The following is a 113,188-nucleotide window of genomic DNA, read 5'->3' on the forward strand; positions in this document are numbered from 1 at the left end:
CGCTGGCGCCGTCGCCGGGGGGCGTGGTCTCCGGTTTCTGGCCGATGCGCTCTGAAATGGATGTGCGTCCGCTGATGACCGCACTTGCCGCATGTGGTGCACGCATCGCGCTGCCGGCCATTCTCGATAAAACCACCATCGTCTTCCGCGAATACCTGCCGATGCGCCGATGATCGATATGGGGTTCGGTACTATGGGACCGGGCGAGGGCACGGCGGTGCTCGATCCCGATGTGATGCTGGTGCCGCTCGCGGCCTTCGATGCACGCGGCCATCGCATCGGCTATGGAGCGGGCTATTACGATCGCGCCATAGCGCGACTGAAGGCAAAGGGCCTCGCGCCGCGCCTGATCGGCATCGCCTTTGACTGCCAGGAGGTCGAGCATGTGCCCGACGAGGCGCATGACCAGCCACTGTCGGAAATCCTTACCGAGGCGGGCCTGCGGCGTTTCAATGGCGGGTAGGGGCATTTGCGCTTTTCAACAGTGCCAGACTTGTTCTAGATCGCCGTGCGTCCATCCGGACGCACAAAGGACGATCTAGACTATCAATTGAGCATCGGAATAATCCGAAAACCGGATTCCACTTTTAGGTCCGATGCTCTAGAAGCGGCGCATGAGATTTTTGTTTCTTGGCGATATGGTCGGCCGCGCGGGCCGCACGGCGGTCTGGGAAAAGCTCCCCGGCCTGATTTCCGATTTCCGGCTGGATTTCGTGGTGGTGAATGGCGAGAACGCCGCAGGCGGTTTCGGCATCACCGAAGAGATTTTCCGGGCTACGCTTGATGCCGGCGCCGATGTGGTGACGACAGGCAATCACGTTTGGGATCAGCGCGAGGCGCTGACCTTCGCCCCGCGCGAGGAGCGCTTCCTGCGGCCGGCGAATTTTCCCAAGGGCACGCCGGGCCGCGGTTCGGGTGTCTACATGGCGAAGAATGGCGCGCGGGTTCTTGTCTCCAACATCATGGGCCGGGTCTTCATGCATCCCGAACTCGACGATCCGTTCGCCTGCGTGGAGGATGTGCTGGCCGCCTGTCCGCTGGGCGATCAGGCCGATGCGTCATTCTCGATTTTCATGCCGAAGCAACGTCCGAGAAGATGTGTTTCGGTCACTTCGTCGATGGGCGGGCGAGCCTCGTCGTGGGCACGCACACGCACCAGCCGACGGCGGATCACCAGATCCTCAACGGCGGGACTGGCTATCTCTCCGATGCCGGGATGTGCGGCGACTACGATTCCTCGCTTGGCATGGACAAGGAAGAACCGCTGAACCGTTTCACCGCAAAAGTGCCCAAGGGGCGCTTCGAGGCGGCATCCGGCCCTGCCACGATTTGCGGCGTCGGGCTGGAGATTTCCGACCGTACCGGACTTTGCGAGAAGATTGCCCCATTGCGCCTCGGGCCCCGGCTTGAGGAAACCGTTCCCGCCTTCTGGCGTTGACGCTGGGCGCGTGCACGCATAACTCTGCGAAACGCTATATTTTGAACAATTGCCAGCGAGGGGTGCTGCAATGGAATGGCTTGCCGGTCACTTCGAGTTTGTCTCCAATCCGGAAGCCTGGGTCGCGCTTGTGACCCTGGTGGTGCTTGAGATCGTTCTCGGCATCGACAATCTGATCTTTATCTCCATCCTCACGAACAAGCTGCCCAAGGAGCAGCAGGCACGGGCGCGGCGCATCGGCATCAGCGGAGCGCTGATCCTGCGGCTCGCGTTGCTTGGCACCATCTCCATCATCGTACAGCTCACCGAACCGGTGTTCGAACTGTTCGGCCACGGTTTCTCGTGGCGCGACCTGATCCTGATTGCCGGTGGCCTCTTCCTCGTCTGGAAGGCCACGAAGGAGATTCACCATTCGGTCGATCCCGACGATGGCAAGGAGAACATGATGGGCAAGGTCACGATGACAGCTGGTGCTGCCATCGTTCAGATCCTGCTTCTCGATCTGGTCTTCTCGGTCGATTCCATCATCACCGCCGTCGGCATGACCGATGAGATCGCGATCATGTTCATTGCCGTCATCTCGGCCGTGACCGTGATGCTGATAGCTGCCGAACCGCTGTCGCGCTTCATTGCGGCCAACCCGACTGTGGTCATGTTGGCGCTCGCTTTCCTGCTGATGATCGGCATGACGCTTATCGCAGACGGCATGGGCTTTCATGTGCCCAAGGGCTACATCTACGCCGCCATGGGCTTCTCGGCGCTGGTCGAGGGGCTCAACATGCTGGCTCGGCGCAAGCGGGCGCGTGACAAGGCGCTGGCAGAAGGTTCGGCCGAATAGGTACGGCTAAACGCCGTCCAGGATGACGATGGTCGGTCGCCGTGGCAGGTTGTCAAGCGCCACGGTGATCGTCCGTCCCTCGCGGAAATCCAGCTCGAAACCACCGCCCATCCGGCTTGTGAAGGCGCTGAGCGGCGTGGAGTGCCGGTGCATTGGCAGGATGACGGACGAGGAAAGCCGGCGCGCGATTTCGCTCATGCCGTCGAGCGAGAGCGTCAGTCCGCCATCGACGGGCACCATCACCACGTCGAGCCTGCCGATTGCCGCATAGTCACTGTCGTCGAGCCTGTGGTGCAGGTGTCCCAGATGGCCAATGCACAGGCCGGCAACCTCGAAGATGAAGATGAAGATGGAGTTGGCGTCCGGCTCCATCGTGCCATAGCGGTGGATGTCGGTCGTCACATTGCGGATATAGACGTCTTCCACGAGAAGTGAATGCCGCGCCGGCCCGCCTTCCGGGTTCCAGCCCGGCAGCACATGCTCGATGGCCGGGTCGGGATTGCGGGTGAAATGCGTGCCATGCGCCTTGTTCATGGTGACGACACGCGGCACCGGACTGGCGCCATGGGCGCCCGAGAAATCGGTGGCGATGGTCACGCCGGCGGGCGTCTCGATGATATAGGTGGAGTGTCCCGCATAGGTGATGTCAACCGGTTCGGCGCTTGCAGCGGTTGGGGTGGCGAACGCGGCGTAGATCACGCCGGGCGTGGCCTGCGCCATGGCAAGGCAGGTGCTTGGCCGCTCGGTTTGCGCCCAGGCGGCGGCAAGTGGTGCGAGCAGAAATGTCAGTAAGCTTGCGGTCAGTCGGAAGGCACTCATCTGCTTCTCCCGTGTGAGCAGGGGGCGATGGTACGGCAAAGCGCGGCAACGCGCCACGTTTGGCCGCCGGCGGTTCTGGACGTTGGCCGGCATTTTCACTATAAGGCGGCGTTATTCCGTTGCATTCAAAAGACCGTGAGAAGGAGCCCCATGGCCGGTCATTCCCAATTCAAGAACATCATGCACCGCAAGGGCCGGCAGGATGCCGTTCGCTCGAAGATGTTTTCCAAACTGGCGCGCGAAATCACCGTCGCTGCCAAGATGGGACTGCCCGACCCGGCGATGAACCCGCGCCTGCGCCTGGCCATCCAGAACGCCAAGGCCCAGTCCATGCCGAAGGACAACATTGAGCGCGCCATCAAGAAGGCGGCAGGCGGCGATGCGGAGAACTATGACGAGGTGCGCTATGAGGGCTACGGCCCGGGCGGCGTCGCCGTGATCGTCGAGGCGCTGACCGACAACCGCAACCGCTCTGCCTCCAACATTCGCGCTGCCTTCACCAAGGCCGGTGGGTCGCTTGGCGAGACTGGCTCGGTGGCCTTCATGTTCGACCGCGTCGGAGAGATCATCTATCCGACCGACAAGGGCGATGCCGACACCGTGATGGAAGCCGCCATCGAGGCCGGTGCCGAGGATGTCCAGTCGGATGAGAACGGCCATGTCATCACCTGTGCCTTCGAGGATATTGGCGACGTCACAGCGGCGCTGGAAGCCTCGCTGGGCGAGGCCGAATCCGTCAAGGCGATCTGGCGTCCGCAGACCGGAACGCCTGTCGATGAAGAGCGTGCGCAGTCGATCCTCAAACTGGTTGCCACGCTTGAAGACGACGATGACGTGCAGAACGTCTACGCCAATTTCGAGGTGGATGACGAAACGCTCGCAAAGCTCAGCGCGGCCTGACTGCGCTTCTGCCGGGCATGGGTGTCCGGCAGAACCCGCTGGCGAATGGCTGGACCGCTTCAGCGTTTCGAGGAATCGACAATGCGGTCTGACTGCTTGTTTTCACGCAATTCCGGACGGAAAACCGGTCTCCACTTTTCCTGGAATTGCTATAGGGACGGGGTGGCATGAAAGAGCATCGCGTCGCGATTACCTATTGCACCCAGTGCCAGTGGCTCCTCCGGTCCGCGTGGCTCGCGCAGGAGCTTCTCTCCACCTTTTCCACAGAGCTTTCGGAAGTGGCGCTGCGTCCGGGCACGGGCGGCGTTTTCGAGGTCACCTGCAACGGCATCCTCATATGGGAGCGCAAGCATGACGGCGGCTTTCCGGACGCCAAGACGCTCAAACAGCGCGTGCGCGACGTGATCGACCCGGAGCGCGATCTTGGACACATCGACAAGCAGGCAACAAAAAACCCGCCCTCGTGAGGCGGGTTTTCTGCAATTTCCGTAGCGATAGGGCGGCTTAGATGCCGAGGCCCTGGTAACGCTGCTTGAACTTCGACACGCGGCCACCGCGGTCCATCAGCGACTGCTGACCGCCGGTCCAGGCCGGGTGCGTGGACGGGTCGATGTCGAGCTGAAGCGTATCGCCTTCCTTGCCCCAGGTGGAGCGCGTCTCGTACTCGGTGCCGTCCGTCATGACGACCTTGATCGTGTGATAGTCGGGATGAATATCGGCTTTCATCGGCTTGTCCTGAATTTGGTCGGGGTAACAATCCACTCCGCACTTGCGGCAATTGCACCCATCCTGAAAACTTGAAGCCGTGGCCAAGGAAGGCTACGGCTTCGGAATTGGTTGGCGAGCCTATACATCAGGTCCGGCGACAAGACAAGAGTTGAGCGGCGTACAAATTGCCGCTCTCGGGCATGGTGTGAAAAAGGGAAAGCCAATGGCGCGCACACAAACGGCGTCGGATGAGAGGCAACAGGCAGCGAAGCGGCGGTCTCTCAAGCCGCTCAGGCGCCTTCTGCCCTATGTCGGTCGCTATCGCGGTCTTGCTGCCTGCGCTGGATTTTTCCTCGTCATCGCGGCCATTGCAACGCTCACGCTTCCGCTCGCCGTGCGCCGCATGATCGATCACGGTTTTTCGGAATCGGATTCGATCTTCATTGCCAATTACTTCTCCATGCTGATTGTGGTGGCAGCCGTACTGGCCGTTGCCTCGGCGGGCCGCTATTTCTTCGTCATCACACTTGGCGAGCGTGTTGTCAGCGACCTCCGGCGCGATGTGTTCGACCATGTGACGCGCCTGTCTCCGGGTTTTTTCGACACGGTTCAGTCGGGCGAGATTGTCTCGCGCATCTCCGCCGATGCGACGCAGGTCAAATCCGCCGTGGGTGCCACAATCTCCCAGGCGCTGCGCAATGTGATCATGGGGCTGGGGGCCGTCGGCATGATGGTCGTCACGAGCCCGCGGCTTTCGCTGCTCGTCGTGGCGGCGATCCCCGTCATCGTGCTGCCACTGGTGGCCTTTGGGCGCTCCGTTCGCCAGCGGTCGCGGTTTGCGCAGGACACGCTGGCCGATGCCACGGCCTATGCGGGCGAGCAGATCGGTGCGATGCGGACGCTGCAGGCCTTTACGGGCGAAGCTGAGGCAAGGGGGAAGTTTTCCGAGGCGATAGAGACGGCGTTTGCGGCGGCGCGGTCTTCCATCTTTGCGCGATCCTTTCTCACCTTCTTTGCCATTTTCATGACCTTCAGCTCGGTCGTGGCCGTGTTGTGGTTCGGTTCGCGTGATGTGCTGTCGGGTGCGATGTCACCGGGCACGCTTGGACAGTTCCTGCTCTATTCGGTGCTTGCGGCAGGCGCGCTGGGTGCTTTGTCCGAAGTCTGGGGCGAACTTTCGCAGGCTGCCGGTGCGGCGGAGCGCATGAGCGAGCTTCTGGCCGAAGAACCGGTCATCACCGCACCAGCCAATCCGGTCGCCTTGCCCGACGCTGCACGTGGGGCCGTAGCCTTCGAGGATGTGTCTTTTGCCTATCCGACCCGGCCGGACCGGTCGGCCATTCACGGTCTTGCATTTTCTGTGGAGCCGGGTGAAACGGTCGCCATTGTCGGTCCGTCAGGCGCTGGCAAGACCACACTCTTCTCGCTGCTCCTGCGGTATTACGATCCCGATTCCGGCTTGATCCGGGTGGACGGCGTCGACGCGCGCAAGGCCGATCCGCGGGCCCTGCGGGGCCGTATGGCAATCGTTCCGCAGGATGTCACCATTTTTGCCGCCAGTGCGGCGGAGAACATTGCCTTTGGCCGGCCGGACGCCACACGTGCCGAAGTCGAGGCCGCAGCCAAAGCCGCACTGGCGCATGACTTCATCAGCGAACTGGCAAACGGGTACGACACACCGGTGGGCGAGCGCGGTGTCACCCTGTCGGGCGGTCAGCGTCAGCGCATGGCCATTGCGCGCGCGATATTGCGCGATGCGCCGATCCTGCTTCTCGACGAAGCGACATCGGCGCTCGATTCGCAAAGCGAGACACTGGTGCAGCAGGCGCTGGAGCATCTGATGAAGGGACGTACCACGCTTGTCATCGCGCACCGGCTGTCGACGGTGCTGAAAGCCGACCGCATTCTCGTGATGGATGGAGGGCGCATTGTTGAAGAAGGCACACATGCCGAGCTCGTGGCGGCAGGAGGCGTCTATGCACAGCTTGCAAGCCTGCAGTTCAATGCCTTTGGGGAGGCTGCGGAGTAGGGAGGGGGTCAAGGAATGAATTTGAGCATCGATCTAAATATTGAGGACCATTTCACGTTTCTGAAGGATGACCTGTTATTCAACTTATCATTGTCTTCCAGGGAATTATTCCACTCGAACTTTCTCGCGTGGCTTTTTCGCAATTATCCAACGTCTCTTAGCTTTTTCGGTTTGTCTGACTTTGAAGGCTTATCCGTATTTCGGGAGAAAAATAATATAGATATTACTATATTTAAAAATGACGAACCAATTTTAATTATTGAGAATAAGATTAAGGATATTGTTAAAATCGATCAACTTAAACACTATTCGGAAAAAATACAGGGTAGGAATGTTCGTAGATTTGTCATTTCTATTGCTGACCCACTCGATTGTAAGGGTGTTTTAAATGAAATAGGATGGGAATGTAAACAATATAAAGAATTATCTAAATATATTATCAATTGGGCTTATAATAATTCTTCTATTATTAAAGAAAGTCACTATTTTTATATAAAAGAATACGCTGAGATGATTTTTCATCTTGGCTCTATTGGGGATGAGTATTTTAGATTAAAAGAATCAGGTGAAAAATACTGGTTTTGCGATTGGGGCGTCTTCGAAAAGCTGGATCGTATAGGATTTGGTCAAACACTCAAGAAGTACCAGGCGTCTGCGTTCCGTCAGGAAATATCAAATTTTCTGAGAGAAGAGCGATATAACGTGTTTGATGGTATCAATGATAATTTAGAAAACTATGTCAATGTCTGGTCTGGCCTGTTCAACAGTACACCATGTGTCACGTTTGAACCCCGCTTGGGTGGGGCGAGCAATATCGTATTGGAGATACAGGTTCAGGGTGGCCAATATCGCCATATCATTGTGAACAAAAACAAGAATAAGAGCCTAAAGTGCTCGTCGGATGAAAAAACGCTTGAAGTATTAAGAGGTATGCATGCCGCCGAGTGGTTATTCGGTTCCGAAGTAAAGAGCGAACACGGAAATAAGTATTTTCAAATTTCGTGCGCGAATGGAACGCAGGATCGTATATCAACATCCATGAGGAAACGGCTTTGCAGATATGGCGATGAGACAGTTTACCAGTATCTGAATATTTCGGCAGGCGGGGAGGCAGATGATCAGAGTCCGGTGCCGAAACTCAAAAAGTGGATTTTGCGAGATGTAGAGACCGCTTTTCGGATATTGAAGAAAATTCGGTCTCTATGACGCCATCCTTCAAATAAAAGTCGCGATCTCCTCCAGCGGCTTCTTTTCCATCGCATGTTCGGGAATCGTTGCCCCCTCTTTCGGATAGCCGACGACCATCAAAATATAGGGCTTGTCGTGCGGGTCGCGGCCGCACAGTTCGTTGAGAAAGCTCATCGGGTTGGGCGTGTGGGTCAGTGTTGCGAGACCCGCCCTGTGCAGCGCGGCGATGAGAAATCCGGTGGCGATGCTGACCGATTCGGGCACATAGTAATTCTTGCGCTTCACGCCATCGGCAGAGCGGCTGCGGCGCTCGCCGAACACGCAGATCAGCCAGGGCGCCTCTTCCAGAAACGGTTTGCTCGCATCCGTGCCGAGCGGCGCCAGCGCCTGCAGCCATTCTTCGCCGGCGCGGCCTTCATAAAACGCCTTTTCCTCGACTTCGGCTGCTTCGCGGATCTGTTTTTTCACGGCAGGGTCGCCGATCACGGCGAAGTGCCAGCTGATGATTTGCGCCGTTGGGTGCCGTGCCTGCAGCCCTGATGCAGGTCTCGATGATGTCGCGCGGGACGGGCCGGGAGGAAAAGTCGCGCACCGTATGCCGGGTGCGGATCTCGTCGTAGAAGGCCTGCGCCCGCCTGCGCATCTCGTCAAGCGGAAGCTCCTGGTAGTCCGGCAGGGGTACGGGACGGTATTCCTGAACTGGCTGCGTGCTCATACGAACATCTTCTCCCGATTGTCTTATATTATTGTCGGACAATTCAACGTTCTGGTTTCTGCGTCAAGTCTTGCCCGGCTTAATCAGACCGGGTGGTGGAGACCTGCGCGAAATGGTCGTCGGGCAGCGACTGGATCAGGGTTCTTGCGTTTTCGATATGGCCGAGCATCGCTGCTTCCGCGCCGGATGCATCATTGGCCTTTACGCATTCAGTCAGACGCTGGTGCTGCCGGTTGGTTTCAAACACCTGTTGCCTGTCCACCAGAATACGGAACTGCAGCCAATAGAGCGAGTTGGAGAGCCTCGTAAGTGTCTCGTTCAGAAGCGGGTTGTTCGCCGTCTCCCGAAACAGGCGGTGAAAGCGGGCGTTCAGCTCCGAGAACCGGTTCATGTCGCCCGCTTCTGCGGCGGTGTCCAGGCCGTGCTGAATGTCGATCAGGGAAGCGGGTGCCCGGTGAAGCGCGGGAAGGGCGAGTTTCACCGCGAGCGCTTCCAGTGCGCCACGCACCTGAAACAGATTGTCCACCTCGGGGCGTGAGAGCTGCCGCACGGCAACGCCGCGATGGGGTTCAGCCGAGAGGAGCCCGTCCGCAGTCAGACGGCGAAAGGCTTCGCGCAGGGAGGAGCGTGAGACGCCGAGCCGGCTGGTAAAATCACTCTCGGTCAGCCGCTGGCCGGGCACGAGCCGCCCGGTGCGCACGGCCTCTGTCACAGCGGTGGCAACGATCTCCACGGTGGATCGGGAATCGGTCTCTTCCATTGGGAGACAGTGTGCCGGGAGCGACCGTCTGGCAAGCCTGTTCAGCGGCCGGCGGCGTGGCGTCCGGCGTTGCGGCCGGAAAAGATGCAGCCGCCCAGGAAGGTGCCTTCCAGTGCGTTGTAACCGTGATAGCCGCCACCGCCGAAGCCCGCCACCTCTCCGGCGGCGTAGAGACCGGGGATGGGCTCGCCGTCCGCATTCAGCACCTGGCTGTCGAGATTGGTGTGCAGTCCACCCAGTGTCTTGCGGGTGAGGATGTGCAGCCGCACCGCGATCAGCGGCCCGCTGGCGGGATCAAGAATCCTGTGCGGTCGGGCTGTCCGCACCAGCCTGTCACCGAGATAGGCGCGTGCACCGCGAATGGCGGTCACCTGTGCGTCCTTGGAAAAGGCGTTGCCGATCTCGCGGTCGCGCGCGTCGATCTGCGCCTTGAGCCGGTCATGATCGATCAGCGGTTTGCCTGCGAGCGTGTTCATGGCTTCCACCAGTGATTTCAGATCGTCGCGGACGATGAAATCCTCACCTTTCTCCTTGAACGCTTCAACCGGTGGTGGCGCGCCCTTGCCGCGGCGGCTTTTCAAGACCTCGATCCAGCGCTTCGACGTCAGGTCCGGATTCTGCTCGGAGCCAGAGAGAGCGAACTCCTTCTCGATGATCTTCTGGGTCAGCACGAACCAGGAATAGTCGTAGCCGGTCCCAAGAATGTGCTTCAGCGTGGAGAGCGTGTCGAAACCCGGCATGCAGGGCGCGGGAAGGCGGTTGCCTTCGGCATCGAACCAGAGCGAAGAAGGGCCGGGAAGAATGCGAATGCCGTGATCGGGCCAGATTGGCGCCCAGTTCTTCACGCCTTCCGTATAGTGCCACATGCGATCGGTGTTGATGGTGGCCGCACCCGATTTTCGGGCAATGCCGATCATGCGGCCGTCGACATGATGCGGGACGCCGGCGATCATTGTCTTCGGTGCGGGGCCGAGCCGTTTCGTCGGCCAGTTTCTGCGCACCAGGTCCAGATTGCCGCCAATGCCGCCGGAGGCGACGATCACGGCATCGGCAGTGAACTCGAAATCGCCGACGATGTCGCGTCCTGACTTTTGACCGCGCTCCACCGTCGAAGGTTCCAGGATTTCGCCCGCCACGCCGGAGATCGCGCCCTTCCGGCGTACAAGGCGGCTTGCCTGATGGCGAAACTTCATTGCAATGCGGCCGGTTTTGGCATGGGCGAGAATGCGCCTGGCGAAAGGCTCCACCACACCGGGGCCGGTTCCCCACGTGATGTGAAAGCGGGGTACCGAATTGCCGTGACCATCGGCGAGGCTGCCGCCACGTTCCGCCCAGCCCACCACTGGGAACCAGCGCATGCCCATGGCATGGAGCCATGGACGCATCTCGCCGGCGGCAAAGTCGATATAGGCTTCGGCCACCCTGCGGGGCCAGAAATCTTCTTCACGGTCGAACTGCGCCGAGCCCATCCAGTCCTGCAGGGCGAGTTCGCGGCTATCGGCGATGCGCATCCGCCGCTGTTCGGGACTATCGACGAAGAAGAGCCCGCCCAGCGACCAGAAGGCCTGGCCACCGAGCCCGTTTTCGCCTTCCTGTTCAAGCAGTGCAACGCGCTTGCCGACGTCGGCCAGTTCGGCTGCCGCTACCAGTCCGGCGAGGCCGGCGCCGACGACGATCGCATCGAATTGATCAGCCATGTCACCTCCCAAAGCGGCCGATGGCGAGTGTCGGCTGCTTTGGTGGGATGAGCAAGTGCGATTGAGCGCAGCCCCGGTGCCTATGCGCCGTAGCGCTGTTCCAGATGCCTTGTGAAATGCGCCGCATTGAGCGGCTCGCCGGTCGCCTGTTCGATCAGGTCCGGCGTGGAGAGCCGGGAGGCCTGCGACCAGATCTTTTCGCGCCGCCATGCGTTCACCGCCTCGAACTGGCCCCGGGCGAACTGCTCGTTCACATCTGGAATATCCTTCTCGATCGCCGACCACTGCTGCGCGGCGATCATGGCGCCGAGCGTGTAGGAGGGGAAATAACCGAAGGCGGCGGAGGGCCAGTGGACATCCTGCATCGGCCCATCCTGCGGCGTGTCGATCGTTGACAGGCCAAGATAGGCTTTCATCTTTTCGTCCCAGGCTTCCGGCAGATCGCGGGCTTCGAGCCTGTCGGCGATCAGGTCCTGTTCCAATTCGAAGCGCAGGATGACATGCAGCGGATAGGTCACTTCGTCCGCATCAACACGGATCAGCCCGCGCTCGACATGGTGTACATGGGCGAGGATCTCGTCTTTCGACCATTTTTCGCCGAGATGCTTCTCCACCACCGGCAGCGCCCATTCCCAGAAAGCCGGGTTGCGGCCGATCTGTTTTTCGACAAACAGGCTCTGGCTTTCGTGCATCGCCATGCCCCGCGCCCTGCCGAGCGGCCAGTGCGCCCATTCGTGCGGCAGGTTCTGCTCATAGAGCGCGTGGCCGGTTTCATGCAGGATGCCCATCAGCGAAGAGAGAAACTCGTCGGTGCGATAGCGCGTGGTGATGCGCACATCGGTCGGAACGCCGCCGCAAAACGGGTGGTGCGAGACAGAGAGGCTGCCGCGTGTCAGGTCGAAACCGACCGCCGCCATCATCGCCAGTCCAAGCTCGCGCTGCCGCTCGACCGGGTAATTTCCCGACAGCGGGCGCAGCGGATTCTTCGCCCGCTTCTTTTTCTGGATTTCCAGCGCGTTTGGGACGAAATCAACCAGAAACGCCTTCAAATTCTCGAAAACGGGAGCGATTTCCGCCGTTCTGTTGCCGGGGTCGAACTGCTCCATTAGCGCATCATACGGGTCGAGGCCGAGCACGTCGGAGCGACGCGCAGCCTCTTCCCTCGCCATCTCGATAACGCCTTCGAGTGCTGGCAGGAAGCCGGCCCAATCGCCCTTCGGGCGCGCCTCGCGCCAAAGCTGTTCGCAGCGCATGCGAGTGCGGGTCTGGCGTTCCACGAAGTCCGAGGGCAGGCAGGTGAGGTTGATGTAGTGGCGGCGGAATTCCGCGACTGCCGTTTTCTGATCGGCGTTCAGGTCTTCCTGCCCGGCCGCCTCGATCCAGTCGGCGATTTCGGGTGCGGTCGCCTGACGATGCGCCATGCCGGCCAGCGTGGACATGGCCTCGGCACGTGCTTCGCCACCGCCGGGCGCCATATGCGTTGCCTCATCCGCACCGAGGATTGCCAGCGCATGGTCGAGCGCTTCCAGCCTGTGGCCAAGGTCATCGAGTTTCTGGAAGGACATGAAGCTCCTCATACGCATGGAAGGAGAGCAGGGACAGCCCTGCAGAAGGAAAGATCAACGCTCGGTAAGCTTCAGCTCGATGCGGCGGTTGCGGGCACGGGCTTCGGCGGTGTCTTCGGTGTCGAGCGGCTGATATTCGCCGAAGCCGGCGGCAACGAGCCGGTTCGCCGGCACGCCGTTTTCGATCAGGAACTTGACGACGGCCGTGGCGCGCGCGGTTGAAAGCTCCCAGTTGTCGCGGAAGCGTCCGGTGCCGGAAAGCGGCACGTCATCCGTATGGCCGTCGACGCGCAGAACCCAGTTGATTTCGGGCGGGATTTCTTTCTGCAGCTCGAGAATGGCGTCTGCCAGCTTGCGCATTTCCTCGCGGCCATTGGGATTGATCTCCGTGGCGCCGGAGGGGAACAGAACTTCCGACTGGAACACGAAACGGTCACCAACGATGCGAATGTTTTCGCGGTCGGAGAGGATTTCGCGCAGACGGCCGAAGAAGTCGGAGCGATAGCGGTTCAGTTCCTGAACGCGCTGGGCCAGCGCCACGTTGAGGCGGCGCCCGAGATCGGCGATCTTGGTGCGGGATTCGCGGTCGCGCTCTTCAGAAACCTCAAGGGCGGCTTCCAGCGCGCCGATCTGTTTGCGCAGCGCTGAAATCTGCTGGTTCAGAAGCTCCACCTGCGACAGAGCGCGCTGACTGACCTGACGTTCTTCATCAAGGGCGCCGGAAAGTTCACCGATCCGGGCTTCGGCCTGCTCGCTCTGGCCGCTGCCGCTTGCCAGAATCTGTTCCAGCCGCGAGCGGTCGGCGCGAATGTCCTCGAGCGAAGCGCGCAGGTTGGCGATGGTGTCTTCGGCATCCTGGCTGTTGGCCTGCTCAAGAGCAAGAAGCTGCGTCAACTCGTTGATCTGCGCATTCAGCCGGTCGAGCACGGCATCCTTGCCGGTGATTTCCTGGCTGAGGAAATACTGCGCCAGAACGAAGACGGAGAGCAGGAACATGATGGCGAGCAGCAGCGTCGCCATGGCATCCACGAAACCCGGCCAGTAATCGACCCGCCGGTCTGTGCGGCGTGCGCGGGCAAGCGCCATGTCAGCCTTCCCGCTTTTTCAGTGCAGCAGACAGTTTTTCGAGCGTGGCACGCATGGCTTTCTGTTCATCGGCCTGGGCTTCCACCCAGTCGCGCATCATCTGCTGTTCCTGGCGCATGTTCTTGACGAGGCCGGATATGCCTTCGGCGAGGTTGGCCATGGAGGCGGTCAGGCGGGGGCTGGACGTGCCTTCTTCCTGGGCTGCGCGCAGCTTGTCGGCAAGCTGCTGCATCTCCTCGGAAGCGCCGTTGCGGCCTTCGGAAAGATCCGAACCCAGATCCGTGACGGAGGAGAGCCAGTTTTCAAGCTCTGTGTAAAACCGGTTCTGGGCCCGGCCAGCCTGCAGGTCGAGAAAGCCCAGGATCAGTGAGCCGGAGAGGCCGAAGAGTGAGGAGGAGAAGGCCGTTCCCATGCCTTCCAGCGGCGCGGAAAGGCCGGATTTCAAAGCATCCAGAACGTCGTTGGCATTGCCGGAGGCGGGGTCCAGGGACTGGATGGTGTCGCCGATGGAGCCGATGGTCTGCAAAAGACCCCAGAAGGTGCCGAGCAGGCCGAGAAAGACCAAAAGGCCGATCAGGTAGCGCGAGATGTCGCGGCTTTCATCAAGGCGTGTTGCGATGGAATCGAGAATGGAACGCATGGAGCTGGTCGACAGCGCCATGGAGGAGGCTCGGCTCAAAAGCGCTTTCATCGGTGCGAGCAGAACGGGATCGGATGCTTCCGAACCCGCACGGAAGGAGTTGACCCACCGCACTTCCCGAAACAGGCGCGTGACCTGCATGAAGGCAAGCAGAATGCCGATCAGGAGAACACCGAGGATCAGGCCGTTCAGGCCGGGGTTGGTCTGAAAGGCGGAAGCGATCTGCCGGTAGAGAATGGCGGCCACGAAGCCTGCTATCGCCAGAAAAACCAGCATGGAATAGAGGAAGACCTGCGGGCTCGAGAGCGTGTGCGGGTCGTAATCGAGCCCAACGGATGGTTCGGCGTCCTCACGCGATTTCAGCAAGGCCATCAGCTCCTCGTATCCATTGCGGTGCAGAACCACTACTGATTCCTGTATCGCGCAGGATTCTAATCGCAAATATGACGAAATTGAAAGTCGCGCACAGCATCATGTGATGCCGGGATCAGCTATTGCCATCCTGAAGCCCGAGGAGTGACCGCAATGAGCCCGCCAAATCGCGCAGGCAGCGCCAGATGCCCTCGCTCTTCGGCACACTCAGGGTGAGGGCTGCGGATATGCCTGGTGGGTGTGTAGGTCAGCTCTTCTGGGGAGCGGGCCTGGCCAGGGTCTTGAGCAGGGCGCGGTGAATGGCTTCATTGCCGGCGACGATCTGGCCCGTGTCGAACATTTTGTCGCCGCCCTTTTTATCGCTGACAAACCCGCCGGCTTCGCGCACGAGGATGATGCCCGCTGCAATGTCCCAGGGGGAGAGCGTGTCTTCCCAGAAGCCGTCCATGCGCCCCGCGGCGACATAGGCGAGATCCAGCGCCGCCGAACCGAGCCGGCGGATGCCGGCCGTCTCGCCCATGACGTTGCGCAGGTCGAGAAGGGCGGTGCCATGATGGCCGCGTCCCAGATGCGGGATGCCCGTGCCGACAACCGCGTCGGACAGCCTGCTGCGGGCCGCAACGCGTAGGCGGCGGTCGTTCAGGAAAGCGCCACCACCGCGTTCGGCAGTGTAAAGCTCGTCCATCGCAGGGTTGTAGATCACACCGGCGACGATCTGCCCCTGACGCTCCAGGGCAATCGAGATCGAGAAGATCGGGATGCCGTGCAGGAAGTTCGTCGTGCCGTCGAGCGGATCGACAATCCAGCGGTGCTGCGGGTCGTCACCCTCGACCGTGCCGCTCTCCTCCATAAGGAAGGAATAGCCCGGACGGGCACGCGCCAGCTCGGCGTGGATGATTTCCTCGGCCTTGCGGTCGGCCTGGCTCACATAGTCACCGGGGCCTTTCAGCGAAACCTGCAGGTTCTGCACCTCGCCGAAATCGCGTGCGAGGGAGCGGCCTGCCTTCATGGCAGCCTGAACCATGACATTGATGATCGCCGAACGGGCCATGGGGGAAGAGCCTTTGTGACTTGAAGTTTCGGTAAGCGCGCCGGGCGGACGTTATTCGCCGCGGCGCAGATAGGTGATTTCGTTGGTGTCGACCACGATCTTCTCGCCGGCCTCGATGAAAGGCGGGACCATGACGCGCACGCCATTCTCAAGCACGGCCGGCTTGTAGGAGGAGGCTGCCGTCTGGCCTTTCACCACGGGATCCGCTTCAGCGATCGTGAGCGTGACCTGATCAGGCAGGGAAATGCCGATGGGCTTTTCTTCATAGAGTTCCACGGTCACGGTCATGCCATCCTGCAGGAACGCGGCGCGATCGCCGACGAAATCCTTCTGCAGTTCAAGCTGTTCGTAGGTTTCGGAATCCATGAACACCAGCGCATCTTCCTGTTCATAGAGGAAGCTGAAGTCCTTCTGCTCGAGGCGCACGCGCTCGACCGTCTCGGCCGCGCGGAAGCGCTCGTTGAGCTTGGTGCCGTCGATCAGGTTCTTCAGCTCGACCTGGTTGTATGCGCCGCCCTTGCCGGGTTTCACAGCGTTGGTCTTAACTGCAACCCAGAGGCCGCCATTGTGCTCAATGACGTTACCGGGGCGGATTTCGTTGCCGTTGATTTTCATGTGATCGTCCTGCGGGTCTCAAGCGCGCAGTCACGCGCAATTCGGCGCTTCCAAGACCATAAAACGGGGTTCAAGGCAAGCCGCGCGCCGGATTGTGATCCAGGAAAATCTCAGCGAAGCCGATTTGCGCGCTGGATCGCATCTTTCATTTCTTCCGGCGTGAGGCCGGCAAGGAAATCCTCGTTCTCGGGGTCAATGAGGCCAGCCCGGCGGGCGGAGACATACCAGGCCGCGCCCTCGATGACGTTTGCCTCAACCCCGACACCGGCACGGTAGAGCTTGGCAAGCCGGTTTTGTGCCGCGACATTGCCGCCTTCAGCCGCGCGCTTGAGCCAGCCGAAGCCGGCCTGCGTGTTGCGCGCGCCGCCGCGCCCTTCCACCAGCCAGGTGCCGAGGTCCAGCTGCGCGGTGTCGAAGTTCTGCATTGCCGATCTCTCGAGCCAGCTCCGGGCGACTTTGTCATCTGCCTGCCGGCCGCCAAAGCCGTTGGCGTAAACTTGGGCCATGGCGTATTGCGCGTCGGCGAGACCGGCGTTGGCAGCCTTTTCGTAATAGCTCACCGCACGTTTCTGGCTTTCGAAGCTGGATTGCCGGTCGAGGATCATCTGGGCGAGATTGAACTGGGCGAGCCGGTTGCCCTTGTCCGCCGCAATCTGCATGAGCTCGAACGCCCGGTCCGTATCCTTTTCAACGAAGTTTCCGTCGAGCAGCATAAGCGCATACTGGAACTGGGCTTCAGGAACGCCCTGCTGTGCGGCTTTCGAATACCATTCTGCCGCTTTGGTGGCGCTGCGGGGCATGCCGAGGCCGCGCGCATAGATTTCGGCCACAAGGGTTTGCGCGGCTGCGTCGCCGGCTTCCGCACGCGGCAGCGCGAGATTGTGCGCGGTGATGTAGTAGCCGCGCTGGAATGCACCATAGGCGGCGTCCGGCAGTTTGCCGAAACGATCCGGGTCCACCTGGTCGACCGTGGGGGCTGAAAGAGGACGGTCGCCCGGCGGTTGCAGGCGATCGGACATGCGCTCGCTTGCCTGAGGGGCGCCGGAGCCTGCCGTTTCCGGCTCGACATTGCCGGCAGCGCGCGCGTTTCCCGCAAGCCCGCAAAATGCGGCGGCAAGGAGCAAGGCGGGAAGGAAACGTGGGCGCATGATCAGGCTCCCTCAACTTGCTGTGCGGCCCTGTCGAGGATGGAATTGGCTTCTGCCACCGCTGCCGCGGGATCGGTCTCATCGGCAAACACCGCGGCGCAGAGCGCGGTGAAATCCGAACCGCTTGCCGAGACCGGCTCGACAGAGGCAATGGTGTTGCCGCCCATCACGATGCAGGGAATTTCCACCATCTCGGACCACCAGGTGCCGAGGGTCAGATTGCGGGGATGAGGTTCGGGCTTGTTATCGTAGCCAAAGCGGCCGAAGAACAGATAGTCGGGCTGCAACTCTCCGTATTGAAGGGCGTCGTCGCGGGTTTTCATGCCGCCGACCCCGATCATCATCCGGTCCTGATATTTCTCGATCACGTCGGCGAGCTCTTCGAGCGACCCCTCGACATGAATGCCGTCGGCCTTGACGCGGGCGGCGATGCGCGGCGCGCCGGCGATCATCACCGCGACATTGCGGGCCTGTGCAATGGGGGTGAGGCGCTCGGCGCGGGCCTGGAAACTGACTTCATCCTGTCCGTAATCGGGGATGATCAGCGAGGCGACGTCTCCCCCTGAGAGTGCGGCCTCCAGATGCGCTTCGTCATTGGCAGCCGTTTCGGGCGGCGGTGCGATCAATACGAGGCGGCAGCGATTGGTCATTTGGCAACTCCTCAAGCCTGTTCGTGATTTGCCCGCGTGGCGAAAAGGCTCCGTCTCACTGTCGTACGCAGGTCCGCGCTAAACCGGTCTGAACCGTTTCTTGCCCGTCAATTTGGTTTGAATGCGGCATAGACGACGAGCGGGGTGAACGACAAGGAAAATTGAAGCACTTCCGGTGACTCTCGCCAAATCCGGGCAGGGGGGCTATGAGAGTCGGGCCCGACATTCGGGGCGCAGACGAGTTTCATGAACGCACTTCTTTCCGATCCGGCATTCTATTTCGCAGCGGTTCCCGCCGTCATTCTCGTGGGGCTTTCAAAGGGCGGTTTCGGCGGGGCCATGGCCCTGCTTGGCGTGCCAATGCTTTCGCTTGTCGTCTCGCCGGTGCAGGCCGCGGCCATCCTGCTGCCGATCCTGATCGTCATGGATGTGGTTTCGCTGTGGGCCTGGCGCGGGTTCATGGATCGCAGAACGCTCTCGATCATGCTGCCCGGTGCGTTCTTGGGTATTGCCATCGGGTGGGCGACCGCGGCGGTTGTGACGGAAGGGCATGTGCGCCTGATTGTCGGCTTCGTTACACTCGCCTTTTTCCTGCGGTGGGTTTTCGAGAAGGTGGCAGGGCGTGCGCACATCGCCAACCAGAGCCGTTCACGCGGTACGTTCTGGGGTGGCGTGGCGGGTTTCACCAGTTTTGTTGCCCACGCGGGCGGGCCGCCCTATCAGGTCTATGCGCTGCCGCTCGGGCACGATCCGCGCGTCTACACGGGGACGAGCGTTGTGTTCTTCGCCATCGTAAACGCGGTGAAGCTCATTCCCTATTTCGCGCTCGGTCAGTTCGACCGCTCGAACCTGACGGCGTCGCTGATCCTGATCCCGCTCGCGCCGCTTGCCACCCTTGCCGGCGTGTGGGTGGTCAAACGCATGAAGCCGGCTGTGTTCTATCCCTTCATGTATGTGATGGTGCTGATCGTTTCCCTGAAGCTCATCCATGACGGCCTGTCCGACCTAATGGGGTGGTGACGGCATCGGAAGCCTGTGCTTAATAAGCAAAAACACTGCGGGAGGATGTTTGTGACCGGGAACGCTTTTGATCGGGATCTCGACAGGAATCCCGCTAACTTTCAGCCTTTGACACCACTTGTGCTTCTGGAACGCGCCGCAAAAGTCTTTCCCAACGAGGTGGCGATCATCCATGGCGGCCAGCGGGTGACCTACGCGACGTTCTGGGAGCGTTCGCTGAAGCTGGCCTCAGCGCTTGCCCGCCATGGTATCGGCAAGGGCGACACGGTTTCCGTCATGCTGTCCAACACGCCGCCCATGCTGGAGGCGCATCACGGTGTGCCGATGACGAAGGCGGTGCTGCATTCGCTCAACACGCGGCTGGATGCGGCGATCATCGCCTTTCAGCTCGACCATGCGGAGAGCAGGGTGGTCATCGTCGACCGGGAGTTCTCCGATGTGATGAAGGAGGCGCTGGCGCTGGCGCAGGGCAAGCCGCTGGTGATCGACTATGACGATCCCGAATTTGGCGGGGATGCACCCTATCCGAAGGGTGAGCGCATCGGCAGTGTGGACTATGAAGCGTTCGTGGCATCGGGGGATGCCGGCTTCACCTGGTCCATGCCGGATGACGAATGGGACGCGATTGCGCTGAATTATACCTCGGGCACGACCGGCAACCCAAAGGGCGTTGTCTATCACCATCGCGGGGCCGCGCTCATGGCCTATGCCAACACGGTGCATGCCGGGCTCTCGCGGGGGGCGGTCTATCTGTGGACCCTGCCGATGTTCCACTGCAATGGCTGGTGCTTTCCGTGGACGCTGGCGCTGACGGCGGGCACTCATGTGTGCCTGCGCTGGGTACGGGCAAAGCCCATGTATGACGCAATCGCGGAGCATGGCGTAACGCATCTGTGCGGTGCACCGGTGGTGATGTCGGCACTGCTCAACGCTCCTGAGGCCGAGAAGCGGGATTTTTCGCACACGGTGACCTTCAACACGGCGGCGGCACCGCCGCCCGAGAGCGTGCTTTCGGCCATGGCCGAGGCGGGGTTCACGGTGACCCATCTCTACGGGCTGACGGAAACCTATGGGCCTGCGGTGGTGAACGAGTGGAAAGGCGAGTGGGACGCGCTCGACGGAGCGGGGCAGGCGGCGCGCAAGGCGCGGCAGGGCGTGCGCTATGCGGCGCTCGAGGGGCTGACTGTGATGGACCCGGAAACGATGACCGAGACGCCGCCCGATGGCGAGACCATCGGCGAGGTGATGTTTCGCGGCAACATCGTCATGAAGGGGTATCTCAAGAACAGAAAAGCGACGGACGAGGCGTTTGCCGGGGGCTGGTTCCATTCGGGCGATCTCGGCGTGATGCATCCGGATGGTTATATCCAGCTCAAGGACCGATCCAAGGACATCATCATCTCCGGCGGCGAGAACATCTCCTCGATCGAGGTGGAGGATGCGCTCTATCGGCATCCTGCCATCGCGGCATGCGGGGTGGTGGCCAAAGCGGATGAAAAATGGGGCGAGACGCCGGTGGCCTTCGTGGAGCTGAAACCGGGGCGGGACGCCAGCGCGGAGGAGATCATCGCGCACTGCCGGTCGCTTCTGGCGCATTTCAAATGTCCGAAAACGGTGGTTTTCTCCGAAATTCCCAAGACGTCCACGGGAAAAATCCAGAAGTTTCGTCTGCGGGAGCAGGCCCGGGAATTGTCCTGAACCGGGCAGTGTCGATCTGCATTCGATTCAAGAATTGGCGGGACTGTTAACCGTCCATTAAGCTTTACATGCGTTTACTGTGTGTATCCAGTGATCTGGATTCTTACCGAGTGGCTGGAGCCATTCTGTTTGACGCCTCCCTGTTTAAACTCCTGAGAGCCGCCTTTGCGGCTCTTTTTTTGTCCAAATTGAGTATTAACCCTTTGTTAAGGAAGAACTTGCCAACAGCTGTGCACAAGCCCATTCTTGAGTGACGTGCCGGCATTGAGAGTCAGGCGCACTTGTGATTGAACGCATCAACCGGCGGTGGCCGGAAAAATTGTATCTGGTGGGGCGTAGGCACAATGATTGACAACGGGAACGGTCGCGCGACCACGATCAAGCTGGCCGAGCATCGCGTGTTCTCGGATTCGTTCAAACCCCTTTACAATCAGGGCATGAGCCTGGTCGAGGAGGCTGCGGAGTATCTCGACGGCGATGGGCGCGCGGAGGCAAAGCGCCTGACGCGCGCTGGAGCCGCGCTCTATGCGGCCGAATCCATGCGCCTGACGACACGCCTCATGCAGCTCGCATCCTGGCTGCTCCTTCAGCGCGCGGCCAACTCCGGCGAGATGACCCGTGAGCAGGTGGCGGCAGAGAAATCCAAGGTGCGTCTCGATACGCACTCACCACAAGAACAGGCACAGGGCTGGTCCGACCTTCCCGAGAAATTCCAGAGTCTCGTGGTGCGCTCGATGCGTCTTCAGGATCTGGTGCGGCGCATGGATGAAGAAATCTACGGTGGTGCCCCGGCGCGGGCGGAAGAAGCCGAGCTTTTCGGCAACAATCCAGTCTATGAGCAGATCACTCTCCTGAAAACAGCATTCGGCCACCGCTGAACAGCCAGTCGAACACGATCTCTGTGAGCGGCAGCGCAATCAGCGCCGAGGCGATGATGAGCGTGAAGGCGAGGCGGCGATAGGTCGTGTCGCTGGCGATGCCATAGAGCCTGCCGCCAACGAGCAGGCTGAGCATGTAGGGCGGGATCATCAGGAGCCCCAGCATGACGCGTGAATGCTCGAACAGGCCGGCCGCCCACAGATTGCCGGCGGAGAAGATCTCTGAAATCAGGAAAAGCGTCATCAGATTGGCGCGCACAACCGCGACCGGCAGCGTTGACGCCATCCAGTATATGATGACGGGCGGGCCGGGAATGGCGGCGATGCCTGACAGGGTTCCGGCAATGCTGCCAATGCCGAAAGAGAGGGGAAGGCTGCGCGGCCCGTGATAGCGCCAGCCGCTGCGCAGGGTAAGCGCGCAGGCAAGGATGATCACGCAGATGACCCAGCGCAACACGGTCTCGTCTCCGTTTTTCAGGATGTAGACGCCGAGCGGCACGAACAGCGCCAGGCCGGCAAGCACCGGCAGAACCTCGCGCCAGCGGGCAAGTTTTACGACGGGAAGCGCTACCGGCAGGGTGGGCAGCGAATCGATGATGACGAGCAGGACGACCGCCGTCACGGGGTCGTAGAGCGCTCCGGCGATCGGGGCGACGATCAGGCCGGTGCCGAAACCCGAAAGCCCGCGCACAACGCCAGCCGCCAGCACGGTGGCGATCAGAAGGGCGAGACTGAGGTCGAATTCGGGCAGACTTCCATCTCCTGAAAAGGGCGCTGGCGAGCCCGCTTCTTCGCTCGTGCTGCTTGTGCGTGGCAATGGGCCTGCCCACGGCTATGTTAGTGCCATGAACACACCGATTCGAATTCTCGGCATCGATCCCGGGCTCCGGCGCACAGGCTGGGCCATCATCGATGCGCAGGGCAACTCCCTGCGCTTTGTGGGTGCTGGCACCGTGACGTCCGACGGCAAGGCCGATCTGGCCTCCAGACTGTGCCAGCTGCATGACGGGCTCGATGCCATTCTGCATGACCATCGACCGGATGAAGCGGCGGTGGAGGCGACCTTCGTCAACAAGGATGCCTCGGCGACGCTGAAGCTCGGCCAGGCGCGGGGCATCGCCATGCTGGTGCCGGCGCGGGCCGGTCTTCCGGTGGCCGAATATGCGCCCAATGCGGTGAAGAAAACCGTGATCGGGGTCGGTCACGGCGACAAGAAACAGATTCACATGATGGTGAAGGTGCTGATGCCGAAGGCGCGGTTTGACACGGATGACGCGGCGGATGCGATCGCCATCGCCATCTGTCATGCCCATCACAGGCAATCCGCCACCTCCCGACTGGCCATGGAAGCACTGAAATGATCGGAAAACTGAAGGGCATCATCGACGAGATCGCCGAAGATCACTGCATCATCGATGTGGGGGGCGTCGGGTATGTCGCCTATTGTCCGGCGCGGACGCTGGCAGCACTCGACGGTGAGGGGACGGCTGTGACGCTGTTCATCGAGACCTATGTGCGCGAGGACATGATCCGGCTTTACGGCTTTCGCAGCGCGCTGGAGCGCGAATGGTTCCGCCTTTTGCAGAACAATGTGCAGGGCGTGGGGGCCAAGGTGGCGCTTTCAGTGCTTTCGACACTTTCGGCTTCGGAACTGGCCAATGCGATTGCGCTGAAGGATGCGGCGACCGTGGCGCGTGCGCCGGGCGTGGGCAAGAAGGTTGCCGAGCGCATCGTCACCGAACTGAAGAGCAAGGCGCCTGCCTATGCCGGAGAGGCAACCGGCACGATCGGCCTGAAGCAGGAACTGGGTGAGGGGGCTGCGCCGGCACCGGTGTCCGACGCGGTATCGGCGCTCTCAAATCTCGCTATTCGCGCGACGTGGCGGCGAATGCCGTCGCTGCCGCAATGAAGGCAGCGGGCGAGGGCGCGGATGCGGGCACGCTGATCAGGCTTGGCCTGAAGGAACTGGCGCGCTAGTCAGGGCCATGAGCGCGCTGTTTGCGCTGTATGATTGTGAAATGGAAGTCTGCGGATGACGGATGGCGACAGGCTGATTGCAGCCGACAAGCGCGGTGAGGACCTGGACTCGACGATGCGTCCGCAGTCGCTGGACGATTTCGTCGGGCAGAAAGCGGCGCGCGCCAATCTGAAAGTTTTCATTGAAGCTGCGCGTGGACGCGGCGAGGCGCTGGACCATGTGCTTTTTGTCGGGCCGCCCGGCCTTGGCAAGACCACGCTGGCGCAGATCATGGCGCGCGAGCTGGGGGTGAATTTCCGTTCCACCTCTGGCCCGGTGATCGCAAAGGCGGGTGATCTGGCGGCGCTTTTGACCAATCTCGAAGAGCGCGATGTGCTCTTCATCGATGAAATCCACCGGCTGAACCCGGCGGTGGAGGAAATTCTCTATCCAGCCATGGAGGATTTTCAGCTCGACCTGATCATCGGCGAGGGGCCGGCCGCGCGCTCGGTGAAGATCGATCTTGCCAAGTTCACGCTGGTGGCGGCGACGACGCGGCTTGGCCTTCTGACGACGCCGCTGCGCGACCGTTTCGGCATTCCCGTGCGGCTCGATTTCTACACGGTCGATGAACTGCAATCGATCGTTACGCGCGGTTCGCGCATTCTCGGGCTGCCGCTTGCGAATGACGGAGCGGAGGAAATCGCACGCCGGGCGCGGGGCACGCCACGCATTGCCGGGCGCCTTTTGCGCCGGGTGCGGGATTTCGCCACTGTGGCGGGCGCAAGCGAGGTGACGCGCAAGGTTGCCGACGAGGCGCTTTCGCGGCTTGAAGTGGATGCGCTTGGCCTCGATCAGCTCGACCGGCGCTACCTCACCATGATTGTGGAGAATTTCGGCGGCGGGCCGGTGGGCATCGAGACGATAGCGGCAGCACTTTCTGAACCGCGCGACGCCATCGAGGACATCATCGAGCCCTATCTGATCCAGCAGGGCTTCATCCAGCGCACCCCGCGCGGGCGCGTGCTCGCCGCCAGGGCATGGCGCCACATGGGGCTTCAGCCGCCGAAGGAATTGGCGGAAGCGCAGATCAGCCTGTTTCAGCAGGGGGATGGGGAATGAACGCCGGCTCGGGCGAAGACCTGACGGTCGGGCTTTCGGGTGAGCTGACCGATTTCGGGCATCGGCTCGTGGCGCGGGTCTATTTCGCAGATACGGATTTCACCGGCGTAGTCTATCACGCACGCTATCTGGAGTTTCTGGAGCGGGGACGCTCGGATTTCCTGCGGCTGGCCGGTGTGCATCATACCGAACTGGCCGATGGGAAGCATGGCGAGGTGCTTTCCTGGGTCGTACGGCGGATGGAGATCGATTTTCGCCAGCCCGCCCGTGTTGACGACATCGTGACGGTGGAGACACGCACCGAGGCAATCTCCGGCGCACGCATTCACATGGCGCAGCGGCTTCTGCGCGGCGAGAACGTGCTGGTGGAGGCAAAAGTCGAAGCGGCCATCATCGGCGCATCGGGACGACCGCGGCGGTTTCCGAAAGAGTGGATCGCGGCGTTCAAGCCGAAGGACAGGTGAAACACATTTCGTGATTGCAGGCGCTTTTGCACATCTCGTCCGCGGGATGCCTGCGCGCGAGAACATCTCCTAACGCTTAATTAACCATAACGGTTCATGAAGAAAACCATGAAATCCGTAGCGAATCCGTGCGCCTTCCTTTCACCAAATTTTACCGGATAAAGGGGCGTTGAAGCATCTCGCGGGGACGCCTCGGATCGGACGCAGGCAACGGCACGCAAGCAGGGGCGCGGCCGAGACCGAGATGTACGCCCCGCCCTGATCTTAAGAGGATGTTGATCCATGGAAAGTGTTACGCTCGCCGCACCGGGTGGGGAGTTGTCGATCTGGGCTTTGTTCTGGCAGGCAGGCTGGGTGGTCAAGCTGGTCATGATCGGCCTGCTTGTCGCATCGGTCTGGACCTGGGCGATCATCGTTGACAAGCTAATTGCCTATGCTCGCATGCGCACGGCCCTCAACCGCTTTGAAAAGACTTTCTGGTCGGGCCAGTCGCTTGAGGAACTCTACCGTGCGCTTTCGGACCGCAAGACCACCGGCATGGGCTCAATCTTCGTGGCCGCCATGCGCGAGTGGAAGAAGAGTTTTGAGAAAGGCGCGCGCTCGCCCATCGGCCTGCAGACGCGCATCGACAAGGCAATGGACCTGGCGCTCACGCGTGAGATGGAGCGGCTTGAGAGCCGGCTCGGCTTCCTTGCCTCCATCGGCTCGGCGGCCCCTTTCATCGGTCTGTTTGGCACGGTGGTCGGTATCATGACCTCATTCCAGGCGATTGCCGGTTCCAAGTCCACCAATCTGGCGGTTGTGGCACCAGGTATCGCCGAGGCTCTGCTGGCCACGGCCATAGGTCTTCTGGCCGCCATTCCCGCGGTTATCGCCTACAACAAGCTGTCATCCGACGCGGGCAAGCTCGCCGGACGGATGGAAGGCTTTGCGGACGAATTTTCGACCATTCTCTCGCGGCAGATCGACGAGAAGGTCGCCGCGAAGGCGGCTTAGGAGCGCACAATGGGTATGTCAGTCGGATCGGCGGGCGGAAGAAACGGACGGCGGCGTGGCCGCCGGGGCTCGCGCTCGGGTCTGATCTCCGAGATCAACGTGACGCCTTTCGTGGACGTGATGCTGGTGCTGCTCATCATCTTTATGGTGGCTGCACCGCTTCTGACGGTGGGCGTGCCGATCGATCTTCCGGAGACGCAGGCCAAGGCGCTGAACTCGGAGACACAGCCAATCACGGTTTCGGTCAACAATGAGGGCCAGATCTATCTGCAGGAGACAGAGGTGCCGATCGAAGAAGTGGTGCCGAAGCTGCAGGCGATTGCGCGCTCGGGCTATGACGAGCGCATCTATGTGCGCGGCGACCGCGCGGCCGACTACGGCACGGTGATGCGCGTGATGGCGCGCATCTCGGCTGCCGGATATCGCAATCTCGGCCTGGTCACGCTGCAGGAAGAAGGCAATTGACCAAATGAAGGCGGGTCTCGTTACATCGGTGACCATGCATGCGGCGCTGCTGGGTTTCGGCCTGTTCTCGCTGTCGGCGCCGCGCGCCTTTGAGGTGGCGGATGTCGAAGCGCTGCCCGTTGACATCATCCCGATCGAATCGATGACGCAGGTGCAGGAGGGCGACAAGAAGGCGGCGCTCTCCGAGAAACCGGCGCCGACACCGACCAAGCGTCCGGATCCGGTGGAGAACGCGCAGAACACGGGCGACAATGATGTCGACCTGAAAACGCCGCCGACACCCGAACCGCGCAACCGCGAGGTGGAGAAGACGGCGGAGCCGCCGCCTGCACCGAAACCGACGCCCAAGCCGGAACCGAAGCCCGAGCCGGAACAACAGCAGGCGGCAGCCGAACCGACGCCGGTGCCCGCGACGGAAGTGCGGCCGGAGCCTCAGCCCAAGCAGGAGGTGAAGCCGGACCCCGCTCCTGAAGAGACGGTGGTGGCGGAAGCACCTGAAGCGACCGAGAGCGTTGCGCTGCCAAACAGCGCGCCTGTGCCGCAGTCGCGGCCACAGCCGCCGAAGGCAAGCACGGCCAAGGCGCCTGAACGGAAGGATGCGGACAAGCCGGCACAGAAGACCGCTTCGAAGCCGAAATCGCAGAACTCCGACGAGCTGTTTGACGAGGTGGCAGCACTCCTGAACAAGGACAAGGCCTCCGGCGGGGGTGCGAAACGCTCTCAGGAACAGGCATCGCTTGGCGGCAGCCGCAGCACGCCGGGCGAGAAGCTTTCACAGAGTGAAATGGATGCGCTGCGTGGCCAGATCCAGCGCTGCTGGAACGTGCCCGCCGGCGCGCTGGATGCCGAGAACCTGAAAGTCTCCGTCCAGATGAGGCTCGACCCAAGCGGGAACATCGAGGGCAGCCCGCGCATTATTGCCGGCGGCAACGGCAACATGGTTGAACGCGCAGCCGCGGAATCCGCACGGCGCGCCGTTCTGCAGTGCGCGCCCTACAATCTGCCGGCAGCGAAATACGATACCTGGTCCGAAGTCATCGTCCACTTCGATCCAAGCGACATGTTTTAACCAGAGCACCATCCATAAGGCGATGGGGGCTTGAGCCTAACCAAAGCGGGAGAGGCAGGAGCAAATGCAGATGATCATGAGAGCGACCTTCCTGATTGCGACGCTGGTCGCCGGGCTTGGCGTTGCGGTGCTGCCGGCACGAGCAGTGGTCGAGATCGACATCAATAAGGGCGTGGTCGAGCCGCTGCCCATCGCCATCACGGAGTTTATCTCCGCCGATGGAAAAGGAGCGGAGATCGCCAGTGTCGTTGAAGCCGATCTGCGGCGATCGGGCCTGTTCGCGCCCATCGAGAAGGGAGCCTTCATCGAGAAGATCTCCAATCCGGATGCGGCACCGCGCTTTCAGGACTGGACGGTGATCAATGCGCAGGCGCTGGTCACCGGCAAGGTCTCCGAGACCCCCGACGGGCGGTTGCGGGCCGAATTCCGGCTTTGGGACACCTATGCGGGGCAGCAGCTTATCGGTGAGCAGTTCTTCACCAGCAAGGACAAATGGCGGCGCGTGGCCCACATCATCGCCGACGCCATCTATCAGCGCCTGACCGGTGAAACCGGGTATTTCGACACGCGGATCGTGTATGTCGACGAGTCGGGCCCGCGCAACAATCGCGTGAAGCGGCTTGCGATCATGGACCAGGACGGGGCGAACCAGCGCTTCCTGACCGACGGGCGCGCAATCGTCCTGACGCCGCGTTTTTCGCCGACGCGCCAGGAAATCACTTACATGTCCTATGAGGGCGGTCAGCCGCAGGTCTATCTTCTGCAGCTCGAGACCGGTCAGCGCGAGCTTGTCGGCAATTTCCCCGGCATGACCTTTGCGCCGCGCTTTTCGCCCAACGGTCAGCAGATCGTGATGAGCCTTCTGCGCGACGACGGCAATTCGAACATCTTTGCGATGGACCTGAGAAGCCGCAACACGACGCGCCTGACGACCTCCAATGCCATCGACACATCGCCTTCCTATTCGCCGGACGGCTCGCAGATCGTGTTCACTTCCGACCGTGGTGGGCGTGCGCAGATCTATGTGATGAGCGCCAGCGGCGGCGACCCGAAGCGTATCTCCTTCGGTGATGGCACCTATTCGACGCCGGTCTGGTCGCCGCGCGGCGACCTGATCGCCTTCACCAAGCAGACCCGCGGTGAGTTTCAGATCGGTGTCATGCGCACGGATGGCTCCGGCGAGCGTATTCTCTCGTCCGGCTTCCTGCAGGAGGGACCGACCTGGGCGCCGAACGGTCGCGTGGTCATGTTTTTCCGCCAGCCGGCTGGCTCGGCCGGGCCGCAGCTCTATTCGATCGATCTGACGGGCCGCAACGAGCAGAAAATTCCGACCGCGAACTATGGTTCGGACCCGGCCTGGTCGCCGCTGCTGGAATAGGACTGCGGCGGCTTCTGCCGGATTCGCCGCGTTTCCGCCGTATTTTAAGCTAGTTTGCGCGAAATAACGGTTCTGATTTGCACCGGTAGGGGTTTGTTAACCGCGTTTCTTGAGGGGTCCTTAACGGCAACGTGGTTACTGATCGTTGAACAAAATATCTCTAATCTGAAGGAGAGGTGGCAATGCTGTCGATTGCAGCTATCGCCAAAAACCCGGTTGGCATCGCCCTGGTGGCGGCCCTTGCCCTGGCCGGTTGTGCTAACAAACAGGTTCCCAACAATGCGGCTGATATCGGCCTTGGCGGTGCCGGTGGTCCTCCCGGATCGCAGCAGGAGTTCACCGTCAGCGTCGGTGACCGGATTTTCTTCGATCTCGATTCGTCGGTGATCCGCGCCGATGCGCAGCAGGTGCTGACGCGCCAGGCGCAGTGGCTGAACAAATACACCAGCTATTCGATCACCGTCGAAGGCCATGCGGACGAACGCGGCACCCGTGAGTACAACCTCGCGCTCGGTGCGCGCCGTGCGGCTTCTGCGCGCGACTTCCTGGTGGCACGCGGCGTTGCGGCCAACCGCATTCGCACCATCTCCTACGGCAAGGAGCGTCCGGTCGCGACCTGCGACGACATCTCCTGCTGGTCGCAGAACCGCCGTGCGGTCACGGTGCTGAACGGCGGCAGCAGCTAAGCGCTTACGCCTGAAACGACAAAAGCCGCGCCGGACCTTGTCCGCGCGGCTTTTTTGTTGCGACAGATCGGGCTGTCAGCCGTTGGCGGCGTCGCGGATCGCCGCGATGTTTTTCGCGTAGGCTTCTTCGCCTTCGCCCTTGAAGACGGCGGAGCCAGCGACCAGGACATTGGCGCCAGCGGCGGTCAACGCACCGGCATTGGCGGGCGAGACGCCGCCATCGATCTCGATATCAATGGGCCGGTCGCCGATCATAGCCTTGATGCGGCGCACCTTCTCGACCACGGATGGGATGAAGGCCTGTCCGCCGAAGCCTGGATTGACGGTCATCAGAAGCACGAGATCGAGCTCGTCGAGCACGTATTCGATGACGCTTTCAGGCGTGGACGGGTTGAGCGAAACGCCGGCCTTCCTGCCGAGGTTTCGGATCGTCTGAAGCGACCGGTGGAGATGCGGACCGGCTTCGGCGTGAACGGTGATGATGTCGCATCCGGCATCGGCGAAGGCGGCGAGATAGGGATCGGCCGGGGTGATCATCAGGTGGCAGTCGAACACCTTGTCGGTGCGGTCGCGGATTGCCTTGATAATGGGCGGGCCGAAGGTGATGTTGGGCACGAAATGGCCATCCATCACATCGAGGTGGATCCAGTCAGCGCCTGCTTTGGCGACGGTTTCGACTTCCTCGCCAAGGCGTGAGAAATCTGAAGCGAGAATGGAAGGGGCGATGAGCGTGTTGCGCGCGGTCATGGCGGTTTCCCGGAACGATGAGACTGGCCTGCCCTAACGCCTCCACCCCGGCTTGTCGAGGTGCCTCACAGATGTGTCACCATCCGATGCGAGGACGGGTGGACGAGGTGAGCAAGCGTGATCGGCTGACCCTTCATCCAGGTGATGCGCTCGCCGATGAAGACCGGATCGCCTTCGCGGACCTGCAGTAGCGAGGCTTCGTCGGCGCTGGCGGCACCGGCCATGAACGTAAACTCCGCGTTGGAGAACGGGGCGTGCCCGACGAGCCATTCGTTCGGACCCATCGATTTGAAGTCGGCCCTGCGCGCGTCGGGGACGGTGTTCAGGTTGATCCAGCGGTCTTCATACTGATACGGCACGCGGTCTGCCAGATGCAGGCAGCGCACATGCAGCATGCCCGATTTCGAGAGCAGGCTGAGACGCGCGCAGATGACTTCCGGCGCGTCGGTCTCCTCAGCACTCAGAAGGCGATACTGGTATTCGGAGCCCCGCCCTTCGATCTCCTGGCGGATGCGCGGAATGACGAAGCGGGCCTCACGCACGGGATGAAGCGCGACCCGTGTGCCGGCGCGGCGCTTGCGCTCGAGGATGCCGGCACGGGCCAACTCCTGCAGGGCACGGTTGACCGTGGCACGGGCAGCGCCGAACTCCTCCGCCAGCGCCTCCTCGCCGGGTATGAGCGTTCCCGGCAGCCAGATTCTCTCGGCGATACGGCGGGAGAGCTCGTCGCGGATGGTGCGGAATGAGGCGCGTTGGCTGGTCACAGATGCTCCACCAGTTTCCGGATCGTCTGCGCGTAGCGTGCAGCGATCGCTTCATGTTCGATATGACGGCCTTCGCGGACACAATGGCGTCCCGCAGACCAGACATCCTGTACGGCTCCATTGTCGCCGGTAAAGAGCCACGCGTCCAATGGACCATCGTCGTATGCTGCGCCTGCGAATTCAGTTTGGTCAATGGCGACCATATCGGCCCAGTGTCCGGGCTGGATCGCACCGGACCTGCGACCAAGCGCCTGTGCGCCACCGGCAAGGGCAGCGTCATAGAGCGTGCGCCCACAGGACTGACCGTGCGCAGCCAGAACAACGCGGGCAGTATCGCGCAGGCGCTGGGAATATTCGAGCTGACGCAACTCTTCTGCGACCGTGATGCGGATATTGGAATCGGAGCCGATGCCGAGCATGCCACCGGCACTCTGGTACTGTGGGCCGTTGAAAATGCCATCACCGAGATTGGCTTCGGTGACCGGGCAAAGGCCGGCAACGGCGCCGGTCTCGGCCAGATTGGCGGTTTCCTCTTCCGTCATGTGAGTGCAATGGATGAGACACCAGCGTTCGTCCACGCGGCAATTGTCGAGCAGCCATTCCACCGGGCGCCGGCCATAGGCTGCGCGCACTTCGTTGATCTCAGGCAACTGCTCGGCGATGTGCATGTGGAGCGGGGCCCGGGGGCGCATGGCCTGTGCTTCGCGGAGGTCATCGAGACTGACGGCGCGGAGAGAGTGCGGTGCGACACCCAGATGCGCGTCGGCAGACAGATTGGCCACGCATTCTTCGGCGCGCGAAAGCAACTTCTGGTATCGGTCGAGATCGTTGCCAAACCGCCTCTGACCGCCCTCAAGCGGGCGCTGGTCGACACCTCCATGGCGATAGAGGACGGGCAGGAGCGTGAGGCCGATGCCGGTCTGTTCCGCAGCGCCGGCGATGCGGGCGGACAATTCGCCGACATCGCCATAGGGGGCGCCGCCCGGCTGGTGGTGGACATAATGGAACTCGGCAACGGAGGCAAAGCCTGCTTCCTGCATTTCCATGAAGGCAAAGGCGGCGATGGCCTCGATGTCTTCCGGTGAAAGCAGGTCGAGAAAGCGGTACATGATTTCGCGCCATGTCCAGAAACTGTCGCGGCCGGCAGGCCCGCGCCGCTCCGCAAGGCCGGCCATGGCGCGCTGAAACGTGTGGCTGTGCAGATTGGACATGGCGGGCAGAAGGACGGGCACGCGTACCGTCCTGTCGTTCTCCGGCTGTGTGTTGGAGGCGACGCTGCCGATGCGGCCGGAATCGTCGAGCTTTACAAGCACATCTTTTTGCCAACCATCTGGCGTGAGGGCATTCTGCGCAAAAATGGCTTGCATGGAGTGCTGTTCCTGACTTAATTATGTATATACATATGTGAATAACACTAGACAAAAAAGTGCGGCTAGGCAATATGCCCTGCAAATATGTCCCGCAGGGGGGCGGAGGAAACTTCCTGTCATGAAGCAGAGTGTCATCAGCGGTGTCCGGTTGGCAAGCATGTGTGAGGGCGCTGTGCCCTATGGGCTGGTCGAGGAGGCCGGCATCGCCATTGAGAACGGCGAAATCGTCTGGTCGGGCATGCTGAGCGCCATTCCGGACACGTTTGCCGACTGGGAACGAACCGACTTTGGCGGTCGGCTCGCGACGCCGGCGCTGGTCGATTGCCACACGCATCTGGTGTTTGGCGGCAATCGCGCCAAGGAATTCGAGATGCGCCTTGAGGGCGCGAGCTATGAGGAGGTGGCGCGTGCGGGCGGGGGCATCGTTTCGACCGTTTCGGCAACGCGCGGCATGAACGAGGATGCGCTGGTCGAGGACGCACTGAAGCGCCTCGATGCGCTTCTTGCCGAGGGTGTGGCGACGGTGGAGGTCAAATCCGGCTATGGGCTGACCATTGACGATGAGCTGAAGATGCTGCGCGCCGCGCGGCGTCTGGCATCGCTGCGGCCGGTGCGGATCAAGACGAGCTATCTTGCGGCGCATGCGGTGCCGGTGGAATATCGCGGACGTGAAGACGCCTATATCGATGAGGTGGTGCTTCCGGGCATGGACGCTGCTCATGCCGAGGGGCTGGTTGATGCGGTTGACGGGTTCTGCGAAGGCATTGCCTTCTCGCCGGCGCAGATAGCGCGCGTGTTCGACAGGGCGCACGAACTCGGCCTGCCGGTGAAGCTGCATGCAGAGCAGCTTTCCAATCTGGGCGGGGCGAGGCTGGCGGCTTCCCATGGCGCGCTTTCGGCGGACCATCTCGAATATCTGGACGAGGAAGGCGTTGCAGCGATGGCTGCTTCAGGAACGGTGGCTGTTCTCCTGCCGGGTGCGTTCTACACGCTGCGCGAGACGCAGTATCCGCCGCTTGCGGAGCTGCGCAAACATGGCGTGCGCATTGCGGTTGCGACCGACTGCAATCCGGGTTCATCGCCGCTTGCCTCGCTCCTTCTGACCGTGAACATGGCCTGCACGCTCTTCCGCATGACGCCGGAAGAGGCGCTGGCCGGGGCAACGCGCGAAGGCGCGCGCGCGCTAGGGCTGGCCGACGAGATCGGCACCATCGAGGCCGGCAAGCGCGCCGAAATCGCCATCTGGGATGTGGAGCATCCCGCCGAGCTTGCCTATCGCATCGGCTTCAACCCGCTCCACCGCCGCATTGCAGGAGACTTCGCATGACGCTTGTTCTGACCCCCGGTGCGGTCACGATCCAGGATCTGGAGCGCATCTGGCGCGATGGCGTTGCCGTGCGCGTCGATCCGGCCTGTCATGCGGGCATCGAGGCGGCGGCTGCACGCATCGATCAGATCGCACGCGGCAATGAAGCGGTCTATGGCGTGAACACCGGCTTTGGAAAGCTCGCCAGTGTAAGCATCCCGCCACAGGATGTGGAGACGTTGCAGCGCAATCTCATCCTCTCGCATTGCTGTGGCGTTGGCGCGGCGCTGGATGAGGCCATCGTGCGGCTGATCATGTCGCTGAAACTGCTCTCGCTGGGGCGGGGCGCTTCCGGCGTGCGCATGGAAGTGGTTACGCTGATCGAGGAGATGCTGGCGCGGGGTGTCCTGCCGGTGATCCCCGAAAAGGCTCGGTCGGCGCGTCCGGCGATCTTGCGCCGCTTGCGCATATGGCGGCGGCCATGATGGGCGAGGGGGAAGCCTTCTTCGACGGTGAGCGGCTTTCCGGCGGCGAAGCGCTGCGCAGGGCGGGACTAACGCCAGTCGTGCTGAAAGCCAAGGAAGGGCTGGCGCTTATCAACGGCACGCAGGTTTCGACCGCGCTGGCGCTGACCGGGCTGTTCCGGGCGCATCGCGCGGCGCGCTCCGCACTTATAACCGGAGCGCTTTCGACCGATGCGGCGATGGGATCTTCCGCGCCATTTCATCCTGAAATTCATACCCTGCGCGGACATCAGGGGCAGATCGACACGGCTGCGGCGCTCTGGTCGCTGCTTGAGGGATCGCAAATCCGAGAGAGCCATCTGGAAGGCGATGAGCGAGTGCAGGACCCCTATTGCATCCGCTGCCAGCCGCAGGTGGACGGCGCGTGTCTCGACTTGCTGCGCCAGGCGGCGCGCACGCTGACAATCGAGGCCAACGCGGTGACCGACAATCCTTTGGTGCTGTCGGATGGGACCGTGGTTTCGGGCGGCAATTTCCACGCCGAGCCGGTGGCGCTTGCCGCCGACCAGATCGCGCTTGCCATCTGCGAGATCGGCGCGATTGCGCAGCGACGCATAGCGCTTCTGGTCGATCCGGCGCTTTCGTTCGGCCTGCCGGCGTTTCTTGCGAAAAAGCCGGGGCTGAACTCGGGGCTGATGATCGCCGAAGTGACTTCGGCGGCGCTGATGAGCGAAAACAAGCAGATGTCGCATCCCGCTTCCGTCGATTCGACGCCGACTTCCGCCAATCAGGAGGATCATGTGTCCATGGCCTGCCATGGCGCGCGGCGGCTGGTTCCGATGACGGAAAATCTCTTCGGCATTATCGGCATCGAGGCGGTTACGGCGGCGCAGGGCGTGGATTTTCGCAGCCCCTTGAAGACGAGCGCCGCGCTTTCCAGGGCGCATGCGGCGATCCGGCGTGCGGTGCCGGATCTGGAGGAGGACCGTTATCTGGCGCCCGATCTGGAAAATGCCATCGAACTGGTGCGCTCTGGCGAGCTGAACGCCAGCATTCCCGATAACATTCTGCCTGAGTTGAGGAGTGAGCCTTGATGGTGGATATGGATTCTACTGCGATGGCGCACGCCCCTCATCCGCCTGCCGGCACCTTCTCCCCGCTCGCGGGAGAAGGACGAGGGCCGCGATGTTGACGCCGACGCTGGAGATTTGCGAATGAACCCCGTTGATGTGCATCAGGCTCCTCGCCCGTCATTCTTGGATTGCCGCATACGGGCACGTTCGTGCCGGATGCGATCAAGGCGCGGCTGAACGATCAGGGCCGGCTTTTGACCGATACGGACTGGCATGTGCATCGGCTCTATGAAGGCCTGCTCGATGGTGCGACCACGGTGCGGGCGACGTTTCACCGCTATGTGGTTGACGCCAACCGCGATCCTTCCGGCGAAAGCCTTTATCCGGGGCAGAACACCACCAGCCTCGTGCCGCTGACGGACTTCGACAATCGGCCGATCTGGCGCGAGGGGGAAGAGCCGACGGCTGAGGATGTTGCCAAGCGGCTTGAAGCGTTTCATGCGCCCTATCATGCCGCGCTTGAGACCGAGATCGCGCGGGTGAAGGCGCTGCACGGGGTGGCGATTCTCTATGATTGCCATTCGATCCGCTCGCATTGCCCGTTTCTGTTCGAGGGGCAGCTTCCGGATTTCAACATCGGCACCAATCGCGGAGAGACCTGCGCGGCGGAAATCGAGCGGGCGACGGCGGAGACTTGTGCTGCGGCGGACGGCTACACGAGCGTGCTCAATGGTCGTTTCGTCGGTGGCTGGACCACTCGGCACTACGGCAAACCGGAACGCGGTGAACATGCGATCCAGATGGAACTGGCGCAGATCACGCATCTGACGGGCGAGGCCGTGCCGTTCGACTATGACGAAGACAGGGCGGCGCGCCTGCGGCCGCATCTCAAAGCCATTCTGACGCGTCTTGCAGAGATCGCGCCATCCTTGAAAGGGAAATGAACATGACCAATCCGCGTCACAACATTCGCGAGGTGAGGGCGCCGCGCGGGAGCGAACTCAACGCCAAGGGCTGGATGACCGAAGCGCCGCTCAGGATGCTGATGAACAATCTCGATCCGGACGTTGCGGAAAACCCGAACGAGCTGGTCGTCTATGGCGGCATCGGCCGGGCCGCGCGGACGTGGGACGATTTCGACCGCATTGCCGCGACGCTGAAGACACTTGAGGAAGACGAGACGCTGCTCGTTCAGTCGGGCAAGCCGGTGGGCGTGTTCCGCACCCACAAGGATGCGCCGCGCGTTCTGATCGCCAATTCCAATCTGGTGCCGCACTGGGCCAATTGGGACCACTTCAACGAACTCGATAAGAAGGGTCTGATGATGTACGGCCAGATGACGGCCGGCTCGTGGATCTATATCGGCTCGCAGGGCATCGTGCAGGGCACCTACGAGACCTTCGTGGAGGCTGGCCGGCAGCATTATGGCGGCGATCTCAAAGGCAAGTGGATCCTGACTGCGGGGCTTGGCGGCATGGGCGGCGCGCAGCCGCTGGCAGCGGTGATGGCGGGCGCGTGCTGTCTCGCCATCGAGTGCGACGAGACCCGCATCGATTTCCGCATCCGCACCCGCTATGTGGACGAGAAGGCGACCACGCTGGACGAGGCGCTGGAGATGATCGACCGCTGGACCAAGGCGGGCGAGGCGAAGTCCGTCGGCCTTGTGGGCAATGCGGCGGAGATCGTGCCGGAACTTGTGCGGCGCGGCGTGAAGCCGGACATGGTGACGGACCAGACTTCTGCGCACGATCCGGTGAACGGCTATCTGCCCAAGGGCTGGACCGTGGCCGAGTGGCGCGAGAAGCGTGAGAGCGATCCGAAGGCGGTGGAGAAAGCGGCGCGCGCCTCGATGCGTGAGCATGCGGAGGCGATGGTCGCCTTCTGGAATGCGGGCATTCCGACGCTCGACTATGGCAACAACATTCGCCAGGTGGCGCTGGAAGAGGGGCTTGAGAACGCCTTTGCCTTCCCCGGTTTCGTTCCGGCCTATATCCGCCCGCTGTTCTGCCGCGGTGTGGGGCCTTTCCGCTGGGCGGCGCTTTCGGGCGATCCGGAGGATATTTACCGCACGGACGAGAAGGTGAAGGAGCTTTTGCCCGACAATGAGCATCTGCATCGCTGGCTCGACATGGCGCGCGACCGCATCGCGTTTCAGGGTCTGCCGGCGCGTATCTGCTGGGTCGGTCTCGGCGACCGGCACCGGCTTGGCCTCGCCTTCAACGAGATGGTCGCGAAGGGTGAACTGAAAGCGCCGGTTGTGATCGGACGGGATCATCTGGATTCGGGCTCGGTGGCTTCGCCTAATCGCGAGACGGAGGCCATGAAGGATGGTTCGGATGCGGTTTCCGACTGGCCGCTGCTTAACGCGCTTTTGAATTGCGCTTCGGGGGCGACCTGGGTTTCGCTGCATCATGGCGGCGGCGTGGGCATGGGCTTCTCGCAGCATTCGGGCATGGTAATCTGTGCCGATGGCACGGAAGACGCGGCGCGGCGCCTTGAGCGCGTGCTGTGGAACGATCCGGCGACCGGCGTGATGCGTCACGCCGATGCGGGCTATGACATCGCGCGCGACTGGGCGCAGGAAAAGGGCTTGCGGCTGCCGGGAATTCTTGGAAATTAATAGCTCAACAATTCAGAGGGGTTTTCCATGAAAAGGCGTCAATTTCTGAAAACGGCAGGTGTTGCCGGTGTGGCGACGGGCTTAGCGGCTCCGGCCATCGCACAGGACAAGATCACCTGGAAAATGGTCACGGCCTGGCCGAAGAACCTGCCCGGACCGGGCGTGGCGGCGCAGATGCTGGCCGACCGAATCACGGCTCTGTCCGGTGGCCGGCTGGAAGTGAAGCTCTATGCCGCCGGCGAGCTTGTGCCGGGCAATGGCGTGTTCGATGCGGTGTCGGAGGGCACGGCGGAGCTTTATCACGCGGTTCCCTCCTATTGGGGCTCCAAGTCGCGCGGCATTCTTCTGTTCGGTTCGCAGCCTTTCGGCCTGCGTGCCGACGAACAGCTTGGTTGGCTCGTGCATGGCGGCGGACAGGCGCTTTACGACGAGATGTATGGCCGTTTCGGGCTAAAACCTTTCCTTTGCGGCAATTCCGGGCCGCAGTGGCAGGGCTGGTTCCGCAATGAGATCAACTCTGCCGACGATCTGAAGGGGCTGCGGTTCCGTACCACGGGTCTTGCCTCTGAAATGTGCGCGAAGCTCGGCATGGCTGTTCAGGCCATGGGCGGCGGCGACATGTTCCAGGGCCTGCAGTCCGGCACGATCGACGCCGGCGAGTTCATCGGTCCGTGGACGGATTCGGCGCTGGGCTTCTATCAGGTTGCCAAGAACTACTACTGGCCAGGTGTCGGCGAGCCTTCCTCGGCAGAGGAGTGCGCGGTGAACAAGGCGGCTTATGACGCGCTGCCGGAAGACCTGCAACAGGCCGTCGCCTATGCGTGTGAATCGCTCTACAATCCGGTCTGGACGGAATACACGACCAAGCACGCGGCGGCGCTGAAACAGCTTGTGGCCGAGCAGGGCGTGCAGGTGAAAAAGCTGCCCGAAGACGTGATCGTCGCCATGGGCAACGCCGCTGGCGAAGTGATCGCGGAGTTGCGCGAAGACGATGACGAGCTGGTCAAGCGCATTGTCGAGAGCTTCCTCGAATATCGTGCGGGCATCGCCGAATACATGGTTTATGCGGATAACGGGTAAATGAATGCCCGCGCACTGGACTACAAGTACGGCGGCTGACAGAACGACCGGGCCGGGCGCATGCGTCCGGCCTTTTTCATTTTGGGGAATGCCCGGCATGCTTGAGCTTGCGGACAAACTCGACCGGATCAACCGGTCCGTGGGGGCGGCGGTGCGCTGGCTGGCGCTCGCCATGGTGCTGGTGCAGTTCGGCACGGTGGTGCTGCGCTATGTCTATGGCATCAGCTTCATCTTCATGAACGAGACCGTGCTTTATCTGCATGCCACATTGTTCATGCTGGCGGGCGGCTATACGCTGCTGGTGGACGGGCATGTGCGCGTGGACATTTTCTACGGGCTGTGCGGCCCGCGCGGCAGGGCGCGCATCGATGTTTTTGGGGCGCTGTGCTTTCTCCTGCCGTCCATGTTCATGATCGCGTGGTTTTCCTGGCCTTCCGTGCGCAATTCCTGGGCGATCATGGAAGGGGCTATCTCCGTGGGTGGCATTCCCGCCTCCTTCCTGCTCAAGTCGCTGATCCCGGCCTTTTGCGGGCTGCTCATCATTCAGGGGTTTGCCTGCATCCTGCGCGATCTTGCGCGCCTTCGTGAAGAAAACGCCGCCGCATGACCCTACCGCTCGATATTCTGATGTTTGCGGCGCTTATCGTCGCAATCCTGATCGGCTATCCCGTCTCCTTCATGCTGGCGGGCACGGCGGCGCTCTTCGCCTTTCTCGGCTGGATGACCGGCCAGTTCGATGTGGGGCTTCTGGGCGCGCTGGGGCAGCGGGTTTTCGGAACGCTGACCAATGATGTGCTGATCGCCATTCCGCTTTTCGTCTTCATGGGCGTGGTGCTGGAAAAAAGCCGCATCGCGGAAGAACTGCTTGAAACCATGGGGCGGCTTTTCGGCGGCTTGCGTGGTGGCCTTGGGGTTTCCGTCGTGCTGGTGGGCGCGCTTCTGGCGGCCTCGACCGGCATTGTGGGCGCGACCGTGGTGGCGATGGGGCTGATCGCGCTGCCGACCATGGTGCGCAACGGCTACGATCCGAAGCTTGCTTCCGGCGTGGTGTGCACCTCCGGTACGCTGGGGCAGATCATCCCACCCTCGACCCTGCTCATCATCCTTTCGGACGTGATGTCGACCGCCTATCAGCAGGCGCAGTATGAACAGGGCAAGTTCACCATCGAGACGATCTCGGTCGGCCAGGTGTTTGCGGCCGCGCTTCTGCCGGGCCTGACGCTGGTGGCGGTCTACATCGCCTATCTGATGACGCGCGCGGCGCTGAAACCGGAAACCGCGCCGGCACTGGTGGAAGCGGGCGACCGGCCGAGTTGGCAGGAGGTGCAACGCGCGGTGCTGCCGCCGGTTCTGCTGATCGTCGCGGTGCTGGGCTCCATTCTCGGAGGCATTGCAACGCCGAGCGAGGCGGCGAGCGTGGGGGCCATTGGTGCATTGCTTCTCGCCGGCGTTCGCAGCGAAGGAAACGGGCGTCTGATCGTTCTGGGAGCGGCGGCGCTGGGCGCCGTCGCGGTTCTGGCCGGCCTTTTCCCGGTGCGGCTACAGCGCAGCGATGCCGGGCTCTTCGAATGGCTGATTGCCGCCTTGACGACCGGGCTTCTGGCGCTTGGCGTTGTCGCCATCTTCATTTCCATCGGCAAGGCGCGTCATCGCGGCATACTGACGCCGATCGTCACCAATACCATGACCGTGACGGCGATGATCTTCGCCACCATTTTGACAGCTAGCGTTTTCTCGCTCGTGTTTCGCGGGCTGGGCGGCGATGCGCGGGTGGAGGAGATTCTTCATTCGATGCCGGGTGGCCCGCAGGGCGCGCTGATATTCGTGATGGCTATGATCTTCGTTCTGGGTTTTTTCCTCGATTTCGTGGAAATCTCAGTGATCGTGCTTCCGCTGGTCGCGCCCATTCTAATCCTGATGGGACACGATCCGCTCTGGCTCTCGATCCTGATCGCGATCAACCTGCAGACATCGTTCCTGACGCCGCCTTTCGGGTTCTCGCTGTTCTACCTGCGGGCGGCAGCGCCAAAGGAAATAACGACGGGACAGATTTATCGGGGCGTCATTCCATTCATCATTCTGCAGATCGTCGGGATGGGCGTGATCTGGCTGCTTCCGTCGATTTCCACATGGCTACCGGGAACCATTTTTTAGGATCTGGTCGGCGAACGCTGGCTCAGCCACCGCCCAAGTGTTGATCCAGAACACCCTGTCTGGACCACCGCAGCTTGACAAGGGGTGCCTGGATCATTGATGAGCCGGTAAAACAATTCTAAGGGAGCGCCCGCTCATGCTTAAGACGCCCTATCTCCTGTTTCTTGGTGATGCCCCTGACGCCCTGACTGCAAAGGTTGCCCAAGGGATCAAGGACTGGCGACCGGAGTTCTGTGTGGGCCAGCTGCGCCTTGATGGCTGCAAGGCTGATCTCGGCCTCAAGGACATGACCATCGCCGAGGCGAAGGAAGCTGGCGCACAAACCCTCGTCGTGGGCGCTGCGAACCGTGGCGGCGTGATCGCGCAAAGCTGGGTGGCGACGCTTGTGGAAGCAGCCGAGGCCGGCATGGATATCGCCTCCGGTCTGCACAACCGCCTGACCGCTCAGCCTGCCCTGGTGGCAGCCGCAGAAAATGCGGGCACGCAGCTTTTCGATGTTCGTGTACCCCAGGAAGAATACCCCATCGCCGATGGCAAAAGGCGGACCGGCAAACGCTGTCTGGCGGTCGGAACAGACTGCTCCGTCGGCAAGATGTACACCGCGCTTGCCATGGAACGGGAAATGCGCGAGCGCGGCATGAAGGCCACGTTCCGCGCGACCGGCCAGACGGGTATTCTCATCACCGGCTCGGGCGTTCCGCTCGATGCCGTCGTGGCCGATTTCATGGCTGGTTCCATTGAGCACATCACCCCCGACAACGATGCAGACCACTGGGATCTGATCGAGGGGCAGGGCAGCCTTTTCCATCCATCCTTCTCCGGTGTCACGATGCGCTGATCCACGGCGGGCAGGCCGATGCGCTGGTGCTTTGCCATGAGCCGACCCGGACGCATATGCGGGGCCTGCCGCACTATCAGCTGCCCACGCTGGAGGCGCTGCGCGACCTGGCGCTGGAGACGGCCCGTGTGGTCAATCCGGACGTCAGGGTGGTTGGTGTCTCCGTAAATACCGCGGCGCTCAACGATGCGGAGGCGAAAGCCTGCCTCGAAGAGATCGAGGCCCGTATGGGCCTGCCGACGGCCGATCCGTTCCGCCAGGGTGCTGGCCGTCTCGTCGACGCGCTGGATTGATGCGGAAGCGGCATTTTCCGATTCGTGGACAATGCCGCAAGGAGACTTCAACAACCTTGCCCTTCTCAAGCTGACATACCACTCTGCCCGGTGACAATGGCACGGGGCAGATGGCAGCGAGGGCGAGGTTGAGATGACCGAGACAGCGACAAGGGACGAGGCACGCCTCTGGCAGACGTTTTCCGTTGTCGGTCTGTGCCTGGGAACACTGTTCTTCGCCGCCTCGCTGACACCGTCGCTCTTGCCGCGCGCTTTTTTCGTTCAGGGCGTGCTCTCGGGCGTCTCGCTTGCCGTTGGCTATGGGCTCGGCGTGCTGCTTGTGTGGCTGTGGCGCTACCTGGAATTGCCGGAGCCTCCGCACGGGCCGCGATATTACGGCAAGCTCGGCATGGCGGCCGCATGTGCGGCCGTGGCGGTCTTTTTCCTCTGGAAGGCAGCCGAATGGCAGAACTCCATCCGCGCGCTGATGGAGCTCGAGCCGGTGGATACGGCCCATCCCAGCAAGGTTGGCGGTATTGCACTCATTCTGTTTCTTCTGCTCGTCGCACTCGGCCGGGGCCTGAAACGCCTCTACGTGCTGGTTTCCGACCGGCTCAAGAACTTCGTGCCGCGTCGGGTCGCTTACGTGCTTGGCGTTGTGCTGGTGGGGCTGATCGTGGCCTCGCTGGTGGATCGTGTTCTGCTGCGCTATGCACTGCGGGTTGCAGATTCAGCCTATGCGGAACTGGATGCGCTGTTTGAAGACGGTATCGAACGGCCGAGCGGCGCCCTGAAAACTGGAAGCGCCGGGTCGCTCATTTCGTGGGAGACACTTGGGCGCACGGGGCGCAGTTTCGTCGCGGAAGGACCGGGCAGCGAGGAGATCGCGGCGTTCACCGGGCGTGCAGCGAAGGAGCCAATGCGGGTCTATGTGGGGCTGCGATCCGCCGACACCGCCGACGCGCGGGCCAGACTGGCACTTGAGGAACTCAAGCGTATCGGTGCGTTCGACAGGAAGGTGATGGTCGTTGTGGCCCCCACCGGAACGGGGTGGGTGGATCCGGAGGCCAGCGTGACGCTGGAATATCTGCATGGCGGCGACACGGTGATGGTCGCGCAGCAATACTCCTATCTGACCAGCTGGCTGTCATTGCTGATCGAGCCGAGCTATGGCGCGGAGGCAGCGCATGAGCTCTTCCGCGAGGTCTACGGCCACTGGACAACGCTGCCGGTGGAGGCGCGGCCGGAACTCTATCTCTATGGGCTCAGTCTCGGGACGCTCAGCTCAGAGCAGTCGACCGATCTTCTGAACATTCTGGGCGATCCGTTCCAGGGTGCGCTTTGGGCTGGCCCTCCCTTCAACAGCCGGCTCTGGAGCCGGTTTACAGCTGAGCGTAATCCCGGAACGCCAGCCTGGCTACCGCGCTATGGCGACGGCTCGGTGGTGCGCTTTACCAGCCAGAGGAATGCACTCGACATTTCGGGTGCCCAGTGGGGGCCGCTGCGGATCGTCTATCTGCAGTATGCCAGCGATCCGGTGGTGTTTTTCGATCCGCTTGCCTGGTACCGGCGACCGGCATGGCTGGTGGGTGAACGCGGGCCGGATGTCTCGCCGGAACTGCGCTGGTATCCGATCGTGACCTTCCTGCAACTGGCGCTCGACATGGCGCTGGCGACGACCGCACCGCTCGGATACGGCCACCTCTATGCGCCGGAACACTACATCGATGCCTGGATGGCCGTTACCGACCCGGACGGGTGGTCCGATGCGGAGGTCGAGCGGCTCAAGCAGGCGCTTGCGAAGTAGCTGGCAAACGACTTCAGCCGATTGCCATGGTGACGGCGCGCCTGGCCATGGCGACGATGAGGCTCGCACGGTAGTCGGCGCTTGCGTGGATATCCGTCATCAGACTATCGGCGGGCACGGTGATGCCGTCGAGCGCCGCCGCACTGAAATCCGCGCTCAGCGCGCTTTCAAGTTCGGAGCACAGAAACACACCATCATCGCCAGCGCCGGTGACGGCGGCGCGAACGGTTTCGCCATCCTGCACGACGAAGACGCCGGTCATGGCGTAGCGCGAGGCGGGGTTGGGAAACTTGCCGTACCCAGCCTTCTCCGGCGCTTCAAAGCGAATGGCGGTGATCAGCTCGTCCTCGTCCAGCGCCGTTTCGAACAGGCCGATGAAGAAATCCCGGGCAGCGATCTCGCGTTTGCTGGTGACGATGGTTGCAGCCAGAGCCAGCATCGCCGCAGGATAGTCGGCTGCCGGATCATTGTTTGCGAGTGAACCGCCAATCGTGCCCATATGGCGGACCTGCGGATCGCCGATCAAGGCGGCGAGATGCGAGAGAGCGGGGCATACGCTTCCGATCTCGCTGTTTGCCGCGACCTTCGCGTGGGTGGTGCCGGCACCGATGGTGACTGTTTTGCCGGCAACAGAGATTGTCTGCAATTCGGCGATATGGCGCAGATCCACGAGGTCGGACGGAGCGGCAAGCCGGGTCTTCATGGCGGGAATCAGCGTTTGCCCGCCGGCCAGGAACTTTCCGTCGTCTGCTGATTCGAGCAGGTCGAGTGCTTCCTGTACAGAACCGGCGCGATGATAAGTGACGTCATACATGATCGATCTCTCCGGCTCAGGCGGCTCTGCTGGAGGCAGTGTTTACCGCTTCGGATGCAGCCATGATCGCCTTGACGATGTTGTGATAGCCGGTGCAGCGGCAGATATTGCCTTCAAGTTCCTCGCGCACGGTGTTTTCGTCGAGCCCTTCCGGGTGACGTCGAATCATGTCTGTCGCAGCCATGATCATGCCGGGTGTGCAGAAGCCGCACTGGAGGCCGTGGTGCTCCCTGAAGGCGGCCTGGACGGGGTGCAGTTCACCGCCATCGGATAGCCCCTCAATGGTGGTGATCGATGCGCCATCGGCCTGCACGGCGAGCATCGAACAGGATTTAACCGACTGACCGTCCATATGGATCGTGCAGGCACCGCATTGCGACGTCTCGCATCCCACATGGGTCCCGGTCAGCCCCAGACTGTCGCGCAGAAACTGCACGAGCAGGGTCCTGCCTTCGACGGTGCCAGAAACCGTCTTTCCGTTCACCGTCATCGTCACGTCTGTCATGGGATACCTGCCTACTGGAATTTTCGGTGGCTAGGGTCCTGACCCTAGATGCGCTGGTCGGCTGCCAACTTAGCGTATGCAGCCATTGTGTCCATGCCCTGTGACAATTCAAGCGCGATGAAGCCGGCAGCTTATTGCGCGCAGGGTCTGCGGGTGATTTGGCCACCCCTTCCCGACGAGAATGGCATAGGCTTCAGAGTAGGCCCTCCATGGCGAATTGGCCTGAATCTCAAAGCTTGTATTGAGCGCGCGGCAGTGAAAGATCATTTCTGACGCCGTGCTTGCCGGGACGCCTGTTGAAATGAATGCGGCGAGAATGATTGCTGATTTATACATGCCTTTTCCTCCTTCAATGATTTTGAATGATAGATTATTTGTGTTCAATAATTTTCTATTTATAGATGAAATGTTATCCCGGCGCCGGGCTCTCCTTCTGAGCCGGACAAGACGTGAATTTCGCGCGGAATGCTTGATCTCACAGGCAAATGAGGCTATCAGGCAGCCGCTCGCCGAGCGCCCTGGGGCTGAGGATCGGTATTCCGGTACGATTGGCAGTGTTGCTCGACAATTTGGTTGCGAAAGCCTGCCGGGGCGGGTATGTGCACGGTGAAGTGCTTCGCGGCCCTGTCGAAAACGGGTCCGGCGGAGCGCGAAAAAGGGCCGCTTTAGCTCAGTTGGTAGAGCATCGCATTCGTAATGCGGAGGTCGTCAGTTCGAGTCTGACAAGCGGCACCATTCATTTTTCCCGAACCGGCTATCCAGTATAACTGAAGACGCATTGTGCGCGTGTGCCCGCAGAGCAGAGTGGCGGGGTTTCTCAATCCTTTTTCTCGCCTTCCAGGCGGCTGCTCCAGTCTTCGACCCTGCCGGAGGCGAGGCGTCTTTGTGCGTAGCGCCGCCATCCATCCGGCAGTTTCGGAAGTGCAGCCATTTCTTCCAGTTCCCCGCGGTCGAGGGTTTTGACATAAAGGATCTGCCACAGGCGCTTCAGCGGCCATTCCGGCAATGGCCGCTTGATGCGCTCAAGCTTGTCATCGGATGACACCATACCTTCCTGGAGGACACGGTAATACCAGCCGGTGCGGCCGGTTTTCTGGACCTGGTAGGCCATCGTGTCGACGTCGAAGCGGCTGTTGAGTTTCCAGCAGGGCTGGCGGCCCTGCGATACTTCGACGACGGCTTCGCCCAGCCGGAAAATGTCGCCAAGGGCGACGGTTTCCTCGTTCAGCCCGTGGGTGGACAAGTTTTCACCGAAGGCTCCCGGAGATGCCAGCAAAGGATGGTCGCCGATTTCACGCTTCCAGTCGGCGTAGTGGTCGCGCGGGTAGTGATGGACAGCCTTTTCCGGGCCGCCGTGGACCCTGGTATCGGCCTGATGGTCGCCGGCGAAGCCGTTTGCGCCCAGCCATAGCGGACCATCTACGGCACTCTTGGCGATGCCACTGGGGACGTTTCGCTCTCCCAGGGGCGCGATGTTGCCGGTCAGAATTGCCTCAAGAGGAAACTTCTCGATCTTGGTCACGGATGCCCCCTTGTGAGACCTTTTCGCTCGAATGTCAGCATCTCATACGGTGTTGCAGCGCGGGGTTGAAGGTCCAGTTTGCGGAACCGGGTGGTCCGCCGTTGTGGACAAGTTCATCGCACCCCGAATCCTGCCGGAAACTGCGTAGATCGGTTGGGCGTTGCCGTTCGAGCAGGGTTTTTGCTACTCTTCATCCCCGTTTTTCGACGGGTGGAATGAAGGGCGGGAATTGTGGTTGTAAAGGCATTGCGCGCAGAAGATCGAAAAGCGGCTTCCGTTTCCCCGGCGCTGTCGAGGGGGCTGCATCTTCTTTCCGTGTTTGCCGACGCTCCTGTCTGGCTTAGCAATTCAGACATTGCCGGCCGCACCGATCTGCCCGCGGCGACCGTTGCGCGACTGACGAAATCGCTGACCCAGATGGGGTTTCTGCACTATAGCGGCAGTCGCCGGCGCTTCCGGCTGGCGCCCGGGGTTGTTCGGCTTGGCTATGGTGCCAGAAGCGAGACGCAGGTAATTGAGGTCATACGCCCTCATCTTCAGAGGATCGCTGACCGTTTTGGTGTGCACGCGGCGCTTGCCGTTCTGGATGGCGCCGAGGCTCTGCATCTGGAAGTCTGCCATAGCAGTACCACGCTCGTGACCCTTCGGCTTGAGGCTGGTTCGAGAGTCCCTCTGGCCGGCACTCCGATCGGACATGCCCTGCTGGCTGCTCTGGAACCCGCCCGGCGCGAAAGCTGCCTGGTGGACCTGGAGTGTCACCATGCAGCGGAGTGGAATGTGCTTTCGCCGCAGATCGAGCGCGGGCTGGTCGAGATTGCAGGCAGTGGATTTACGCTGTCCCTCGGGGGCTGGCATCCTGACGTTCACGGTGTAGCCGTGCCGTTCAAGCCCTCCGATCAAGCCGCTGCAATGTCACTTGGCTGCGGTGTCCCAAAAGGGCAGCTGCCCCTGCCGCGTCTGAAGGAACTCGGTGGTGAACTCGTGCAGCTTTCCGCGCTCGTTACTTCAAGCCGCGAAAACTCGCTGCCGGTGCAGTGACGCCACGGAGGCACTGATGCCGCCCGGCTTGGTGGTCGGTCAGGAGTCTTCCAGATATCGCACACCCATTGCCGCGCATTTGCGCTGAATGAGTTCCACGGCTGCAAGCAGATCCTTCATTGGACCTGCCGGATCACGCGCAGCCTGGGTGTTGGCGGGAAGAACAAGTTCCAGTGCCAGAACGGCATTGTTGAGGTGCAGTGGAGCGGCCAGCAGGAGCAGATTCTTGTCTGGAAGCAGCAATCGAAAGCAGCCCGACGCCCGAAAGAAGCAGAAGCTTTCGTGAAGCGCCTCGGTCTCGACGGGACGCGGGGATAGCTCGGATACGGATCTGTCCATGCTGGTCTGGCTGGTGAACAGAAGGGCGTGACCCGCCGCGGTCTGCGCGAGCGGATAGGCCGAGCCAACGTGACAGCAGGGGGAGCTTTCGCGATTCAACCCGTTGCAGACGACGAGAAATAGAGCTTCTCCGGCATCGTCCACAGCAAGGGTCGATGTGGCGTTGTGCCGGTCCGCCAGCGCCTGAAGAACAGAACGCGCAATTCCGGCGACAGGGGTTTCACTCAAGAATTTCTTTGAGAGCGCGCCGGCCGTGCGGCCCGGCTGGTAGCGCTCCGCAAATCTGGATGGCTCGACGAAACCATGGAGCTCTAGGGTTTTCAAAAGCCTGGCGGTGGTGTCGTGTCTCAACGAAAACCGTAAAGCCAGTTCATCGGAGGTCATCGGCCCTTCGTCTGACAGGAGCTGGACCAACCCGAGACCGTTTCTTAGAGCGACTGTGCTGCTGTTTCCTTCGTCTGTCTGCTTTTTCACCGTATGTTTTGCCTTGATGGACAGGCCCCCAACTGAATTTTTATGCTTATCGCGCCCGGCATATCAATATGCAGGCACCGGTTCGCGCCGTGAAACGTGCCCTGATCGCAAAAATGTGATCGAATGATCAGTCATCACCTCATCGGAATGCTTCTTGAACCCCGGCGTCAAAGGGGGCTATGGCAGCCATTGTCAGAGACTATGAGGGAGGGAAGCCGGTGGCACGGGAAGTCTGGACACGCCTGGAGGGGGAACGCTGTGTACTCGGTGAGGGGCCGACTTACGACAGACATAGCGACACGGTCTGGTGGTTTGACATTCTGGAAAAGGCTCTGTTCGAGCACTGCTTCGCTGATGGCGTGACGCGCCGGCACATATTGCCGGAGCTCTCCTCCGCGCTTGCCCGTGTCGATGACAACCGGCAATTGCTCGTGACGGAGAGCGGCCTTTATCTGCGCAATGTCGCGGATGGCAGCCTGAGCCTTCACCGCCCGCTGGAAGCGGACAATCCGCAGACCCGTTCCAACGATTCCCGTGTGCATCCCAGCGGGGCATTCTGGATCGGCACGATGGGCAAGAATGCTGAAAAGGGCGCGGGATCGATCTATTGGTATCGCAGGGGCGAGGTGAAACGGCTCTATTCCGGTATTACCGTTACCAATGCGATCTGTTTTTCGCCCGATGGCAGTGTGGGATATTTCACGGACACGCCGACACTTCAGATCAGGCAGGTTTCACTCGACCCACAGACGGGGCTGCCGGTTGGCGAGCCGTCAGCATTTGCCGCGCCATCGCGCGACGGAGAGCCCGACGGTGCTGTGGTCGATGCCGAAGGCAATCTCTGGGTGGCGCGATGGGGCGGCCATGGCGTGGAGGTCTATTCGCCGGGTGGCTTGCTGCTTCGCAAGATTGACCTGCCGGCGGCACTCACCACCTGTCCGGCCTTTGTCGGGCCGCAGGCGGACAGGCTCCTGGTGACATCGGCATCTATTGGCGTGGACCCGGACAGTTCGGATGCTGCCTCTGCCGGCGGGGTGTTCATGAGCGATCTCGGGGCGCCGGCGGGCAAGCTCGAGCCCGACGTTTTGGTCGACTGATCCGTCTCCAGATTCAGTAGCCGCTGAGGCGCGGCAGCCAGGTGGATAGCGCCGGGATAAAGGTCAGGGCGAGCAGGACAACCAGATGCACGACCAGGAAGGGCGGCATCTCCCGGATCATCTCGCTGACGCGTATCTTGACCGCTGAAGACACGACAAAAAGCAATGCACCCACCGGCGGGGTGAGAAGGCCGAGCGTGAGGTTGACGATCACGACGATGGCGAAATGGATCGGGTCGATGCCCAGCGAGTAGGCTATGGGGCCAAGGATCGGCACAAGGATCATGACACCGGGCAGCGGATCCATGAACAGACCGAAGGCGAGCAGCAGCAGGTTGACCGCCAGCAGGAACAGAACCGGGCTCAGTTCCCAGGCGACAATCGTTGAAGCAATGGCCTGGGGGATGCCCTCGATAATGATGATCCAGGCGAACGCTCGCGCGGCAGCGAGGATCAGCAGAATGGCGACGGTGACCAGCGCTGAACGAAAGAGAATGTCCGGCAGGTCGCGGAGCCGCAACGAGCGGTAGATGAACATGCCGCACAGGAGCGCATAGAAAACCGCCACCACCGAGGCTTCGGTCGGCGTGAACAGCCCGCTGCGGATGCCCCCGATGATGAGCACGATGAGGAAGATAGCAGGCAGCGCCTGAAAACTGGTGCGCATCATCTCGCGCAGGGACGGGCGCGGCGAACTGCTTCTGAAGCCACGCCTGCGGCAGACATACCAGTTGGTCGCGGCCATGGAGAGCGAGATCAGGATGCCGGGAATGATGCCGGCCATGAACAGGGCGATCACGGAGACATTTTCATCCTGCATTGCGTAAAGGATCATGATGATTGATGGCGGGATGATGGGCCCGACGACCGACGCGGAGGCGGTCAGCGCGCTGGCATAGGATTTGTCGTATCCATCCTTCTCCATCATGCGGATCATCATGGCGCCGGGTCCGGCGGCGTCGGCGAGGGCAGAACCCGAGATGCCGGCGAACATGGTGGACGAGACCACATTGGCGTAGCCCAGCCCGCCGCGGAAATGACCCACGAACTGTGATGCAAAGCGCAGGAGAATCTGCGTCATGGCACCGCTCGACATCAGCTCGGCTGCCAGGATGAAGAACGGCACCGCCATGAGCGGGAAACTGTCGAGCCCGGAAAACATCTCCTTGACGATGACGATCTGCGGATAGGTGCTGCCCAGGCTGATTGCCGCCCAGACGGCAAGCGCCAGCGAGAAAGCCACCGGCATGCCGATGATCAGAAGGGCGAAGAAGGAAGCAAAGAGTATCAGCGCCACGGCCGTCTATTCCCGGTTGGCTGCAATGTGGGTGTCGCCGCTTTCGGCAAGTGCGGCGGATGGCGTGTCGGTTTCCACTTCAGCAAACCGGTTTTCCATCACGAAGGAGCGGGCGACAAGAAGCAGATGCACGATGAGGAGGCCAAAGCCGATCGGCATGGCGGCATAGATGTAGCTGAAGGAAACGCGGGTTGCCGGCGTCAGCTGGAATCGGGCGCGATCCATATAATTCAGGCCCATCCAGATCATGATCGAGAAGAATGCCAGAAGCAGACACAGGATCAGGACGCGTACGGCGCGCTGGCCATTTGTGCCGAGCATTTCCTGGAAATTGCCAACGGCGACATGGCCGCCGGTGCGCAGGGCGAGGCCGGCACCGATGAAGGTCATCCAGATCATCAGGTAGCGGGCGACTTCCTCTGACCAGGTGATGGAGAAATTCGTGAGATAGCGCAGCGATACATTGGCGAACACGATCACCGCCATGGCGCCGAGCAGCAGCACCAGAGCCCATTTGTTCAGGGCTACGAAATATCGCTCAAATGTTTTCACTGATCCTCCCCGACCTGGATGCCCGGGGGCACCGCAGCGTGTTGATCGCATCCTGTTTAGACCAACATGATCAAGCGTGGGAACCGGCAATTGCTCAAAAAACGGCAGGAAGCAAAACTCCGGGCAGCCGCCGCATGGACTGCTGCCCGGAGTTTCAGACACATAGACCTTATTCGGTCGCGATGATCTGATCGATCAGCGCCTTGTCGTACTGCTCATAGTATTTTTCATAAGCGGGCTGGACGGCCTGCTGGAAGGCGGCTTTCTGCTCGGCGGTCAGCTCGCCGATTTCCATGCCCTCTTCCTTGAGCTGCTTGACGCCGGAGGTTTCGACATTGTCGACATAGGCGCGCATGGCCTTGACGGCTTCTGTCGCCCCTTCCTCGAATGCTTTCCTGTCTTCATCCGACATACCGTCCCAGAGCTGGCGGGAGACGAGAAGCATGGCCGGCGAATAGACATGACCGGAGAGCGTCAGATACTTCTGGACCTCGGAGAGCTTGGCCGAGGTGATAACGGAAAGCGGGTTTTCCTGACCGTCGATCGTGCCTTGCTGGAGCGACGAGATGACCTCGGGCCATGCCATCGGCGTGGGAGCGGCACCCAGCGTTTCGAACGCGGTGATGTGGATCGGGTTTTCCATCGTGCGCAGCTTGAGGCCGGCAACGTCATCGGGTTTGCCGATGGTGTTGCGGTTGTTGGTGATATGGCGGAAGCCCTGTTCGCCCCAGGCGAGCGCGACGAGGCCGACATCATCAAACTTTGCGAGGATGCTCTGGCCAATCTCGCCATCAAGCACATTGCGCGCGTGGGTGAGGTCACGGAACAGGAAAGGGATGTCGAACACACCGGTCTCGGGCACGAAGTTGCTGAGCGTGCCGGAGGAAACGATCGTGGCCTCGATCGTGCCGATCTGTAGCCCTTCGATCACCTCGCGTTCGCCGCCGAGGCCGGAGGAGGGGAAGTGACGGAAGGAATAGCGCCCGTCAGTGTTCGCCTCGACCACTTCCTGCCATTTCTCGGCTGCCACGCCATAATGCGAGGTCGGCGCGAGCGCATAGCCGATCTTGATTTCCTGCTGGGCCTGAGCGGCCGATACGCCGGCAAAAATGCCAAGCGCGGTTACAAGTGCCGCTAACGGCCCCGTGTTTCTTGCTGAAAATTTCATGTCTCTCTCCCGTCGTGGAATTTCGTTGCGATTTAGGTCTCCCATTCACTGAAAGCGTCTGGCGCATCCAGCCTATTCAGTCAATGCGCCAGTGTTTGCAGGACCAGCAAGTTTTGCGAATTTGGCCAAAACGCCGTTGCGGTAGCGTGGTTCGGGCTGGCGCCAGTTGGCACGCCGACGTGCGAGTTCCTCGTCGTCGACGTTCAGTTGAAGCAGGCGGCGGCTGGCGTCGATGGTGATCGTGTCGCCTTCCTCGACAAGGGCAATCGTGCCGCCGTCACAGGCTTCGGGGGTAACATGGCCGACGAGAAGGCCCCAGGAGCCGCCGGAAAAGCGGCCATCTGTAATAAGCCCCACCTTCTCGCCGAGCCCGCGCCCGATCAGGGCGGAACTGGGGGCAAGCATCTCCGGCATGCCGGGGCCACCTTTCGGTCCGAGATAACGCAAAACCATGACATCGCCCGGGTGGATCCGGCCGCTCAGGATCGCATCCATGGCCGATTGCTCATCTTCAAAGACGCGGGCAGGGCCGGTGATGCTGGCGGATTTGAGGCCAGTGATCTTGGCGACAGCACCGTCTTCAGCAAGGTTGCCTTTCAGAATCGCGAGATGACCCTCAGCGTAGAGCGGTGCCTCGATGGGGCGAATGACATCCTGATCCGATGGCGGAATTGCTGGTATGCCCTTCAGTTCTTCCTCGAGGCTTTGCCCGGTGATCGTCATGCAATCGCCGTTGAGAAGTCCGGCCTCGAGCAGGATCTTCAAAACCTGTGGCACGCCGCCAGCGCGGTGGAGATCGACGGCCATGTAGCGGCCGGACGGTTTGAGATCGCAGAGAACCGGTACTTTGCGCCGGATGCGCTCGAAATCGTCAAGCGTCCACTCGACCTCTGCAGCGCGGCAGATGGCGAGATAGTGCAGGACAGCGTTTGTGGAGCCACCCGTTGCCATCACGAGTGCGATGGCGTTTTCCACGCTACGGCGGGTGATGATGTCGCGGGGTTTCCTGCCCGCGCGCACGGCATCGAGCAGGACGTGGGCCGAGCGGGCAGCGGACTGGCGCTTTTCCTCATGGATATTTGCCATGGTGGAAGAGCCGAGCAGGGACATGCCGAGCGCCTCGAAAGACGAGCTCATCGTGTTGGCCGTGTACATGCCGCCACAGGCACCTGTGCCGGGGATGGCGTTGCGTTCGATGGCGTCGAACTCATCGCGGCTGATTTTACCGGCCCTGAGCGCGCCGACGGCTTCGAAGGCGGAAACGAGATTGAGGTCCTGGCCGTTTAACCTGCCGGGAAGGATGGTGCCGCCGTAGACGTAGATCGCGGGGACATTGGCGCGGGCAATGCCGATCATGCCGCCGGGCTTGTTTTTGTCGCAGCCGCCGATGACAAGTACACCATCCATCCACTGGCCCTGAACGGTGGTTTCGACACAATCGGCGATGACTTCGCGTGAGACCAGCGAGTATTTCATGCCTTCGGTGCCCATGGACATGCCGTCGGAGATGGTCGGCACGCCGAAGGTCTGCGGATTTCCGCCGGCTTCCCGCACGGCTTCCACGGCGGCGTCTGCCAAGGGCTGGAGGCCTGCATTGCACGGCGTGATGGTGGAATGGCCGTTGGCGATGCCGATCATCGGACGCGAAAAATCTTCGTCCCGATAGCCGAGCGCATAGTACATAGCGCGGTTGGGCGAGCGCTCGATGCCCTGGGTGATGGTTTTTGACCGGTCGTTCGCTGGCATGCTTTCTCCTCAGTGGCCAACACCGCTGAGAAGTCAGGCTAGGGAGTGTTTGCTGATATGAGAAATATATTTATAATATCAGATTAATTCAATTCACATATGAGATGGCATGGATATTCGCCAGATTCGGCATTTCGTCGCGGTTGCCGAGGAACTGCATTTCGGTCGCGCGGCCGAACGTCTGGGCATGACTCAGCCGCCGCTCAGCCAGAGCATACAGGCGCTGGAGGCGGTTCTGGGCCTGACACTTTTTGAGCGGACACGGCGCAGCGTGACGCTGACGCCGGTCGGGCACGAGTGGCTGCCCCATGCGCGGCGGGTTCTGGAAGAGGCGTCCGAACTGCCGCGGGTGGCGCGTCGGCTTTCGCGCGGCGAGATCGGCCGCGTGCGTCTCTCCTTCATTAGCTTCGTAAGCTACAGCTTCCTGCCGAAGCTCGTGCGCCGCTTCAAGGAACGGTTTCCCGAGGTCGAGCTGGTGTTGAACGAAGCGACGAGCGACGTGCAGATCGCCGAACTGCTCGATGGTGCCCTCGATGCCGGCATCATCATCGCTCCGCCGCGCGGCGCATTGCACTCGCCTCTGCGGTATCGGCCGGTGGAAACGGACAGGCTGGTGGTGGCGGTGCCGGAGGAATGGGTGATTTCCGGACGTGTGGTGCCGCGCGGCGGAAAGCTCGACTTCAACGCGCTGCGCGATCTGCCGGTCATCCTGTTTCCACGCCATAGCGCGCCGGTGCTGCACGATCTCGTCACACGCTACTATGCCGAGCGTGACGCGGCGCCCGTTCCGGGACAGCAGGCCGTGCAGATGCAGACGATCATCAATCTCGTTTCCAGCGGGCTTGGCATCGCGTTCGTGCCGAGCACGATGCGACGGCTGATCCGACCGGGGGTCGCCTATTTCCGGCTTGCGGAACAGCAACCCGAAATCGAGATCGGGTTTGCGTGGCGCGGCACCGGTGCGAGCGCTGCAGTGCGGCACCTGGCCGGCATCATTGACGAGATGTTTCCGGCGCAATGACTTGCAAAAGGCGGATTGTTCCTCAAAATCGCGCGGATGAACCAGAACGCCACCGACAGAAACGCCCAAGGCGACCGGCCCCTGTGGCTCGTCGGTGTGTGGCTGGTGCTGGCGCTTCTAACGGTCGCGGCCGTTGTGGCAAACGAGCGCTGGCAGCTGCTTTCGGAACTCGCGGCTGAAAGCCGGGTGCTGCACAGCGTTGCCTCTCAGCGTGCCGACCAGCATGACGCGCACCTGACCGCTCTCTCGGCGGTAGCGGTTGCCGGCGGAGAAAGCCGCTTCGATCTCTTTCTGGAAGTGGCGGGGACGATCCATCGATTTTATCCACGCATTGTGGCGATAGACCTTGTTCCCCTCAATGCAGGTGAGACGGGCGTGACCACACGAGACAGTGTCGATCCGGCCGTCGATGACATGGTCCGGAGGGCGGCACTGGCGTCCGATGGCGCGCTTGTTTTGCGACCGACACCTGGCGCGCCGGGCCGCTACCTGCTCGTCAAGCGGAGCCCGAATACGGCTGCGGCACGTTTTGGTCTGTCGCTGGACATAGATGCACAGGGGCTGCTGGAATCTGACCGGGATTTCTGGCTGGAACCGTCCGTCAGTTTTTCCCTGACGCTGCCGGATGGTACGCTGCTGGCGGGGGAGGAAATCGAAAGCGACCCGGCTTTTGCGCAGAGACTGGGAAGCGCTTCGCAGCCGCTCGTTCTTGAGGTCGCGATTCCGCAGACCCTGGCAGTGCTGATGCCCCCTGCGAAACTGGCGCCGGCTCTCATCATGATGTCGGCAGTGTTTCTGGCCGGCGTGGTCCTCTGGCAGCAATGGGCGCGGCGACGTCAGGCAGAACAGGCGGCGCAACTGAGCGCACAGGAAACGCGGCTGGCGCATGCTTCCCGTGTCAATGCGCTGGGTGAAATGGCAAGCGGGATCACCCATGAACTCACACAACCGCTGACCGCCATCTTGAGTCAGGCGCAGGCCGGTAAGCGGCTTCTGGGCAATGGTGACACGGGGGCTGTCGCTTCGGTGCTTGACGAACTGATCGCACAGGCGCGGCGGGGCGCGGATATTCTCGCCCATCTGCGTCAATGGATCAGGCCGGTGCGCGGCAACCCGTCTGCGGTGACGGATCTGAATGCGGCGATCAGCGGTGTGGAAGCACTCCTTCTGCCAGAAGCGCGCAGGCGTGCGGTGGTTCTGAAACTGATGCTCGGGAACGGGCCTCTCCCGGTGCGTGCCGACCAGACGGAACTGGAACAGGTGATTTTCAATCTCGTTCGCAATGCATTCGAAGCTCTGGACAACGCGCCGGGGACCCGGGGTGAGGTGGTCGTTGAAAGCAGCAGGGAGGCGGGTCTGGCAGTCCTCGACCTGCGCGATAACGGCCCAGGCGTCGATCCTGAAATCCGTGCCCAGATATTCGAGCCCTTTGTTACCGGCAAGGATCACGGCACGGGCCTGGGGCTCGCACTCTCACAGCGGCTGGTGGAGCGGATGGACGGCGACATCGAACTCAGGTCTTCGCGGAAGGGCGCCTGGTTTCGGGTTTGCCTGCCCCTCGTGGACGGGCGTGCGAAGGTGGAGATTGCCGCATGAGCAGGCCTGTCTATCTGGTGGATGACGATGAGGCGGTGCGCCGGGCGCTGGTCCTGCTTCTGAGCACGGTTGGTGTGGAGGTGAAGGCGTTTTCCGGCCCTGAATCCTTCCTCGCCGCGTTGGAAAAACTGCCGCCGGGCTGTCTTGTTCTTGATATCCGCATGCCGGTGATTTCGGGTCTGAAACTGCAGGAGCGCCTGCTTGCGCTCGGTGTCGGCTGGCCAACCATTGTGATCAGCGGGCATGGTGACATCGAGGCCTGCCGGCGGGCTTTCCGCAACGGGGCGGTGGATTTTCTGAGCAAGCCCGTGGATGAGCAGGATCTGATCGACGCCATCCAGAAGGCGCAGGACATGCTGGACCGCTCTGAGCGGGAAGCGGCTGAACGCGCCGAAACGGCGGATCTTCTGGCGAGCCTGACGGGCCGTGAAAGCGAGGTTCTGGAGCGCATTGCCGGCGGCTTCACCACCAAGGAAATTGCCGCTTCCATGGCCGTTTCGCCACGCACGGTGGAAAGCCATCGCGCTTCCATCGGCGCAAAGCTCGGTACGACATCGGCGGCGGAAATGACGCGGCTCTGGCTGCAGGCGAACAGGCATCCGTAGAACTACGGAGCCCCCCGCCAGCGCTACCGATGCGGTGGAGCGGGGCAGCTTGCTAGAAACGGATCATCCAAACCCAAGGAGTTCCCGATGATCCGTTCGATTGTTCTTTCCGCCTCGCTTCTGGCCGCGACCGCCGTTTCGGCTCAGGACCTGCCGACCGCCCCTTACCTGCCGCTCGACATGGCGCAGAAGGCTGCTCAGGCTGCACTCGACGCCTGTGCCGCAGAAGGTTATGCGGTCAGCGTTGCCGTGGTGGAGCGCAGCGGTGCAACCAAGGTTCTCGTGAAAGCCGACAATTCCGGCCCGCACACGACCGGCAGCAGCGTCGGCAAGGCCTTCACCTCCGCAAGCCTTGGCCGTGACACGGCTGGTCTGGCGAACTTCATCGGCGAGAACCCGCAGAATGACGGCCTGCGCGACATGGATTCCCGTCTGGTGATCCAGGCCGGTGGTCTGCCGGTGCGCATCGGTGGCGCTCTGGTGGCGGGCATCGGTGTTGGCGGCGCGCCTTCGGGCGACATTGACGCCACCTGCGCCCGCGCCGGTCTCGACGCCATCGGCGCCGAACAATAACCCATACGAACTGAACAAAAGAGGCGCGGCCTTTCGGTCGCGCCTCTTTCCGTTTCTGCGGTTCGTATTCAGCCTATTTGGGCAGTCGCACGGTGAGCGCCGGATTGTGCGGGAAGAAGTTGTAGGGTTTTAGCGTGATGCCCTTCCACATGGTCGACATGACCGGCCAGTCCTCCATCTGCGGCACATGATGGAAGCCCATCGTGTACCAGGTCACGATGTCGGTGTTGTCGATGCTGCGGTCCTGCTTCACCCATTCGGCCAGCGTGTCCGACCCGTCGCTCTGGAAAGCGTATTCGCCGCCGGCATAGCGTTCGCTGGCCACATAGGGCGTGTTCCAGAACGTGTAGTCGATATAGGCGTTGCGCTTTGCGGGCGGATCGTTCTCCGTGTCCAGCGGGCTGTAGGCGACGCTGTTCTGCGGCAGGATCATGTAGCCCGGCGCATGGCCGACGCCGATTTTCCGGCCCATGTTCATGATGTGATACATGGCCGGTGTTGCCGGGTTCACGCGATAGCGCGCTTCCATTTCGGTCTTCGGCATTTTTGCCTCGGTCACCCACATGGAGCGGCGCGGCACGCCATCGGGCATGTCGCCCTTCACGAGGCCGGTGCGCATGAAGACATTGTCCTGACCGTCAATGTCGAAATCGAGCCGGAAGTTGAAGAAATGGTCGTGATTGGGCGCGACCAGATTGGGCACGATCAGCGTGCCGTAGCGGGTTTCCTGTTCGGCGGTTGCGTCCTCCATGGAGGTGGAGGCGACACCCTTCACCGCATCGAGGCCGGTTGCGCCGACCATCACGCGGATGCGTCCGTTCTGCTCGAACACATAGTCGATGAGATAGTCGTAATTGCCCACCTGCGAGGCGGAACGCACGACCAGTTCGGTTGCCGGGCGGCCTTCCGCCGGCACGGACTGTTCTTCGCTCTGGGCGAAGATCTCATAATGCCGCCAGGCGGGATCGCCGATATTGCGCTCGAAGATGCATAACGCATCCGGGATTTCGATCGGGTTGCCCAGATCGTCATGCACGGTGGCGGGCAGGAAGCGCGCATAGGCGGGGCAGTCCACGCCCGCGCGCAGCGGGCTCAGGAAGATGCCGAAACCATATTCGCCGCTGTCCATATAGGTGCGCCAGTACCAGCCTTCGTCCGGGTCCATATAAGGCACGAAGACTTCCGACAGATGGGCCTGATAGAGCACAGAGCGCCAGTCGTCGCGATCATTGACCTCGATGTTGGAGAGAACCACGCCGGGGCGTTTGTCGACGCGCCAGCGGAAGCGCCAGATGTCCCAGTTCACCATGCTGCCGTCGATGGTGAAGTTGGGATCGCCTTCCTGGCGCAGCGTGGCGGGATTACTTTCCGGCCGCAACGCGCCCGTGCGCGCCTCGACCTCTTCTTCCATGTAGCCCCAGGCATCCTGCGGCACCGGGACGACGCCATTGTCGATCACCTCGACCACGGATTTGCCGGCGAGATCGACCACGGCGTAAAGCCCCTCAATGGGCTTGGCGTAGAAGTTGGAGCCGGTTGGATTGACATAGCAGGGCACCTTCATCAGGCGCTGGCCGGCTTCCGCCTCCATGTCGAACGAGCCGGCCGTCAGCGGCAGGCAGAACACGTCGCCGGGCTCCAGATCGCGCTTTGCGAGGGCGGCGACGAAGTTTTCGTCGGAAAGGGCCAGATCCATGGCCCCGATGAATTCTTCCAGAAGCACCATGTGCTGGCCGCCAATGGCCCCGAAATCGCTGATTTCACCGGAAACGAGATTGACCTCGGCCTTGTAGGTCTCGTCGCCCGAGATGACGTGGACGGTGGCGGCGCGGGGGCCTTCATCGCCTTCTTTCCAGGCAAGCACGTCGGCCTTTTCCGGTTCTTTCAGCTCGATCAGCGGAAAGCGGGCCTCGTCGGAAATCCGGTCATCGGATTTCATGATGGTGACGACCTCTGCGATCTCCTCTTTCGACAGGCCGTCCAGTGGGTGAGCCAGAGCGCCGCCGCATAAGACGGTCAGCGCCATGGCCGCGCAGGTGGCGGATAAGTGTCTATTCATCGTGTCTCCTCCTCTTGAACCGTGCCGTTACATGATCAGGGTCTGGCCGACGGTGTTCTCCATCAGCCCCGCCTCGGCGAACTGCACGCCGACGCCGGATTGCTTGATGCCGCCAAAGGGGGCGTTGGGCTGGATCATGCCGTGCTTGTTGATCCATGCGGTGCCGCATTCGAGTTGCAGCGCCAGCGCCTTCGCGCGTTCGGTGTCCTGCGACCAGACCGAGCCGCCAAGCCCGTTCGGGTTGTCGTTTGCGCGTGCGATCACCGCCTCCACATCCGTGTAGCGGATGACCGGCAGAACCGGGCCGAACTGCTCTTCATCGACAAGGCGCATGCCGTGCTCGGCATCGGCGACGATGGTGGCGGGGTAGAAATAGCCGGGTCCGCCGGAGGGCGCGCCGCCGGTGAGAATGCGCGCGCCGGAAGCTCTTGCCTCCTCGACCAGCTCTTTCACGCGCTCAAACTGCATGGCGTTTTGCACCGGGCCGAGGGCGACCCCATCCTGCCGTCCGTCGCCCATGGGAATGGCGGCGGCGAGTGCCGAGAGTGCATCGCAGACGGCGTCATAGATGCTGTCATGCACATAGAGCCGCTTGATGCAGGCGCAGGTCTGGCCGTTGTTGAGGAACGCGCCCCAGAAGAGCCCTTCGGCGACCGCCTGCGGATTGACATCGGGCAGCACGATGGCCGCATCATTGCCGCCGAGTTCCAGCGTCAGGCGCTTCACTGTTTCGGCAGCCGAGGCCATGATCTTGCGGCCAGTGCCGGTGGAGCCGGTGAAAACCATCTTGTCGATGCCGGGATGGGCGGACATGGCGGCGCCGATTTCATCTGCGCCACACACGATGTTGACCACGCCGGCCGGCAGCACCTCGTTGATGATCTCGACGAAACGGATCGTGGCGAGCGGCGTGTTGGGCGAGGGCTTGATGACCACGCAATTGCCGGCGCGCACGGCGGGAATGATGTGCCAGGCGGCGATCAACACCGGGAAGTTCCACGGCGTGATGGAGCCGACTAAGCCAATGGGCTTGCGGTGAACCTCCACGCGGCCCTCATTGTTGTCCTGCAGGACGGAGACCGGCAGTTCGAGGCTTGCGGTATGCCGTGTCCAAGCGGCGGCGGCTCCGATTTCCCACTGCGAGCCGAAGCCGCCAATGGGCTTGCCCTGTTCCGCCGTCAGAAGTGGCGCAAGCTCCGGGATCGCCTGTTCGAGCAGGTCGGCGATCTTCAGGCAGGCGGCCTTTCGGTCCGCATCGCTGGTGGCGGCCCAGCCCGGGAATGCATTGCGTGCGGCTTCTACGGCATCATCAAGGTCACCCGGCGTGCCGAGCGGCATATGGCCGACCAGTGCGCCATTGGCCGGATCGAGAACGGGAAACGTCTCTGCGCCCGGCGTCGCACGCCCGTTGATGATGTTGTGGAACGGATCGCTGGTCGCTTCCTTTGCCGTATCGGCCATTGTCTTCCTCCTCCCGATAGCGCCGCATTTCAGGCGGCATCAATCGGTCATAGTGGAGGCGCATTCGGCCAACGGTCTTGGACTATTGCGTCGGGTTCTTGGCCGATGACGTCGCTGCGTGAAGGCGGTATTCGCCGGGCGGGACCCTGAAACGCGCCCGGAACTGGCGATTGAAATAGGACAGGTCGTTGAAACCTGCGTCAAAGGCGATGGTGGAAATGCGCTCCGAAGTGCCGGCACTCTTCTGGGCCATAAGACGGTTGCAGACATAATCGAGCCGTGTGGCGATAAGGCACTCGGACAGGGACAAGCCCGCAGCCTGGAACCGGCGCTGCAGGGCGCGCAGGCTGACCCCCATGGCGGATGCGACGCTGGCTGGTGTGCACGCGGGATCGCGGAAGCGCTGGCGGATATAGGCACGTGCCTTGGTGACAAGCAGTTCATCGCTGGTTCGGGCGGAGGCCAGAGCGCCGGCTTCAAGACCGCAGAGATAGGCGCCCATCAGATTGAAGAAGGCTTCGCCGATGAAGTGTTGCTGCGCGGCGGCGTCCTCGGAATTGACGAGGCGGTCGATGGTGGCGCGAAGGGCCATGCCGATCTCGGTGGAGCCCGGGATCGGGCAGCCGCCAAGGGCCGCGGTGCCGAAACGGTGGGCAAATTCGGAGCGGTTCAGGTGCACGGAATACTGCAGGCTGCCGCTGTCGCCATAGAGAAAGCGCGAAGGATAGGCCGAATCGATCATGATGAAGTCGCCCGGCGCAAGCCGCACATCGGCATCGCCCTGCCGCATGACCGAATGTCCCGATTTCTGCAGAACCAGAAAGAGGTGCTCGGCGGAATCCTGCCGGATGCAGCGCCAGTCCCGATTGATGCGCGCGGCGCTGTTGCGCACGACCGCCACAGCCAGCGCCTGGCGCTGTTTCAATGTGATGAGCCCGCGCATGTCGCGTGCGCCATCTGGCGGCGACACCAGAAACTGCCCGCACACGTTGCGCACACCAGCCTGGAAGGCATCGAGCGGTGCCAAGCTGTTTGTCTCGTCAGACAGCATAAATTTCCTCCCGCCCTTATCTGCTCTCCATGCAGAAAAGGGCGGGGGGAAGCGTAATCAGCTTTCAACAGCTCGGCAAGACGGGCGTGTGTTCCGGTTTTCAGGAACTGGAGGCGTTCGCTTGCCGGCGTCCCGCCATCTGTCGCAGAAACACCGGAAGAGCGATGATGGCGCCGGCCAGGGTGGCATAGAGATCCGGTGCGACAAAGAGGACGGCGGCGATTGCAAGAAGCAGCCGCTCATAGACGCGCAGCGGTGCGAAAAGCCAGTTTGAGAAGCTGCGGAGAGCATCCAGATGCCGAGCATTGCGCCGATAGTTGCCAGGAAGAACTCGTTCCAGGTGAAGCTGTCGGTGACTAGCAGCATGGAGGGAGAAAAGACGAAGACGAACGGCACCAGCGCCTTGCCCATGCCAAGCCGGAAGGCGGTGTTGCCGGCCTTGAAGGCGTTGGCACCGGCGATGCCTGCCGCCGCATAGGCCGCCAGCGCCACCGGCGGGGTGATGTCTGCCAGAACGCCGAAATAGAACACGAAGAAGTGGGCCACGATCGGTTCGACGCCGAGCAGGTTGAGGATCGGGGCTGCGACGGCGATCATGATCAGGTAGTTCGCCGTGGTGGGGATGCCGCAGCCCATCAGCACGCAGACGATTGCCGTCATGATGAGGGTGAAGAGCAGGGTGAGCGTGGCAACGCTGAAGAGTTCGAAGGGCAGGAATGCGAGGCTGTCTGCCACGCTCTGCGCCCAGCCGGCGGCAACGGATGTGACCATATAGGCGATCTTGAAGCCGACGCCGGTGAGGGTGACAACGCCGATGATGACGCCGACAAGGGCTGCAGCGGCCGTGACCGAGAGCGAGTATTTCGCACCGACGACAAAACCCTCCCAGGTCTCACGGATGCTTTCGGTGATGGCGGTCCTGATGTCGTGACGGATGAAGTTCTGGATGACGAGGACGAGAAGGCAGGCTGTGATGCCCCAGAAAGCTGCGAGATACGGGGTCTTGCCCGACAGCAGAATGGCGACCAGAACGAAAAGTGGGAGCGTGGTGAGCCAGCCGGCCTTGAAGACGGTCCAGGCGACTGGAAGCTCGTCTTTCGTGAGGCCTCGCAGGCCGCGGCGTCGCGCTTCCAGGTGCACCTGCACCAGAACGCCGAAGAAATGCATGAATGCAGGCACGAGGGCGGCGGTCAAGATGGTGGTGAGGGGCACGCCCAGATATTCGATCATGAGAAAGGCGACCGCGCCCATGACCGGCGGGGTGATCTGTCCGCCCGTGGAGCTTGCCGCCTCAACGGCGGCTGCGAAATGGCGTGGGTAGCCGATGCGGATCATCGCCGGGATGGTGAGTGAACCGGTGGTGACGGTGTTGGCAATGGACGAGCCGGAGATCGAACCGAGCATAGCTGAGGAGAGAACCGACACCTTGGCCGGTCCCCCCGAATAGCGCCCGGCAAGCCGAAGCGAGGTCGATGAAAAGCTGACCAAGGCCGATGCGTGTGGCGAGGACGCCGAACAGAACGAAATGGAACACGTAGGTCGAGATGACGCCGAGAGCGGTACCATAGATGCCCTGGCTGGTCAGATAGAGATGGTTGACGATGTTGTCCCAGCTTGCGCCCGGATGGGCGAAAATGCCGGGCATCGACTGGCCGAAATAGGCATAGGCGATGAACAGAAGGGCGATCACGGGCAGGGGCCAGCCCATGGCGCGGCGCGTTGCTTCCAGCAGAACGACGATCAGCACCGTACCCATGATGACATCGATGGGAAGCGGATCGCCGACGCGGAAGGCCAGTTCGTTGAAAATCCAGGGGACGTAGAGCGCTGACACCGCACCTGCGATGGCAAACACCCAGTCGAGAAGGGGCATGCCAAGCGGGGCAAGCAGCCCGCGGCGCGGTTCACGCGGCTGATGCCACACGGCGAAGAAGACGAAGATCAGGGCAAGGGTGAATGCGAGATGCAGGCCGCGATGCGTTGTCGCCTGCGGAATGCCGTAGCCTGCCGTGTAGTAGTGATAGCAGGACAGGACAAACAGCGCGCCACCGGCGATCCAGCCAAGCAGTCGGGGCAGGGGACGGAAGCGGATTTCTGAATCAAAACGCTCTTCAAGCGCCTTCATTTCTTCTTCAGTCAGCGCTTCCGCGCGTTCGGTTTCAGACGGGTTTCCCATCCTGCCTGCCCTCTCTGGAAATCGTTCTGTTTGTAGCGCCGAACGACACGGACCCGGCCTGTGGGACAGGTCGGGTCCGGTTTTCAGCGTTCATGTGGGGTGGGCGTTACTCGCCCAGGACACCCGCTTCACGATAGAACTTCTCGGCGCCCGGATGCAGCGGGATGCCGACACCGTCAAGCGCGGTCTCGACGGTGATCTGGCGGCCCTTCAGGTGGCCGGCATCCAGAAGCTTGCGGGTGTTGTCGTTCCACAGCGCCTTGGTGATCTCGTAGATCAGTTCTTCCGACTGGTCGGCGCTGGTAATCCACTGGGCACCGACCGAAAGCGTGGTGACGTCCTGATTGACGCCTTCATAGGTGCCGGCGGGAACGGTGTTGGCGGCGAAGAAGCCATGCTCGCCAGTCACCTTGTCCGCTTCGTCGCCGGCAATGGAGACGAGCGTGATGTCGTGCTGGCTGGCCAGCTCGGCAATGGCGCCGGCCGGGAAGCCGCCGACAAAGAAGAAGGCGTCCATGGCGCCGTCGCGCATGCGCTCGGCGGCCTGATCGGGCTTCAGGTAATGCGCTTCCACGTCTTCTTCGGAAAGGCCGTATGCATTGAGGATGATGCGGGCGTCGACGAGCGTTCCGGAGCCTGGCTCATCAAGCGAAACGCGTTTGCCGGCGAGATCGTCCACGCTGTCAATGCCGCTTTCGGCGCTGGCGACGAGGTGGATTGTCTCGGGGTAGAGATTGGCGATGGCGCGCAGCTTCTCGACCGGCTCGCGGTCTTCCCAGATGCCGGTGCCGCTGTGCGCCCAGGTGGCAACGTCCGACTGCGAGAAACCGGATTCCAGCGAACCGCCGGCGATGGCGTTCACATTGGCAACGGAGCCATTGGCCGACAGCGCCGTGGCGATGAGGCCGGGCACGCCGCAGGAGCCGCCTTCATCGCAGGCGCGGGAGCCGGGTGGATTGGAGATGGCATTGGCGATGAGGCCGCCAATCGGATAGTAGGTGCCGGCGGTGCCGCCGGTGCCGATGCGGAAAAACTGCGGCTGCTGTGCAAGCGCCACACCGCTGGCGGCAAGCCCGCAAAGAACTGCTCCAATGATCGCAAAACGCCGTCTGTTCACGTGATCCTCCCGGAAAATAAAATATGTAACCTTGCGTGAGCTAGCATTCATAAAGCCGGCCATCAATCTTTGATAGCACACAAATGGACGTGTGCATCACAATTATCCCGCGACTCTGCTATCGGGGCGCGCTCAGGAAACAATCTGTCAGGAGACAATTTTGGCCAAGTGCATTCACACCATGATCCGCGTCGTCAACGAAGAGAAATCGGTCGCGTTCTACAAGACGGCTTTCGGCCTAGATGTCGCAGACCGTTTTGACTTCGAGGGCTTCACGCTCGTTTACCTGCGCAATTCAGAGGCCGATTTCGAGGTCGAGCTGACTGTCAATAAAGGACGGACTGAACCTTACGATCCGGGCGATGGCTATGGTCATCTGGCGGTTGCTGTGGATGATCTCGATGCCGAGCATGCGCGGTTTAAGGCTGCCGGACTGGCGCCACGCGATATCGTCGCCTTCGAGCGCGAGGGCACGTTGCTGGCTCGCTTTTTCTTTGTGCAGGACCCCGATGGATACAAGATTGAAGTGTTGCAGAAGCACGGACGCTATCGTTGAGTGCGCAACCGATATGTGGGCTGGAGGAGATATGCCATCTGGCGCGACTTCCAGCCCAAGACAGCAAAAGGGCCCGGGAAACCCGAGCCTGTAAGCTGTTCGTGTCGCAAGGAAAACTGGAGCGGGCGATGAGATTCGAACTCACGACCCCAACCTTGGCAAGGTTGTGCTCTACCCCTGAGCTACGCCCGCTCGGCTTGTCGCTTCCGACGGCGCGCTTATAGTCTGATCTCGCCGGCAAATGCAACAGGAAATCGACAGCCACAATGCGCTTTTTTCAAAACTGTATCCGACAGTGGGTGCGGCGTGCCTGCACTGCCGCTTTCCGCTCCTGCGGGCTTGCGTCCGCGGGGCCGGTACGGCTACGACCGTGGCGGAAAGAACTTCGACTTCATGAGGCTCGGTCGTGCCGAAATCACCCGAAGCGCTGCTGGAATTCCTGGGAAAACTGGGCATTGAGGCTGAGACCCATCGGCATCCGGCGCTATTCACAGTTTCCGATTCGCAATCCCTTCGAGGTGAGATACCCGGAGGGCACACGAAGAACCTCTTTCTCAAGGACAAGAAGGACAATTTCTTTCTTGTTACTGTCGATGAGGACGCGCAGGTCGACCTGAAGACGATCCACCACAAGATCGGGGCGGCGAGCCGTGTTTCGTTTGGCAAGCCGGACAAGCTCATGGAACATCTTGGCGTGGAGCCGGGGTCTGTCACTGTGTTTGGTGTCATCAACGACGATCACCACAGGGTGACAGTGGTGCTCGACGCGGATTTGATGGACAATGACATCATCAACGCGCATCCGCTGACCAACGAGGCGACAACTTCGATCGGTCGCGATGATCTCATGCGTTTTCTTGAAGCGGTCGAGCATCAGCCGCTTGTCTTGAAAGTGACAGAGTGATCGCCAACATTTGTGGCGACGAAACGTATTCTATCGGCTGACCGGCACTCCCTGCAGGCCGCGCCGGACGGAAGCAGAGAAGGGGCCTTTATGACCAACGGCGACAATCCATACGGCAAGCCTGACAATTATGGTGCAGGGGCTGCACAGTATACCACCAAGGTCGATTTTGGTGGGGAGACGCCTGCTTCGGCCCCTGGGGCTCCGGCTGGTCAAGGCTTTTCACTTTCCGACTCGCCGCAGACGCCGGCCGCAGACCTGATCAAGGTCACGACGACCGCCGGCTTTACGGCCGATGTCATTCAGGAATCGCGCAATCAGCCCGTGCTGGTCGACTTCTGGGCGCCCTGGTGCGGGCCATGCAAGCAGTTGACGCCGATCATCGAGAATGCGGTACGCGCGGCCGGTGGCAAGGTGAAGCTCGTGAAGATGAACATCGACGAGCATCCGGCCATTGCCGGCCAGCTTGGTGTTCAATCAATCCCGGCGGTCTTCGCCTTCAAGGACGGGCAACCGGTGGATGGTTTCATGGGGGCGTTGCCCGAGAGCCAGGTCAAGGCGTTTATCGACAAACTGGTGGCCGGAGCCGGCGGCGACGAGATCGCGGAAGCGCTCGAAGCGGCGAAAGAAGCCGTTGCCAGCGGCGACCAGCAGATGGCTGCGCAAATCTATTCGGCTGTTCTTCAGCGCGAGCCTGAAAATGTCGATGCTATAGGAGGCCTGGCCGATCTGCTCTTCGAGGCGGGGCAGAAGGAACAGGCCGCGCAGGTGCTGGCTAAGGTACCGGAGAGCCACAGGGAGGCGGCTCCCATTGCAGCCGTACAGGCCAAGATGGCGCTTGCCGAGCAGGTGGCCGATCTGGGCGACAGCGCGGCGCTGGAGCAGCGCCTGGCCGCAGATCCGAACGACCACCAGGCGCGTTTCGACATGGCGCTTCTTCAGAATGCCAGGGGTGACCGTGCGGCGGCTGCCGAAAGTCTGCTGACCATTGTGCGCAAGGATCGTGAATGGAACGAAGACGGCGCGCGGGCGCAGCTTCTCAAATTCTTTGAGGCGTGGGGCGCTTCGGACCCGGCGACGCTGTCTGCACGGCGCAAACTGTCGTCGCTGCTGTTCTCATAAGTCTTTCGCTTATTTGCCTATTGAGAAGACTGCTCCAGATATCGGTTAAAGATCGGGAGACGTCATGTGAAGGCAGGCAATACCTCGTATCGCAGCGGCCGCGATATCGACAGTGTGATTCCCGTGTTTCCATTGTCGGCGGCCCTGCTTCTTCCGGGTGGGCGATTACCGCTGAATATTTTTGAACCGCGTTATCTTGCGATGACGGATCATGCGCTGTCTGGAACGCGTTTGATCGGCATGGTGCAACCGCGTCTCGACGGTGCGAAGAGGGCTGACGGAGAGCCTGAACTCTGCGATGTGGGATGTGTCGGGCGACTGGGCTCTGTTTCCGAAACGGGCGACGGGCGCTATCTCATAACCCTGATCGGCATCTGCCGCTTCAGGGTGCTGGAAGAACTCAAGGTCAGGACCCCGTTCCGTCAGTGCCGTATTCTCCCATTCGAGGCGGACCTGCATGACAGCTCCGATGAGCAGCAGGTGGATCGTGGCGCTTTGTTGAAGGCGTTGCGCGCCTATCTCGATGCCAACAATCTGGAAGCGGACTGGGATAGTGTGCACCAGGCCGAGGATGCAAGCCTCGTCAATGCGCTGTCCATGATGGTGCCGTATGGTCCGGCCGAAAAACAGGCATTGCTTGAAGCGCCAGATCTCAAAACGCGCGCGGACACGCTGATCGCCATAACCGAGATCGTTTTGGCGCAGGGCGATGGCGAGACAGGGCACCGGCTCCAGTAGAGAGCGGGCCTGACGTGGAAACTGGAGCGTTTGTGATGCAGGATGATGACGAAGGCAGAAACGAGGCTGCGCTGGACCCCAAGCTTCTGGAACTTCTCGTCTGTCCGTTGACCAAGGGGGCGTTGCGCTGGGACGCGGAGAACAGCGAGCTGATCTCGAAGAGCGCGAAACTTGCGTATCCCGTCCGAGACGGGATTCCCATCATGCTGCCGTCCGAGGCGCGGCCTCTCGAATAGAGCGGCTCACCGTTTCATGGAAACGATCAACCGCTCTATCTGATTTCCCCATCAATGCTTTGAGGCCATGCCCGGAGTTTTCTACTCGCGGAAGCTCTCACGCGGCGTTGCTGCTTGCCGGCCGCGCGTGGCGCGCAGCGTGGGCAGGGCGAGCATTAGAAGCACGAATGCGCCGGTGGCGAGCTTCAGATCCGGTGGAGGCATGCCTGCCGCCAGGCACAGCGAGACAAGCTGGTAGTAGACCATCGCACCGGCGAAGGGTGCGAGGAGCTGCCGCCACACGGTCGCCTTGCCGACGATGGCCTCGCCGATCATCAGTGCTGCAAGGCCGTTGATGAGGATGCCGAGGCCCATGTTCACATCGGCGAAGCCCTGCGACTGCACCATCAGTGCGCCGCTGAAAGCGGAGAACGCCCCGGCAAGGCCGATGCCGCCAATGGTTGCTGCCCAGACATTGATGCCCTGTGCTTCGGCCATCACCGGGTTGGCGCCAACTGCACGAACCGCCGTGCCCTTCTCCGTCGTGAAGAAGAAGTTGAGCGCCAGGAATATGGCGAGCGTGATGACGCCCACCGCGATGATCTTGGCGAGCGGGAAGCCCGGCTGCACGAACGGCACCCAGTCGAAGATGGTTTCCGTGCCGAACACCGAAAGGTTGGAGCGGCCCATGATGCGCAGGTTCACGCTGTAGAGCATGGTCATCACGAGAATGCCGGCCAGAAGCGTGTGGATGCGGAAACGCAGATGGATAAAGGCGGTGCAGCAGCCGGCGACGAAGCCGGTGAGCAGTGCCAGTCCGATGGCCGTGAGCGGGCCGAGGCCGGAGGCGAGCGCCACGCCGCAGACGCAGCCGCCTAGCGGGAAGGCGCCCTCGCTGGTGAGGTCGGGAAAGCTCAGCATGCGGAAGGGGATCATGATGCCGGCCACGACGAAGCCGAGGATCAGGCTTTGCGCGAGCGTGACCGGGATGAGTGCGACGAAGCTTGTGAGCGTGGTTTGAAGAAAATCGATCATGGGTCAGCTCGCGAGCAACATGCTGTCGGTCTTGGTGGCGAAATGGCCGATCAGGTCGGGCACGGTCACATTGGCCTTTTCTTCCCCACCGATTTCCAGATGCACACGGCCGGCATTGAGCATGATGACGCGGTGGCCGTAATCGACGGCATGCTGCATGTTGTGGGTGACCATGAGTGTGGTCAGCTTGAGTGCCTCCACAGCGCGCACGGTCGCCTCCATCACGATGTCGGCGGTGCGCGGATCGAGCGCTGCGGTGTGCTCGTCGAGGAGCAATAGGTCGGGTGAGCCGCCCACGGCCATGATCAGCGAGAGCGACTGGCGCTGACCGCCTGACAGAAGGTCGACGCGCGTGTTGAGGCGGTCTTCCAGGCCGAGGCCGAGAATGGCAAGCCGTTCGCGGTAGTCGGCAAGGCGCCTGGCATTGAGGCCGTGGCGGAGTGTGCGCCTTGTGCTGCGCAGTTCTGCCAGAAGCATGTTTTCGGCGACGGTCATGCTTGCAGCGGTGCCGAGCATGGGATCCTGGAACACGCGGGCGATGCGGGTGGCGCGCTTGTGCACCGGCAAAGCCGTTATGTCGTCGCCATTGATGAGAATCTGGCCCGAATCGAGGGAGAGCGATCCGGAAATGGCGTTGAGCATGCTGCTCTTGCCCGCCCCGTTGGAGCCGATCACGACGCCGAATTCGCCAGTTTTGAGGGTGAGGTCGAGCCCGTTCAGGGCGATCTTTTCGTCGGGTTGTCCCCGGTAGAACACTTTGCGTGCGGCACGAATTTCCAGCACCGGCGCCTCCTTGAAGTTGACGCGGCGTCCATGGGGCGCCGCGTCCTGATTTTCTGCCGTATCAGTCGACGATGCAGTCGCAGTCGGCGAGCTCTTCAGGGATATCGAGGCCGAAGGCAGCCATGGCCTTTTTCGAGATGCGCGGCGAATGATCCTCATAGGCCGGGTTCATCGGCGGGATCGACTTGGGGTCCGTCCCATCGAGAATCTGCAGCGCGATCTTGCCGGCGTTGAGGCCGACCTGCTGGTAATTCACGGCAAAGCTTGCCGGAACCACGCCGTCGGACACGGCGCCATCATCGGAGTTGATGATCGGGATGCCGGCCTGCCGCGCGGCAGCCGAAACGGCGGCAATCGCGGGCTGGAGCAGGTTGGAGGCGGGCGTATAGATCACGTCGGCCTTGCCGGCGAGCGACGCGATGCGCTGCTGAATGTCGTTCACATTGTCGACGCCCACGGGCACGACCTCGAAGCCGGCAGCCGGGGCAGCTTCCTGGACTTTCTCAAGCAGCGCCACGTCGTTGGCCTCGCCCGGATTGTAGGGCTGGCCGATGCGCTTAGCATTCGGAACGAGCTTCTTGGCGAACTCCATGACGGCAGCAACGTCCTGAAGATCGGTTGCGCCGGTCATGCCTTCATCGCCGGCTTCCCAGGAAGGAACAAGCTTGGCGGCCACCGGGTCGGTGACGGCTGAAAAGACGATTGGAATGCCGGATCCGGAAAGCGCCTTCTTGGCGATCTGCGAAACCGGCGTCGTCACGGTGTACATGAGGGCCGGACCCTCGGCCTGCAGCTTGGCGATCATCTGCGGCACGAGCGAAGCATCGAAATTGGTGTGGCTCTCGGAATAGACAACGTCCTTGCCTTCTTCGTAGCCGCCAGCGGCAAGAGCGTCCTTGAAGCCCTGGATCGCCGTGTTGAGCTGCGGGTGCTCACCGAAATTTGCAATGCCGATGCGGATTGGCTCGGCACTGGCAGCGCCGAGGCCGAGAACCACCGCGCCAGCAGCCACAATGCCACGCAGCGATAAGCGTGATTTTACAGTCATGTCATTCCTCCCAGAGGCCGCGGGGGCCTGTAAATCGGGAGCAGCCTGCCGGCTGCGTCCTCGCCCTACATAACAATCAGAGACTGCCCGGTTTCCCGCTGCAATCCTTGCCGGACGGCGCTCCGCATGCCACATGCGGATCCTCCCCATCCATTTGAAAGGCCATCATATCGTCGGGGCAATGCCTGTCAAACACTATATATAATCGTTGAATGGGCCAGAAATTATATATACTTTTGTTCCCGAGGAGGAGCAGAATTGCAGCATATGGTGGTGGATGACGCGGAGCCGCTGACGAAGACCGAAGCGGCCTATCATCAGCTTCGGCGCGACATTCTGGCGACACGGTTGATGCCGGGGGCGCCATTGCGGATCGCTGCGCTACGCAAGACCTATGGGTTTGGCTGGACGCCATTGCGCGAAGCGCTTTCGCGGCTCGAAGCCGAGCGGCTCGTTACTGCCGAAAGCAATCGCGGGTTTGCGGTTGCGCCCGTCTCGCGGGCAGAACTGGAAGACCTCTCCAAGGCCCGATTGGCCGTGGAAACCACGCTTCTGGAGGAATCCATACGCAAAGGCGGTACCGACTGGGAGGCTGCAGTCGTTACGGCACACTACCGCCTGTCGCGCTGTCAGATACCGGCAAAGGGGCTTTCCGATGATGCCCTGCACGACTGGGTGGAGAAGCACCAGGCTTTTCACGAGGCACTGCTTTCCGCAGCCGACGCGACCTGGCTGAAGCATTTTTACGCCCAGATATGGGGCCAGCTGTGCCGGCACCACATCTTCCTGACGGTGACGCCGACGCTTCGTGCCGCCGCAGGCGCGGAGGAAGGGTATGAAGCTGCCATTGAGGCGCTTGATGCGGCCATGTCCCTTGACCAGCACACGCAACTCATGGAGCTTGCTCTCGACCGCAATCTGGAGGGGGCGCTGGCACTGATGAAAGAGCATGTGGGGCTGACCGTTGACGTTTTCACACTTGCCGATCTGGATGGCATGAGCGCCGGAGCTGCCGGAAAGCAGGCATGAACGCAATCGGCAGGCGTGCCGCATCTGCGGGCGCAGCACTTTGCTTTTCTGGCGGAGCGGCGTGGGCCCACGCATCCGAGCGTGGCTATGTGCTGCTTCTGCCGACCGACTATTATCTCTTCGGTGGCATGCTTGCGGTTGCGCTGAGCTTTCTCGTTCTTGTCTTTCTTCCGGTTCAGGGCGTTGAACGGCTGCTGTCGCGCCGCATTTCGCTTCTTCCAACTCCTCTGGATGGGCGAGCCGTAACCAGCACTCTGTCCTTCCTCGCTCTGGCGGGTATCGTCTATGCGGGGTTTCAGGGCAGTCGTGATCCACTCTCCAACCCATTGCCGCTGGTGATCTGGACCCTGCTCTGGGTGGGTGTCACCGTCGCGCAGGGCCTGCTCGGCAATCTCTGGGCGTGGATCAATCCATGGTATGGGCCGTGGCGGATGCTCGTGCGTGCTGGTCTGCCTGAAGGCGGGATCCGGCCTCTACCAGCAGTGCTGGGGCGCTGGCCGGCCTGCCTCACCCTGTTCGGCTTCGCATGGTTCGAACTGGTGTATCTGGCGCCCGCCGATCCCGAGCGACTGGCGGTGGCGGTCTCGCTCTATTGGGGCTTCACTTTCGCGGGCATGGTCCTGTTTGGCCATGAAAGCTGGTGCACACGTGCGGAGTTCCTGTCGCTCTTTTTCGGTATGCTCTCGCGCCTCTCCCTGTTTGCCCTGAGCGGGGAGGGCAGGCGAAAGAGGCTGGTGCTCGGCCTGCCGGGCCACAAGCTTGGAGGCGCGGCGGCGCTGTCGCTTTCCGGTGTCGCCTTTCTGCTTCTGGCCTTGAGTTCGGTTTCCTTCGACGGGCTCAAACACACTTTCTTCTGGCTCGATCTTATCGGGATCAACCCGCTGGAATTCCCCGGTCGCTCGGCGGTGACCGGGGAGAGCTCGCTTGGGCTTGTCGTGATGTTCGGGCTTCTTTTCTCCGGTTTCATGGGCGCGGTCTGGCTTGGCTGCCGGCTGGCCGGAAAGCGGGGCGTGCGGAAGCTGGCGGGACTTCTCGCGTGGTCGATCATTCCCATCGCGCTTGCCTATCACTTTTCGCACTATCTGGTTGGGTTTACCATCAACAGCCAGTATGCGCTTGCGGCGCTCTCGGACCCGTTGATGCGTGGCTGGAACCTGTTCGGCACGGCAGGCATGCATGTTCAGGCGGGCGCTACGCTTGGCGCGCAATCGGCCTGGATCATCTGGAATGCGCAGGCCGTGGCGATCATCGGCGGGCATGTGCTGGCGGTGGTCCTGACGCATCTGATTGCCTATCGGCATTTTGGATCGGCACGGCTCGCGACCGTCAGCCAGATCCCGCTTGCTGTCCTGATGGTCGGCTATACGGTTTTTGGCCTCTGGCTGCTCTCCGCCCCCACCGCTGGCTGAAAACAGCGGATTGCTGGAATAAATTTTCTTGATACGCGTTTTGGCGCGCCCGCAATTCTGCTTTGAGTGGGTTCGTGGTAACTCTTTGTTTCTTCGTGTCTTTATCCCCCATTGCCAATTTCGCTGCAGCGCAAAATGGCTTAAAACACCGCTGTGTTTCCCTTGGGGCATGTCCTGTTGCCAAGGGAATGGATTGGTGATTTAGTTTGTACACAAGTGATTTTTCCGACGCTGGAAAATGCTTCCAACCGTTGGAAATGCTCGGTCAAACGATCACAACAATGGGGAACCGGCATGAGTGAAAATCGCAAGTCTCTGATTAATTTAAACGGCGGTCTGACGCGCAGGTCCGCGCTCAAGGGGTTGGGAGCAGCGGCGGGTCTGGTGGCTGCACCCGGCTTCGTGCGCTATGGCCAGGCGCAGTCTTCCGAACCCATCAAGATCGGTTTCCAGTGCCATCGCACCGGCATTGGCGCGGCCTATGGGCGTTGGTATGAGCGGGTGACGACGGCTGCTGCCAAGCGCATCAATGATGCCGGCGGTATCAATGGGCGTCCGCTCGAGATCATCATCGAGGATGATGGCACGGACCGAAGCGCGGCGCGGAAGTGGTCGAGAAATTCGCCAACCAGCACAAGGTCGATCTGGTCTATGGCACGCTGTTTTCCCACGTGGTGGTTGGCTCCGCGCCGGCGGCGGGCGAGCTGAAAATTCCCTACTACGTGGTGAGCGAGGGCTATCACGTGGCTTCGGGCAAGATGAACCGCTACTGCGTGCAGCCGGGCATCACCGATGTGAAGGCTCAGGCGCGCTCCATGGCGCCGTGGATCGCTGGCAATCTGGGCAAGAAGGTCACGCTGGTCTATCCGGACTATGCGTTCGGCCATGATCACCGAGATTTCTTCACCCCGGCCATCGAGGCGCAGGGCGGGCAGGTGGTGGCCAAGGTGCCGATCCCGCCGACTGAAACCTCGTTCACCCGCTATTTCCCGCAGATCCCGCGCGACACGGACCTGATCTACCATGTGATGGTGGGGCCGGCCGTGCTGACCTTTGTGAAGGAGATGGGCGAGTTCTTCGGCTCCGGTGGGCCGCAGCTCTTCGGCTTCATCGATTCGCTCGAGGCTGTCGACATGGGAAGCCCGGGGCTGGAATTCCTTGAGGGCAGCCATTTCTGGGAAGGCATGCCGCGCTATGCCCAGCCCGACCAGCCGGACTATGTGACCGCCTATCGCGAGGCCGCGGGCATTGACGAGAATGGCGCCAGCGTCAATGATGCCAAGGATGTGTCAACCGCTGCCCATATGTTTGGTTGCTGGGAGACCCTCAACATCATCAAGGCATCGATGGAAGCGTGCGATTACAAGGGGCCGGATGACCGCGCCGCGATGATCGAGGCCACCGAGGCGATGACCGAGATGGAGGCCGGGCCGGACCATCCGCAGGGCAAGAAGCTGTTTAACGGCAAGATCCACCAGGTCTTTGGCGAACAGAGCATTAGCCAGGTGAAGGACGGCAAGCTGGAAGTGGTGCATCGCACCTCCATCGAAGATGGAGCGTATGAGCCCGAGGCCGACTACACGGCAATGTCGTTCTGACAGGTTGCTAGGGGCGGCGCTCCGCCCTCACCCTTACCTCTCCCCGCAGGCGGGGAGAGGGGGATGTCAGCGTTGCGGCTTTCCCATGGGATGGCTCGGCGGCTCTCCTTCCGCTCCTTTCATGAAAGTGCATTTGTGAATGGCCTTCGGTCCGTATTTTCTCCTCGCTACGCTTGAAGGGCTGGTGACGGCGGCTGTTTTGTCGCTGATCGCGCTTGGCCTTTCGCTCGTCTTCGGTGTCATGCGCGTGGTGAATGTCGCCCATGGCGAATTCTACATGCTGGGGGCGGTGCTCGCCTGGTGGGTAGCCTCGCTTTTCGGCGGGCACCCGGCAATCGGTTTCATGGTGGCGCTGGTGCTGAGCCCGCTCGTCGTCGCCGCCATCGCCTTTGTTGCCGAGCGGCTGGTTTTAAGCCGGCTGAAATATGAGCCGGAGGCAACGATCGTTGCCACGATTGGCCTGCTCTACATCATCCAGCAGCTGGCACTGACATTTTACGGGCCCGAGGCGCGACCGGTGGAGGCGCCGTTCCATTATCGCATGCAACTGCCCTGGTTCGGCTATTCTGCCTACAAGCTGGCCGTGATCGGCTTTTCCATCATCATGATGCTGGCGACGTGGTTTGTGCTCACACGCACGAAGATCGGCCTTATCATGCGCGCGACCCAGTTCGACCGGGAGACGGCGCAGGCTTTTGGCATTCCGGTCGGGCGCGTCTATGCCGGTGTGTTCGCGCTGGGGGCGGGGCTGGCCGCCGTTGCCGCCGTGCTGATCGTGCCCATCCAGCAGGCGCATTACCTGATGGGACACGATCCGCTGTTACTCTCTTTCATCGTCGTGATCATCGGCGGGCTTGGCTCGTTGCGCGGTACGGTTTTGGCGGCGGTGCTGATCGGCCTGTCGGATGGCATCATCTCGATGTTCTTCTCGCCGACACTCGCCAAGATGCTGGCGACGCTGGCTGTCGCCATGATCCTCGTCTTCCGCCCGCAGGGCCTGTTCGGAGCGGCGGCACGATGACCAGACTGACCCCTTCGACAAAATCCATTGCGCTGCATGTGGGTGTGGTTCTGCTCCTTCTGGCGCTGAACTTTCTCCTGCCGGAATATCATCGCGGCGTGTTTGCGCGTGTTCTGGTGCTGGCGGTTTTCGCCATGGGCTACAATCTGGCGTTTGGCTATACGGGCCTGCTCAGCCTAGGTCATGCAATGTTCTTTGCCGCCGGGCTCTATGGAGCCGGGCTGACCATCTATCATTTGGAATGGAGCGTGTGGCCGGCCTTCGGCGCCGGGCTTGCCGCCGGCGTGGTGGTGGCGCTCGCTGTTGGCTTTCTGGCGCTGCGCACCACGGGCGTTGCGTTCATGATCGTGACGCTGATGTTCGCGCAGGTCTTCTACCTGATGACCCTTTATTTCACGACCTATACGCGCGGCGAGGAAGGGCTTGTTCTGCCGCAGGAGACGCGGGTTCTGGGCTTTCCCGGCGGGGTGCTCGACCTCTCCGATCCGTCGACGCGCTATCTCGTGGCGCTTTCGCTGTTTGCAATCGTTCTGGCTGCGATCCTGTTTCTGGTGCGCGCACCCTATGGCCGCTCTCTGATCGCCATCCGCGAAAACGAGGAGCGCATGCGCATGCTGGGCTATGACGTTTTCGCCAACAAGCTGATGGCGGTGGTGCTTTCGGGGCTTTTCTGCGCCGCATCGGGTGCGGCCTATGCCGTGCTTTTCGGCTATGTCGGATCAGGCTTTGCGGCAATCCAGTATTCCATCCTGCCGCTGCTGTGGGTGCTGGTCGGCGGGGCGGCGACAACGCTCGGGCCGCTCATCGGCACACTGTTCATGTTCTATGTTATCGATACGGCGTCGAGCTACACCACGGCGCATCTCATGGTGGTCGGTCTGGTGTTGATCGGCGTGATCCTGTTTTTCCCCAAAGGCATCATCGGTACGGTGCGTGAAAGGTGGTTGCCATGGCTGCCGTGAAGCCGCTTCTTGAGACCCATGGGCTTGGCCGCTCCTTCGGCGGGCTGCGGGCGGTTGATGGCGTGGATTTTTCGCTGCCGGAAGGCGAGACCCATGCGATCATCGGGCCGAACGGGGCCGGCAAGACGACCTTTGTGAGTCTGATCTGCGGGCGTGTTGCGCCCACCGATGGCCGCGTCGTCTTCGATGGGAAGGACATTTCGCTTATGCCCGCTCACAAGCGGGTGCGGGCGGGCATCGCCTACACGTTTCAGATCACCAGCGTGTTTGCCAATCTGACGGCCTTCGACAATGTGGCGCTGGCGGTGCAGCGGCAATTGATCGACGATCATGAGAGGGGGCTCTCTTCCCGCGCGCTGACCGAGCACGGCGTGGACGCGCTTCAGAAGGTCGGGCTAGGCGATCACGCCGACAAGGTGGCTGGCAATCTTTCCTATGGGCACCAGAGGCTTCTCGAAGTGGCGATGGGGCTGGCGCTCCGGCCGCGTCTTCTCATCCTCGATGAACCGACGCAGGGCCTTTCCGACAGCGAGATCGAAAATTTCATCGCGCTGGTGCGCCAGATCGGCGAGGAGGCGACGGTGCTTCTGATCGAACACAATATGGATGTGGTCATGGCGCTTGCCGAGCGCATCACGGTGATGGAACAGGGGCGCATTCTCGCGCAGGGCGCACCTGCCGAAATCCGCGCAAACCAGGCCGTCCAGCAGGCCTATCTCGGAGGTTGAGATGACGGCTGCCCTGACAATGGAAAATGTCGACAGCGCCTATGGCCATGTGCAGGTGCTGCGCGGCTTCGATCTGGAATTGCGGCAGGGCGAGGTGTTGTGCCTGCTTGGCCGCAATGGCGCGGGTAAGACGACCGCGCTGAAAACGATCATGGGACTGGTGCCTGCCACCGCCGGGCGCATCCTGCTTGGCGATGTGGAGTTGAACCGTCTTGCGCCGCATGAGGTGCCGAAGGCCGGTGTCGCCTATGTGCCGCAGGGGCGGCGGCTCTTTTCCGAGCTGACAGTGGGCGAAAACATCGAGATCGGCCTGATGACGCGCGGCAAGGGCGCTGCCACGCGCGACAGTGTGCTTGATCTCTTCCCTGTGTTGCGCGAGCGCCTGAAGCAGCGCTCCGGCACGCTCTCCGGCGGTGAGCAGCAAATGCTGGCCATGGCGCGGGCGCTCTGTCTGGAGCCGCAGGTGCTGCTTCTGGATGAGCCGACGGAAGGGCTGATGCCCTCCATGATCGCGCGCATTCGCGAGACAGTAGCGGGGCTGCGCGAGCGCGGGGTCTCCACCATACTCGTGGAGCAGCGGGTCGATGCGGTGCTGCCAGTGGCGGACCGGGTCGCGTTCATCGAGAACGGCCGCAACCGCGAGACGGTGGATGTCGAGCGGCTGCGGGAGGACCCCGAGATGGTGCACCGCTATGTGGGGGTAGGGTGACCGGGACGTTGGTGCCGGGCTCCTAACTCAGCAAGCCCATCACTCACGCGAGCGTCACACCCGCCTCATTCATCTTCGCAGTCATTGCTGCCAATGAGCCGTCGAGGTCGATGGCGCGGCAGGCATCCATGATGACGGTGGCCTCAAAACCCTGACGGCGCGCGTCGATGGCCGAATAGGCTACGCAGAAATCCGTGGCGAGGCCGGCAAGCGTCACTTTGGTGATGCCACGTTCGCGAAGATAGCCTGAAAGGCCGGTGGGCGTTTCGTGGTCGTTTTCGAAAAAGGCCGAATAGCTGTCGATCGCGCTGCGAAAACCCTTGCGGATGACAAGCTCCGCCTTGTCCCATGCCAGCCCTTCGTGGAACGCAGCGCCTTTGGTGCCTTGCACACAGTGATCAGGCCAAAGCGTCTGCGTGCCATAGGGCATTTCGATCGTCTCGAACGGGGCCTTTCTCTGATGCGAGGAGGCGAAGCTGGAATGGCCTTCCGGGTGCCAATCCTGGGTCAGGACCACATGGTCGAAGCGCCCGATCAGTCCGTTGATGACCGGAACCACTGCGTCGCCGTCTTCAACGGCAAGCGCTCCCCCGGGGCAGAAATCATTCTGCACATCGATCACGATCAGCGCCTCGTCGGCCATGCCCTGTCTCCCTTTTTGATGAAGTCGTCGCGAAGGTGGACCGAATGTTCTCCTTTGACAAGCGTGCTGAGGAGCGTATCATTCGTGTACAAACGAATTTGAGCCCAGCCGTCAGAGCATCAAGAAGGGCTTGGGAACAACATCGCAAGTGGCAGGCAGGCGCAGCATGGACTATGCCAGACCGACCGAACTGGAGGAAGCGCTCGGGCTCTTATGCACGAAGCGCTGGACCATACTTGCCGGGGGTACGGATTTTTACCCGGCACTCGGTGCGGGCCCGCTGAAAAGTGACGTGCTCGACATCAACGGATTATCGGCATTGAGCGGTGTTGAAGAGACCGAAACGCATTTCATGATCGGCGCGCGGACGAGCTGGAGTGCAGTGATTGCTGCGGGGCTGCCGCCTGCCTTCGATATGCTCAAACAGGCAGCCCGGGAGGTTGGCTCGGTGCAGATCCAGAACACGGGGACGGTTGCCGGAAACCTGTGCAACGCCTCACCGGCGGCAGATGGGGTTCCGCCGCTTCTGGCGCTGGATGCGGAGGTGGAATTGCGGTCGGCAAAAGGTGCGCGCCATCTGCCGCTATCGGCCTTTATTCTCGGCAATCGCAAGACCGCGCGGGCGGATGATGAACTTCTCACCGCTATCCGAGTGCCAAAACCCGCAACGCAGGGAGATTCGAGCTTCGTCAAACTGGGAGCGCGGCGCTATCTGGTGATTTCCATTGCCATGGCCGCTGCTCGGGTTGTGCCTGACGGGGGGCGTGTAGCGAAAGCCGCCATCAGTGTCGGTTCATGCTCCGCCGTGGCGCAGCGCCTGTCGGGGCTGGAATCGCGGCTTGAAGGTGTCGAACGATCTGAGATGCGCCGAACGGTGATGGACTACGCGTTCCCGGAGCTTTCGCCCATCGACGATGTGCGCGGCACTGCCGCCTATCGGCGCGAGGCGGCGCGGGAGATCGTGATCCGCGCGCTGGAGCAGGCTTGGCAGGGCGCGGAGCGCAGAGAGGTGGCGGCATGAGCGGGAAAAGCCTGTCCTTATCTCTGGAAGTGAATGGAAAGACCGTCGTGACGGAGGTCTCTCCGCTCCAGCGTCTTTCATCGGTTCTGCGTGATCAGCTCGGACTGACCGGCACCAAGGTCGGTTGTGACGCGGGCGATTGCGGGGCCTGTTCGGTGATGGTGGATGGTGCTGTGGTCTGCGCCTGCCTCGTGCCGGCCGCCGGTCTCTCGGGTAAGAGAGTGCGCACGGTGGAGGGGCTTTCAAATGGCAGCCTCTCGGCACTTCAGGAATCCTTCCTGCGCCACGGGGCGGCTCAGTGCGGCATCTGCACACCGGGTGTTCTGGTGAGCGCGGCGGCACTTCTGGAGCAGAACCCGACACCGTCTGAGACCGAGGTGCAGGATGCGCTGGGCGGTGTTCTGTGCCGCTGCACCGGCTATCGCAAGATCATCGAGGCGGTGATGAACGCCAACCGCTCGGTGGGCGTCGATGCCAGTATGGTGGAGCAGGGTCATGCGGTTGGCGCGTCGCCGATCAGGCTCGATGGCGAGAGCAAGGTGAATGGAACGGAGATTTTCGGCGCGGATGAGCGACCTGGCGATGCGCTGTCGGTCGCGGTTGTGCGGTCGCCGCATTGGCACGCCGATTTCGAGATCGGTGACACGGAGGCGTTCATCGCCGCGCATCCGGGCATTGTCGCGGTTTTTACGGCAGCCGATATTCCAGGCGAAAACCGGTTTGGCGTCATCCCGCCTTTCGCCGATCAGCCGGCGCTGGCCGAGGGCCGGGCGCGGTTTCGCGGCGAGGCGGTCGCGCTGATTGCGGGCGAGCGCGATGCAATCGAGGCACTCGACATGAACGCCTTTCCGATCCGCTGGCAGGAACTGCCCCATGCGCTGACGCCCGATGAGGCGCGGCGGGAAGGCTTTGCGGATCTGCATGAGGGGCGGGCGGGCAATGAGCTGACGCGAGGGTTCGTGGAATGCGGTGACCCGGAAGGCGCGCTTTCCGAAGCCTTTGTCTCGGTCTCCGGTGAGGTCGAGACCTCTTATGTGGAGCACGCCTATATCGAGCCGGAAGCGGGCTATGCGATGATGGATGGCGATATGCTGGTCATCAAGGCCTGCACGCAGGCGCCCTATATGGATCGCGACGACACGGCGAAGGTGCTCGGCGTGCCGCCGGAGAAGGTGCGCATCGTGCCACTCGCGACGGGCGGCGGCTTTGGTTCCAAGCTGGACGTCTCCTTGCAGCCGCTGGTGGGGCTGGTGGCGCTCAAGACCGGGAGACCGGCGGCGATTGTCTATACGCGGGGCGATTCCATGCGCTCCACCACCAAGCGGCACCCGGCAACAATGCGCGCTTCGATTTCGGCGGATGATCAGGGGCGCGTGAGCGGCATGGTTTTCGAAGGCGATTTCAACACCGGGGCCTATGCAAGCTGGGGGCCGACGGTTGCAAACCGCGTTCCGGTTCATGCCTCGGGGCCCTATCGCACGCCGCATTATCGCGCGACGGGGCGGGCGATCCACACCAATGGTCCGATTTCAGGTGCGTTTCGCGGGTTCGGTGTGCCGCAGGCGACGATCATGCAGGAAACGCTCTATGACCGGCTGGCGGAAAAGCTGGGACGCGACCGGCTGGAATTCCGCATCGAGAATGCGCTTGCCGATGGGGATCGCACCACTTGCGGGCAGGTGCTTTCCGGCGTGGGCATCCGTGAGTGTCTCGAGGCGCTAAAGCCGCACTGGGCGCGGGCTCAGGCCGAGGCGGATGAGGCCAATGCACGAGAGGGCAGGGTGCGGCGGGGCATCGGTGTCGCGTCGTGCTGGTATGGCTGCGGCAACACCGCGCTGCCGAACCCTTCGACCATTCGTGTGGGAATCACGGCTTCCGGTGCGGTGATGCTGCATCAGGGCGCGGTGGATATCGGGCAGGGCTCCAACACGGTGGTGACGCAGATCTGCGCCGATGCAAGCGGCCTGCCGCTCTCGGCGTTCCAGCTTGTGGGCGGCGATACGGGTGTCACGCCGGATGCCGGCAAGACATCGGCTTCGCGCCAGACCTATGTGACGGGCAAGGCTGCCGAAAAGGCGGGACGTGCTCTGCGGGAAAAGATCCTGCGCTTTGCCAATGTGTCGGATGGGGCGAAGACTGCGCTGGAGGATGGCGCGCTGGTGATCAGCGAGGGGACGGAGCGCCGGCGCTTGGCGCTTTCCGATATTGAGGCCGATGCGCATGGTTATGTGTTTTCGGCGGAAGAGACCTACGATCCGCCCACGACGGCGCTGGACGAGAAGGGGCAGGGTGTTCCCTATGCCGTTTATGGCTATGGCGCGCAGCTTGTGGAGCTCGAAGTCGACACCACGCTTGGCACGGTGCGGCTTCTGAAGATCACCGCGGCGCATGATGTCGGCCGTGCCATCAATCCGCTTCTCGTGGAAGGGCAGATCGAGGGTGGTATCGCCCAGGGCATAGGCCTTGCGCTGATGGAGGAATATGTGCCGGGGCGCACGGAAAACCTGCATGATTATCTGATCCCCACCATTGGCGATGTGCCGCCGGTCGAAACCATTCTGGTGGAGGTGCCTGATCCGGAAGGGCCCTTTGGCGCCAAGGGGCTGGGCGAACATGTGCTGATCCCCACCGCGCCGGCGATCCTCAATGCGATCCGCCATGCGGTTGGCGTGGAAGTTACGAAAGTGCCGGCTACGCCGAGCCGTATTCTGGCGGCGATCCGGGCACGGGAGAACGGGTGATGAACGAGCTCACCGAGCGTTTTGAGGTCACGCCGCCGAAGAAGCCTTCGGGCGAAAAGCTGCGCTGCGATGCCTGCCCGGTGATGTGCTATATCGCCGAGGGGCGCACGGGTGCCTGCGATCGCTATGGCAATTTCGGCGGGCGCATTACCCGATGTGATCCGGTGACGATCCTTGAACATGCCGCCGAGGAGGGGGATGCGGTTGTTCCCTTTGAAGGGGAAGTGCCGTGGGATGGTGAATTGGTCAACACGAAGCGCCGCTTCGTGAGCGCGGTGGGCGCGGGAACCACCTATCCGGACTACAAGCCTGCCCCCTTCATCGTTTCGCAGAAGGTGGAGGGTGTCGACCTCGTCACGGTGGTGACGGAGGGCATCTTCTCCTATTGCGGCGTGAAGGTGAAGATCGACACGGACCGGCATCTGGGGCCCGAAGCGGCCACCGTGCGGGCGAATGGTGAAGCGGTCGGCCATGTGACCACCGCCGAATATGGCAGCCAGATGCTCTCGCTCGGCGGGGTGCATCACCTGACCGGCGGATCGAAGGCGGAGGGTCGCGTCACGTGCCAGGCGATGCTCGATCTGTGCAACAAGAAGCCGGTGGAACTGACCATTGACGGGGGCGCGAGCGTTGTCGTGCAGGCCGGTCAGCCGCCGGTGATCGACGGAACGCGTGAAGAGCGCATGCGGGTGGGCTGCGGCTCGGCCACCATCGGCATGTTCGCGACGCAGTGGAAGGGGCTCGTGGACGAGGTCGTTGTGGTCGATGACCACATTACAGGTGTCGTCTCCGAGCATCAGGCGGGCAAGGTGATTGGCTGGGAGGATACCGGCATCAAGATCATTGGCCGCCGTTCCACGCCGGGGCGTTATTTCAAAGTGTCCGACCCGGGGCTCGGATGGGGCGGGACGACCATTGACGATCCGCTCGATATTCTCGGTCCCTTCAATGAGAAGAAGGGCGCGCGGCCGGGGCTCTCCCTGCTCATGGTTTCAACCACGGGCGAGCAGTTTGCCTATTACGAGCTTGATGAGGCGCTTCAGCCGGTCAAGAAGCCCTTTCCGGACCGGTTGCGCAAATCGGTCGATCTGATCGAGCAGAACTGCGAGCCGGCGCTGTGCACCGTGCTTTTCATGGGTGGAGCAGGTGGCAGCCTGCGCGCCGGCGTGACGGAGAACCCGGTCAATCTGACGCGCTCCGTTCAGGGGCTCAAGACCTATGTCACGGTTGGTGGAGCGCCAGTCTATGTGTGGCCGGGTGGCGGCATCACCATCATGGTGGATGTGATGCGCACGCCGGAAAACGCCTTTGGCTATGTGCCGACGCCGGCGCTGGTCGCGCCCATAGAATTCACGCTCAGGCGGGAGGATTATGTGCTGCTCGGCGGCTATGCGGATGAAATCCGCAGCGTCAAGGACGTGCTGGAAAAGGGTGGCGAATATTTCAACCCGCGTGAGGCGCGGGGGGCTGTGGTTTCCAATCCCTGGCCACCGCTTCAGCAATTGCGCCGGAAACCGAAGCGATGAGTGGTGCGACCGCCAGCTGGCTTGCCGATGGCGGGCGCCTGCATCTGAACCATGGGCCCATCGACCTGATCGTCGAGGCTTTTGGCGAGGAGCGGGAGCGGTTTTTGGCCTATCGGCAGGCCGTGGCGCGGTTTGAGACGATCCTTGAAGAGCTGGTGGCGGAACTGCCCGCACTGCGTAGCCCTGCCGGTGCGAGGGCCCGGCGCTTCTCCGGCTCCACCGCGCAGCGCATGGAAGAGGCGGTGCATGCGCATCTGCCTGCTTTCGTTACGCCCATGGCGGCAGTGGCCGGCAGTGTGGCCGATGAAGTTCTTGCGGCACTTGTGAAAGACCGCGCGATAACGCGTGCCTATGTGAACAATGGCGGCGACATTGCCATCCATTTGGCGGATGGCGAGAGCTTGGACATTGCCATCGCCGGCACGGGCCATGGCCTCGCGGACAGGATTTCGTTGAGCACGGCCGATCCGGTTCGCGGCATTGCGACCAGTGGCTGGCGCGGTCGCAGTCATTCGCTCGGCATCGCTGATGCGGTGACGGTTCTTGCCTGCTCGGCGGCGGCGGCAGACGTGGCGGCGACGCTGATCGCCAATGACATAGATCTGCCGGGGCATCCGGCCGTGAAGCGTGTCCCTGCAAACGAGATTGATCCGGACAGCGATCTGCGCGGTCGTCTAGTGACGCAGGCGGTGGGGTGCCTTTCCGATCCTGATGTCGCGCGCGCGCTTGAAAACGGGCTTTCCACCGCGTGGGCGATGCGGGAGCGCGGTCTCATCGAGGCGGCTGCCCTGTTCCTGCGTGGTGAAACACGCGAATGCGGCACCATTTCTCTGGGGAAGCTGGCGTATACCGCTGTGCCGGCTGTTCCATCTCATTCACATGCACAAAAAGGTCTTACCCATGCCTGAGTTCGCCCTGCGCAAGATCGCGCTTGTTACCGAAGAGATATTTCACGAAGGCGGGCCGGTTCCGTCGATGCCGCGCCGCCGTGCCGCCGCACTTGCGCTGGTCAAAAACCCCTTCGCCGGTGGATACGCGAAAGAGCTTGAAAGCGCGATGGAGGATTTGAAACCGCTCGGTATCGACATGGCCGACCGGCTCGTTGCTGCGCTCGGGGGGGATATCTCGGTGATCGACGGGTTCGGCAAGGGTGCCATTGTCGGCACGGATGGGGAGCTTGAACATGGCGCACTCTGGCATGTGCCGGGTGGCTATGCGATGCGCAAGCGGCTGGGCGATTCGAAAGCGATCGTGCCTTCTTCGAAAAAGGTCGGCGCGTTTGGCGCGCGCATCGACATTCCGCTCGGGCACATCAACGCAGCTATGTGCGCAGCCATTTCGATGCGATGGAAGTGGGGATGCCGGATGGCCCGCGCCCGGACGAGATCCTGTTTGTGCTTGCCATGGCCTGCGGACCGCGTATCCATGCGCGCATGGGCGGCTTGAAAGCCGAAGACGTGAAAGGCGAGGACGGTCTCAGATGAGTGCGGAACACGGCAGGCTCAGGGTTCTGGCTGGCGGCAAGTCCGCCGATGCCTATGATCTGAGCGAGCAGGTTGGCTTTGTACTGCGCAAGGCCAACCAGCGCCATCTGGCGATTTTCGCTTCCCGCATCAGCATCTTACGCCGCCGCAGTTTGCGGCTCTTGCCAAGCTGCATGAGGTGGGCGCTACCTCGCAGAACCAGCTTGGCCAGCTTGTGGCCATGGATGCGGCGACGATCAAAGGGGTGATCGACCGGTTGAAGGCGCGTGACCTGGTGGTGCTAGAGCCCCATGGGCGTGACCGGCGGAGGCTTGTCGTGAGCCTAAGCGACGAAGGCAGGAATCTGATTGAAACGCTGCTTCCGGATGCGCTGGAGGTGAGCGAGGAAACGCTCGCGCCCCTCACGCCGCGCGAGACCGCAACCTTCCTGCGCCTTCTAGCGAAGCTGGCCGAAGGATAACTACTGCCGCTGGTTAAGGGCCGGGCCGGGGCGCAGCAGGGCCAGAAGCGCGCCATAGGGTGCCAGCATGGCAAGGCCGATCAGTATCTTCACCACAAAATCGCCGAGCGCCAGCGAAAGCCAGAGCGGTGCCTCCATGCCTGTGCCGAACAGCGATACGGGGAAGGCAAGCGAGCCATCCTGCAGGCCGAAGGCCGTGTCGAGAAAGGCGAAGCGGGCAGCAAAGGCCAGCGAGAAGAAGAGCAACGTGTCGAGCACGGAGCCGATCAGCGTCGAGATCAGCGGTGCGCGCCACCAGGCGCGGCCGCGAAGCCGGTCGAACACGGCCACGTCCAGCAGTTGCGCAAAGAGAAACGCGGCGCCGGAGGCGATGGCAATGCGCGGGCTTGCGAGCCATACCGAGAGCACCACTGCAAGCAGGAAGCCGGAGAGCACGACGCGCCGGGCGGCACCGGGGCCAAAGCGGCGGTTCGTCAGATCGTTGACGAGAAACGCTACGGGATAGGTAAACGCACCCCAGGTCAACAGATCGCCGAGACCGAAATGCTGAAACGGATACTGGACGAGAAAATTGGAGGCGGTGACGATGAACGCCATGGCGGCCATAAACGGCCAGATCGCATAAAGACGATTCATTTTTTTATCCTGGGTGATGGAACCAGAAAGCCCGCCATCAGCGCATTGTCAGTCAGGCAGAAGCCCATTCCCGAACTGCGCGGCCATGGCGGGCCGATGAATTTTATTGCCGGGCCGCAGCCATGCTGCGGCAGATGCCTCAGGCCGCGGCTTGCTCAGCGATCTTCTTCTCGACCTGCTTCTTGAGCAGACGAGCGCGCTGGGAAAGCTCGTTGCTTTCGCCTTGACGAGAAACGCGTCGAGACCGCCGCGGTGCTCAACCGTGCGCAGGGCATTGGCGGAAACGCGCAGGCGCACGTTCTGGCCGAGAGCCTCGGACTGAAGCGTTACATGGCACAGATTGGGCAGAAAGCGACGACGCGTCTTGTTGTTCGCGTGGCTCACATTGTTGCCGGTCATTACGGCTTTGCCGGTCAGTTCGCAGGCGCGGGACATTTTTCAAACCTTCATCGTCTTGGCCCGTCCATACCCAACTGCCGCACCTGAAACTGGCGGCGCGCGGTCGGTTGTTGGCGGCCTTATGGAAAAAGTTGCCGTTCCATAGAGATATTTGGCGTGTGGGTCAAGCACCCTGCGACGCGGTTCGGACAATCTCCATGGCCCTTTTCCAAAGATTTGCCTTATTATTCTTCTTTAGACAAGGGGAGGGACGCGCCGGCTTGCCGGCATGCTGGAGGGCACGGCTCGTGATGCGGTGTGCAGCTACTCGTTTTTCTCTCGCAATCGCCCTGCTGGCTTTGGCGGGAAGTGCCCGCGCGGAGAGCGAGACCCATCGCTTTCGCTACAGTGCGTCGCTGTTTGGCATTCCCATTGGAAAGGCAGATTTCACAAGCCGGCTCGAAGAGAGCCGCTTCGAGGTGTCGGGCCGCTTTGCGAGCGCGGGTGTGGCCCGTCTTTTTGACAGGACAGATGGGACCGTGAGTTCCAAAGGCCGGCTTTCCGGGAGGTCTGTTGTGCCGTCTTCCTACGAGCTGGCCTATGTCAGCGGCGAGAAACGGGAGACGACGTCAATCCGCTACAGCAAGGGGCAGGTTGTCAAAACGGTCATAACCCCGAAGCCGAAGAAACGCGGCAAGGACTGGATCGCCGTGTCGAAAGAGGACCTGGCCGGTGCTCTCGATCCCCTGTCCGCGCTCCTCTCGCCGGCGCAGAATGCGGCGGATGTCTGCAATCGCCGGTTCAGGGTTTTCGACGGTGAGATGCGGGCTGACATCGTGTTTTCGCCGGCTGCGAAGGGCGAACACATTGGCAGGGACCTTGTCACCTGCAAGGCGCGTTTCATTCCGGTGTCGGGTTATCGAAAGGGGCGTTCCACAATCGCTTTCCTGCGGGACAGGGCTCGTATATTGGTTGCTTTCAAACCGCTTGGCACGCGTGGTCATCACACGCCCGTTCAGGCGCGGATCGGAACCAAGATTGGCACGGTCCATATTGAGGGCCGGCCGGTCGATTGAGGCGCTTCGCCCGGGGAGGGGACTTTGGCACGTGCCACGCTGATCGGCTTTACGGCTGTCATCATGTGGGCGCTTCTGGCGCTTTTTACCGCTGGTTCAGGAGCGGTCCCGCCATTTCTTCTGTCTGCCCTTTCCTTTTCGGTGGCGACGCTGATTGGCCTCGTCATGCGGATTGCAGCGCCACCAGCCGGGCCAGCGGAGCCTGTTCCGCCTGTGGTCTGGCTCATCGGTATCGCCGGGCTTTTCGGTTATCACTTCTTCTACTTCACGGCACTGCGCAATGCGCCGGCGGTGGAAGCGAGCCTGATCGCCTATCTCTGGCCTCTGCTGATCGTGCTGGGCTCCGCGCTAATGCCGGGAGAAAGGCTCGGCTGGCACCACATTGCGGGCGCGCTTCTGGGGCTCGCCGGAACGGCGCTGATCATCACCAAGGGTGGCGGGTTCAGTTTTGAAAGCCGCTATGCACTGGGCTACGCGGCGGCGGGAGCCTGTGCCCTGTTCTGGTCCGGCTATTCGCTTCTGTCGCGGCGGTTTCAGGCCGTGCCAACCAGCATTGTCACCTGGTTCTGCGCGGCAACGGCGATCCTTTCAGCGCTTTGCCATGTGGGACTGGAAGAGACGGTGTGGCCGGTCTCCACGACTGAATGGCTCAACGTGCTCGGCCTCGGTCTCATGCCGGTTGGTGCGGCGTTCTATGCCTGGGATTACGGGGTCAAGCGCGGCAACATTCAGGTTCTGGGTGCAGCAAGCTACGCCGCGCCGCTCCTTTCGACGCTGATCCTGATTGCCGCCGGTGCTGCCGAGCCGACAGCAAACATCATCGCTGCCTGTCTCCTGATCACATTCGGTGCGGCACTTGCGGCGAAGAACATGATCCTGAGGCCGCGCAGGCGTGAGGCAGACGCGGCATCATAGAATCAGGAAATATCCTTGCGCTTCCTGATTTCGGTGAAGACGGCCTCGTCGCTCGCGTCTTCCATGCCGAGATTGCGGCGGATTACCGGGTCGTGCCAGCGCAGGAACGGGTTGGTGGCCATCTCCCTGCCGACGGTGGTCGGCAGTGTGGGCCTGCCTTCGCTACGAAGACGGGAGATTTCCTTTGCGCGCTCCCTGAGCGCCGAGTTGGTCGGGTCAACGGTCAGGGCGAAGCGGGCATTGGTTTCCGTATATTCATGGCCGCAATAGACGATCGTTTCCAGGGGGAGTGCGGCGAGCTTCTTCAGTGAAGCGAGCATGACGGGCGGTTTGCACTCGAAAAGGCGGCCGCAGCCGAGTGCAAACAGCGTGTCGGCAGTGAACACGATCCCAGCTTCGGCGAAGTGATAACTCACATGCCCGGCCGTATGCCCCGGTGTCTCGATCACCGTCGCGCCCTGTTTTCCGACCGAAACCGTGTCGCCTTCGCTCACCGTGCGATCTATGCCGGGAATGCGATCGGCTTCCGCCGCCGGACCCGTGATGGTGAGGCCAAAGCGCTCCTTGAGGGCGAGGTTCGCCTCCACATGGTCCGGGTGGTGATGGGTGGTGAGGATCATTGTCGGGCGCCAGCCGGTGCGCTCGACGGCGGACAGGATGGCGCGTTCTTCCGGCGCGTCGATGAGGGCTGTCTCGCCCGTCTCCGTGTCATGGACCAGAATGCCGAAATTGTCGCTCCGGCACATAAACTGCTCGATCTTCAAGGCCATGAATCTCTCCGTTGTCGGCTGGACGATAGGGCGAGGGCGGCGGCTTGTCACGCCGGGTGCGACAATTCTTGCCGGTGTCGTGGAAGGGGGGTACCGTCACAGCCATGATTTCGGACATTGTTGCGCTTCGCGCCTTCTATTCATCCCTGCTTGGTCGCCTGGCCGAGCGCTCCCTTGCGATGGCGCTGTCGTCCATCTGGTCGAAGAGCACCAGCGAACGTCTGGTGGGCCTTGGCTATACATTGCCCTGGCTCGACCGTTTCGGCGCAGATGCGGAGCGTGCATTTGCCTTCATGCCGGCCATGCAGGGGGCGGTGCCGTGGCCGGCGGGGCAAGCCTCAACCACAGCACTGGTGTTCGAGGAGGAACTGCCACTCCCCGACTCCTCCGTGGATCGGGTTCTCATGGTTCATGCGCTGGAGCACACGGAGAATCCGCAGCAGGCGCTGCTGGAGATATGGCGTGTTCTTGCGCCCGGTGGCCGCCTTGTGATCGCAGTGCCGAATCGGCGCGGCATGTGGGCGCGTTTCGAAAACACCCCCTTCGGCACCGGTCGGCCCTATTCCCGCACGCAGCTGGCCGAGGCGCTGCGCGAAGCGAACTTTACCGCGACGGCCTGGGGCGACGCCCTGCATTTTCCACCCTCCGAGCGGCGCTTTGTCCTGCGGCTTCATCAATTGCTGGAACAGGCCGGACGGCGCTTCTGGCCGATTTTCGCCGGCGTTCTGGTGGTGGAGGCTGAAAAGCGTCTCTACCAGGGGCTGCCGGTGACAGCCCGCGCATCGCGTCGTGTCTTCGTGCCGGTGCTTTCACCGCAGGGCGCAACGCGCGTCGGCGCCCTCAGGCGCAATCAGGAAAGGGAGTGCTGATCAATGGCGATGGATACCCGGATTACCGAACTTTTTGACATTGAACTTCCGATCCTGCTTGCGCCGATGGCGGGGTCTGCCGGATCGGAGCTCGCGATTGCGGTCTGTGAGGCAGGCGGGCTCGGCTCGCTGCCCTGCGCTCTGCTCACGCCGGAAAAAATCCGCACGGAAATGGGCATTATACGTCAGCGCACCGACAGGCCGGTCAATCTGAATTTCTTCTGCCATGTGCCACCCACGCCCGATGCGGAGCGGGAAGCGGCGTGGCGTGAGCGCCTGCAGCCCTATTATTCCGAGTTTGGAATCGATCCGGATGCCGCACCTCCCGGGGCTGGGCGCAATCCTTTCAACGAAGAAAGCTGTGCCATCGTGGAAGAATTCCGACCGGAGGTGGTGAGCTTCCATTTTGGCCTGCCGGACGCTGTGCTGATGCAGCGCGTTCGTTCGACCGGCGCGAAGATCATTGCTTCCGCCACGACCGTCGCCGAGGCGCGCTTTCTCGAAGAGAATGGCTGCCACGCGATCATCGCCCAGGGGGCGGAAGCAGGCGGGCATCGAGGCGTATTTCTCGAACCGGACATCGCCACACAGCCCGGCACACTGGCGCTGGTGCCGCAGGTGGTTGATGCGGTCTCCGTGCCGGTCATTGCTGCGGGCGGAATCTCGGATGGCCGCGCGGTTGCCGCGTGTTTCATGCTTGGGGCATCCGCCGTTCAGGTCGGGACGGCCTATCTGCAATCGCCGGAAGCGCTCACCAGCCCCGGCCACCGCGATGCGCTTGCGCTTGCGCGCGATGACCGCACGGTTCTGACCAATGTCTTCACGGGCCGGCCTGCCCGCGGTCTCCTGAACCGCTTCGTCAGTGAGGTGGGTCCGGTGAGCGACAGGCTCCAGCGTTTCCGCTGGCCACAGCGGCGGTGGGGCCACTGCGTGCCGCTGCCGAGAAGGCGGGGGTGAGCGATTTTTCGCCGCTCTGGGCGGGTCAGGCAGCACCGCTCGCCGTTCCGATGCCGGCGGGCGAACTGACCGCCAAACTGGCCCGTGATGCCGAAACGCTTCTTCGAGGATAGCGTTTACCTCAGGGGTAATTGGTTTCATTCGGAAGGCGCTGCAATGTGCTCTCAAACAGTGTTTGAGAGAAGGACTTCGCACATGCCAGCTACGCCATCGGTCATCTTCGCAATGTCGTCATGGGTCCGGCCATCGTCGAATATCTGGAGCGTATCGATGAATCGCTCGAGCCGTTCGGCGGGCATTTCATCATCCACGGTGCGCTGCCGGACGTGAAGGAAGGAAACTGGGAGGGCGACCTGATCGTGATCGCCTTTCCAGACCGCGGGAAGGCTGATGCCTGGTATGCCTCTCCGGCTTATCAGGCCATCAAGACCCTGCGCAGCGACAACTCAGACGGCCAGATCCTGTTGATCGACGGTGTCGACGCCGACCATAGGGCAAGCGATATTCTGTCTGCAGCATGAGGGCGGCGAAGCTTGTCTTACCCGAACACCTCAGAACTTCATCTTGAAGCCACCGGAGATTGTGACGGTGCGGAACTCGAGACCGCCACCATCCTGAAATGCCCCAACCGGCGCGCCGGAAGCGATTTCGGAAATCCGCACATCGCCGATTTTATGGAAATGTTGCTCGAAATTTCCGGCGACAAACAGATTGGCGTTTTTGGTGAGGTTATATTCTACCCGCCCGGAGAGAGAAACGAACGGCAGGGTGCCAAAATCACCGTTGAAACGCACGTCGCGCGACCAGTGGTGGTCTTCATCCTCGACTTTGAAGTTGAGGCCCCCGCGCGCCTGGAGGGAGAAGGTCCAGCCTTTGTGCCTTGCGGTGGCTTCTGCCCCCAGGAAGACGCCCGGAAATTTCTGCTGATAGGAGATGCCACGCTCACTGTCGCGGAAGTTTCCTATATCGTCACGGAAGCCATTTTCGCTATAGACAAATGAACCGCCGAAAGTAGTCCATTTGACGTCTGTATATTTGAAACCACCATGCAGATTGAGGGTCAGCGAATCCCTGATCTCAAAATCACGCCCGAGTGCGATATCGCCGGTGAAATAATGGTTTAGCTCCGTGTCGGGGTGAATCGAGCGATCGCTCCAGTCGTTGAAGGCATAGCTGGGCGATGCATCGAGCCAGTCATAGTCCTCCATTCGGCTTTTCCCGGATATGCCCACTGTCGCGCTTGCCGCCAGCGTCCACGGGCCGGCAAAACGCGCATGCAAACTCCCAGTCAGAACGGGCGCCTCGCTCTCCCAGAAAAGCGCGCTGACGCGATTTCCAGCAGAGTCGTACACGATCTCTTTAGCCCGGAGAAATGTGTAGCCCACGCCTCCGATGAAGGTGACTTCACGGTCGCGCGATGCCAACTCTAACTTGTTTGGGACCAAGAGGTCGGCTGCAGGCGCCAACGTGGGCAGAACTGAAAACAAAAATATCGCTGAAATAAAAGACTTGCGCATCGTTTGGAGTCCACTGTCAAAATTAAGAGCCGCTAAAGAAATGTAAATAAAGGCACTTCAATATATTTTTTAATGTAATTTTGTTTTATGAAATAATAAGTTGTATTATGAGCCGTATCTCCTTTCTCCCCGAAATCGTTTTGGGGCATTTGCCAATCAGCTTGGCTGAAGGCGAGATCGCGCGGAGGCTAGAGTACCCGCATCTGTGCGGACGTCAGGTGATTCCACCTGACTGCAAAATGCCCTAGCGCCGGCCGATTTCTTCCAGATCATAGGGCGTGGACTGGTACACCTGGTTGATCCAGTTGCCGAAGAGCAGATGCGCATGGGAACGCCAGCGGTTGAGAGGCGGGCGGCTGGGATCGTTGTCCGGGTAGTAGCCATGCGGTATGGCAACCTCGGTCCCCGTTGCAACATCGCGGTCATACTCCTCCTTGAGCGAGGTGGAATCGTATTCGATGTGGTTGAACATGTAGAGCCGGTTGCCTGTCTCTTCCGTCAGGAGGCAGGGGCCGGTTACGTCCGATTCCATGAGCACCTGGAGGCCTTTGTCGGCGGGAATGTCGGCAGAGCGGACCTCGGTCCAGCGCGAGACGGGGATGGCGAAATCGTCCGAGAAGCCGGCGAGGAAGGGAGAGGCGGGTGCATTGTTGCGGTGCCTGAAGACGCCAAAAGCCTTCTTCTCGAGCGTGTATTTGGGAACGCGGTGGAAATGCCAGGCAGCCGCCATCGCACCCCAGCAGATATAAAAGGATGAGTGGACGTTGGTCAGTGTCCAGTCCAGAATCTGCTCCAGTTCCTTCCAGTAGGTGACGTCCTCGAACGGGAGAAGCTCAATCGGCGCACCGGTGATGATGAAGCCGTCGAACTTGCGGTCACGCACTTCCTCCCAGGTCTGGTAGAAGGATATCAGGTGTTCTTCCGGCGTGTTCTTGGCACGGTGGTTGCCGATGCGCACGAGGGTCAGTTCCACTTGAAGGGGCGAAGCGCCGATCAGCCGGGCAAATTGTGTCTCGGTGCGGATTTTGTTGGGCATGAGGTTGAGGAGCCCGATCTGTAGCGGGCGGACGTCCTGCCGCAGCGCTGTCTGCTCGTCCATCACGGACACACCTTCACGCACGAGAACATCGCGGGCGGGAAGCTGGTCGGGGATCTTGATCGGCATTGTTTTGCTCCAACAAAAAAGACCGGTGGCGAAATCGCGACCGGTCTCAGCAAATTCTGCTTCGCTCGGCCTTTTAGCGAATTGTTTTACGTGGCTGCAAGCCGACCGGCCAAATCACCACGAGTGAAGGTCTTTATTTAGGATGGTGTTTTCTTTGCGTCAATCGCTGTCATGGGCTAAAGCAACGGACGGATTTTCTCCGCAGGTCGAGGATCCGACTAACCGTTTCCCAAAAACAGGACCATTCAATGAGCACGTCCGTCCGTCCCGAACCGAAGCCCGGTGTCATGGATATCGCCGCCTATGTGCCCGGCCGCGAGAGCGCGCCAGGTGCGACGAAGGTGTGGAAGCTCTCCTCGAACGAATCTCCGCTCGGGCCCTCGCCCGCGGCTGTCGAGGCGATTTCCAAAGCGATGGGGCATCTGGAGCTTTATCCGGACGGATCGGCAACCAAACTGCGCGATGCCATTGCGGAGACGCATGGGCTGAACCCGGCCAATATTCTTTGCTCCAACGGGTCCGATGAGCTTCTTGGCCTGCTCGCGCAGACCTATATCAAGCCCGGCGACGAGGCGATTTTCACCGAGCACGGGTTTCTTGTCTACCGCATCCAGACGCTGGCGGCCGGTGGCACGCCGGTGGTGGTGAAGGAAGACAAGGAGCGCGCGGATGTCGACGCAATCCTTGCGGCGGTGACGGAAAAGACGCGCATCGTGTTCCTTGCTAACCCGAACAACCCGACTGGCACTTACATTCCGGTGGACGAAGTGCGCCGCCTGCAAGCAGGCCTGCCGAAGACGGCGCTTCTGGTTCTGGATGCTGCCTATGCCGAATATGTGCGCCGCAACGACTACGAATCCGGCATCGAACTCGTCTCTTCGAGCGAAAACGTCGTGATGACGCGGACCTTCTCCAAAATCCACGGCATGGCGGCGCTGCGCATCGGCTGGATGTATGCACCGGCGCATGTGGTGGATGCGGTGAACCGCGTGCGCGGTCCCTTCAATGTCAATGCGCTGGCCATCGAGGCGGGTGCGGCGGCGATCCGCGACAAGGCGCATGTGGAACGGGCCGTTGCGTACAACGAGACCTGGAGTGCCTGGCTGGTCGAGGAGCTTGGCAAGCTCGGCCTGAGGGTCACGCCCAGCGTTGGCAATTTCCTGCTGATCCATTTTCCCGAGAATGGCGGCAAGTCGGCAGCGGATGCGGACGCCTTCCTTGGGACGCGCGGTTATGTGCTGCGCCGGGTTGTGCCCTATGGCTTCCCCAACGCGCTGCGTCTGACTGTCGGCCCCGAAGAGGCCAATCGCGGCGTCGTTGCCGCGCTCAAGGAATTCATGGAAAGCTGAGTTGTGCCTGAACCACTTTTTGACAAGGTCGCGCTGGTCGGCATCGGCCTGATCGGTTCGTCGCTTGCGCGGGCCGTCAGGCATGGCGGTCTTGCGACCACCATTGCCATTTCAAGTCGCAGTGAGAAGACGCTGGCCAGAGCCCGCGAACTTGGGCTGGGCGATGTCTACGAGCAGGATGCGGCCGAAGCTGTGCGGGACGCCGATCTGGTTATCGTCTCGGTTCCCGTCGGTGCCTCGGGCGCGGTCGCAAAGGCCATCGCTGCAGGGTTGAAACCTGGGGCGATTGTCACGGATGTCGGCTCGACCAAGGCGTCGGTGATTGCGCAGATGCAACCGCATCTGCCTGACAGCGTGCATTTCATCCCGGGGCACCCGATCGCGGGTACCGAAGATTCCGGTCCGGATGCCGGTTTTGCGGATCTGTTCGAGGGGCGCTGGTGCATTCTCACGCCGCTGCCGGATACGGATGTGGACGCGCTGGCGCGTCTGTCAGCCTTCTGGGAAGGCTGTGGCGCGATGGTGGACCGGATGGATCCTGAACATCATGACATGGTGCTGGCCATCGTTTCGCATCTGCCGCATATCATCGCCTACAACATCGTGGGTACGGCGGACGATCTGGAGGCGGTCACGAAGTCGGAAGTCATCAAATACTCGGCCTCCGGTTTCCGCGATTTCACACGTCTGGCAGCCTCCGACCCGACAATGTGGCGCGATGTGTGCCTGCACAACAGCGATGCGATCCTGGAGATGCTGGCCCGCTTTTCCGAAGACCTCTCCGCTCTCCAGCGTGCAATCCGGTGGGGCGACGGGGAGAAGCTCTTTGAAATGTTCACCCGGACACGGGCGATCCGGCGGTCCATCATCGAGGCAGGTCAGGATATCGACGTGCCGGACTTTGGCCGACACGCGCTGGCGCACCCCGAAAAGCCGTAAGCCTCATCTTACGGGCGGAATGCTCCCGAGTGGCAGGAAGCCGACGAAGACGCGACCCTGGCGGATGTTCACCGGCAGGGTCGGTGCCGCACCGAGATTGGCGAGCCCGGCCGTGATCCCGGCGATCTCATCGCGCTTGTCAGGCACGATCTGGCCAACAAGCTGCGCGATTCTCTGAGGTTCGTTGACTGTCACGCGCAGTTCTGCATCGATCAGGCCGTTTTCGGCTATCCTGATCGGCCCCTTGACGGTGAGGCCCGCATTTCCGCCTGCGATCTTAAGGTTAAGGTTTTCAACGGTGCCCGAACGGCCGCGGAGTTCCGGCACGCTTGTGCTGGCCAGTGCCACACCATCATCCAGAGTGACGAGCAATTCACCGTCGATGGCCGGTATCGCGGTGCCGTTTGTGAGCCCCGGATCGATGGTCAGGGCCTGCGCAATCAAGGCGAGGTCCAGATCAGTCCCGTTTTGACGCGTGTGGGCCTGAATGTTGCCAGCGCGGGCTATTGGCTGACGGTTGTCATCGTCAAGCGTCAGAACAACGTTCTTTGCTTCACTGGATAGACGCTCCGGCAGGCTGGCCGTGAGGCGTGCGCTGATGCGCATGTTCTCCCAGTCGGCTTCAATGGCGGGAAGATAGGGCGTTGCGATGCGGGCAGGCGCGTCCAGCTCGCCCACCGTGCGCATTGGCTGATAGACCTGTGCGGCGGAACGGAACGCGCCGGCGCTTACGGACACGCCGTTTTCGGCATCCTCATAAAAGACACTGCGGCAGAACAGACCTATGCGGAAAGGATAGCCGCGGGCTGTCGGCTCCTCGCAATTGGCGCGCTGGTGGCCGGCGTTCAGGTCCTCGATCGCAGTGATCGTGCGCTGTTCCAGCGTGTCGGCGGCATAGAACCATGCGCCCGTATAGGCAAGGATCACCAAAACGATGAAAAGCGCGAAGAGAAAGAATCGGCGGCTGAAACTGCGTTTGGCGCGTTTTCTTGACGGCATGAGGTCCTCCGGTTAACCCGTTCGCCTCCAGTGATGGCGAGACGGCAACACCCTTTCAAGCATTGGGCAGGCGATATGGACGATTTTTGGGTCTTTGGCTATGGATCGCTGATGTGGCGGCCGGGTTTTGCGCATGTGGAGACCCGCAAAGCCAGACTATATGGCTATCGCCGCGCTCTGTGTATCCACTCGCACGTGCACCGTGGGACGCCGGATCGACCGGGTCTGGTGCTGGGGCTTGACCGGGGCGGGTCGTGCCTTGGCCTCGCTTTTCGTGTGCCGGGCGAGCTTGAAATGGAAGTGGTCGACTATCTGCGCGAACGGGAACTTGTCACGAATGTCTATCTGGAGCGCCGCGTCGGAATCCGTCTGGTAGACGGTGCTTCCGTAACGGCGCTGACCTATGTGGTCGACCGCAGTCACGGCCAATATGCGGGCAGCCTCGATGTCGATCATGCCGCGCGGCAGGTCAGCGCATCGGTCGGGCAATCGGGCCCGAATGTGGACTATGTGCGCAACACCGTGGAACACCTGAAAGCACTCGGCATCCGCGACCACTGGCTGGAAGCCGTGGCCGCGCGCATCGGCCAGACGGACAATGCCCTCTAAGTGACCCGGGTTTCTGCCTTAGCCTTGCAGGACGCCCAGTTCTCTCAGGCGCCTGCGGGCGGTATCGGGAAGGGGAGGCGGGTTGGATGAGGTTGCGGCTTCCACCAGCATCTCGTCGCAGGCTGCCTCGGTTTCGCTGACCAGTCGCTTCTGAAATTCTTCGCGGGAGAGGCCCGGTTCGATGGGCGGCAGGAAGCGGGCGCGAATGATGCCTGGATGACGCAGGAACTTGCGCCGGGGCCAGAAAAGCCCTGCGGCGTGTGCAACCGGAACCACCGGAACGCCCAGCTGGGCATAGAGTTCGACGATGCCATATTTGTAGGCCGGCTCGGCGCCCGGCGGGCGGCGCGTGCCTTCCGGATAGATGATGAGCTGCCGGTTGCTCTTCATCAGTTCATGCGCCGATTTCACGGCCTGTTTCAGCGCTTTGGTGCGGCTGCCGCGGTCGATCGGAATCATGCGCATCTTGGCCACATACCAGCCGAAAAACGGAATCCAGACCAGTTCGCGTTTCAGAATGTAGAGCGCGTCGGGAATGTTCGGCAGAAAGGCGATCGTATCCCAGAACGACTGGTGCTTCGGGGCAATGATGCAGGGTCCGTCGGGCAGGTTTTCCAGGCCCGTTATCTCCGAGCGGGCACCCGTGATCACCCTTTGCAGCCAAAGGCTGGAGGCGGCCCAGAATTTTGGCACGAACCAGGCCTTCTTGCGCGGCAGCAGAAAGAAAACCGGTGTCCAGAACAGCATCTGAACGATGAGGTTCAGATAGAAGGCGGCATTGAAAACGGCGGAGCGGATAAAGAGCATGAACTTGGCCCGTTGGGTGTCTTGCGAGGCTCTTACATCAACCGGACGGCGAGGCAAAGCTGCGGAGGGATCAGTCGCTGTGTGCGCTTGCTTTCTTAAGCTCCGAGGGGCCTTTTATGCCAGCGTTGCGGGGAAGTGGGATAACCTCGCGAACGAGCGCGCCGACATACTTCGCATATTCGGTTGCGAGCACCCGGAGCGCATCGGGTTTTGCAAGCCAGGCGCCATTGTCGAGCGGTGTGTTGACCACGGGATAAGGATAGAGCTTTGAATTGGGCAGAAGCCGCTGCATCTCGAGAAGGCTGCGCGGCATGTGATAGTTGTTGGTCACGAGGATGATGCTGTCATAGGCGTTTGCCTGCACCCATTTGGCGCTTTCCTCGGCATTTCCGATCGTGTCGAGTGCTGCATGATCGATATCGACGCAGCAGTCGAAAAGGGCGGCCTCGCTGCCGGTCGCGATGCGGAGGTCGTCGGCCCGCGCGACGGGATTCACGCCGCTTATCAGCAGCCGTTTTCCTTTACCGGCCTTGAGCAGGTTCACGGCGGCGTCGATGCGTGACTGACCTCCTGTCAGCACGATGATGCCGTCGGCATCGTCGACATCACGCGGGGCTGAAAGGTGGCCGATATGGTCGGCAAATAACCCGAAACCGGCAATGAAGATGAAGCCGCCGACAACACACACCAGCAATGAAAGCCGGACCAGACGGCGCATGCCAAAGTGCCTGCCGCGTTGCGGAGGCTTTCCCGGGCCGTCGAGGCCATGCTGGCGCTCTTGCTTCATGGTGCGATGGTTAGCCGTAAATTACGGCAATGGATAGTCGGCGGGCCGTTGGTGAACAAGACAATAGCCGTTTTTGTATCGTTACATGCTGTCGGGGTGGGTGCTGTCGACACTCTTCAGATAGGATAGAACGGTGACATGCGTGGTCGCTGCCGTCAGTACGGCAATGACGATGACGATGGCACCAACCCCGATATACCCCGAGGGACCTATGGCGAAGTTGCCGAACAGGGCGGTGGCCTGATCGGCTTCAGGCGTCGCCATGTTGCGGGAAGACCACCAGTAGAAACCAATAAAAACGAGGATCGCTCCGATCCCGCCGGCGGCGGCACCCTTCATGCCCGCCAGCAGGAAGTGGCGTCGGAACTGAGAGGCGATGAACGGCGCTTCCGCTCCAACGAAATGCAGAACTTCGATGATATGGCCGTTTCCGGCCATCGCGCCGCGGGTGGCAAAAATAACGGTCAGGGCGGTGGCGGAAAGCATGAGCACCAGCGCCGACATGCCGATGGTGACTGTCGTGCGCGCCATGGCGACCAGCCGGTCAACCCAGGTGCGGTGATCGTCCAGCGTCGCATTGGCGACGGTCTCCTGCAGTTCGGCGCGCATGCCGGCAAAGTCAGGGCGGGACAGAGGATCTATGGTGACGATGACGAGCCGCGGCACGGGCAGGCTGTCGATGTCGAGGCCCGTGCCGAGCCATGGTTCCAGAAGGCGGGCGGTGGCCTGCGCATCGACGATGCTGGCATCGAGCACGCCGGAATAACTGGCCGCGATGTCGCGAGCCTGGGCGAGGGCGGCGGTCATATCGAGCCCTTCCTCGGGCTTGATCTGGATGGTCGCTTCGCGGGCGATCTGCGTCTGCCAGGTTGCCGCCGTGTCGCGCACGAGGGTTACTGCGCCCAGAGTCAGGCAGGACAGGAAGGTCATGATGGCGATGACCAGAACCATGGCGCGGCCAGCCACATTGTCCGGCGGGACGATGGGCATCTGTTTGCGTGAGACTGCATCGCGCGCGCCTGAACTGAGACGTGCGCCGAGATTTTTCAGAAGGCGTCTGGTTTCAGTCATAGATTTCCAGCCTCCCGCCGGACAACACCATGCGGCGCGCATCCACCTGGTCCATCAGGCCGAGATCGTGGGTGGCGATGACAACGGCGGTGCCGAGCCGGTTCAGTTCGATGAGCAGGCGCAACAGGCGGCGGGCAAGCTGCGGATCGACATTGCCTGTCGGCTCATCTGCGAGAAGAATGCGCGGCTGCTCTATGAGCGCGCGGGCGATGGCTGCACGCTGCTTCTCGCCGCCCGAAAGGATGGGGGGCAGAACATGCATGCGCTCCCCGAGCCCGACCCATTTCAATAATTCGATCACGTCGCTGCGATAGGTGGCTTCCTCACGGCCGCGTACGCGCAGCGGGAGCGCGACATTCTCGTAGGTCGTGAGATGATCGAGCAGGCGGAAATCCTGAAACACGACACCGATGTTGCGCCGCAGGAGCGGCAGTTCCGTACGTGTGATCGCAGAGCGGTCCTTGCCGAAAATTGTGATCAGGCCGCGTGTCGGCTTGAGTGACATGAAGAGCAGGCGCAGCAATGTTGTCTTGCCCGCACCCGAGGGGCCGCTCAGAAACTGAAACGAACGCTCGGGCAAATGGAAAGAGACATCGCGGAGAATCTCCGGACCCATCCCATATCTATGGCCGACATTTTCAAATCGAATCACGAGGAACCTGCGTTCTGTGAGTGGCGGACGCTGCCTGGACGCATGCTGCCAGACCATCAACCCGCATGGTTAATAGCAAGTTAACTCTTGCTTGATATGCGTGATGTCCATGTACCCCGGAACGGTGGATCACGAAAGGACAGTCTGCCTGCATGAGGCACTCTGACAGCGCACGCCCCGTTTCGGGCGAAATCATGATGCCTGATCGGGTGCGCGCGGCGCAATCCCGGACCATCGAGGCGTGCAATGCAGTGGATGCAGACTTCGAGACGGTCGTGTCTGCTGGAGGAACCGTCCCGGCTGCAGGGTCGGCGCCGGCGGCGGAAAAGGCGCTTACAGGCCTCGACATGCTCAAACCGGGCCGCCGCATCCAGTCCGTGAAATCCCCTCGTGCAGGACCGTTGTTCTGGGCGTTTGGAGCGGTGATCACTGCAGGGGCTTTCTGGATATCCGGCGGTCATAGCCTTGTTCGGGGCATGGATGTTTCCAGGGTCGAAAACCCGGAACAGGTTCTCCGGCTTGTCGATGTCACATCGCGGGTGGAGCGGCAGGGGGGCAATGCCCTGCTCATCGTCGACGGCGCTGCGCTCAACGGTGGCGATGGGCTTGTCGCGCTGCCGCCGATCTCGATCAACGTTCTGACGGAAAACGGCTCGACAACACGCTATTTTTTGGGGACAAACGACCAGCATCTCGGTCCCGGCGCGCGCTTTCCCTTCTCGAGCCGGCTTGTCGCGCCTAGGGAAGGGGTCAAGTCCGTCTCTGTGACGTTTCACGCGTCGTAGGTCATCTGGTTTATGCGTTCCGGACAGCAAGTGCTGCCGGAAGTGCCCTGACAGGAGTTCGCCGCCCATGCCTGTTGTTCGCGGCAAGGAAATCGAGGTTTTGTTTTCTGCCTCGACCATCGCCAGGCGCAATCTGGAACTCGCCAAGGACATCGCTTCGCGCGAGTATGACGATCTTCTGGTCATTTCCGTTCTCAAAGGGTCGTTTATCTTTGCGGCGGACCTGATCCGCGCAATGCACGATGTCGGCATTTCGCCGGAAGTGGAGTTCATCATGATCTCCAGTTATGGCGCCGGCACCGAAAGCGGCGAGATCAAGGTGCTGCGTGACATCGACAACGATGTCAGCGGCCGTGACGTGCTGCTCATCGATGACATCCTGGAATCGGGCAAAACCCTGAAGCACACCCGGGAACTGATGCTCTCGCGGGGCGCAAAGTCTGTTTCCATCGCGGTGCTGCTCGACAAGCATTCGCGGCGGCAGACGGAGGTCGATGCCGAATTCGTTGGCTTCGAATGCCCTGACTATTTCGTGGTCGGCTATGGAATGGACGTGGCCCATGCCTTCCGCGAACTGCCTTTTGTCGGCGTCGTGAAGGGCGATGCCTGAGCGGCGGTATTTTAGACAAGTGAAGGCTGGCTCGTTTACCGAAGCGTAATCGGATGGGGCGAAAACAGGCCATGGCTAAGCTTTTGATCGTTGAGGACGATGAGTCCGTCCGTACTTTTACCGCCCGGGCACTGAGTGCCGCCGGTCACACCGTGGAAACCGCGGGTGACGGCCTTGAGGGGCTTGAGAAGATCAGCGCCACGGCCGGCGATTATGGTCTCGTTCTTTCGGACATCCGTATGCCGGCGATGGACGGTATCGAGATGGCGCGTGCCGTGGCCGACGCGTTTCCCGGTCTCCGACTACTTCTGATGACCGGCTATGCGGATCAGCGCGAGCGTGCCGTGGAACTGGAAGGCACGGTTTCCGGTGTCGTGAACAAGCCATTCACGCTGAGTGAGCTGCGCCAGCGCGTTGGCGAGGCACTGGCCGCCTGATGCCCGCGCTGTAACGGTCAGCGCCCCTTCACTGGGGCTCACTGCATGTCGAGCAGCCGTTCCAGATATTCTTTTTCAAGCGCGGGGCTCAGGGCATCGCCGAGGCGTTTGCGGATTGCTTCGAGAATGCGGCGTGCGCGCTGCGTATCGATTTCATCCGGCACCTCGACCGAATCGCCGAAATCGGGGCCCGTGGTCGACTGCGGGCGACCGAGCGGGTCGCGTCCGTTGTTGCCCTGCCGATAACCCTGATCGCCACCGCCCTGCTCGCCGCGCATGGCCTGCTGCAACTGGTTCATCATGTCCTGCGCGCCGCGCCGCAGTGCTTCCAGCGCGCGGCCCTGCTCACCGACGGCCTGTTCGCCTTCGCCTTCGCCGAGCGCGCCTTCGGCTTCTCCCATGGCTTCGCCGGCTTCGCCAAATCCTTCTCCGGGTTGAATGCCGAGCCCCTCAAGCCCCTGCATGAGACTTTCGAGGTCCTGCCGAAGCGTGCCCTGACCCTGCTGCAAACCGCGCATGGCATCGGCGAATTCCTGAGGTGACATGCCCTGACCCTCGCCAGGTTGCTGACCCTCGCCAGGTTGCTGACCCTGGCCGGCTGATCCTGTCCCTGCTGACCCCGTTCGCCCTGCTCCCCCCGCTGTCCGCGCTGCATCTGGTCCATGCGGAAGGTCTCGTTCATCAGTTCCTGCTGGCGCCGCATCAGATTGCCGAGCTCGTCCATCTGCTGGCGCATCTCCGATTGCTGGTTGCCGGACTGCCCCTGCTGCGAGCGCCCCGCCTGCAGATTGTTCATCATGTTCTCGAGCTGGGAGAGAAGCTCGCGGGCCTGATCACGCGCGCCGGACTTGGCCAGTTCCTCGATCTGATCGAGCATGCGGTCCAGATCGTTCTGGCTTAGCATCTGGCCGTTCTCCGGCAGTTGCTGGGCCATGTTGGGGTTCTGCTGCGCACGCTCGGCAAACTCACGCAGGAACTCCTGCATGGCGCTGCGCAGTTCGTCCATCAGGCGGGCGATCTCTTCGTCGCTCGCACCTTCCTCAAGCGCCTTCTTCAATGCTTCCTGTGCCTGCCGGAGGCGTTTCTCGGCGGCGGTCAGATCGCCGTCCTCGATGATGAGTGCAATTTCCCACAGGTAGTCGACGACATCGCGGAGCTGGTCGTCGGTCCGAGCTGTCTCAAGCCTTGAACGCGCGGCGGAGACCCCGAGAAACTGCGACAGGTCCTTCAGCGTTTCTTCGGGCCATGTCATGACGGCATCCATCATGGCCAGCACGCGCGGTTTCCTGGTCGCGTCGAGTGCCAGCGTGCGCCGCTGCTCGATGAGAGCCTTGGCGAGAGGATTGGTGAAGGTTCGCTCGGGCAGCGCGAACACCTTCGCTTCGCTCTTTGCTTCCTGCCCTGCGTCGTCAACGGCACGCAGGATCATCTTTACCGAACTGCCGGCCCAGGGGTGTTCTGTCAGGTCGCGCGAGGTTTTCGCGGCGATTGTGCGGCCATCGCGGCGCGGCAGCGTCAGGGGCAGGTCGGGCGCTTCGTAAAGGGGGCGTGCGTTCGGGGCTTCATAGGTCTGCTGGAAGATCGCCTGTGCCTCCGCGGGGCCGTAGTCGTCTTCGATTTCATAGGCGAGTTCCAAAGCGCCACTCACAGCGCGTTTCGGCTCCTCGGCAAATCGGATTTCCGGCGGGCTGTCGGGCGTTACGGAGAAAAGCCAGCTTTCGATTTCCTGGCCGTCACGCTTCAGGACCAGTTTTCCGTCTTCGTTCAATGTGCCGGCGAAGCGCCGGGCGGCGCTATCTGCCGAGAGGGTCTCGCTCTGTGATGCACCTTCGGGTGCGATCGGGGTCTCGGTATCGCTCGAATCGAGGAAGGACAGGGTTTCGCTTCCCGAGCCACCGGTTACCCGCAGAGCGAGTATGCTGCCCTGCGGAACGGTGAAGCTCTTCGTCTCCCGGTTTGCCTCTGCTGTGAGATAGACCGGTGCACGACGGGTATAGGTCGGCGGGGTGACCCAGGCATCAATGCGCGGTGGGACGATCTCGGCACCACCATGCGCCCGGAACGCATCCAGGACGCTGCCACCATAGGGGCCGGTGGAGAACGTCGCGGCGATTACCAGGAGCAGGGCGGCGGCGGCGCGCAGGCCCCACGGATCTTTTTCCGGCACCCCGGTTTTGGGCAGGTCGCCATGAAGATTGTCGAGCCTGCCAGCCATGCGTTTCTGGTGCTCTTTCCAGAGCGCTTCGGCAAAACCGTCGCGATTTCCGGCGAGCCGGTCGGACTGGACTGCGACAGGTTCATGCGCCAGCTGATTGGCACGTTCGATGCGTCTGTCGATCTCAGAAGGCCTAGGACGGCGGAAACGACGAAGGGGCCATAATGACGCAAGGCCGAGCAGGCCAAGAACAGAGATCACGCCGTAGCGGGCCGCGTCGGGCATAAGGCGGAAGAGACCCAGCCAAGAAATGCTGAGAAACAGGCTGATGAGGACGAGGAGTGGCAGAATGAGCGGCCAGAGGCGCTCCAGCACTATGACGAGGCGCGTGGCAAACCGGGTGCGGGCGAGCCGGGAAAAGCGACTGCCTGTGCGCTCATGCCTTGAAGTTGTTTCAGCCATAGACGCTCTCAGCATGGTGCCGTAGCGCACGTGAATCGCACGCCCTGTCGTTCACAAGGATAGCAGCAAACCGGGCGAAGGCGAGGCGGCACGCGAAATTGTGATCCGCGTGCCCTGCAATTTCAGTCCGTCAGCCAGTCGGGTATCGAATCAAGTTCGATAAGCTCTTTGTGGCTGGGACGGGCCCGGATCACATGGAACCGGTCGCCGTTGACGAGCACTTCGGGCACCAGTGGACGCGAATTATAGGTGCTCGCCTGGACAGCGCCATAAGCACCCGCGGAGCCTATGGCGATGAGATCGCCGGCCTTGAGTGCGGGGAGCCTGCGGTCCAGCGCGAGATAGTCACCCGTCTCGCAGACCGGGCCCACCACGTCGGCAACCATGTTTCCTGCATCCTGCCGCGCTTCGGCAACCGGCCTGATCGAATGGAAGGCTTCATAGAGCGTGGGCCGGATGAGGTCGTTCATCGCCGCGTCGACTATGACGAAGTTCTTCGCTTCGCCTTCCTTCACATAAACCACTTCCGACACAAGGATGCCGGCATTGGCGGCGATCAGTCGGCCGGGCTCGAGCATGACCTTCAGGCCAAGCTTCTTCATGTGCTTGCGCACGACCTCGGCATAGGCGTCGGGCAGGGGTGGCTGGTCGCCATCCTCCGCGTAGGGAACGCCAAGGCCGCCGCCGAGATCCACATGCTCGATGGCGTGGCCGTCGGCGCGCAGGGTTTCGGTCAGCTCCGTCAGTAGAGCGAAAGCATCGTCAAAGGGCTGCAACTCGGTGATCTGGCTGCCGATATGCATGTCGATGCCGGACACTTTCAGGCCCGGAAGCTCGGCGGCCCGCGCATAGGCGGCGCGGGCATCCTTCCAGCCGATGCCGAACTTGTTCTCCGCCTTGCCGGTGGAGATCTTCCTGTGCGTTCTCGCGTCGACATCCGGGTTGATGCGCAGCGAGACATTGGCCGTCAGCCCCAGCGTGCTGGCGCGGGAGGAGAGCTGTTCAAGCTCGGGCATCGATTCGACGTTGAAGCAGAGAATGCCGGCCTGGAGCGCGAAGTCCATTTCGCGCGCGGTCTTGCCGACACCGGAAAACAGGATCTTGCTGGCAGGCACGCCGGCGGCCAGCGCACGGCGCAGCTCGCCTTCTGAGACCACGTCCATGCCGGCGCCGAGGCGGGCGAGCGTGGTTAGCACGGCCTGGTTGGAATTTGCCTTCATGGCGTAGCAGACGAGCGAATCCAGCCCCTCGAAGGCTTCCGAGAAGACACGGTAATGACGCGTCAGCGTTGCCGTGGAATAGCAGTAGAACGGGGTACCGACGGCTTCCGCGATGGCGGGCACCGACACATCTTCGGCGTGCAGGACGCCGTCACGATACTCGAAATGATTCACGGCAGGATACTTTCGGCTGGGCGATTGGACGCGGGGTTGCGCCGCCGCGCGGCGCAGGCCCTTTTGGCTCTGTTCTAGAGAAGACCATCGAGAATGAAGGGACGATCCTCAACCGGTTTCTCCGGTGCCGGCGGCACGGGCTGGTCGTTGCGTTCTGCTTCCTTGCGTGCATCCAATGCCGCCTCGTAAGGCGAATCAAGCGGAGCCTTGCGCCCGCAGGCGGCAAGGCCAAGCGCGAGGCCGAGCATGACAAGGGTGAGCGTGCGGCGGGCCGTCATGAGCGTTCCATTCCTCGAAAGTGCGTGCGCTGCGTTTTAGCGCTTTTTGGCGGGCGTTGCATCCCGTTTCAGGCGTTTCTTCCAGTAACGGATCTGACGGCGCACTTCCGAAGGTGCCGTTCCGCCATAGGAGGTGCGGCTTTTCACGGAATTGCCGACCGACAGCACCGAGAAAACGCCATCGTGAATGGCCGGGTTGATCGCCTGAAGGTCTTCCAGCGCAAGTTTTTCAAGCCCGCACTTCTTTTCCTCGGCGAGCGCCACGGCGCGGCCCGTCACGTGATGCGCCTCGCGGAACGGCAGGCCCGCTTCACGCACCAGCCAGTCGGCAAGGTCGGTGGCGGTGGAGAAGCCGGCTCCGGCGGCCTTCTTCATGGCGGTCGTGTTGACCTCCATGTCACCGACCATGCCGGTCATCGCGGCCAGCATCAGGTCGAGTGTTTCGGCAGCGTCGAAGACGGCTTCCTTGTCTTCCTGCATGTCCTTGGAATAAGCGAGCGGCAGGCCCTTCATCACCGTCAGCAGCGCGATCAGGTCGCCATTGATGCGGCCGGTCTTGGCGCGGATCAGCTCGGCGGCGTCCGGGTTCTTCTTCTGCGGCATGATCGAGGAGCCGGTGGAGAAGGAATCAGACAGGCGCACGAAGCCGAACTGCGGCGTCGACCAGATGACGATTTCCTCGGCCAGCCGGGAAAGATGCGTGGCGCAGATGGCTGAGATCGACATGAATTCAAGGGCGAAATCGCGATCCGAGACGGTATCGATGGAGTTGCGTGTCGGCTCGCGGAAGCCGAGCGCCTCCGCCGTCATGTGGCGGTCGACCGGGAAGCCCGTGCCGGCAAGGGCAGCCACGCCGATCGGGCTTTCGTCCAGCCGCTTGATGGCGTCGCGCACGCGCGAACGGTCGCGGCCAAACATCTCGACATAGGCCATCATGTGATGGCCGAACGTCACCGGCTGCGCCGACTGGAGATGCGTGAAGCCCGGCATCACGCTGGCGGCGTGCTCTTCGGCACGGGTGAGGAACGCTTCGATCAGGCCGCCAAGCGCGGCATCGATGCGCTGCAGCTCTTCCTTGACCCAGAGACGGAAGTCGAGTGCCACCTGGTCGTTGCGCGAGCGCGCGGTGTGCAGGCGCCCGGCAGTGGGGCCGATCAGCTCTGCCAGGCGTGCCTCGACATTCATGTGAATGTCTTCGAGCTGTGCCGAGAAGGTGAATTTGCCGGCCTCGATCTCTGACAGGATCGTGTTCAGCCCGTGAACGATCTTTTTTTCGTCTTCCGCCGAAATTATGCCAGTCTTCGCCAGCATTGCGGCATGGGCCAGACTGCCGCGGATGTCCTGGGCGTAGAGCTTCCTGTCGAAGCCGATGGATGCGTTGATCGCCTCCATGACGGCATCGGGTCCTGAGGCAAAACGTCCACCCCACATGCGGTTGCTGGCTTGGTCTTCGCTCATCATGATAACCGGGCGCTAGTGTGGAAAGAAGAATGTCGAAGCAGAAACAAAAATTCCCGGCACTCCGTCTGGTCGTCCTGGCTGTCGCTGCGGGCGCCATCGCGGGTGCGATTGCGGTATACGTGAAGGGCGGGCTGGATGGCAACATGGCGGCGACGCCGATTGTCGCTGAAGCCGACAACGCAGCCTGTTCTGCAAAGCAGGTAAAGGCCAAAGCGGTGGGCGATGCGGCAACAGGTCATGTCGCGGCGATGCTCGCAGCCGACCCGCCGCGTTCGCTCAAAACTCTGGGCTTCAACGGGCCCAATGGAGAAGCGATGACCGTCGCTGACTTTTCGGGCCGGGTTATGCTGATGAACCTGTGGGCCACCTGGTGCACGCCATGCCGGGAGGAAATGCCGGCGCTGGATGCACTGCAGTCAGCAAAGGGGTCGGACGCATTCAAAGTCGTGGCGGTGAATGTCGATCGTGGCGATGATGAAAAGCCCACCACCTTTCTTCAAGAGACAGGCATTGAAGCCCTGAGCTACTACCGTGATGCCTCGATGAAGATTTTCAACGACCTTAAAAGTCAGGGGCTGGCGCTCGGTTTGCCGGTCACGCTGCTAATCGGTGAAGACGGATGCCTGCTCGCGCACATGAACGGGCCGGCGGAGTGGGGCAGTTCGGACGCTGAGCGGTTGATCGACGCTGCTCTTGCAGAACCGCAATAAACTCAATCGGGGAGCCATGGCTCCCCGAAGCGATATTATTGGCCATGCGAGGACGGCGAGGGCCCGTCAGGCAGCTTTGGCCGGCTGATAAACACAGCCTTCCGCCTGGCCCTCGGCGCCGCGCTTCAGTTCGACACGTTGAAGGGCAGGGGATTTCTCGGCCAGCCTGTCGTAAATCCACTTGGCAAGGTTCTCGAGCGACGGCACGGAAAGGCCTTCGATATCGTTCAGGTAGGTATGATCGAGAATTTTGTGAATCTCGTCGATCTGCTTCTCTACTTCGTAAAGATTGGCAGCCCAGCCAAAGACCGGGTCCGGCTCGCCGACGAGATGGACGGAGACCTTGAAGGAATGGCCGTGGAGGCCGGAATATGGCTCCAGCTTATGCGCTGCCTCGAAGGTGAATTCCTTGTACGTTTCCACTTCCTAAACCCCTGATCTGCAAATACAATTGTTGGTTCTGGGTGCTTTTTCTCCCGCGTTGCATCGCATTGGGAGAGATCTGGACTCACGACCGTTATGCGAGCCGGCCTGTCTATTGTATAGTCCTTTTGGCTTAGAGCTTTGGCACTGGCTGCGGAGCGTGTCAATCATCAGCAGCGTCTGTGTCGAGTGGCCGCGCCGTTAACCTGTTGTTGGTTAGCCGGCACTATTGTGGACTGCGTTGGAGTTTACGCCACTAAAGAGGCTGAAAAATGCACAATAAAAAGCTCGTGGGAGGTTGGGTTGCGACGGCGACGTTGCTGCTCTTCTCGTTTATTGTCCCCGCTTTCGCACAGGACGCTACTCTGCAGAAGCCGCAGGGGGATGTCATCCTGACGATTGACGGCAACATCGGCGCAACCAATGGCGATGGTGTTGCCGATTTCGATCTCGCAATGCTTGAGGCCCTGAAATCCGCAAAGATCCGGACAAGCACCCCCTGGTTCGATGACGCGGTCGAATTCGAAGGGGCTCTCCTTTCCGAATTGATGACCCTGGTCAAGGCCGATGGCGACGAACTGGTTGTG

General features: G+C 61.6%; 100 protein-coding genes, 2 tRNA genes, 13 pseudogenes and 1 riboswitch (1 of these 116 cut by a window edge). Of the genes and pseudogenes, 66 read left to right on the forward strand and 49 right to left on the reverse strand.

What is annotated here, in order from left to right:
* From JCM21793_RS23380 to JCM21793_RS00675, 3 genes and pseudogenes are all read left to right on the forward strand, one after another.
* Positions 1-463 (forward strand): annotated as a pseudogene (locus JCM21793_RS23380) (5-formyltetrahydrofolate cyclo-ligase); the annotation flags it as partial.
* Between the two features lie 151 nt (positions 464-614).
* Positions 615-1,438, forward strand: a pseudogene (locus tag JCM21793_RS23385) (TIGR00282 family metallophosphoesterase).
* 70 nt (positions 1,439-1,508) lie between these two features.
* Positions 1,509-2,276, forward strand: coding sequence for a TerC family protein (locus JCM21793_RS00675; RefSeq protein WP_007007095.1), 768 nt, complete (start codon positions 1,509-1,511; stop codon positions 2,274-2,276).
* A gap of 6 nt (positions 2,277-2,282) precedes the next feature.
* Here JCM21793_RS00675 and JCM21793_RS00680 read toward each other — a convergent pair whose 3' ends face one another.
* The gene (locus tag JCM21793_RS00680; protein WP_025029142.1) at positions 2,283-3,095 is read right to left on the reverse strand and encodes an MBL fold metallo-hydrolase; all 813 of its coding nucleotides are present in this window, start codon (positions 3,093-3,095) and stop codon (positions 2,283-2,285) included.
* A gap of 150 nt (positions 3,096-3,245) precedes the next feature.
* On the opposite strand from JCM21793_RS00680, the gene JCM21793_RS00685 reads away from it, so the two are divergent.
* Both JCM21793_RS00685 and JCM21793_RS00690 read left to right on the forward strand, forming a co-directional pair.
* On the forward strand, positions 3,246-3,995 hold the full coding sequence (locus tag JCM21793_RS00685) for a YebC/PmpR family DNA-binding transcriptional regulator (RefSeq protein ID WP_007007093.1): 750 nt from the start codon (positions 3,246-3,248) through the stop codon (positions 3,993-3,995).
* A gap of 167 nt (positions 3,996-4,162) precedes the next feature.
* Positions 4,163-4,462, forward strand: coding sequence for an Rdx family protein (locus JCM21793_RS00690; RefSeq protein WP_025029143.1), 300 nt, complete (start codon positions 4,163-4,165; stop codon positions 4,460-4,462).
* 37 nt (positions 4,463-4,499) lie between these two features.
* Here JCM21793_RS00690 and rpmE read toward each other — a convergent pair whose 3' ends face one another.
* Positions 4,500-4,721 carry a 50S ribosomal protein L31 gene (rpmE, locus tag JCM21793_RS00695; protein ID WP_007007091.1) on the reverse strand — a complete coding sequence of 74 codons (222 nt, stop codon included), beginning with the start codon at positions 4,719-4,721 and terminating at the stop codon, positions 4,500-4,502.
* Between the two features lie 205 nt (positions 4,722-4,926).
* Here rpmE and JCM21793_RS00700 point away from each other — a divergent pair, with 205 nt between their 5' ends.
* Complete coding sequence (locus JCM21793_RS00700) at positions 4,927-6,732, forward strand: ABC transporter transmembrane domain-containing protein (protein ID WP_025029144.1); 1,806 nt, start codon at positions 4,927-4,929, stop codon at positions 6,730-6,732.
* 171 nt (positions 6,733-6,903) lie between these two features.
* On the forward strand, positions 6,904-7,938 hold the full coding sequence (locus tag JCM21793_RS00705; protein WP_162175203.1) for a PD-(D/E)XK nuclease family protein: 1,035 nt from the start codon (positions 6,904-6,906) through the stop codon (positions 7,936-7,938).
* A 9-nt stretch (positions 7,939-7,947) separates the two neighbouring features.
* On the opposite strand, the pseudogene JCM21793_RS23390 reads toward JCM21793_RS00705, so the two are convergent.
* From JCM21793_RS23390 to JCM21793_RS00755, 10 genes and pseudogenes are all read right to left on the reverse strand, one after another.
* A pseudogene (locus JCM21793_RS23390) lies at positions 7,948-8,635 on the reverse strand (nitroreductase family protein).
* A gap of 79 nt (positions 8,636-8,714) precedes the next feature.
* A complete protein-coding gene (locus tag JCM21793_RS00715) occupies positions 8,715-9,395 on the reverse strand; it encodes a GntR family transcriptional regulator (RefSeq protein ID WP_025029146.1) in 681 nt (226 codons plus the stop codon).
* A 41-nt stretch (positions 9,396-9,436) separates the two neighbouring features.
* Complete coding sequence (locus tag JCM21793_RS00720) at positions 9,437-11,092, reverse strand: FAD-binding dehydrogenase (RefSeq protein WP_025029147.1); 1,656 nt, start codon at positions 11,090-11,092, stop codon at positions 9,437-9,439.
* Between the two features lie 80 nt (positions 11,093-11,172).
* Positions 11,173-12,657, reverse strand: a complete 1,485-nt coding sequence (locus JCM21793_RS00725) for a carboxypeptidase M32 (RefSeq protein ID WP_025029148.1) — start codon at positions 12,655-12,657, stop codon at positions 11,173-11,175.
* A 54-nt stretch (positions 12,658-12,711) separates the two neighbouring features.
* Entirely contained in the window at positions 12,712-13,743 is a 1,032-nt protein-coding gene (locus tag JCM21793_RS00730; RefSeq protein WP_007007084.1) for a peptidoglycan -binding protein, read from the reverse strand.
* Between the two features lies 1 nt (position 13,744).
* Complete coding sequence (locus tag JCM21793_RS00735) at positions 13,745-14,755, reverse strand: MotA/TolQ/ExbB proton channel family protein (RefSeq protein WP_025029149.1); 1,011 nt, start codon at positions 14,753-14,755, stop codon at positions 13,745-13,747.
* Positions 14,756-15,002: 247 nt separating this feature from the next.
* Complete coding sequence (locus JCM21793_RS00740) at positions 15,003-15,806, reverse strand: inositol monophosphatase family protein (RefSeq protein WP_007007083.1); 804 nt, start codon at positions 15,804-15,806, stop codon at positions 15,003-15,005.
* A gap of 51 nt (positions 15,807-15,857) precedes the next feature.
* On the reverse strand, positions 15,858-16,421 hold the full coding sequence (efp, locus tag JCM21793_RS00745) for an elongation factor P (RefSeq protein ID WP_007007082.1): 564 nt from the start codon (positions 16,419-16,421) through the stop codon (positions 15,858-15,860).
* A gap of 110 nt (positions 16,422-16,531) precedes the next feature.
* The gene (locus JCM21793_RS00750; protein WP_025029150.1) at positions 16,532-17,569 is read right to left on the reverse strand and encodes a tetratricopeptide repeat protein; all 1,038 of its coding nucleotides are present in this window, start codon (positions 17,567-17,569) and stop codon (positions 16,532-16,534) included.
* Between the two features lie 2 nt (positions 17,570-17,571).
* A complete protein-coding gene (locus JCM21793_RS00755) occupies positions 17,572-18,219 on the reverse strand; it encodes a thiamine phosphate synthase (protein WP_025029151.1) in 648 nt (215 codons plus the stop codon).
* Between the two features lie 246 nt (positions 18,220-18,465).
* Between JCM21793_RS00755 and JCM21793_RS00760 the strand changes: the two genes are divergently transcribed.
* The 3 genes from JCM21793_RS00760 to rcdA all read left to right on the forward strand — a co-directional run bounded on the left by JCM21793_RS00760 (position 18,466) and on the right by rcdA (position 21,815).
* Positions 18,466-19,239, forward strand: coding sequence for a sulfite exporter TauE/SafE family protein (locus JCM21793_RS00760; RefSeq protein ID WP_007007079.1), 774 nt, complete (start codon positions 18,466-18,468; stop codon positions 19,237-19,239).
* 45 nt (positions 19,240-19,284) lie between these two features.
* Positions 19,285-20,937 carry an acyl-CoA synthetase gene (locus JCM21793_RS00765; protein ID WP_036539251.1) on the forward strand — a complete coding sequence of 551 codons (1,653 nt, stop codon included), beginning with the start codon at positions 19,285-19,287 and terminating at the stop codon, positions 20,935-20,937.
* A gap of 344 nt (positions 20,938-21,281) precedes the next feature.
* Positions 21,282-21,815: a protease adaptor protein RcdA gene (rcdA, locus tag JCM21793_RS00770; protein WP_007007077.1), complete on the forward strand. Its 534-nt coding sequence runs from the start codon at positions 21,282-21,284 to the stop codon at positions 21,813-21,815.
* Here the strand turns inward: rcdA and JCM21793_RS00775 are convergent.
* Positions 21,781-22,632, reverse strand: a complete 852-nt coding sequence (locus JCM21793_RS00775) for a sulfite exporter TauE/SafE family protein (protein WP_244439605.1) — start codon at positions 22,630-22,632, stop codon at positions 21,781-21,783. The genes rcdA and JCM21793_RS00775 overlap by 35 nt on opposite strands.
* 28 nt (positions 22,633-22,660) lie before the next feature.
* On the opposite strand from JCM21793_RS00775, the gene ruvC reads away from it, so the two are divergent.
* From ruvC to pal, 9 genes and pseudogenes are all read left to right on the forward strand, one after another.
* Complete coding sequence (gene ruvC, locus JCM21793_RS00780; protein WP_007007075.1) at positions 22,661-23,176, forward strand: crossover junction endodeoxyribonuclease RuvC; 516 nt, start codon at positions 22,661-22,663, stop codon at positions 23,174-23,176.
* Positions 23,173-23,792 (forward strand): annotated as a pseudogene (gene ruvA, locus JCM21793_RS23395) (Holliday junction branch migration protein RuvA). The gene ruvC and the pseudogene ruvA overlap by 4 nt, the downstream one beginning before the upstream one ends.
* Positions 23,793-23,847: 55 nt before the next feature.
* Positions 23,848-24,894, forward strand: coding sequence for a Holliday junction branch migration DNA helicase RuvB (gene ruvB, locus JCM21793_RS00790; RefSeq protein ID WP_007007073.1), 1,047 nt, complete (start codon positions 23,848-23,850; stop codon positions 24,892-24,894).
* Positions 24,891-25,358 carry a tol-pal system-associated acyl-CoA thioesterase gene (gene ybgC, locus JCM21793_RS00795; RefSeq protein ID WP_007007072.1) on the forward strand — a complete coding sequence of 156 codons (468 nt, stop codon included), beginning with the start codon at positions 24,891-24,893 and terminating at the stop codon, positions 25,356-25,358. Before ruvB ends, ybgC begins: the two co-directional genes overlap by 4 nt.
* A gap of 282 nt (positions 25,359-25,640) precedes the next feature.
* Entirely contained in the window at positions 25,641-26,354 is a 714-nt protein-coding gene (tolQ, locus tag JCM21793_RS00800; RefSeq protein ID WP_007007071.1) for a protein TolQ, read from the forward strand.
* Between the two features lie 9 nt (positions 26,355-26,363).
* Entirely contained in the window at positions 26,364-26,819 is a 456-nt protein-coding gene (tolR, locus tag JCM21793_RS00805) for a protein TolR (RefSeq protein WP_007007070.1), read from the forward strand.
* A 4-nt stretch (positions 26,820-26,823) separates the two neighbouring features.
* Positions 26,824-27,888 (forward strand): cell envelope integrity protein TolA, encoded by a 1,065-nt coding sequence (tolA, locus tag JCM21793_RS00810; RefSeq protein ID WP_025029154.1) that lies wholly within the window; start codon positions 26,824-26,826, stop codon positions 27,886-27,888.
* A 70-nt stretch (positions 27,889-27,958) separates the two neighbouring features.
* Positions 27,959-29,266: a Tol-Pal system beta propeller repeat protein TolB gene (gene tolB, locus JCM21793_RS00815; RefSeq protein WP_244423305.1), complete on the forward strand. Its 1,308-nt coding sequence runs from the start codon at positions 27,959-27,961 to the stop codon at positions 29,264-29,266.
* 182 nt (positions 29,267-29,448) lie between these two features.
* Positions 29,449-29,952 (forward strand): peptidoglycan-associated lipoprotein Pal, encoded by a 504-nt coding sequence (pal, locus tag JCM21793_RS00820; protein ID WP_007007067.1) that lies wholly within the window; start codon positions 29,449-29,451, stop codon positions 29,950-29,952.
* A gap of 75 nt (positions 29,953-30,027) precedes the next feature.
* Here pal and rpe read toward each other — a convergent pair whose 3' ends face one another.
* The 3 genes from rpe to JCM21793_RS00835 form a co-directional block, all read right to left on the reverse strand.
* Positions 30,028-30,699, reverse strand: a complete 672-nt coding sequence (gene rpe, locus JCM21793_RS00825) for a ribulose-phosphate 3-epimerase (RefSeq protein WP_007007066.1) — start codon at positions 30,697-30,699, stop codon at positions 30,028-30,030.
* 65 nt (positions 30,700-30,764) lie between these two features.
* Complete coding sequence (hutC, locus tag JCM21793_RS00830) at positions 30,765-31,463, reverse strand: histidine utilization transcriptional repressor HutC (RefSeq protein ID WP_007007065.1); 699 nt, start codon at positions 31,461-31,463, stop codon at positions 30,765-30,767.
* Positions 31,460-32,830: a formimidoylglutamate deiminase gene (locus tag JCM21793_RS00835; RefSeq protein ID WP_025029155.1), complete on the reverse strand. Its 1,371-nt coding sequence runs from the start codon at positions 32,828-32,830 to the stop codon at positions 31,460-31,462. Before JCM21793_RS00835 ends, hutC begins: the two co-directional genes overlap by 4 nt.
* A gap of 121 nt (positions 32,831-32,951) precedes the next feature.
* On the opposite strand from JCM21793_RS00835, the gene hutI reads away from it, so the two are divergent.
* The 9 genes and pseudogenes from hutI (at position 32,952) to JCM21793_RS00880 (ending at position 44,447) form a co-directional block, all read left to right on the forward strand.
* The gene (gene hutI, locus JCM21793_RS00840) at positions 32,952-34,160 is read left to right on the forward strand and encodes an imidazolonepropionase (protein WP_025029156.1); all 1,209 of its coding nucleotides are present in this window, start codon (positions 32,952-32,954) and stop codon (positions 34,158-34,160) included.
* Positions 34,157-35,697: pseudogene (gene hutH / locus JCM21793_RS23400) on the forward strand (histidine ammonia-lyase). The gene hutI and the pseudogene hutH overlap by 4 nt, the downstream one beginning before the upstream one ends.
* 188 nt (positions 35,698-35,885) lie before the next feature.
* Complete coding sequence (gene hutG / locus JCM21793_RS00850; RefSeq protein WP_244439606.1) at positions 35,886-36,620, forward strand: N-formylglutamate deformylase; 735 nt, start codon at positions 35,886-35,888, stop codon at positions 36,618-36,620.
* Positions 36,621-36,622: 2 nt separating this feature from the next.
* Entirely contained in the window at positions 36,623-38,296 is a 1,674-nt protein-coding gene (hutU, locus tag JCM21793_RS00855) for a urocanate hydratase (protein ID WP_025029158.1), read from the forward strand.
* A 27-nt stretch (positions 38,297-38,323) separates the two neighbouring features.
* Positions 38,324-39,376 carry a TRAP transporter substrate-binding protein gene (locus JCM21793_RS23405; RefSeq protein ID WP_036539258.1) on the forward strand — a complete coding sequence of 351 codons (1,053 nt, stop codon included), beginning with the start codon at positions 38,324-38,326 and terminating at the stop codon, positions 39,374-39,376.
* Positions 39,377-39,473: 97 nt separating this feature from the next.
* On the forward strand, positions 39,474-39,983 hold the full coding sequence (locus JCM21793_RS00865; protein ID WP_025029159.1) for a TRAP transporter small permease subunit: 510 nt from the start codon (positions 39,474-39,476) through the stop codon (positions 39,981-39,983).
* Positions 39,980-41,530: a TRAP transporter large permease gene (locus tag JCM21793_RS00870; RefSeq protein WP_025029160.1), complete on the forward strand. Its 1,551-nt coding sequence runs from the start codon at positions 39,980-39,982 to the stop codon at positions 41,528-41,530. The genes JCM21793_RS00865 and JCM21793_RS00870 overlap by 4 nt, the downstream gene beginning before the upstream one ends.
* A 136-nt stretch (positions 41,531-41,666) precedes the next feature.
* Positions 41,667-42,661 (forward strand): annotated as a pseudogene (gene dgcN / locus JCM21793_RS23410) (N-acetyltransferase DgcN).
* A 133-nt stretch (positions 42,662-42,794) separates the two neighbouring features.
* Complete coding sequence (locus tag JCM21793_RS00880; RefSeq protein WP_007007054.1) at positions 42,795-44,447, forward strand: alpha/beta hydrolase; 1,653 nt, start codon at positions 42,795-42,797, stop codon at positions 44,445-44,447.
* A gap of 13 nt (positions 44,448-44,460) precedes the next feature.
* Here the strand turns inward: JCM21793_RS00880 and JCM21793_RS00885 are convergent, their stop codons facing one another.
* Positions 44,461-45,261 carry an FAD binding domain-containing protein gene (locus JCM21793_RS00885; protein ID WP_025029161.1) on the reverse strand — a complete coding sequence of 267 codons (801 nt, stop codon included), beginning with the start codon at positions 45,259-45,261 and terminating at the stop codon, positions 44,461-44,463.
* A gap of 16 nt (positions 45,262-45,277) precedes the next feature.
* Positions 45,278-45,766, reverse strand: coding sequence for a (2Fe-2S)-binding protein (locus JCM21793_RS00890; RefSeq protein WP_025029162.1), 489 nt, complete (start codon positions 45,764-45,766; stop codon positions 45,278-45,280).
* Positions 45,767-46,425: 659 nt separating this feature from the next.
* Here JCM21793_RS00890 and JCM21793_RS00900 point away from each other — a divergent pair.
* A tRNA-Thr gene (locus JCM21793_RS00900) sits at positions 46,426-46,501 on the forward strand.
* A gap of 82 nt (positions 46,502-46,583) precedes the next feature.
* Here JCM21793_RS00900 and JCM21793_RS00905 read toward each other — a convergent pair.
* Entirely contained in the window at positions 46,584-47,288 is a 705-nt protein-coding gene (locus tag JCM21793_RS00905) for an MOSC domain-containing protein (RefSeq protein ID WP_025029163.1), read from the reverse strand.
* Between the two features lie 231 nt (positions 47,289-47,519).
* On the opposite strand from JCM21793_RS00905, the gene JCM21793_RS00910 reads away from it, so the two are divergent.
* Positions 47,520-48,326, forward strand: coding sequence for an IclR family transcriptional regulator (locus tag JCM21793_RS00910; RefSeq protein ID WP_036539261.1), 807 nt, complete (start codon positions 47,520-47,522; stop codon positions 48,324-48,326).
* Between the two features lie 39 nt (positions 48,327-48,365).
* Here JCM21793_RS00910 and JCM21793_RS00915 read toward each other — a convergent pair whose 3' ends face one another.
* Positions 48,366-49,049 carry an IclR family transcriptional regulator gene (locus JCM21793_RS00915; protein ID WP_036539263.1) on the reverse strand — a complete coding sequence of 228 codons (684 nt, stop codon included), beginning with the start codon at positions 49,047-49,049 and terminating at the stop codon, positions 48,366-48,368.
* 269 nt (positions 49,050-49,318) lie between these two features.
* On the opposite strand from JCM21793_RS00915, the gene JCM21793_RS00920 reads away from it, so the two are divergent.
* Entirely contained in the window at positions 49,319-50,236 is a 918-nt protein-coding gene (locus JCM21793_RS00920) for an SMP-30/gluconolactonase/LRE family protein (RefSeq protein WP_025029166.1), read from the forward strand.
* Positions 50,237-50,249: 13 nt separating this feature from the next.
* Here JCM21793_RS00920 and JCM21793_RS00925 read toward each other — a convergent pair whose 3' ends face one another.
* The 4 genes from JCM21793_RS00925 to ilvD all read right to left on the reverse strand — a co-directional run bounded on the left by JCM21793_RS00925 (position 50,250) and on the right by ilvD (position 54,999).
* Positions 50,250-51,533 carry a TRAP transporter large permease gene (locus JCM21793_RS00925; protein ID WP_025029167.1) on the reverse strand — a complete coding sequence of 428 codons (1,284 nt, stop codon included), beginning with the start codon at positions 51,531-51,533 and terminating at the stop codon, positions 50,250-50,252.
* A gap of 6 nt (positions 51,534-51,539) precedes the next feature.
* A complete protein-coding gene (locus tag JCM21793_RS00930; protein WP_025029168.1) occupies positions 51,540-52,085 on the reverse strand; it encodes a TRAP transporter small permease in 546 nt (181 codons plus the stop codon).
* Positions 52,086-52,254: 169 nt separating this feature from the next.
* Positions 52,255-53,253: a TRAP transporter substrate-binding protein gene (locus JCM21793_RS00935; protein WP_025029169.1), complete on the reverse strand. Its 999-nt coding sequence runs from the start codon at positions 53,251-53,253 to the stop codon at positions 52,255-52,257.
* Positions 53,254-53,325: 72 nt separating this feature from the next.
* The gene (gene ilvD, locus JCM21793_RS00940) at positions 53,326-54,999 is read right to left on the reverse strand and encodes a dihydroxy-acid dehydratase (RefSeq protein ID WP_025029170.1); all 1,674 of its coding nucleotides are present in this window, start codon (positions 54,997-54,999) and stop codon (positions 53,326-53,328) included.
* 109 nt (positions 55,000-55,108) lie between these two features.
* Here ilvD and JCM21793_RS00945 point away from each other — a divergent pair, with 109 nt between their 5' ends.
* The 4 genes from JCM21793_RS00945 to JCM21793_RS00960 all read left to right on the forward strand — a co-directional run bounded on the left by JCM21793_RS00945 (position 55,109) and on the right by JCM21793_RS00960 (position 58,794).
* A complete protein-coding gene (locus tag JCM21793_RS00945; protein WP_007007041.1) occupies positions 55,109-56,020 on the forward strand; it encodes a LysR family transcriptional regulator in 912 nt (303 codons plus the stop codon).
* Between the two features lie 15 nt (positions 56,021-56,035).
* Positions 56,036-57,616 (forward strand): sensor histidine kinase, encoded by a 1,581-nt coding sequence (locus JCM21793_RS00950; protein WP_025029171.1) that lies wholly within the window; start codon positions 56,036-56,038, stop codon positions 57,614-57,616.
* Complete coding sequence (locus tag JCM21793_RS00955; protein WP_025029172.1) at positions 57,613-58,221, forward strand: response regulator transcription factor; 609 nt, start codon at positions 57,613-57,615, stop codon at positions 58,219-58,221. The genes JCM21793_RS00950 and JCM21793_RS00955 overlap by 4 nt, the downstream gene beginning before the upstream one ends.
* A gap of 87 nt (positions 58,222-58,308) precedes the next feature.
* The gene (locus JCM21793_RS00960; protein WP_025029173.1) at positions 58,309-58,794 is read left to right on the forward strand and encodes a GlcG/HbpS family heme-binding protein; all 486 of its coding nucleotides are present in this window, start codon (positions 58,309-58,311) and stop codon (positions 58,792-58,794) included.
* Between the two features lie 73 nt (positions 58,795-58,867).
* On the opposite strand, the gene JCM21793_RS00965 is transcribed toward JCM21793_RS00960, so the two are convergent.
* The 5 genes and pseudogenes from JCM21793_RS00965 to JCM21793_RS00985 all read right to left on the reverse strand — a co-directional run bounded on the left by JCM21793_RS00965 (position 58,868) and on the right by JCM21793_RS00985 (position 66,658).
* Entirely contained in the window at positions 58,868-60,853 is a 1,986-nt protein-coding gene (locus JCM21793_RS00965) for a copper amine oxidase (protein ID WP_025029174.1), read from the reverse strand.
* A gap of 27 nt (positions 60,854-60,880) precedes the next feature.
* A complete protein-coding gene (locus JCM21793_RS00970; protein WP_025029175.1) occupies positions 60,881-62,314 on the reverse strand; it encodes an aldehyde dehydrogenase family protein in 1,434 nt (477 codons plus the stop codon).
* An 82-nt stretch (positions 62,315-62,396) separates the two neighbouring features.
* A complete protein-coding gene (locus tag JCM21793_RS00975) occupies positions 62,397-63,365 on the reverse strand; it encodes a helix-turn-helix domain-containing protein (protein WP_025029176.1) in 969 nt (322 codons plus the stop codon).
* A gap of 100 nt (positions 63,366-63,465) precedes the next feature.
* A pseudogene (locus tag JCM21793_RS23415) lies at positions 63,466-65,541 on the reverse strand (TRAP transporter permease).
* Between the two features lie 106 nt (positions 65,542-65,647).
* A complete protein-coding gene (locus tag JCM21793_RS00985) occupies positions 65,648-66,658 on the reverse strand; it encodes a TAXI family TRAP transporter solute-binding subunit (RefSeq protein WP_025029177.1) in 1,011 nt (336 codons plus the stop codon).
* A 160-nt stretch (positions 66,659-66,818) separates the two neighbouring features.
* On the opposite strand from JCM21793_RS00985, the gene JCM21793_RS00990 reads away from it, so the two are divergent.
* Positions 66,819-67,214, forward strand: coding sequence for a VOC family protein (locus JCM21793_RS00990; RefSeq protein ID WP_007007034.1), 396 nt, complete (start codon positions 66,819-66,821; stop codon positions 67,212-67,214).
* 117 nt (positions 67,215-67,331) lie between these two features.
* On the opposite strand, the gene JCM21793_RS00995 is transcribed toward JCM21793_RS00990, so the two are convergent.
* Positions 67,332-67,406: transfer RNA gene (locus JCM21793_RS00995), tRNA-Gly, on the reverse strand.
* A 214-nt stretch (positions 67,407-67,620) separates the two neighbouring features.
* Here JCM21793_RS00995 and JCM21793_RS01000 point away from each other — a divergent pair.
* The 4 genes from JCM21793_RS01000 to JCM21793_RS01015 all read left to right on the forward strand — a co-directional run bounded on the left by JCM21793_RS01000 (position 67,621) and on the right by JCM21793_RS01015 (position 70,214).
* Positions 67,621-68,118, forward strand: a complete 498-nt coding sequence (locus JCM21793_RS01000; RefSeq protein ID WP_007007033.1) for a prolyl-tRNA synthetase associated domain-containing protein — start codon at positions 67,621-67,623, stop codon at positions 68,116-68,118.
* 90 nt (positions 68,119-68,208) lie between these two features.
* The gene (gene trxA, locus JCM21793_RS01005) at positions 68,209-69,240 is read left to right on the forward strand and encodes a thioredoxin (protein ID WP_025029178.1); all 1,032 of its coding nucleotides are present in this window, start codon (positions 68,209-68,211) and stop codon (positions 69,238-69,240) included.
* Between the two features lie 66 nt (positions 69,241-69,306).
* Positions 69,307-69,978: an LON peptidase substrate-binding domain-containing protein gene (locus JCM21793_RS01010; RefSeq protein WP_007007032.1), complete on the forward strand. Its 672-nt coding sequence runs from the start codon at positions 69,307-69,309 to the stop codon at positions 69,976-69,978.
* Between the two features lie 35 nt (positions 69,979-70,013).
* Positions 70,014-70,214: a Trm112 family protein gene (locus JCM21793_RS01015; RefSeq protein ID WP_007007031.1), complete on the forward strand. Its 201-nt coding sequence runs from the start codon at positions 70,014-70,016 to the stop codon at positions 70,212-70,214.
* 81 nt (positions 70,215-70,295) lie between these two features.
* Here the strand turns inward: JCM21793_RS01015 and JCM21793_RS01020 are convergent, their stop codons facing one another.
* The 3 genes from JCM21793_RS01020 to JCM21793_RS01030 all read right to left on the reverse strand — a co-directional run bounded on the left by JCM21793_RS01020 (position 70,296) and on the right by JCM21793_RS01030 (position 73,059).
* Positions 70,296-71,225, reverse strand: coding sequence for an ABC transporter permease (locus JCM21793_RS01020; protein ID WP_025029179.1), 930 nt, complete (start codon positions 71,223-71,225; stop codon positions 70,296-70,298).
* A 6-nt stretch (positions 71,226-71,231) separates the two neighbouring features.
* Positions 71,232-72,011, reverse strand: a complete 780-nt coding sequence (locus JCM21793_RS01025; protein WP_025029180.1) for an ABC transporter ATP-binding protein — start codon at positions 72,009-72,011, stop codon at positions 71,232-71,234.
* Between the two features lie 61 nt (positions 72,012-72,072).
* Positions 72,073-73,059, reverse strand: a complete 987-nt coding sequence (locus tag JCM21793_RS01030; protein WP_025029181.1) for an ABC transporter substrate-binding protein — start codon at positions 73,057-73,059, stop codon at positions 72,073-72,075.
* Positions 73,060-73,326: 267 nt separating this feature from the next.
* Between JCM21793_RS01030 and JCM21793_RS01035 the strand changes: the two genes are divergently transcribed.
* From JCM21793_RS01035 to JCM21793_RS01065, 7 genes and pseudogenes are all read left to right on the forward strand, one after another.
* Positions 73,327-74,088 (forward strand): GntR family transcriptional regulator, encoded by a 762-nt coding sequence (locus JCM21793_RS01035; RefSeq protein ID WP_007007028.1) that lies wholly within the window; start codon positions 73,327-73,329, stop codon positions 74,086-74,088.
* Complete coding sequence (locus JCM21793_RS01040) at positions 74,085-75,497, forward strand: hypothetical protein (protein ID WP_025029183.1); 1,413 nt, start codon at positions 74,085-74,087, stop codon at positions 75,495-75,497. Before JCM21793_RS01035 ends, JCM21793_RS01040 begins: the two co-directional genes overlap by 4 nt.
* A gap of 294 nt (positions 75,498-75,791) precedes the next feature.
* Positions 75,792-77,095 (forward strand): annotated as a pseudogene (locus JCM21793_RS23420) (ABC transporter substrate-binding protein).
* A gap of 139 nt (positions 77,096-77,234) precedes the next feature.
* Positions 77,235-78,116 carry a branched-chain amino acid ABC transporter permease gene (locus tag JCM21793_RS01050; protein WP_025029184.1) on the forward strand — a complete coding sequence of 294 codons (882 nt, stop codon included), beginning with the start codon at positions 77,235-77,237 and terminating at the stop codon, positions 78,114-78,116.
* Entirely contained in the window at positions 78,113-79,078 is a 966-nt protein-coding gene (locus JCM21793_RS01055) for a branched-chain amino acid ABC transporter permease (protein ID WP_025029185.1), read from the forward strand. The genes JCM21793_RS01050 and JCM21793_RS01055 overlap by 4 nt, the downstream gene beginning before the upstream one ends.
* Positions 79,066-79,806: an ABC transporter ATP-binding protein gene (locus JCM21793_RS01060; RefSeq protein ID WP_155983354.1), complete on the forward strand. Its 741-nt coding sequence runs from the start codon at positions 79,066-79,068 to the stop codon at positions 79,804-79,806. The genes JCM21793_RS01055 and JCM21793_RS01060 overlap by 13 nt, the downstream gene beginning before the upstream one ends.
* Position 79,807: 1 nt before the next feature.
* A complete protein-coding gene (locus JCM21793_RS01065) occupies positions 79,808-80,515 on the forward strand; it encodes an ABC transporter ATP-binding protein (protein WP_025029187.1) in 708 nt (235 codons plus the stop codon).
* Positions 80,516-80,558: 43 nt separating this feature from the next.
* Here the strand turns inward: JCM21793_RS01065 and pncA are convergent, their stop codons facing one another.
* A complete protein-coding gene (pncA, locus tag JCM21793_RS01070; RefSeq protein WP_025029188.1) occupies positions 80,559-81,158 on the reverse strand; it encodes a bifunctional nicotinamidase/pyrazinamidase in 600 nt (199 codons plus the stop codon).
* A gap of 166 nt (positions 81,159-81,324) precedes the next feature.
* On the opposite strand from pncA, the gene JCM21793_RS01075 reads away from it, so the two are divergent.
* The 6 genes and pseudogenes from JCM21793_RS01075 to JCM21793_RS23430 all read left to right on the forward strand — a co-directional run bounded on the left by JCM21793_RS01075 (position 81,325) and on the right by JCM21793_RS23430 (position 88,390).
* On the forward strand, positions 81,325-82,179 hold the full coding sequence (locus JCM21793_RS01075) for an FAD binding domain-containing protein (protein ID WP_025029189.1): 855 nt from the start codon (positions 81,325-81,327) through the stop codon (positions 82,177-82,179).
* The gene (locus JCM21793_RS01080; RefSeq protein WP_025029190.1) at positions 82,176-84,920 is read left to right on the forward strand and encodes a molybdopterin-dependent oxidoreductase; all 2,745 of its coding nucleotides are present in this window, start codon (positions 82,176-82,178) and stop codon (positions 84,918-84,920) included. The genes JCM21793_RS01075 and JCM21793_RS01080 overlap by 4 nt, the downstream gene beginning before the upstream one ends.
* Entirely contained in the window at positions 84,920-86,446 is a 1,527-nt protein-coding gene (locus tag JCM21793_RS01085; RefSeq protein ID WP_025029191.1) for a hypothetical protein, read from the forward strand. Before JCM21793_RS01080 ends, JCM21793_RS01085 begins: the two co-directional genes overlap by 1 nt.
* Positions 86,443-87,354: a UPF0280 family protein gene (locus tag JCM21793_RS01090; protein ID WP_007010116.1), complete on the forward strand. Its 912-nt coding sequence runs from the start codon at positions 86,443-86,445 to the stop codon at positions 87,352-87,354. Before JCM21793_RS01085 ends, JCM21793_RS01090 begins: the two co-directional genes overlap by 4 nt.
* A pseudogene (locus JCM21793_RS23425) lies at positions 87,347-87,930 on the forward strand (amino acid synthesis family protein). The gene JCM21793_RS01090 and the pseudogene JCM21793_RS23425 overlap by 8 nt, the downstream one beginning before the upstream one ends.
* A pseudogene (locus JCM21793_RS23430) lies at positions 87,927-88,390 on the forward strand (MarR family winged helix-turn-helix transcriptional regulator). Before JCM21793_RS23425 ends, JCM21793_RS23430 begins: the two co-directional pseudogenes overlap by 4 nt.
* Here the strand turns inward: JCM21793_RS23430 and JCM21793_RS01105 are convergent.
* Both JCM21793_RS01105 and rpmB read right to left on the reverse strand, forming a co-directional pair.
* On the reverse strand, positions 88,391-89,026 hold the full coding sequence (locus tag JCM21793_RS01105) for a queuosine precursor transporter (protein ID WP_025029192.1): 636 nt from the start codon (positions 89,024-89,026) through the stop codon (positions 88,391-88,393).
* Between the two features lie 139 nt (positions 89,027-89,165).
* A pseudogene (gene rpmB / locus JCM21793_RS23435) lies at positions 89,166-89,461 on the reverse strand (50S ribosomal protein L28).
* 254 nt (positions 89,462-89,715) lie between these two features.
* Here rpmB and JCM21793_RS01115 point away from each other — a divergent pair.
* The gene (locus JCM21793_RS01115) at positions 89,716-90,480 is read left to right on the forward strand and encodes a DUF3108 domain-containing protein (protein ID WP_025029193.1); all 765 of its coding nucleotides are present in this window, start codon (positions 89,716-89,718) and stop codon (positions 90,478-90,480) included.
* A gap of 24 nt (positions 90,481-90,504) precedes the next feature.
* Positions 90,505-91,395, forward strand: coding sequence for an aromatic amino acid exporter YddG (gene yddG / locus JCM21793_RS01120; RefSeq protein ID WP_025029194.1), 891 nt, complete (start codon positions 90,505-90,507; stop codon positions 91,393-91,395).
* Positions 91,396-91,397: 2 nt separating this feature from the next.
* Here the strand turns inward: yddG and gloB are convergent, their stop codons facing one another.
* A complete protein-coding gene (gene gloB / locus JCM21793_RS01125; protein WP_025029195.1) occupies positions 91,398-92,165 on the reverse strand; it encodes a hydroxyacylglutathione hydrolase in 768 nt (255 codons plus the stop codon).
* Between the two features lie 104 nt (positions 92,166-92,269).
* Here gloB and JCM21793_RS01130 point away from each other — a divergent pair, with 104 nt between their 5' ends.
* The 3 genes and pseudogenes from JCM21793_RS01130 to JCM21793_RS01140 all read left to right on the forward strand — a co-directional run bounded on the left by JCM21793_RS01130 (position 92,270) and on the right by JCM21793_RS01140 (position 94,512).
* Positions 92,270-93,034, forward strand: coding sequence for a class I SAM-dependent methyltransferase (locus JCM21793_RS01130; protein ID WP_007010108.1), 765 nt, complete (start codon positions 92,270-92,272; stop codon positions 93,032-93,034).
* A gap of 3 nt (positions 93,035-93,037) precedes the next feature.
* A pseudogene (locus tag JCM21793_RS23440) lies at positions 93,038-94,104 on the forward strand (NAD(P)H-dependent flavin oxidoreductase).
* A gap of 96 nt (positions 94,105-94,200) precedes the next feature.
* A complete protein-coding gene (locus tag JCM21793_RS01140; protein WP_036539276.1) occupies positions 94,201-94,512 on the forward strand; it encodes a DUF1330 domain-containing protein in 312 nt (103 codons plus the stop codon).
* 30 nt (positions 94,513-94,542) lie between these two features.
* On the opposite strand, the gene JCM21793_RS01145 is transcribed toward JCM21793_RS01140, so the two are convergent.
* A complete protein-coding gene (locus JCM21793_RS01145) occupies positions 94,543-95,508 on the reverse strand; it encodes an omptin family outer membrane protease (RefSeq protein WP_051556085.1) in 966 nt (321 codons plus the stop codon).
* A gap of 244 nt (positions 95,509-95,752) precedes the next feature.
* Positions 95,753-96,673: a homoserine O-acetyltransferase MetA gene (metA, locus tag JCM21793_RS01150; RefSeq protein WP_025029198.1), complete on the reverse strand. Its 921-nt coding sequence runs from the start codon at positions 96,671-96,673 to the stop codon at positions 95,753-95,755.
* Positions 96,674-96,726: 53 nt separating this feature from the next.
* A riboswitch (SAM riboswitch) is annotated at positions 96,727-96,804 on the reverse strand.
* Between the two features lie 117 nt (positions 96,805-96,921).
* Here metA and hisC point away from each other — a divergent pair.
* Entirely contained in the window at positions 96,922-98,022 is a 1,101-nt protein-coding gene (gene hisC, locus JCM21793_RS01155) for a histidinol-phosphate transaminase (RefSeq protein ID WP_025029199.1), read from the forward strand.
* A gap of 3 nt (positions 98,023-98,025) precedes the next feature.
* Positions 98,026-98,961: a prephenate/arogenate dehydrogenase family protein gene (locus JCM21793_RS01160; RefSeq protein ID WP_025029200.1), complete on the forward strand. Its 936-nt coding sequence runs from the start codon at positions 98,026-98,028 to the stop codon at positions 98,959-98,961.
* 3 nt (positions 98,962-98,964) lie between these two features.
* On the opposite strand, the gene JCM21793_RS01165 is transcribed toward JCM21793_RS01160, so the two are convergent.
* Entirely contained in the window at positions 98,965-99,960 is a 996-nt protein-coding gene (locus JCM21793_RS01165; protein WP_025029201.1) for a DUF2125 domain-containing protein, read from the reverse strand.
* Between the two features lie 75 nt (positions 99,961-100,035).
* Between JCM21793_RS01165 and JCM21793_RS01170 the strand changes: the two genes are divergently transcribed.
* On the forward strand, positions 100,036-100,569 hold the full coding sequence (locus JCM21793_RS01170) for a gamma-glutamylcyclotransferase (protein ID WP_007010101.1): 534 nt from the start codon (positions 100,036-100,038) through the stop codon (positions 100,567-100,569).
* A gap of 18 nt (positions 100,570-100,587) precedes the next feature.
* Here JCM21793_RS01170 and JCM21793_RS01175 read toward each other — a convergent pair whose 3' ends face one another.
* The 4 genes from JCM21793_RS01175 to ftsE form a co-directional block, all read right to left on the reverse strand.
* On the reverse strand, positions 100,588-101,376 hold the full coding sequence (locus JCM21793_RS01175) for a lysophospholipid acyltransferase family protein (protein ID WP_007010100.1): 789 nt from the start codon (positions 101,374-101,376) through the stop codon (positions 100,588-100,590).
* A gap of 70 nt (positions 101,377-101,446) precedes the next feature.
* Entirely contained in the window at positions 101,447-102,094 is a 648-nt protein-coding gene (locus JCM21793_RS01180; protein ID WP_025029202.1) for a YdcF family protein, read from the reverse strand.
* Between the two features lie 150 nt (positions 102,095-102,244).
* Positions 102,245-103,234, reverse strand: a complete 990-nt coding sequence (locus tag JCM21793_RS01185; protein ID WP_007010098.1) for a cell division protein FtsX — start codon at positions 103,232-103,234, stop codon at positions 102,245-102,247.
* A complete protein-coding gene (ftsE, locus tag JCM21793_RS01190; RefSeq protein ID WP_007010097.1) occupies positions 103,227-103,886 on the reverse strand; it encodes a cell division ATP-binding protein FtsE in 660 nt (219 codons plus the stop codon). Before ftsE ends, JCM21793_RS01185 begins: the two co-directional genes overlap by 8 nt.
* 152 nt (positions 103,887-104,038) lie before the next feature.
* On the opposite strand from ftsE, the gene JCM21793_RS01195 reads away from it, so the two are divergent.
* The 3 genes from JCM21793_RS01195 (at position 104,039) to JCM21793_RS01205 (ending at position 105,718) form a co-directional block, all read left to right on the forward strand.
* Positions 104,039-104,671 carry a hypothetical protein gene (locus tag JCM21793_RS01195; RefSeq protein ID WP_025029204.1) on the forward strand — a complete coding sequence of 211 codons (633 nt, stop codon included), beginning with the start codon at positions 104,039-104,041 and terminating at the stop codon, positions 104,669-104,671.
* A 67-nt stretch (positions 104,672-104,738) separates the two neighbouring features.
* Positions 104,739-105,281 (forward strand): hypoxanthine phosphoribosyltransferase, encoded by a 543-nt coding sequence (gene hpt / locus JCM21793_RS01200; RefSeq protein ID WP_007010095.1) that lies wholly within the window; start codon positions 104,739-104,741, stop codon positions 105,279-105,281.
* A gap of 71 nt (positions 105,282-105,352) precedes the next feature.
* Positions 105,353-105,718, forward strand: coding sequence for a response regulator (locus JCM21793_RS01205; RefSeq protein WP_025029205.1), 366 nt, complete (start codon positions 105,353-105,355; stop codon positions 105,716-105,718).
* 38 nt (positions 105,719-105,756) lie between these two features.
* Here the strand turns inward: JCM21793_RS01205 and JCM21793_RS23445 are convergent.
* The 4 genes and pseudogenes from JCM21793_RS23445 to argH form a co-directional block, all read right to left on the reverse strand.
* A pseudogene (locus JCM21793_RS23445) lies at positions 105,757-108,335 on the reverse strand (TIGR02302 family protein).
* Positions 108,336-108,457: 122 nt separating this feature from the next.
* A complete protein-coding gene (lysA, locus tag JCM21793_RS01215) occupies positions 108,458-109,729 on the reverse strand; it encodes a diaminopimelate decarboxylase (RefSeq protein WP_025029206.1) in 1,272 nt (423 codons plus the stop codon).
* A 74-nt stretch (positions 109,730-109,803) separates the two neighbouring features.
* Entirely contained in the window at positions 109,804-110,007 is a 204-nt protein-coding gene (lptM, locus tag JCM21793_RS01220; protein ID WP_007010092.1) for an LPS translocon maturation chaperone LptM, read from the reverse strand.
* Positions 110,008-110,043: 36 nt separating this feature from the next.
* On the reverse strand, positions 110,044-111,465 hold the full coding sequence (gene argH / locus JCM21793_RS01225) for an argininosuccinate lyase (protein ID WP_025029207.1): 1,422 nt from the start codon (positions 111,463-111,465) through the stop codon (positions 110,044-110,046).
* Positions 111,466-111,497: 32 nt separating this feature from the next.
* On the opposite strand from argH, the gene tlpA reads away from it, so the two are divergent.
* Positions 111,498-112,178, forward strand: coding sequence for a thiol:disulfide interchange protein TlpA (tlpA, locus tag JCM21793_RS01230; RefSeq protein ID WP_025029208.1), 681 nt, complete (start codon positions 111,498-111,500; stop codon positions 112,176-112,178).
* A gap of 66 nt (positions 112,179-112,244) precedes the next feature.
* Here tlpA and JCM21793_RS01235 read toward each other — a convergent pair whose 3' ends face one another.
* Positions 112,245-112,601 carry a 6-pyruvoyl trahydropterin synthase family protein gene (locus JCM21793_RS01235; RefSeq protein WP_007010089.1) on the reverse strand — a complete coding sequence of 119 codons (357 nt, stop codon included), beginning with the start codon at positions 112,599-112,601 and terminating at the stop codon, positions 112,245-112,247.
* A gap of 272 nt (positions 112,602-112,873) precedes the next feature.
* Between JCM21793_RS01235 and JCM21793_RS01240 the strand changes: the two genes are divergently transcribed.
* Positions 112,874-113,188, forward strand: the 5' portion of a protein-coding gene (locus tag JCM21793_RS01240) for a putative pterin-binding protein (protein ID WP_007010088.1). It continues 213 nt past the right edge of the window; the window shows 315 of its 528 coding nt (coding positions 1-315); it begins with the start codon at positions 112,874-112,876; the stop codon falls past the right edge of the window.

Origin of the sequence: Nitratireductor aquibiodomus NL21 = JCM 21793, assembly GCF_000615975.1 — a bacterium.
GTDB classification, from domain to species: Bacteria; Pseudomonadota; Alphaproteobacteria; order Rhizobiales; family Rhizobiaceae; genus Nitratireductor; species Nitratireductor aquibiodomus.

Bases quoted from the DNA above. Each gene is read 5' to 3' on its own strand.
- JCM21793_RS00920 (WP_025029166.1), top strand. From the start codon at position 49,319: ATGGCAGCCATTGTCAGAGACTATGAGGGAGGGAAGCCGGTGGCACGG.
- JCM21793_RS01175 (WP_007010100.1), bottom strand. From the start codon at position 101,376: ATGCTCTTTATCCGCTCCGCCGTTTTCAATGCCGCCTTCTATCTGAAC.
- JCM21793_RS01065 (WP_025029187.1), top strand. From the start codon at position 79,808: ATGACGGCTGCCCTGACAATGGAAAATGTCGACAGCGCCTATGGCCAT.
- tolR (WP_007007070.1), top strand. From the start codon at position 26,364: ATGGGTATGTCAGTCGGATCGGCGGGCGGAAGAAACGGACGGCGGCGT.
- JCM21793_RS00675 (WP_007007095.1), top strand. From the start codon at position 1,509: ATGGAATGGCTTGCCGGTCACTTCGAGTTTGTCTCCAATCCGGAAGCC.
- JCM21793_RS23405 (WP_036539258.1), top strand. From the start codon at position 38,324: ATGAAAAGGCGTCAATTTCTGAAAACGGCAGGTGTTGCCGGTGTGGCG.
- JCM21793_RS00765 (WP_036539251.1), top strand. From the start codon at position 19,285: ATGTTTGTGACCGGGAACGCTTTTGATCGGGATCTCGACAGGAATCCC.
- JCM21793_RS00735 (WP_025029149.1), bottom strand. From the start codon at position 14,755: ATGGCCTTGCTGAAATCGCGTGAGGACGCCGAACCATCCGTTGGGCTC.
- JCM21793_RS00945 (WP_007007041.1), top strand. From the start codon at position 55,109: ATGGATATTCGCCAGATTCGGCATTTCGTCGCGGTTGCCGAGGAACTG.
- JCM21793_RS01205 (WP_025029205.1), top strand. From the start codon at position 105,353: ATGGCTAAGCTTTTGATCGTTGAGGACGATGAGTCCGTCCGTACTTTT.
- argH (WP_025029207.1), bottom strand. From the start codon at position 111,465: ATGAGCGAAGACCAAGCCAGCAACCGCATGTGGGGTGGACGTTTTGCC.
- JCM21793_RS00755 (WP_025029151.1), bottom strand. From the start codon at position 18,219: ATGACCAATCGCTGCCGCCTCGTATTGATCGCACCGCCGCCCGAAACG.
- pal (WP_007007067.1), top strand. From the start codon at position 29,449: ATGCTGTCGATTGCAGCTATCGCCAAAAACCCGGTTGGCATCGCCCTG.
- JCM21793_RS01115 (WP_025029193.1), top strand. From the start codon at position 89,716: ATGCGGTGTGCAGCTACTCGTTTTTCTCTCGCAATCGCCCTGCTGGCT.
- JCM21793_RS00730 (WP_007007084.1), bottom strand. From the start codon at position 13,743: ATGGCGCTTGCCCGCGCACGCCGCACAGACCGGCGGGTCGATTACTGG.
- gloB (WP_025029195.1), bottom strand. From the start codon at position 92,165: ATGGCCTTGAAGATCGAGCAGTTTATGTGCCGGAGCGACAATTTCGGC.
- rcdA (WP_007007077.1), top strand. From the start codon at position 21,282: ATGATTGACAACGGGAACGGTCGCGCGACCACGATCAAGCTGGCCGAG.
- JCM21793_RS01040 (WP_025029183.1), top strand. From the start codon at position 74,085: ATGAACGCAATCGGCAGGCGTGCCGCATCTGCGGGCGCAGCACTTTGC.
- JCM21793_RS00955 (WP_025029172.1), top strand. From the start codon at position 57,613: ATGAGCAGGCCTGTCTATCTGGTGGATGACGATGAGGCGGTGCGCCGG.
- JCM21793_RS01165 (WP_025029201.1), bottom strand. From the start codon at position 99,960: ATGCCGTCAAGAAAACGCGCCAAACGCAGTTTCAGCCGCCGATTCTTT.
- JCM21793_RS01060 (WP_155983354.1), top strand. From the start codon at position 79,066: ATGGCTGCCGTGAAGCCGCTTCTTGAGACCCATGGGCTTGGCCGCTCC.
- JCM21793_RS01195 (WP_025029204.1), top strand. From the start codon at position 104,039: ATGAGGCACTCTGACAGCGCACGCCCCGTTTCGGGCGAAATCATGATG.
- rpe (WP_007007066.1), bottom strand. From the start codon at position 30,699: ATGACCGCGCGCAACACGCTCATCGCCCCTTCCATTCTCGCTTCAGAT.
- JCM21793_RS00975 (WP_025029176.1), bottom strand. From the start codon at position 63,365: ATGCTGTCTGACGAGACAAACAGCTTGGCACCGCTCGATGCCTTCCAG.
- JCM21793_RS01180 (WP_025029202.1), bottom strand. From the start codon at position 102,094: ATGCGCCGTCTGGTCCGGCTTTCATTGCTGGTGTGTGTTGTCGGCGGC.
- tolB (WP_244423305.1), top strand. From the start codon at position 27,959: ATGATCATGAGAGCGACCTTCCTGATTGCGACGCTGGTCGCCGGGCTT.
- JCM21793_RS00690 (WP_025029143.1), top strand. From the start codon at position 4,163: ATGAAAGAGCATCGCGTCGCGATTACCTATTGCACCCAGTGCCAGTGG.
- JCM21793_RS01085 (WP_025029191.1), top strand. From the start codon at position 84,920: ATGAACGAGCTCACCGAGCGTTTTGAGGTCACGCCGCCGAAGAAGCCT.
- JCM21793_RS01080 (WP_025029190.1), top strand. From the start codon at position 82,176: ATGAGCGGGAAAAGCCTGTCCTTATCTCTGGAAGTGAATGGAAAGACC.
- JCM21793_RS00880 (WP_007007054.1), top strand. From the start codon at position 42,795: ATGACCGAGACAGCGACAAGGGACGAGGCACGCCTCTGGCAGACGTTT.
- hisC (WP_025029199.1), top strand. From the start codon at position 96,922: ATGAGCACGTCCGTCCGTCCCGAACCGAAGCCCGGTGTCATGGATATC.
- JCM21793_RS01015 (WP_007007031.1), top strand. From the start codon at position 70,014: ATGCAGGATGATGACGAAGGCAGAAACGAGGCTGCGCTGGACCCCAAG.
- JCM21793_RS01170 (WP_007010101.1), top strand. From the start codon at position 100,036: ATGGACGATTTTTGGGTCTTTGGCTATGGATCGCTGATGTGGCGGCCG.
- JCM21793_RS01105 (WP_025029192.1), bottom strand. From the start codon at position 89,026: ATGAATCGTCTTTATGCGATCTGGCCGTTTATGGCCGCCATGGCGTTC.
- tolQ (WP_007007071.1), top strand. From the start codon at position 25,641: ATGGAAAGTGTTACGCTCGCCGCACCGGGTGGGGAGTTGTCGATCTGG.
- JCM21793_RS00890 (WP_025029162.1), bottom strand. From the start codon at position 45,766: ATGACAGACGTGACGATGACGGTGAACGGAAAGACGGTTTCTGGCACC.
- JCM21793_RS01035 (WP_007007028.1), top strand. From the start codon at position 73,327: ATGGTGGTGGATGACGCGGAGCCGCTGACGAAGACCGAAGCGGCCTAT.
- JCM21793_RS01050 (WP_025029184.1), top strand. From the start codon at position 77,235: ATGGCCTTCGGTCCGTATTTTCTCCTCGCTACGCTTGAAGGGCTGGTG.
- JCM21793_RS00960 (WP_025029173.1), top strand. From the start codon at position 58,309: ATGATCCGTTCGATTGTTCTTTCCGCCTCGCTTCTGGCCGCGACCGCC.
- JCM21793_RS01030 (WP_025029181.1), bottom strand. From the start codon at position 73,059: ATGACTGTAAAATCACGCTTATCGCTGCGTGGCATTGTGGCTGCTGGC.
- JCM21793_RS00715 (WP_025029146.1), bottom strand. From the start codon at position 9,395: ATGGAAGAGACCGATTCCCGATCCACCGTGGAGATCGTTGCCACCGCT.
- JCM21793_RS01075 (WP_025029189.1), top strand. From the start codon at position 81,325: ATGGACTATGCCAGACCGACCGAACTGGAGGAAGCGCTCGGGCTCTTA.
- JCM21793_RS00750 (WP_025029150.1), bottom strand. From the start codon at position 17,569: ATGCGCCCACGTTTCCTTCCCGCCTTGCTCCTTGCCGCCGCATTTTGC.
- JCM21793_RS00915 (WP_036539263.1), bottom strand. From the start codon at position 49,049: ATGACCTCCGATGAACTGGCTTTACGGTTTTCGTTGAGACACGACACC.
- JCM21793_RS00970 (WP_025029175.1), bottom strand. From the start codon at position 62,314: ATGGCCGATACGGCAAAGGAAGCGACCAGCGATCCGTTCCACAACATC.
- ruvC (WP_007007075.1), top strand. From the start codon at position 22,661: ATGAACACACCGATTCGAATTCTCGGCATCGATCCCGGGCTCCGGCGC.
- JCM21793_RS01090 (WP_007010116.1), top strand. From the start codon at position 86,443: ATGAGTGGTGCGACCGCCAGCTGGCTTGCCGATGGCGGGCGCCTGCAT.
- JCM21793_RS01130 (WP_007010108.1), top strand. From the start codon at position 92,270: ATGATTTCGGACATTGTTGCGCTTCGCGCCTTCTATTCATCCCTGCTT.
- JCM21793_RS00870 (WP_025029160.1), top strand. From the start codon at position 39,980: ATGACCCTACCGCTCGATATTCTGATGTTTGCGGCGCTTATCGTCGCA.
- JCM21793_RS00835 (WP_025029155.1), bottom strand. From the start codon at position 32,830: ATGCAAGCCATTTTTGCGCAGAATGCCCTCACGCCAGATGGTTGGCAA.
- hpt (WP_007010095.1), top strand. From the start codon at position 104,739: ATGCCTGTTGTTCGCGGCAAGGAAATCGAGGTTTTGTTTTCTGCCTCG.
- tlpA (WP_025029208.1), top strand. From the start codon at position 111,498: ATGTCGAAGCAGAAACAAAAATTCCCGGCACTCCGTCTGGTCGTCCTG.
- JCM21793_RS00935 (WP_025029169.1), bottom strand. From the start codon at position 53,253: ATGAAATTTTCAGCAAGAAACACGGGGCCGTTAGCGGCACTTGTAACC.
- trxA (WP_025029178.1), top strand. From the start codon at position 68,209: ATGACCAACGGCGACAATCCATACGGCAAGCCTGACAATTATGGTGCA.
- ruvB (WP_007007073.1), top strand. From the start codon at position 23,848: ATGACGGATGGCGACAGGCTGATTGCAGCCGACAAGCGCGGTGAGGAC.
- JCM21793_RS00700 (WP_025029144.1), top strand. From the start codon at position 4,927: ATGGCGCGCACACAAACGGCGTCGGATGAGAGGCAACAGGCAGCGAAG.
- JCM21793_RS00725 (WP_025029148.1), bottom strand. From the start codon at position 12,657: ATGTCCTTCCAGAAACTCGATGACCTTGGCCACAGGCTGGAAGCGCTC.
- JCM21793_RS00885 (WP_025029161.1), bottom strand. From the start codon at position 45,261: ATGTATGACGTCACTTATCATCGCGCCGGTTCTGTACAGGAAGCACTC.
- JCM21793_RS00685 (WP_007007093.1), top strand. From the start codon at position 3,246: ATGGCCGGTCATTCCCAATTCAAGAACATCATGCACCGCAAGGGCCGG.
- JCM21793_RS00740 (WP_007007083.1), bottom strand. From the start codon at position 15,806: ATGGCCCGTTCGGCGATCATCAATGTCATGGTTCAGGCTGCCATGAAG.
- pncA (WP_025029188.1), bottom strand. From the start codon at position 81,158: ATGGCCGACGAGGCGCTGATCGTGATCGATGTGCAGAATGATTTCTGC.
- JCM21793_RS01145 (WP_051556085.1), bottom strand. From the start codon at position 95,508: ATGCGCAAGTCTTTTATTTCAGCGATATTTTTGTTTTCAGTTCTGCCC.
- JCM21793_RS00720 (WP_025029147.1), bottom strand. From the start codon at position 11,092: ATGGCTGATCAATTCGATGCGATCGTCGTCGGCGCCGGCCTCGCCGGA.
- hutI (WP_025029156.1), top strand. From the start codon at position 32,952: ATGAAGCAGAGTGTCATCAGCGGTGTCCGGTTGGCAAGCATGTGTGAG.
- JCM21793_RS00680 (WP_025029142.1), bottom strand. From the start codon at position 3,095: ATGAGTGCCTTCCGACTGACCGCAAGCTTACTGACATTTCTGCTCGCA.
- lptM (WP_007010092.1), bottom strand. From the start codon at position 110,007: ATGACGGCCCGCCGCACGCTCACCCTTGTCATGCTCGGCCTCGCGCTT.
- efp (WP_007007082.1), bottom strand. From the start codon at position 16,421: ATGAAAATCAACGGCAACGAAATCCGCCCCGGTAACGTCATTGAGCAC.
- JCM21793_RS00865 (WP_025029159.1), top strand. From the start codon at position 39,474: ATGCTTGAGCTTGCGGACAAACTCGACCGGATCAACCGGTCCGTGGGG.
- ilvD (WP_025029170.1), bottom strand. From the start codon at position 54,999: ATGCCAGCGAACGACCGGTCAAAAACCATCACCCAGGGCATCGAGCGC.
- JCM21793_RS01185 (WP_007010098.1), bottom strand. From the start codon at position 103,234: ATGACTGAAACCAGACGCCTTCTGAAAAATCTCGGCGCACGTCTCAGT.
- hutU (WP_025029158.1), top strand. From the start codon at position 36,623: ATGACCAATCCGCGTCACAACATTCGCGAGGTGAGGGCGCCGCGCGGG.
- tolA (WP_025029154.1), top strand. From the start codon at position 26,824: ATGAAGGCGGGTCTCGTTACATCGGTGACCATGCATGCGGCGCTGCTG.
- JCM21793_RS00965 (WP_025029174.1), bottom strand. From the start codon at position 60,853: ATGAATAGACACTTATCCGCCACCTGCGCGGCCATGGCGCTGACCGTC.
- ybgC (WP_007007072.1), top strand. From the start codon at position 24,891: ATGAACGCCGGCTCGGGCGAAGACCTGACGGTCGGGCTTTCGGGTGAG.
- JCM21793_RS01055 (WP_025029185.1), top strand. From the start codon at position 78,113: ATGACCAGACTGACCCCTTCGACAAAATCCATTGCGCTGCATGTGGGT.
- metA (WP_025029198.1), bottom strand. From the start codon at position 96,673: ATGCCGATCAAGATCCCCGACCAGCTTCCCGCCCGCGATGTTCTCGTG.
- JCM21793_RS00760 (WP_007007079.1), top strand. From the start codon at position 18,466: ATGAACGCACTTCTTTCCGATCCGGCATTCTATTTCGCAGCGGTTCCC.
- rpmE (WP_007007091.1), bottom strand. From the start codon at position 4,721: ATGAAAGCCGATATTCATCCCGACTATCACACGATCAAGGTCGTCATG.